At 73.9% G+C, this 115343-nt stretch carries 87 protein-coding genes and 1 riboswitch (2 of these 88 only partly in view); of the genes, 52 read left to right on the forward strand and 35 right to left on the reverse strand.

The genetic code is table 11. The annotated features are described in order from the left end of the window. A protein-coding gene (locus tag FHX40_RS06735) for an APC family permease (RefSeq protein WP_142258810.1) crosses the window boundary here: on the forward strand, positions 1-1975 show its 3' portion. Its footprint begins 56 nt before the window's first position; only the last 1975 of its 2031 coding nucleotides appear in the window; the start codon falls outside the window, past its left edge; it ends in the stop codon at positions 1973-1975. Next, entirely contained in the window at positions 1972-3264 is a 1293-nt protein-coding gene (locus FHX40_RS06740; protein ID WP_142258811.1) for a class I SAM-dependent RNA methyltransferase, read from the forward strand. The genes FHX40_RS06735 and FHX40_RS06740 overlap by 4 nt, the downstream gene beginning before the upstream one ends. A 61-nt stretch (positions 3265-3325) precedes the next feature. Here the strand turns inward: FHX40_RS06740 and FHX40_RS25010 are convergent, their stop codons facing one another. Further along, on the reverse strand, positions 3326-3850 hold the full coding sequence (locus FHX40_RS25010; protein WP_170198743.1) for a hypothetical protein: 525 nt from the start codon (positions 3848-3850) through the stop codon (positions 3326-3328). 169 nt (positions 3851-4019) lie between these two features. Here FHX40_RS25010 and FHX40_RS06745 point away from each other — a divergent pair, with 169 nt between their 5' ends. From FHX40_RS06745 to FHX40_RS26030, 4 genes are all read left to right on the forward strand, one after another. Further along, on the forward strand, positions 4020-4943 hold the full coding sequence (locus tag FHX40_RS06745) for an LLM class F420-dependent oxidoreductase (RefSeq protein WP_142258812.1): 924 nt from the start codon (positions 4020-4022) through the stop codon (positions 4941-4943). Between the two features lie 76 nt (positions 4944-5019). After that, entirely contained in the window at positions 5020-6477 is a 1458-nt protein-coding gene (locus FHX40_RS06750; RefSeq protein ID WP_142258813.1) for a 3' terminal RNA ribose 2'-O-methyltransferase Hen1, read from the forward strand. Then, the gene (locus FHX40_RS06755; RefSeq protein WP_142258814.1) at positions 6477-9173 is read left to right on the forward strand and encodes a polynucleotide kinase-phosphatase; all 2697 of its coding nucleotides are present in this window, start codon (positions 6477-6479) and stop codon (positions 9171-9173) included. Before FHX40_RS06750 ends, FHX40_RS06755 begins: the two co-directional genes overlap by 1 nt. Positions 9174-9333: 160 nt before the next feature. Next, the gene (locus FHX40_RS26030) at positions 9334-9468 is read left to right on the forward strand and encodes a hypothetical protein (protein ID WP_280525102.1); all 135 of its coding nucleotides are present in this window, start codon (positions 9334-9336) and stop codon (positions 9466-9468) included. Between the two features lie 260 nt (positions 9469-9728). Here the strand turns inward: FHX40_RS26030 and FHX40_RS06760 are convergent, their stop codons facing one another. Both FHX40_RS06760 and FHX40_RS06765 read right to left on the reverse strand, forming a co-directional pair. Then, entirely contained in the window at positions 9729-10322 is a 594-nt protein-coding gene (locus FHX40_RS06760; RefSeq protein ID WP_142258815.1) for a DUF1707 SHOCT-like domain-containing protein, read from the reverse strand. 5 nt (positions 10323-10327) lie between these two features. Next, the gene (locus FHX40_RS06765) at positions 10328-11050 is read right to left on the reverse strand and encodes a PadR family transcriptional regulator (RefSeq protein WP_142258816.1); all 723 of its coding nucleotides are present in this window, start codon (positions 11048-11050) and stop codon (positions 10328-10330) included. Positions 11051-11462: 412 nt separating this feature from the next. Between FHX40_RS06765 and FHX40_RS06770 the strand changes: the two genes are divergently transcribed. Next, positions 11463-12167 carry a metal-dependent hydrolase gene (locus tag FHX40_RS06770; RefSeq protein ID WP_244941585.1) on the forward strand — a complete coding sequence of 235 codons (705 nt, stop codon included), beginning with the start codon at positions 11463-11465 and terminating at the stop codon, positions 12165-12167. Positions 12168-12351: 184 nt separating this feature from the next. Beyond that, positions 12352-15099, forward strand: coding sequence for an aconitate hydratase AcnA (gene acnA / locus FHX40_RS06775; protein ID WP_142258818.1), 2748 nt, complete (start codon positions 12352-12354; stop codon positions 15097-15099). Positions 15100-15171: 72 nt separating this feature from the next. Here the strand turns inward: acnA and FHX40_RS26225 are convergent, their stop codons facing one another. Genes FHX40_RS26225 through FHX40_RS06790 form a run of 3 tightly spaced genes read right to left on the reverse strand, consistent with a single transcriptional unit; the run spans position 15172 to position 15720 of the window. Continuing rightward, complete coding sequence (locus FHX40_RS26225; RefSeq protein WP_142261591.1) at positions 15172-15369, reverse strand: type II toxin-antitoxin system PemK/MazF family toxin; 198 nt, start codon at positions 15367-15369, stop codon at positions 15172-15174. Continuing rightward, positions 15353-15490, reverse strand: a complete 138-nt coding sequence (locus FHX40_RS26230; protein WP_142261592.1) for a type II toxin-antitoxin system PemK/MazF family toxin — start codon at positions 15488-15490, stop codon at positions 15353-15355. The genes FHX40_RS26225 and FHX40_RS26230 overlap by 17 nt, the downstream gene beginning before the upstream one ends. Then, a complete protein-coding gene (locus FHX40_RS06790) occupies positions 15460-15720 on the reverse strand; it encodes a hypothetical protein (protein WP_142258819.1) in 261 nt (86 codons plus the stop codon). Before FHX40_RS06790 ends, FHX40_RS26230 begins: the two co-directional genes overlap by 31 nt. 194 nt (positions 15721-15914) lie before the next feature. Between FHX40_RS06790 and FHX40_RS06795 the strand changes: the two genes are divergently transcribed. From FHX40_RS06795 to FHX40_RS06830, 8 genes are all read left to right on the forward strand, one after another. Then, a complete protein-coding gene (locus FHX40_RS06795; RefSeq protein ID WP_229788646.1) occupies positions 15915-16673 on the forward strand; it encodes a sulfite exporter TauE/SafE family protein in 759 nt (252 codons plus the stop codon). Between the two features lie 238 nt (positions 16674-16911). Then, positions 16912-18021 carry a sugar ABC transporter substrate-binding protein gene (locus FHX40_RS06800; protein WP_142258820.1) on the forward strand — a complete coding sequence of 370 codons (1110 nt, stop codon included), beginning with the start codon at positions 16912-16914 and terminating at the stop codon, positions 18019-18021. A gap of 198 nt (positions 18022-18219) precedes the next feature. Beyond that, a complete protein-coding gene (locus FHX40_RS06805; protein ID WP_211350396.1) occupies positions 18220-18987 on the forward strand; it encodes an ATP-binding cassette domain-containing protein in 768 nt (255 codons plus the stop codon). After that, positions 18984-20234 carry a sugar ABC transporter permease gene (locus tag FHX40_RS06810; RefSeq protein WP_142258821.1) on the forward strand — a complete coding sequence of 417 codons (1251 nt, stop codon included), beginning with the start codon at positions 18984-18986 and terminating at the stop codon, positions 20232-20234. The genes FHX40_RS06805 and FHX40_RS06810 overlap by 4 nt, the downstream gene beginning before the upstream one ends. 47 nt (positions 20235-20281) lie before the next feature. Continuing rightward, on the forward strand, positions 20282-21490 hold the full coding sequence (locus FHX40_RS06815) for an ROK family transcriptional regulator (protein WP_142261594.1): 1209 nt from the start codon (positions 20282-20284) through the stop codon (positions 21488-21490). A gap of 133 nt (positions 21491-21623) precedes the next feature. Beyond that, positions 21624-23519, forward strand: coding sequence for a 1-deoxy-D-xylulose-5-phosphate synthase (dxs, locus tag FHX40_RS06820; protein WP_142261595.1), 1896 nt, complete (start codon positions 21624-21626; stop codon positions 23517-23519). Between the two features lie 31 nt (positions 23520-23550). Further along, complete coding sequence (locus tag FHX40_RS06825; RefSeq protein WP_142258822.1) at positions 23551-24558, forward strand: N-acetylglucosamine kinase; 1008 nt, start codon at positions 23551-23553, stop codon at positions 24556-24558. Positions 24559-25083: 525 nt separating this feature from the next. Beyond that, on the forward strand, positions 25084-26595 hold the full coding sequence (locus FHX40_RS06830; RefSeq protein WP_142258823.1) for an amino acid permease: 1512 nt from the start codon (positions 25084-25086) through the stop codon (positions 26593-26595). On the opposite strand, the gene FHX40_RS06835 is transcribed toward FHX40_RS06830, so the two are convergent. The 4 genes from FHX40_RS06835 to FHX40_RS06850 all read right to left on the reverse strand — a co-directional run bounded on the left by FHX40_RS06835 (position 26585) and on the right by FHX40_RS06850 (position 29833). Next, complete coding sequence (locus FHX40_RS06835; RefSeq protein WP_142258824.1) at positions 26585-27223, reverse strand: LysE family translocator; 639 nt, start codon at positions 27221-27223, stop codon at positions 26585-26587. The two genes, FHX40_RS06830 and FHX40_RS06835, sit on opposite strands and share 11 nt — an antisense overlap. 129 nt (positions 27224-27352) lie before the next feature. After that, positions 27353-27745, reverse strand: coding sequence for an SSI family serine proteinase inhibitor (locus tag FHX40_RS06840; protein WP_170198744.1), 393 nt, complete (start codon positions 27743-27745; stop codon positions 27353-27355). A gap of 244 nt (positions 27746-27989) precedes the next feature. Next, the gene (locus FHX40_RS06845) at positions 27990-29219 is read right to left on the reverse strand and encodes an HRDC domain-containing protein (protein ID WP_229788648.1); all 1230 of its coding nucleotides are present in this window, start codon (positions 29217-29219) and stop codon (positions 27990-27992) included. Next, on the reverse strand, positions 29216-29833 hold the full coding sequence (locus FHX40_RS06850) for a DUF3000 domain-containing protein (protein WP_142258826.1): 618 nt from the start codon (positions 29831-29833) through the stop codon (positions 29216-29218). Before FHX40_RS06850 ends, FHX40_RS06845 begins: the two co-directional genes overlap by 4 nt. A gap of 398 nt (positions 29834-30231) precedes the next feature. On the opposite strand from FHX40_RS06850, the gene hemE reads away from it, so the two are divergent. Continuing rightward, a complete protein-coding gene (gene hemE, locus FHX40_RS06855) occupies positions 30232-31239 on the forward strand; it encodes a uroporphyrinogen decarboxylase (RefSeq protein ID WP_373286890.1) in 1008 nt (335 codons plus the stop codon). A 123-nt stretch (positions 31240-31362) separates the two neighbouring features. On the opposite strand, the gene FHX40_RS06860 is transcribed toward hemE, so the two are convergent. Next, complete coding sequence (locus FHX40_RS06860; RefSeq protein WP_142258828.1) at positions 31363-32493, reverse strand: DUF4349 domain-containing protein; 1131 nt, start codon at positions 32491-32493, stop codon at positions 31363-31365. A 186-nt stretch (positions 32494-32679) separates the two neighbouring features. Between FHX40_RS06860 and hemG the strand changes: the two genes are divergently transcribed. The 3 genes from hemG (at position 32680) to FHX40_RS06875 (ending at position 35959) form a co-directional block, all read left to right on the forward strand. After that, positions 32680-34179: a protoporphyrinogen oxidase gene (gene hemG / locus FHX40_RS06865; protein ID WP_142258829.1), complete on the forward strand. Its 1500-nt coding sequence runs from the start codon at positions 32680-32682 to the stop codon at positions 34177-34179. Continuing rightward, positions 34145-34846: a hydrogen peroxide-dependent heme synthase gene (gene hemQ / locus FHX40_RS06870; RefSeq protein ID WP_142258830.1), complete on the forward strand. Its 702-nt coding sequence runs from the start codon at positions 34145-34147 to the stop codon at positions 34844-34846. The genes hemG and hemQ overlap by 35 nt, the downstream gene beginning before the upstream one ends. A 135-nt stretch (positions 34847-34981) precedes the next feature. Continuing rightward, positions 34982-35959 carry a hypothetical protein gene (locus FHX40_RS06875; protein WP_142258831.1) on the forward strand — a complete coding sequence of 326 codons (978 nt, stop codon included), beginning with the start codon at positions 34982-34984 and terminating at the stop codon, positions 35957-35959. On the opposite strand, the gene msrB is transcribed toward FHX40_RS06875, so the two are convergent. Beyond that, positions 35916-36323, reverse strand: a complete 408-nt coding sequence (gene msrB / locus FHX40_RS06880; RefSeq protein WP_142258832.1) for a peptide-methionine (R)-S-oxide reductase MsrB — start codon at positions 36321-36323, stop codon at positions 35916-35918. The two genes, FHX40_RS06875 and msrB, sit on opposite strands and share 44 nt — an antisense overlap. A 402-nt stretch (positions 36324-36725) precedes the next feature. On the opposite strand from msrB, the gene ligD reads away from it, so the two are divergent. Together ligD and FHX40_RS06890 are read left to right on the forward strand one after the other, a co-directional pair. Beyond that, complete coding sequence (gene ligD / locus FHX40_RS06885) at positions 36726-37745, forward strand: non-homologous end-joining DNA ligase (RefSeq protein ID WP_142258833.1); 1020 nt, start codon at positions 36726-36728, stop codon at positions 37743-37745. Between the two features lie 468 nt (positions 37746-38213). Beyond that, on the forward strand, positions 38214-39680 hold the full coding sequence (locus FHX40_RS06890) for an aldehyde dehydrogenase (NADP(+)) (protein ID WP_306465698.1): 1467 nt from the start codon (positions 38214-38216) through the stop codon (positions 39678-39680). A 24-nt stretch (positions 39681-39704) separates the two neighbouring features. Here FHX40_RS06890 and FHX40_RS06895 read toward each other — a convergent pair whose 3' ends face one another. From FHX40_RS06895 to FHX40_RS06915, 5 genes are all read right to left on the reverse strand, one after another. Further along, positions 39705-40868, reverse strand: a complete 1164-nt coding sequence (locus tag FHX40_RS06895) for an ATP-dependent DNA ligase (RefSeq protein WP_142258835.1) — start codon at positions 40866-40868, stop codon at positions 39705-39707. Then, positions 40865-41599, reverse strand: coding sequence for a pyrimidine reductase family protein (locus FHX40_RS06900; RefSeq protein ID WP_142258836.1), 735 nt, complete (start codon positions 41597-41599; stop codon positions 40865-40867). The genes FHX40_RS06895 and FHX40_RS06900 overlap by 4 nt, the downstream gene beginning before the upstream one ends. 64 nt (positions 41600-41663) lie before the next feature. Next, complete coding sequence (gene glgX, locus FHX40_RS06905; protein WP_142258837.1) at positions 41664-43805, reverse strand: glycogen debranching protein GlgX; 2142 nt, start codon at positions 43803-43805, stop codon at positions 41664-41666. A gap of 173 nt (positions 43806-43978) precedes the next feature. Continuing rightward, positions 43979-44407 carry an OsmC family protein gene (locus tag FHX40_RS06910; RefSeq protein WP_142258838.1) on the reverse strand — a complete coding sequence of 143 codons (429 nt, stop codon included), beginning with the start codon at positions 44405-44407 and terminating at the stop codon, positions 43979-43981. A gap of 122 nt (positions 44408-44529) precedes the next feature. Then, entirely contained in the window at positions 44530-46194 is a 1665-nt protein-coding gene (locus FHX40_RS06915; protein WP_229788749.1) for an isovaleryl-CoA dehydrogenase, read from the reverse strand. A 329-nt stretch (positions 46195-46523) separates the two neighbouring features. Between FHX40_RS06915 and FHX40_RS06920 the strand changes: the two genes are divergently transcribed. After that, the gene (locus FHX40_RS06920; protein WP_142258840.1) at positions 46524-47264 is read left to right on the forward strand and encodes a DUF1707 SHOCT-like domain-containing protein; all 741 of its coding nucleotides are present in this window, start codon (positions 46524-46526) and stop codon (positions 47262-47264) included. Positions 47265-47284: 20 nt separating this feature from the next. Here FHX40_RS06920 and FHX40_RS06925 read toward each other — a convergent pair whose 3' ends face one another. The 4 genes from FHX40_RS06925 to FHX40_RS06940 all read right to left on the reverse strand — a co-directional run bounded on the left by FHX40_RS06925 (position 47285) and on the right by FHX40_RS06940 (position 50760). Then, complete coding sequence (locus tag FHX40_RS06925; RefSeq protein ID WP_229788650.1) at positions 47285-48019, reverse strand: sirohydrochlorin chelatase; 735 nt, start codon at positions 48017-48019, stop codon at positions 47285-47287. After that, positions 48016-48744, reverse strand: a complete 729-nt coding sequence (locus FHX40_RS06930) for a phosphoadenylyl-sulfate reductase (RefSeq protein WP_142258841.1) — start codon at positions 48742-48744, stop codon at positions 48016-48018. The genes FHX40_RS06925 and FHX40_RS06930 overlap by 4 nt, the downstream gene beginning before the upstream one ends. Positions 48745-48937: 193 nt before the next feature. Then, positions 48938-49081, reverse strand: coding sequence for an Insertion element protein (locus FHX40_RS06935; protein ID WP_142258842.1), 144 nt, complete (start codon positions 49079-49081; stop codon positions 48938-48940). Further along, a complete protein-coding gene (locus FHX40_RS06940; protein ID WP_142258843.1) occupies positions 49078-50760 on the reverse strand; it encodes a nitrite/sulfite reductase in 1683 nt (560 codons plus the stop codon). Before FHX40_RS06940 ends, FHX40_RS06935 begins: the two co-directional genes overlap by 4 nt. Positions 50761-51225: 465 nt before the next feature. Then, a riboswitch (ZMP/ZTP riboswitch) is annotated at positions 51226-51330 on the forward strand. Positions 51331-51361: 31 nt separating this feature from the next. Here FHX40_RS06940 and glyA point away from each other — a divergent pair. Together glyA and rsgA are read left to right on the forward strand one after the other, a co-directional pair. Next, the gene (gene glyA, locus FHX40_RS06945) at positions 51362-52624 is read left to right on the forward strand and encodes a serine hydroxymethyltransferase (protein ID WP_142258844.1); all 1263 of its coding nucleotides are present in this window, start codon (positions 51362-51364) and stop codon (positions 52622-52624) included. A 296-nt stretch (positions 52625-52920) separates the two neighbouring features. Beyond that, complete coding sequence (gene rsgA / locus FHX40_RS06950) at positions 52921-54048, forward strand: ribosome small subunit-dependent GTPase A (protein ID WP_142258845.1); 1128 nt, start codon at positions 52921-52923, stop codon at positions 54046-54048. Between the two features lie 631 nt (positions 54049-54679). On the opposite strand, the gene FHX40_RS06955 is transcribed toward rsgA, so the two are convergent. Both FHX40_RS06955 and FHX40_RS06960 read right to left on the reverse strand, forming a co-directional pair. Further along, positions 54680-54991, reverse strand: a complete 312-nt coding sequence (locus FHX40_RS06955; RefSeq protein ID WP_142258846.1) for a WhiB family transcriptional regulator — start codon at positions 54989-54991, stop codon at positions 54680-54682. A gap of 82 nt (positions 54992-55073) precedes the next feature. Further along, positions 55074-55973 carry a sucrase ferredoxin gene (locus FHX40_RS06960; RefSeq protein WP_229788651.1) on the reverse strand — a complete coding sequence of 300 codons (900 nt, stop codon included), beginning with the start codon at positions 55971-55973 and terminating at the stop codon, positions 55074-55076. Positions 55974-56612: 639 nt separating this feature from the next. Here FHX40_RS06960 and FHX40_RS06965 point away from each other — a divergent pair. Both FHX40_RS06965 and FHX40_RS06970 read left to right on the forward strand, forming a co-directional pair. After that, the gene (locus FHX40_RS06965) at positions 56613-58118 is read left to right on the forward strand and encodes a metallophosphoesterase family protein (protein WP_142258848.1); all 1506 of its coding nucleotides are present in this window, start codon (positions 56613-56615) and stop codon (positions 58116-58118) included. Positions 58119-58191: 73 nt separating this feature from the next. Further along, positions 58192-59886, forward strand: coding sequence for a bifunctional 3'-5' exonuclease/DNA polymerase (locus FHX40_RS06970; protein ID WP_142258849.1), 1695 nt, complete (start codon positions 58192-58194; stop codon positions 59884-59886). Here FHX40_RS06970 and FHX40_RS06975 read toward each other — a convergent pair. The 4 genes from FHX40_RS06975 to FHX40_RS06990 all read right to left on the reverse strand — a co-directional run bounded on the left by FHX40_RS06975 (position 59868) and on the right by FHX40_RS06990 (position 67247). Then, positions 59868-61166: an MFS transporter gene (locus FHX40_RS06975; protein ID WP_142258850.1), complete on the reverse strand. Its 1299-nt coding sequence runs from the start codon at positions 61164-61166 to the stop codon at positions 59868-59870. The genes FHX40_RS06970 and FHX40_RS06975 overlap by 19 nt on opposite strands. Positions 61167-61315: 149 nt before the next feature. Then, positions 61316-63313: a serine/threonine-protein kinase gene (locus tag FHX40_RS06980; RefSeq protein ID WP_170198745.1), complete on the reverse strand. Its 1998-nt coding sequence runs from the start codon at positions 63311-63313 to the stop codon at positions 61316-61318. Between the two features lie 199 nt (positions 63314-63512). Next, the gene (locus FHX40_RS25720) at positions 63513-66389 is read right to left on the reverse strand and encodes a bifunctional FdrA/YlbE family protein (RefSeq protein WP_229788652.1); all 2877 of its coding nucleotides are present in this window, start codon (positions 66387-66389) and stop codon (positions 63513-63515) included. Between the two features lie 12 nt (positions 66390-66401). Continuing rightward, on the reverse strand, positions 66402-67247 hold the full coding sequence (locus FHX40_RS06990) for an oxamate carbamoyltransferase subunit AllH family protein (RefSeq protein WP_229788654.1): 846 nt from the start codon (positions 67245-67247) through the stop codon (positions 66402-66404). A gap of 353 nt (positions 67248-67600) precedes the next feature. Here FHX40_RS06990 and FHX40_RS06995 point away from each other — a divergent pair, with 353 nt between their 5' ends. From FHX40_RS06995 to cutA, 5 genes are all read left to right on the forward strand, one after another. After that, complete coding sequence (locus tag FHX40_RS06995) at positions 67601-69256, forward strand: PucR family transcriptional regulator (RefSeq protein ID WP_142258853.1); 1656 nt, start codon at positions 67601-67603, stop codon at positions 69254-69256. A 400-nt stretch (positions 69257-69656) separates the two neighbouring features. Further along, positions 69657-71048: a uracil-xanthine permease family protein gene (locus FHX40_RS07000; RefSeq protein WP_142258854.1), complete on the forward strand. Its 1392-nt coding sequence runs from the start codon at positions 69657-69659 to the stop codon at positions 71046-71048. Between the two features lie 73 nt (positions 71049-71121). Further along, positions 71122-71994, forward strand: coding sequence for an FAD binding domain-containing protein (locus tag FHX40_RS07005; RefSeq protein WP_142258855.1), 873 nt, complete (start codon positions 71122-71124; stop codon positions 71992-71994). A gap of 31 nt (positions 71995-72025) precedes the next feature. Further along, the gene (locus FHX40_RS07010) at positions 72026-72565 is read left to right on the forward strand and encodes a (2Fe-2S)-binding protein (RefSeq protein ID WP_268241039.1); all 540 of its coding nucleotides are present in this window, start codon (positions 72026-72028) and stop codon (positions 72563-72565) included. Beyond that, entirely contained in the window at positions 72562-74961 is a 2400-nt protein-coding gene (gene cutA, locus FHX40_RS07015; protein ID WP_142258857.1) for an aerobic carbon-monoxide dehydrogenase large subunit, read from the forward strand. Before FHX40_RS07010 ends, cutA begins: the two co-directional genes overlap by 4 nt. 185 nt (positions 74962-75146) lie before the next feature. On the opposite strand, the gene FHX40_RS07020 is transcribed toward cutA, so the two are convergent. After that, the gene (locus tag FHX40_RS07020) at positions 75147-76709 is read right to left on the reverse strand and encodes an FAD-dependent oxidoreductase (RefSeq protein WP_142258858.1); all 1563 of its coding nucleotides are present in this window, start codon (positions 76707-76709) and stop codon (positions 75147-75149) included. Positions 76710-76852: 143 nt separating this feature from the next. Here FHX40_RS07020 and FHX40_RS07025 point away from each other — a divergent pair, with 143 nt between their 5' ends. Next, a complete protein-coding gene (locus FHX40_RS07025) occupies positions 76853-79795 on the forward strand; it encodes a helix-turn-helix transcriptional regulator (RefSeq protein ID WP_142258859.1) in 2943 nt (980 codons plus the stop codon). A 117-nt stretch (positions 79796-79912) separates the two neighbouring features. On the opposite strand, the gene FHX40_RS07030 is transcribed toward FHX40_RS07025, so the two are convergent. Then, the gene (locus FHX40_RS07030; protein ID WP_170198746.1) at positions 79913-80308 is read right to left on the reverse strand and encodes an ATP-binding protein; all 396 of its coding nucleotides are present in this window, start codon (positions 80306-80308) and stop codon (positions 79913-79915) included. Between the two features lie 142 nt (positions 80309-80450). On the opposite strand from FHX40_RS07030, the gene FHX40_RS07035 reads away from it, so the two are divergent. The 4 genes from FHX40_RS07035 to FHX40_RS07050 all read left to right on the forward strand — a co-directional run bounded on the left by FHX40_RS07035 (position 80451) and on the right by FHX40_RS07050 (position 84737). After that, on the forward strand, positions 80451-81311 hold the full coding sequence (locus FHX40_RS07035; RefSeq protein WP_142258861.1) for a helix-turn-helix domain-containing protein: 861 nt from the start codon (positions 80451-80453) through the stop codon (positions 81309-81311). Continuing rightward, positions 81289-81495 (forward strand): DUF397 domain-containing protein, encoded by a 207-nt coding sequence (locus FHX40_RS07040; RefSeq protein ID WP_142258862.1) that lies wholly within the window; start codon positions 81289-81291, stop codon positions 81493-81495. The genes FHX40_RS07035 and FHX40_RS07040 overlap by 23 nt, the downstream gene beginning before the upstream one ends. Before the next feature lie 393 nt (positions 81496-81888). Further along, positions 81889-82983 (forward strand): DNA alkylation repair protein, encoded by a 1095-nt coding sequence (locus FHX40_RS07045; protein ID WP_142258863.1) that lies wholly within the window; start codon positions 81889-81891, stop codon positions 82981-82983. A 380-nt stretch (positions 82984-83363) separates the two neighbouring features. Then, positions 83364-84737 carry a DHA2 family efflux MFS transporter permease subunit gene (locus tag FHX40_RS07050; RefSeq protein ID WP_229788657.1) on the forward strand — a complete coding sequence of 458 codons (1374 nt, stop codon included), beginning with the start codon at positions 83364-83366 and terminating at the stop codon, positions 84735-84737. Here FHX40_RS07050 and cydB read toward each other — a convergent pair whose 3' ends face one another. Then, positions 84738-85721: a cytochrome d ubiquinol oxidase subunit II gene (gene cydB, locus FHX40_RS07055; RefSeq protein ID WP_142258865.1), complete on the reverse strand. Its 984-nt coding sequence runs from the start codon at positions 85719-85721 to the stop codon at positions 84738-84740. Between the two features lie 25 nt (positions 85722-85746). Then, complete coding sequence (locus FHX40_RS07060) at positions 85747-87171, reverse strand: cytochrome ubiquinol oxidase subunit I (protein ID WP_142258866.1); 1425 nt, start codon at positions 87169-87171, stop codon at positions 85747-85749. A gap of 300 nt (positions 87172-87471) precedes the next feature. On the opposite strand from FHX40_RS07060, the gene dhbA reads away from it, so the two are divergent. From dhbA to FHX40_RS07095, 7 genes are read left to right on the forward strand one after another with little or no spacing between them, the layout of a single operon-like run. Beyond that, entirely contained in the window at positions 87472-88206 is a 735-nt protein-coding gene (dhbA, locus tag FHX40_RS07065; protein WP_142258867.1) for a 2,3-dihydro-2,3-dihydroxybenzoate dehydrogenase, read from the forward strand. Positions 88207-88262: 56 nt separating this feature from the next. Next, a complete protein-coding gene (locus FHX40_RS07070) occupies positions 88263-89375 on the forward strand; it encodes an isochorismate synthase (protein WP_142258868.1) in 1113 nt (370 codons plus the stop codon). Further along, positions 89359-90918, forward strand: coding sequence for a (2,3-dihydroxybenzoyl)adenylate synthase (locus tag FHX40_RS07075; RefSeq protein WP_142258869.1), 1560 nt, complete (start codon positions 89359-89361; stop codon positions 90916-90918). The genes FHX40_RS07070 and FHX40_RS07075 overlap by 17 nt, the downstream gene beginning before the upstream one ends. A gap of 11 nt (positions 90919-90929) precedes the next feature. Then, positions 90930-91580: an isochorismatase family protein gene (locus FHX40_RS07080; protein WP_211350186.1), complete on the forward strand. Its 651-nt coding sequence runs from the start codon at positions 90930-90932 to the stop codon at positions 91578-91580. After that, positions 91573-91830, forward strand: coding sequence for a phosphopantetheine-binding protein (locus FHX40_RS07085; RefSeq protein WP_229788659.1), 258 nt, complete (start codon positions 91573-91575; stop codon positions 91828-91830). Before FHX40_RS07080 ends, FHX40_RS07085 begins: the two co-directional genes overlap by 8 nt. Further along, positions 91827-98624 (forward strand): amino acid adenylation domain-containing protein, encoded by a 6798-nt coding sequence (locus tag FHX40_RS07090; RefSeq protein ID WP_142258870.1) that lies wholly within the window; start codon positions 91827-91829, stop codon positions 98622-98624. Before FHX40_RS07085 ends, FHX40_RS07090 begins: the two co-directional genes overlap by 4 nt. Beyond that, complete coding sequence (locus FHX40_RS07095; protein ID WP_142258871.1) at positions 98621-100126, forward strand: DHA2 family efflux MFS transporter permease subunit; 1506 nt, start codon at positions 98621-98623, stop codon at positions 100124-100126. Before FHX40_RS07090 ends, FHX40_RS07095 begins: the two co-directional genes overlap by 4 nt. Before the next feature lie 65 nt (positions 100127-100191). Here FHX40_RS07095 and FHX40_RS07100 read toward each other — a convergent pair whose 3' ends face one another. The 3 genes from FHX40_RS07100 to FHX40_RS07110 are packed head-to-tail and all read right to left on the reverse strand — an operon-like array spanning position 100192 to position 104602. Then, a complete protein-coding gene (locus FHX40_RS07100) occupies positions 100192-101319 on the reverse strand; it encodes a M20 family metallopeptidase (protein WP_142258872.1) in 1128 nt (375 codons plus the stop codon). An 11-nt stretch (positions 101320-101330) separates the two neighbouring features. Continuing rightward, on the reverse strand, positions 101331-102491 hold the full coding sequence (fes, locus tag FHX40_RS07105; protein ID WP_142258873.1) for an enterochelin esterase: 1161 nt from the start codon (positions 102489-102491) through the stop codon (positions 101331-101333). Next, positions 102488-104602 carry an iron ABC transporter permease gene (locus FHX40_RS07110; RefSeq protein WP_142258874.1) on the reverse strand — a complete coding sequence of 705 codons (2115 nt, stop codon included), beginning with the start codon at positions 104600-104602 and terminating at the stop codon, positions 102488-102490. Before FHX40_RS07110 ends, fes begins: the two co-directional genes overlap by 4 nt. 56 nt (positions 104603-104658) lie before the next feature. Between FHX40_RS07110 and FHX40_RS07115 the strand changes: the two genes are divergently transcribed. From FHX40_RS07115 to FHX40_RS07140, 6 genes are all read left to right on the forward strand, one after another. Beyond that, a complete protein-coding gene (locus tag FHX40_RS07115) occupies positions 104659-105639 on the forward strand; it encodes an ABC transporter substrate-binding protein (protein ID WP_142258875.1) in 981 nt (326 codons plus the stop codon). A gap of 117 nt (positions 105640-105756) precedes the next feature. Continuing rightward, a complete protein-coding gene (locus FHX40_RS07120) occupies positions 105757-106458 on the forward strand; it encodes an HAD family hydrolase (RefSeq protein ID WP_142258876.1) in 702 nt (233 codons plus the stop codon). Positions 106459-106605: 147 nt separating this feature from the next. Further along, positions 106606-107358: an SRPBCC family protein gene (locus FHX40_RS07125; RefSeq protein WP_142258877.1), complete on the forward strand. Its 753-nt coding sequence runs from the start codon at positions 106606-106608 to the stop codon at positions 107356-107358. 361 nt (positions 107359-107719) lie between these two features. Beyond that, a complete protein-coding gene (locus FHX40_RS07130) occupies positions 107720-109804 on the forward strand; it encodes a hydantoinase/oxoprolinase family protein (RefSeq protein WP_142258878.1) in 2085 nt (694 codons plus the stop codon). Then, positions 109801-111651: a hydantoinase B/oxoprolinase family protein gene (locus FHX40_RS07135; protein WP_142258879.1), complete on the forward strand. Its 1851-nt coding sequence runs from the start codon at positions 109801-109803 to the stop codon at positions 111649-111651. Before FHX40_RS07130 ends, FHX40_RS07135 begins: the two co-directional genes overlap by 4 nt. 5 nt (positions 111652-111656) lie before the next feature. Then, entirely contained in the window at positions 111657-112331 is a 675-nt protein-coding gene (locus tag FHX40_RS07140; protein WP_142258880.1) for a histidine phosphatase family protein, read from the forward strand. 49 nt (positions 112332-112380) lie between these two features. Here the strand turns inward: FHX40_RS07140 and FHX40_RS07145 are convergent, their stop codons facing one another. After that, positions 112381-112911, reverse strand: coding sequence for a uridine kinase family protein (locus FHX40_RS07145; protein WP_229788664.1), 531 nt, complete (start codon positions 112909-112911; stop codon positions 112381-112383). 108 nt (positions 112912-113019) lie between these two features. Between FHX40_RS07145 and FHX40_RS07150 the strand changes: the two genes are divergently transcribed. Beyond that, a complete protein-coding gene (locus tag FHX40_RS07150) occupies positions 113020-114186 on the forward strand; it encodes a CaiB/BaiF CoA transferase family protein (protein ID WP_142258881.1) in 1167 nt (388 codons plus the stop codon). A 2-nt stretch (positions 114187-114188) separates the two neighbouring features. Continuing rightward, positions 114189-115343: the 5' portion of a carboxyl transferase domain-containing protein gene (locus tag FHX40_RS07155; protein WP_142261602.1), read on the forward strand. Its footprint extends 345 nt past the window's final position; only the first 1155 of its 1500 coding nucleotides appear in the window; it begins with the start codon at positions 114189-114191; the stop codon falls past the right edge of the window.

Below are 115343 nucleotides of genomic sequence, written 5' to 3' on the forward strand. Positions count from 1 at the left end.
CGGGCGGGCGCCGGGGCAGCTGCTGCCCAAGCGGGTCGCGCTTCCGGTCTTCGCCAGCGACGCGCTCTCGTCGGTCGCGTACGCCCCCCAGGAGATCCTGATCACGCTCGGCGTGGCCGGGTTCGCCGCCTACCACTTCACGCCGTGGATCGCCGGGGCCGTGCTCGTGGTGCTGCTCACGGTGGTCGCGTCGTACCGGCACACCGTGCGCGCCTACCAGAGCGGCGGTGGCGACTTCGAGGTGGCGATGACCAACCTCGGGCCGAAGTTCGGCATCGCCGTGGCGGGGTCGCTGCTCGTCGACTACGTGCTCACCGTCGCGGTGTCGATCTCCTCGGCCGTGGAGAACTTCGGCGCGGTCGTGCCGTTCGTGCGGGAGCACAAGGTCGGCGTCGCGATCGCGCTCGTCGCCCTGCTCACCCTGATCAACCTGCGCGGCGTGCGGGAGTCCGGGCTCGCGTTCGCGCTGCCCACGTACGCGTTCGTGGCCGCGATGTTCGCCATGATCGTCTGGGGCGGGACGCGGCTCGCCCTCGGCGAGGAGCTGCGCGCCGAGACCGCCGACCACACAGTGCGCGGCGACGACATGGGCCTCACCGGGCTCGCCCTGGTGTTCCTGCTGCTGCGCGCGTTCTCCTCCGGCTGCGCCGCGCTCACCGGCGTGGAGGCGATCAGCAACTGCGTGCCCGCGTTCCGCAAGCCCAAGGGGCGGAACGCGGCGACCACCCTGGGCGTGCTCGGCCTGCTCGCGATGCTGATGTTCGCCGGCGTCACCGGGCTCGCCTACGCGGTCGGGGCCAAGTTCGGCGACCCGTCCCAGGGCAGCCACCTGTACGACCCGTCGGGCCGCGAGGTGACCGCGGACCCGGTGCTCATCCAGGTGGCGCGGACCGTGTTCGACCACTTCCCGATCGGCGTGCACGCGGTCGCGGTGGTCACCGTGCTCATCCTCGTGCTCGCCGCGAACACCGCGTTCAACGGCTTCCCGGTGCTCGGCTCGGTGCTCGCCCAGAACCGCTACCTGCCCCGGCAGCTGCACACCCGCGGCGACCGGCTCGCGTTCAGCAACGGCATCCTGCTGCTCGCCGTGGCCGCGGGCGCGCTGATCTACGCGTTCCACGCCGAGGTCACCCGGCTCGTGCAGCTCTACATCGTCGGCGTGTTCGTCGCGTTCACCATCAGCCAGTACGGCATGGTGCGGCACTGGAACCGGGAGCTCGCCCGGGAGCGCGACCCGCGGGCCCGGGCGCGCATGCGGCGGTCCCGGGCGGTCAACGCCTTCGGCTGCTTCCTCACCGGGCTCGTGCTCATCGTGGTGCTGGTGAGCAAGTTCACCCACGGCGCGTGGATCGCCGTCGCGATCATGGTGCTGCTCTTCCTGCTCATGCGCGGCATCCGGCGGCACTATGACAACATCGCCGCCGAGCTCGCCGTACCCGAGGGCACCTACCTCGACGAGTCGATCCGGCCCGCGCGCAACCACGCGATCGTGCTCGTCTCCCAGATCCACAAGCCCACGCTGCGCTCCCTGGCGTACGCCCAGGCGACCCGGCCGTACTCGCTGGAGGCGCTCACCGTCGCGGTCGACGCCGAGGAGGCCCGCAGGCTGCAGGAGGAGTGGGAGGCCCGGGGCATCGAGGTGCCGCTGAAGATCCTCGACTCGCCGTACCGGGAGATCACCCGGCCGGTGCTCGACTACGTCCGCAAGCTGCGCCGCCGCTCGCCCCGGGACGTGATCACCGTGTTCATCCCGGAGTACGTCGTCGGCCGGTGGTGGGAACACCTGCTGCACAACCAGAGCGCCCTTAGGCTGAAGGGGCGGCTGCTGTTCCAGCCGGGGGTCATGGTGACCAGCGTGCCGTGGCAGCTCCACTCCTCCGACCGCCGGAAGAGCAACCCGGACCGGGACGGCGCACGCCCGGTACGGCGCCCCTCGGACGGCCGGCACAGGGACGACGACCGGGACGGACGATGATCGAGCTTGAGGTGGGCAACGTCGCCAACGGCGGCTGGTGCGTGGCCCGGCACGAGGGCCGGGTGGTGTTCGTGCGCCACGCCCTGCCGGGGGAGCGGGTACGCGCCCGGATCACCGAGGAGACCGCGCGCTTCCTGCGCGCCGACGCCGTCGAGGTGCTGCGGCCGTCCCCGGACCGGGTGACCCCGCCGTGCCCGTACGCCGGGCCGGGCAGATGCGGCGGCTGCGACTGGCAGCACGCCACGCCCGAGGCCCAGCGGGCGCTGAAGGCCCGGGTGGTGGCCGAGCAGCTGGAGCGGCTCGCCGGGATCCGGCGGCAGGTCACCGTCGAGGAGGTGCCGGGCGCGCCCGGCGGCCTCGGCTGGCGCACCCGGGTGCGGTTCGCCGTGCGCCCCGACGGCGTGGTGGGGCTGCGGCGGCACCGCTCGCACGAGATCGAGCCGGTGGACGCCTGCCTCATCGCCCACCCCGAGGTGGAGAAGATCGGCGTGGCGGCCCGCAACTGGCGCGGCGCCGCGGCGGTGGAGGCGGTCGCCTCCGGCGCCGGGGACCGTGCCGTGGTCGTCGCCCTCCCGCCGGGACGCCGCGGCGGGCGCGGGCGGGGCCGCCGCGCGGACGAGGCGATCGAGGTGCCGGACATCGACGCCTCGGTCGCGGTCGTGGCCGAGGAGGACGGGCACGCCAGGGCGGTGCGGGGCCGCGCCGAGGTGCGGGAGCGCGCGGGCGGCCGCACCTTCCAGGTGGCCGCGAACGGCTTCTGGCAGATCCACCCGGGCGCCGCGCAGACCCTGCTCGACGCGGTCATGCGCTTCGCCGACCCGCGCCCCGGCGAGTGGGCGCTCGACCTGTACTGCGGGGCCGGGCTGTTCACCGCGGCGCTCGCCGAGGCCGTGGGCGAGGAGGGCGCCGTGCTCGGGGTGGAGGTGGACCGCGACGCGGTCCGCAACGCCCGCCGCAACCTGCGCGACCTGCCGCAGGCGCGCGTCGAGCGGGGCAGGATCGAGCCCGCCCTCGACGCCGCCGGGGTGGAGCGGGCCGACATCGTCGTCGTCGATCCGCCGCGCGCCGGGCTCGGCCGGAGCGTCGTCGACCGGATCGCGGCGCTGGAGGCCGACCGGATCGTGTACGTCTCCTGCGACCCGGCCACGATGGCGCGGGACATCGACTGGCTCGCCGGGCACGGCTACCGGCTGGCCGCGCTGCGTGCCTTCGACGCCTTCCCGATGACCGCGCACGTGGAGTGCGTGGCCCTGCTGGAGCCGGAGGCGCGGCCCGCGCGTCGCCGCTGACCCGCGGCGCGGCCGGGGCGCCGTCACCCGGCCACGGCGGTCCGGTGGCCCCGGCGCGGGGTCAGCCGGACGGGCCGAGCCCGTCGATTCGGTGCGCGGAGGACCGGGTCGGGCGCAGCTGGGCGGCCGAGTGGCAGCCCGGCATGGCGGCGGCCGGCGGGGGAGGCGACGGCGTGGGGGACGGCGGCGTTTCGGGCACCGGCCCGGACCGGGGTGACCGCGCCAGGGGCGCCGGGGACGAGGCCCGCGGCGACGGGGGTGGACACCCGGCCGCCTCGCCGTCGGCCGGGTCCGGGTCCGCCGTCGTGGTCGCCTCGCCCGTCGGTGGCCCGGCGGCCGGCGGGTCTGAGCCGGGGACGGGCGCCGCCGCCGAGGCGGTGGCCGGCGGGCGGGACGGCCCCCGGGCGGAGTGCGTGGGCGGGTGCGGGGTCGGCCGCTCCGGCGACGCCGTGGTGGTCCCGGTCGCGGCGGTGGGCGGCAGGCGGGGCATGCCCGCGGGGAGCAGCCACATGGCGAGGCCGGTGGCGACCACCAGCGCCGCCGCCGCGAGGTAGACCAGGGAGCGCGGGGGATTGCCCTCGTTCATCCGATCACCACTCATCGTCGCGTGACGATTACCGTGCGCTTGGGATGGTTGCACCATAACAACCCGCATCCACGCGGGCGCGTACGGTCACCGAAACGTGACGGGACGGAGACGGGGGTGCGGTGCCGTCCGCCGTGGGGAACGATGGCGGAAGGTCCATAATGTCGGCATGCTTCTGAGGATCTTCACCGAGCCGCAGCAGGGTGCCACCTACGACGACCTGCTGCGCGTGGCCCAGGCGACGGAACGGCTCGGCTTCGATGCCTTCTTCCGCTCCGACCACTACATGCGCATCGGCCCCGGCGACCACGGTCCCGGCTCCACCGACGCCTGGATCACCCTGGCCGGTCTCGCCCGGGAGACCTCCCGGATCCGGCTGGGCACGCTGGTGTCGCCGGCCACGTTCCGGCTGCCCGGCCCGCTGGCGATCAGCGTGGCCCAGGTGGACCAGATGAGCGGCGGCCGCGTCGAGCTCGGCTTCGGCGCGGGCTGGTACGACGCCGAGCACACCGCGTACGGCATCCCGTTCCCCCCGCAGCGGGACCGGTTCGCGCGGTACGAGGAGCAGCTGGAGATCATCAGCGGCCTGTGGAGCACGCCCGAGGGGTCCACCTACTCGTTCGAGGGCGCGCACTACCGGGTGGCCGACTCGCCCGCCCTGCCCAAGCCGGTGCAGCGCCCCCGCCCGCCGATCATCGTCGGCGGCGTCGGCCCCACCCGCACCCCGCGCCTGGCGGCCCGCTTCGCCGACGAGTACAACGTGCCGTTCCGCACGGTCGCCGAGACCGAGGCGGCGTACGGGCGGGTGCGCGAGGCCTGCGCGAAGATCGGCCGCGAGTCGATCCGGCTGTCCGCGGCCCAGACGATCGTGGTCGGCGCGAACGAGGCCGAGGCCAAGCGGCGGGCCGAGGCGATCGGCCGTGACCTGGCGGAGCTGCGGGAGGCGGGTCTCGGCGGCACCCCCGGCGAGGTGCTGGAGAAGATCGGCGAGTTCGCCAAGCTCGGCTGCGAGCGCCTCTACCTCCAGATCCTCGACCTGAACGACCTCGAGCACCTGGAGCTGATCGCGGCGGAGATCCTGCCGCATGTCTGACCCGGTCTCCGGGCGGGCCACCGGGCGACGTTAATCGGTGGCGGGTCGAATCGGGCCTGCGGAACAATCCGGGAGCGTGCTGCTCACGATCTCCACCACACTGCGGCCCGCCACCGACCTCGGCTTCCTGCTGCACAAGCATCCCGACCGGGTGCAGGAGTTCGGCCGGTCGTTCGGCACGGCGCGGGTGTTCTACCCGGAGGCGACCGCCGAGCGCTGCACGGCCGCCCTCCTGCTGGAGATCGACCCGGTACGGCTCGCCCGCACCGGCCGGAACCTCGCCGACACGAGCCTCGCCCAGTACGTCAACGACCGGCCGTACGCGGCGTCGTCGCTGCTCGCGGTGGCGCTCGGGGACGTGTTCCGCACCGCGCGGCTCGGCCGCTGCGACGCCCGGCCGGAGCTCGCCGCGGCCCCGATCCCGCTGGAGATCGGCATCCCGGCGCTGCCGTGCACCGGCGGGCCGGAGATCGCGCACCGGGTGTTCGCGCCGCTCGGCTGGGCGGTGGACGCCCGCCCGATCCCGCTCGACGAGCGCTTCCCCGAGTGGGGCGACTCGCGCTACCTGCGGCTGCGGCTGCGCGGCGAGCTGCGGCTCGCCGACGCGCTCAACCAGCTGTACGTGCTGCTGCCGGTGCTCGACTCGGCCAAGCACTACTGGATCGCCCCGGACGAGGTGGACAAGCTGATCCGGGCCGGTGGCGGCTGGCTCGCCACCCACCCGGAGAGGGCGCTGATCACCCGCCGGTACCTGGGCCGCCGCGCGGACCTGACCCGCGAGGCGTTCGCCCGCCTCGCCGAGCTCGGCGACGACGTGGCCGAGTCCCTGGAGCCGCCGGTGGAGGAGGACCCCGCCGCGGGCGACGAGGCGGCCCCGGCGGAGGAGGAGCGGGGCGGCGGCACGCCACTCAACACGCTGCGGCACGAGGCGGTGCTCGCCGCCCTCGAGGAGACCGGCGCCCGCACCGTGATCGACCTCGGCTGCGGCTCGGGCCGGCTGCTCGCCGAGCTGCTCGACCGCCCGCACTTCACCAAGGTCACCGGGGTCGACGTGTCGGCCCACGCCCTCGGCCTCGCCGCGCGCCGGCTGCGGATCGACCGCATGCCGGAACCGCGGCACGCCCGGCTGCAGCTGTTCCAGGCGGCGCTCACCTACACCGACCCGCGCTTCGCCGGGTACGACGCGGCCGTGCTGATGGAGGTGATCGAGCACGTCGACCCGCCGCGCCTGGCCGCGCTGGAGAAGGTGGTGTTCGGCACCGCCCGGCCCGGGCACGTGATCGTCACCACGCCGAACGCCGAGTACAACGTGCGCTACCCCGGCCTGCGCGAGCGGGCCGGGTCCGGCCGCCCGGCCCTGCGCCACCCCGACCACCGCTTCGAGTGGGACCGGCGCGAGTTCGCCGGCTGGACCGCCCACGTCGCCTCCCGGTACGGCTACCGCGCCGAGATCCGCCCGGTCGGCGACGACGACCCCGAGGTGGGCCCGCCCACCCAGATGGCGATCTTCACCCGTACGGAGGGAGGCCGCTGATGGCCGAGACCGACGCCACGCCCCCGGACGCCCCGGACCGGGACACCCCGGACGCGGCCGCCGCGGAGCCCGCGGCCCGTGCCGCGCGGGCGGCGGCGCCGGGCGGCGCCACCCCGGCCACCCCGCCGACGGACGCCCCGGACGCCCCGGCGGAGAACCCGGTGGAGGGGCCGGTGGTGAGCCTGCCCGAGCTGTCGCTCGTGCTGCTCGTGGGCGTGTCCGGCAGCGGCAAGTCGACGTTCGCGCGCCGCCACTTCGCGCCCACCCAGGTGATCTCCTCCGACTTCTGCCGCGGGCTGGTCTCCGACGACGAGACCGACCAGTCCGCCACCGCGGACGCCTTCGACGTGCTCCACCACATCGTGGGCGTCCGGCTGCGGCGCGGCCTGCTCACCGTGGTCGACGCCACCAACGTGCAGCACGAGGCCCGCAGGCGGTTGCTCGATCTCGCCAGGAATCACGACGTGCTCGCCGACGCGATCGTGCTCGACGTGCCGGAGGGGGTGGCGGCCGCCCGCAACGCCGGACGGCCGGACCGCGACTTCGGCCGCCACGTGATCGCCCGGCAGCGCCGCGACCTGCGCCGCTCGCTGCCCCGCATGGACCGCGAGGGCTTCCGCCGGGTGCACGTGCTGCGCGGTGTGGAGCAGATCGACGCCGCCCGCGTCGTGTTCGAGCGGGCGTGGACCGACCGCCGCGACCTGACCGGGCCGTTCGACATCATCGGCGACGTGCACGGCTGCCGCGCCGAGCTGGAGGCCCTGCTGACCCGGCTCGGCTGGCGGATCGACCGCGACGAGCACGGCCGGCCGTACGGCGCGAGCCACCCGGAGGGCCGCATCGCGGTGTTCGTCGGCGACCTGGTGGACCGCGGGCCGGACACCCCGGGCGTGCTGCGCCTGGTGATGGGCATGGTCGAGGCGGGCACCGCGCTGTGCGTGTGCGGCAACCACGAGCAGAAGCTCGCCCGGGCGCTCGCCGGGCGCAAGGTCACGATCTCCCACGGCCTGCGGGAGTCGCTCGACCAGCTCGCCGCCTGCCCGCCGGAGTTCACCGAGGCGGCCCGCCGGTTCCTCGACGGGCTGATCAGCCACTACCGGCTCGACGGCGGGCGGCTGGTGGTCGCGCACGCCGGGCTGAAGGAGGAGTACCACGGCCGGGCGAGCGCCCGGGTCCGGTCGTTCGCCCTGTACGGCGACACCACCGGCGAGACCGACGAGTACGGCCTGCCGGTGCGCCGGCCGTGGGCCGAGGAGTACCGCGGCCGGGCGATGGTGGTCTACGGGCACACCCCGACGCTCCGGCCGGAGTGGGTGAACAACACGATCTGCGTGGACACCGGGTGCGTGTTCGGCGGCTCGCTCACCGCGCTGCGCTACCCGGAGCGGGAGCTGGTGTCGGTCCCGGCCGAGCGGGTGTGGTTCGAGCCGGTCCGGCCGCTCGCCGCGCCCGCGGTACGCCGGGAGCCGGGCACCCTCGACATCCGGGACGTGCAGGGCACCCGGCACGTGGAGACCCGGTTCGGCGTCACGGTGAAGGTGCGCGAGGAGAACGCCGCGGCCGCCCTGGAGATCATGAGCCGGTTCGCGGTGGACCCGCGCTGGCTGGTGTACCTGCCGCCGACCATGGCGCCCGCGGAGACCTCCGCGCTCGAGCACTACCTGGAGCACCCGGCCGAGGCGCTCGCCGAGTACGCCGCCGCGGGGGTCGCCGAGGTGGTGTGCGAGGAGAAGCACATGGGGTCCCGGGCGGTGGTCGTGCTCGCCCGCGACGCGGCCGTGGCCGAGTCCCGGTTCGGCGTCGCCGACGCCACCGGCATGGTGTACACCCGCACCGGCCGGCCGTTCTTCGACGACCCGGCGCTCACCGAGGAGCTCGTGGGCCGGCTGCGGGCGCGGGTGGCCGAGGCGGGCCTGTGGCAGGAGCTCGACACCGGGTGGCTGGTGCTCGACTGCGAGCTGCTGCCGTGGTCGGCGAAGGCCGGCGAGCTGATCCGGGAGCAGTACGCGGCGGTGGGGGCGGCGGCGCTCGCCGCGCTGCCGGAGGCGCTCGCCGCGCTCGACGCGGCGGCCGGGCGCGGCCTGGATGTGGGCGGCTTGCGCGACCGCACCCGACGCCGCTTGGAGAACGCTGCCCGGTTCCGCGACGCGTATGCGCGCTACTGCGGCCCGGTGTCCGGCCTCGACGGGATCGGCCTCGCGCCGTTCCAGATCCTCGCCGCCGAGGGCCGGGTGCTCGCCGTCGAGCGGCCGCACTCCTGGCACCTGGAGACGCTGGCGCGGCTCGCCACCGGCGACGGACTGATCATCCCGACCCGGCACGTGTACGTCGCCCTCGCCGACGAGGCGTCCCGCCGGGCCGCGACCGGGTGGTGGGAGGAGCTCACCGATGCGGGCGGCGAGGGCATGGTGGTCAAGCCGCTCGCCCCGCCGACCGGGCGCGTGCAGCCGGGCGTGAAGGTGCGCGGCCGCGAGTATCTGCGCATCATCTACGGTCCCGATTACACCGAGCCAGAGCAGATGCGAGAATTGCGGCATCGTGCCCTGGGTAAGAAGCGGTCCATGGCGTTGCGGGAGTACGCGCTCGGGCTGGAGGCGCTCACCCGGCTGGTGGAGGGTGAGCCGCTGTGGCGGGTCCACGAACCCGTCTTCGCGGTGCTGGCGCTGGAGTCCGAACCGGTCGACCCCCGCCTGTGAGGCGTTCCCGGCGGCAGGACGGCCTCGCCTCGCGCGGGAGCGGCGGCGGGAGTCGCGGTTCCGAGCGGAGACCGGACGGCCACGCGGGCCGGTCGGCGCCCGAGCCCGGGCAGGCGGAGAGTAGCGGGAACCCGGGATGGCGCGTGGGCGCGTGCGGCGGATGTTGAGAGGGCTCTTCGGCCGGGGCGGCCGGCTGGTGCACCTGCGCCACGAGTGGCGGGACATCGAGGTCATCGGCCGGGTGCACATGCAGGAGTGCCCCACCTGCCGCCGCACGCGGATCCGCATCCGATGATCCCGCGGTCGGTACGGCCCGGCGCGAGGGCGGCCCCGAGTGTGCGTCCGCCCGGCCCCCGGGTGAGCCGTGGCGCCGCCGCCCCGGCCACGTGGCGCCGCCGCTGCCGATGGCGGCGCCGGTGGTGGGCGGGCGGGGGTACGGCCGCCGCCGGCGCGGTGAGGGGTGGGAAGCCGGGGATGTGCGCGCCCGGCCCGTACGCGCCGGCCGTCCGGGCACCGGGCAGGAGGCGGCCGGGTGCCGAGGCCCGGCCGGGGCCGTTACCGGTGGCGGTGGTGGTGCCGATGGTGGACGATGGCGGCCACGCCGGCCACGATCATGAAGATCACCCAGATCTTCAGCGCGGCGATCAGCGGCCAGGCCGTACCGGCGACGAGCGAGACGACGCCGAGCCCGGCGAACAGGGCGAGGGGGAAGGGCACGTGGTGCCGGTGCCGGTGCGGGCGGTGCGCCCACGGCGGTCCCCAGGGCGCGTGGCGGGCCCCATGCCGGCACGCCGGGTGCCGGGCCGGCTCCCAGGCCCGCGCGTAGGCGTCCTGCCAGGCCCGCCGGGCGTCGTCCCACGCGCCGTACGGGGCCCAGGGCTCCGGCCGCGGCTCGGCGGTCGCCGGGTCGGCGCCGGGCCGCGCCGCGGACGAGCCCGGCAGGTCGGCGAGGAGCGCCCGCAGGTCCGCGTGGGTGCGGGCGGTGAGGGCCCGCTCGAGCCGCTCGTCGAACTCGTCCCGGTCGAGGCGGCCCTGCGCGTAGTGCTCGCGCAGCGCGGCCGCCACCTCGTCGCGCTCGGCGTCGCCGACGCGCAGCCCGTCGGGCGCGGGGGAGGCCGTGCCGTACCGGCCGGTGTGGGGCGCGTCCATCGGCCTCACTCCTCGTCGGGGTCGCCCTCGGCGAGGATCTGGTAGAGCCTGCGCCGGGTCTCCACCAGCGTCTGCCGCGCCTGGCGGATCTGCGCGTCGCTGCCGGTCTGCAGGACCTGGAAGAGCGCCGCGGCGGTCTGCCGCCCGAGGTCGAGGATCTCCCAGGCGGAGTCGTCCACCTGCGGGGTCATCTCCTCCCACGGGGCGCGCAGCTCGTCGGCGTGCTCGGCGACGTACGCGCGGCCGGCCTCGGTGAGGTGGAAGATGCGGCGCCCGTCGGTCTCCTCCGCGCGCACCAGGCCCTCGTCGGTGAGCTGCTGCAGCGCCGGGTAGACCGCGCCCGGGCTCGGCTTCCAGCCGCCCTGGCTGCGCTCGGCGATCTCCTGGATGATCTGGTAGCCGTTGCGCGGCTCCTCGGCGAGCAGCGCGAGGATCGCGGCGCGTACGTCGCCGCGCTTCGCCTTACGCCCGCGGCTCCACCCGGGGCGCCCGCCGCCGAACGGGAAGCCCCGCGCCCAGGGGCCGGCCCAGAACCCCCAGTCGAAGCCGCGCGGGCCGTGATGCCGGTGCATGCGTTCCTTCCTCTCACCGTGGTGGAAACCGCCGCACGCCTCGGCGAGCGCCTCGGCCAGGTGGCGGCGGAGCTTGTGCCGGAGACGGTGTCCCGGTCCGTGCCAGGGACCGTGCCACGGGCCGCAGAAGGCGCCCGTGGCGAAGGCGTGTGCCATCGCGAACTCCCTCTCGATCCAGCGTTCAGATCTAGCACAGATCACTCTCGATGCTTCGACGATATATCGTCGATATGCTCGCAGCAACGGCCCGTGGGACGTGATTCAGATCACAAAAGGATTACGCGAACATGGGGAACATCTAACGAGACCCTGCCGTTATAAAGGTCGAAGACGGACGGGATCGTCCTGCTCTGAGAGGGCTGGGGGGTGCTCTTGGAGCGGAGCGGTCCTGTCCGTCTTGTTATGTGGCGGTTTTCCGTACCGTCTCTCAGTACCGTCGCACGTCGCATCGCCGCCGTCCAGGCCCGACCCCGGCGGCATCCCACCGGCTCGGTCGACCGGGTGTCGCCATCGTCCGCCATGCCGTACAGTCACCCAGGGTGATCTTGAAAGTGGTGATGTGCGGATGATGGGGCACTCGCACGCGCTGAGCGGCGCGCTCGTCTGGCTCGCGGCGGCACCCGGGCTCGCCGCGCTCGTCCCGGTGGCGGAGCACGCGACCGTCCCGGCGGAACTGCTCGCGGGCGCGCTGGTCTGCGCCGGCGCGGCGATGCTGCCCGACCTCGACCATCCCAAGTCGACGATCGCCCAGACCTTCGGCCCGGTCACCTGGGTGCTGAGCAGGGCCGTCAACGGGATCGCGGGCGGGCACCGGCAGGCCACCCACTCGCTGCTGTTCTGCGCGGCCGCGGGCGTGGGCACGCACCTGCTCGCCCAGTGGCACACCGTCGCCCGCGACGTGGTCGTGGTGCTCATGATCGGTCTCGCGCTGCGCGCGCTCGCCGTGGGCGTGCCCGGCCGGACCCTCACCTCGGCGATGCTGAACGTGCTGCTCACCACCGCGCTGGTGGTGATCTTCCATTCGTTCGGTGTCGGGTACGGCTGGCTCGGCCTCGCCGTGGCGATCGGCAGCCTGGCGCACGTGGTCGGGGACTGCCTCACCGAGCGCGGCTGCCCGGTGCTCTGGCCGATCAAGGCACGGTGGCTGCTGCCGTACAAGATCGGGTTCAAGACCGGCAAGTGGTTCGAGCAGCGGTTCCTCGCCCCGGCCCTGTCGGTGGGCATCGTGGTCCTGCTCTATCTGCGGCTCATGCCCGATGTTACGATCGGGTAACTTGATATCGAGATATAGCCGCCGATATCTTGATATCGAGACACTTGCCGCGCAGGGGTAGCGCGGGCGGCTGGGGGCACCCTCACCGACGGGGCCGCTTCGCGGTGCGGCAGGATTTGCGATGAGCGTGGGGCCCCCACGAATCGTCAGGGCCACAAGAAAGGAACGAGGGAGGCGAATCTTCGTGTCCGCCAACAGCTTCGGCAGCCGCGACACGCTACGCGTCGGCGACGCGTCATATGAGATCTATCGGCTGGACGCCGTCGAGGGTTCGGCGCGCCTCCCGTACAGTCTCAAGATCCTGCTGGAGAACCTGCTCCGGACCGAGGACGGGGCGAACGTCACCGCCGACCACATCCGCGCCCTCGCCGGCTGGGATCCGGGCGCGACGCCGAGCGTGGAGATCCAGTTCACCCCGGCGCGGGTGATCATGCAGGACTTCACCGGGGTGCCGTGTGTGGTCGACCTCGCCACCATGCGCGAGGCCGTGCGCGACCTCGGCGGCGACCCGAACCGGGTCAACCCGCTCGCGCCCGCCGAGCTCGTCATCGACCACTCGGTGATCGTCGACTACTTCGGCTCCCCGGACGCGTTCCGGCGCAACGTCGAGCGCGAGTACGAGCGCAACCGGGAGCGCTACCAGTTCCTGCGCTGGGGCCAGAGCGCCTTCAGCGAGTTCAAGGTGGTGCCGCCGGGCACCGGCATCGTGCACCAGGTGAACATCGAGCACCTGGCCCGCGTGGTGATGACCCGCGACGGCAAGGCGTACCCCGACACCTGCGTGGGCACCGACTCGCACACCACCATGGAGAACGGCCTCGGCGTGCTCGGCTGGGGCGTCGGCGGCATCGAGGCCGAGGCCGCGATGCTCGGCCAGCCGATCTCCATGCTCATCCCGCGGGTGGTCGGCTTCAAGCTCACCGGTGAGCTGCCCGCCGGCGCCACCGCGACCGACCTCGTGCTCACCGTCACCCAGATGCTGCGCGAGCACGGCGTGGTCGGCAAGTTCGTGGAGTTCTTCGGCGAGGGCGTCACCTCGGTGCCGCTCGCGAACCGGGCCACGATCGGCAACATGAGCCCCGAGTTCGGCTCCACCTGCGCGATCTTCCCGATCGACGCCGAGACCATCAACTACCTGCGGCTCACCGGCCGCTCCGAGGAGCAGATCGCGCTCGTCGAGGCGTACGCCAAGGAGCAGGGCCTGTGGCACGACCCGGCCAACGAGCCGGTCTTCTCCGAGTACATCGAGCTCGACCTGTCCACCGTGGTGCCGTCGATCGCCGGGCCGAAGCGCCCGCAGGACCGCATCGCGCTGTCCGCGGCAAAGCGCACCTGGCGGCGTGACGTGAAGAACTACGTCTCCGACGCCGACGTGGACGAGGCGTCCAAGGAGAGCTTCCCGGCCTCCGACCCGCCGGCCTCGAACGCCGACGCCGACGGCTTCCGGCCGAGCAAGCCGGTCCCGGTCACCCTCGACGACGGCACCTCCTTCGAGCTCGACCACGGCGCGGTGGTGATCGCCGCGATCACCTCCTGCACCAACACCTCCAACCCGTACGTGATGCTGGGCGCGGCGCTGCTCGCCCGGAACGCGGTGGACAAGGGCCTGACCCGCAAGCCGTGGGTGAAGACCTCGCTCGCCCCCGGCTCGCAGGTGGTCACCGGGTACTTCGAGCGCTCCGGGCTCATGCCGTACCTGGAGAAGCTCGGCTTCAACCTGGTCGGCTACGGCTGCACCACCTGCATCGGCAACTCCGGTCCGCTGCCGCAGCAGATCTCCGAGGCGATCCAGGCCAACGACCTCGCGGTGACCGCGGTGCTCTCCGGCAACCGCAACTTCGAGGGCCGGATCAACCCGGACGTGAAGATGAACTACCTCGCGTCGCCGCCGCTCGTGGTCGCGTACGCGCTCGCCGGCACGATGGACATCGACTTCGAGACCGAGCCGATCGGCACCGGCTCGGACGGCAAGCCGGTGTTCCTGCGCGACATCTGGCCGTCGCCGGCGGAGGTCGCCGAGGTGGTGAACACCTCGATCGGCCAGGACATGTTCAAGGAGCGGTACGCCGACGTCTTCAAGGGCGACGAGAACTGGCGGTCGCTCCCGGTGCCGACCGGCAGCACGTTCGAGTGGGACCCGAACTCCACCTACGTGCGCAAGGCGCCGTACTTCGACGGCATGCCGGAGAAGCCGGAGCCGGTGCGCGACATCACCGGCGCCCGGGTGCTCGCGCTGCTCGGCGACTCGGTCACCACCGACCACATCTCGCCCGCGGGCGCGATCAAGCCCGACTCGCCGGCCGGCAAGTACCTGCGTGAGCAGGGGGTCGAGGTCAAGGACTTCAACTCGTACGGCTCGCGCCGCGGCAACCACGAGGTGATGATCCGCGGCACGTTCGCCAACATCCGGCTGCGCAACCAGCTCGCCCCCGGCACCGAGGGCGGCTACACCCGCGACTTCACCCAGGAGGGCGGCCCGGTCACCACGATCTACGAGGCCTCGGTCAACTACCAGGCCGCCGGGGTGCCGCTCGTGGTGCTCGCGGGCAAGGAGTACGGCTCCGGCTCCTCGCGTGACTGGGCGGCGAAGGGTACGGCGCTGCTCGGCGTGCGGGCGGTGATCGCCCAGTCGTTCGAGCGCATCCACCGCTCGAACCTCATCGGGATGGGCGTGCTGCCGCTGCAGTTCCCGGAGGGCGAGTCGGCCGCGTCGCTCGGGCTCACCGGTGAGGAGACCTTCGACATCCTCGGCATCGAGGAGCTCAACTCCGGCACCACCCCGTCGACGGTCACCGTCCGCGCCACCGCGCCCGACGGCCGCACCACCGAGTTCCAGGCCGTGGTCCGTATCGACACGCCGGGCGAGGCGGACTACTACCGCCACGGCGGCATCATGCAGTACGTGCTCCGCAACCTGCTGAACAAGAACTGAGCGGGATTTCCGGACACGTCTGACGGTGGTCTGCCCGGCAAGTCGTCACCTTGCCGGGCAGGCCGCCCTTCTTCAGGCTTGGAGCAGATGGAAAAGAGCGGTCCGGAGCCGTTCCATAGTCATGTCGCCGACACATCCAAGCCTGTGCGCAAGCCGCCTGACGAAGATCGCGCGGAACTGCTCGGCCATCGCCCGGCCCGGCTTGACCAGGCCGGACGTCTCGTCGGAAATCTCGATATGCGTTGGCCGGCCGCTATTTGTTCCGGTGATGGGCGCGCGCCATCACGAGGCCGATGGGAACGTCATTGCGCGCCGCTCCGCTGAGAACGACGCAAGGGCGGACGAATCCTTGCTCCCGCCCTACCGGTTCGCCGTAGTCTGCGAGCCAGATGTCACCCCCGTGCCATTCGCGTCGCGGCCCTTCCGGGGAGCTTGGGGGATTGGTTCGGAAAAATCCTCGAGTTCGAGGCCGTCGCCGGCGGGGTCCAGGATCGCGGCCTCGGCCCGATACTCCTCTCCGGCTGCCGGGTCCGCCATCGTCCGCCGAACAGCGGCATGGAACTCCGCTACGAACCGCTTGTGCTCGTAGTCGGTGATGGCGCGTTCGATGATCGTCGTCATCGGTTCACCCGTCTCGTGCGCGAGTCGAGCGATTCCGTCGCGTAGCCGACGCCGACGCGGATCGTTGTGCTCTTCGAAGCCCCGGACATTCTCCCGAGGCTACGAGGAGGTCGACGGCGACCGGGTGAGACCGGTCCCGGCCGGCACGTGATTGGGATGCCCCGCGGCCGACGTGCGGGCTGGCGTGCGGCCCCATGATCGAGCTTCCCGCCGGTGCCGTCGGGCCCGTATCCGCCTCCTGGCCGGTCCTGCTGCTCCTCGCCGGGGTGGCGGTGTTCGCCGGGGCGGTGGTGCAGGGAGCGGCCGGGTTCGGGCCGGCGCTGGTGGCCGCGCCCGTGGTGATGCTGCTCGACCCCTCGGTGATGCCCGGCGCGGTGCAGGTGGTGGCGCTCGTGCTGCCGCTGTGCTCGCTCGCCGCCGAGTGGCGGCACGTGGACTGGCGCGGGGTCGGCCGGGCGCTGCTCGGGCGGGTGCCCGGGGCGGTCGTGGGCGTGTGGGTGGTGAAGGCGGCCTCCCCGCAGGCGCTCGCGGTGATCGTCGGGGTGATGGTGCTCGTCGCCGTCGTGCTCACCGCCCGGACGGTGACCGTGCCGCGCACGCCGCGCACCCTCGCGGTGGCGGGCGCGGTCTCCGGGGTGACCGGGACGGCGACCTCGATCGGCGGGCCGCCGATCGCGCTCGTCCACCGGCACGCAACGGGCCCGCGGATCCGGGCCACGCTCGCCATGTACTTCGTCGTGGGCGCGGTCCTGTCGCTCGGCGCGCTCGCGGCCGGCGGGGAGTGCCGCCGCGGGCGGTGCTCGCCGGGCTGCTGCTCGTGCCGTTCACGCTCGCCGGGTACGCGGCGGCCGGACCGCTGCGCCGGTACCTCGACCGCGACCGCACCCGGGTCGCCGTGCTGGTCGTGGCGGCCCTCTCCGCGGCCCTGTCGATCTTCCGGGCGATGGGGGTGAACGGCCAGGTAACGGCGGCGTTTCTGGATTGTTATCTCAGACAACAAATTAACCCGCCTCAGGGTCTGGCGTAACGGCCGCAGTCGGTTTACGTTGCCGCAAACAACATTCATCGCGACGGTGAAGCCCCGCGACCCGGTGCTCGCCGTACGGCCGTCCGGACGGCCGGCCCCGACACCTGACCAGACTCCAGCCACGCCCACGGGCGCGGCCCTCGGCAGAAAGGATCCGTGCTCCCATGCGTAAGAGGATCTTCACTCTGGCCGCCGGAGTGGCGGCGCTGTCCCTCGGCCTCACCGCCTGCGGCTCCGACTCCGGGACCACCACCGCGCAGGGCGGTGGCGGCGACGCGTCGGCCAAGCCGGGCAAGATCGGCGTCATCCTCCCCGACAGCAAGTCCTCGGCCCGGTGGGAGACCGCGGACCGCAAGTACCTCTCGGAGGCGTTCCAGGCGGCGGGCGTGGAGTTCGACATCCAGAACGCCCAGGGCGACAAGAACCAGTTCCAGACGATCGCCGACCAGATGATCACCAACGGCGCGACCGTGCTGATGATCGTCAACCTGGACAGCGGTACCGGTAAGGCGGTCCTGGACAAGGCGAAGTCGCAGGGTGTCGCCACGATCGACTACGACCGGCTCACCCTCGGCGGCAGCGCCGAGTACTACGTGAGCTTCGACAACACCAAGGTCGGCCAGCTCCAGGGCGAGGGTCTGGTCAAGTGCCTGACCGACATGAAGGCGGACAAGCCGATCATCGCCCGGCTGAACGGCTCGCCGACCGACAACAACGCGACGCTGTTCAAGGAGGGCTACGACGGCGTGCTCAAGCCGAAGTTCGACTCCGGCGAGTACGTCGAGGGCCCCGACCAGTGGGTGCCCGACTGGGACAACGCCCAGGCCGCCACGATCTTCGAGCAGATGCTCACCCAGCAGCCGAAGATCGGCGGCGTGCTCGCCGCGAACGACGGCCTCGGCAACGCCGTGATCACCATCCTCAAGAAGCAGAACCTCAACGGCAAGGTCCCGGTCACCGGCCAGGACGCCACCGTGCAGGGCCTGCAGAACATCCTCGCCGGCGACCAGTGCATGACCGTCTACAAGGCGATCAAGAAGGAGGCCGACGCGGCCGCCCGGCTCGCCATCGCGCTCGCCAAGGGCGAGAAGCCGGCCGTGAACCAGACGGTGCGCGACCCGGAGGGCAACCGGGACGTGCCCGCGGTGCTCGAGGAGCCGCAGGCGATCTTCTTCGACAACGTGAAGGACGTGGTGGCGGACGGCTTCGTCTCCAAGGAGGAGCTGTGCACCGAGGAGTTCGCCGCCAAGTGCAAGGAAGCCGGCATCGAGTGACCTGACGGCGTGCCGCCGTCCCCGCGCGGGACGGCGGCACGCCCCGGTCGCGGGAACGAGCGAGCCCTACGCCGCCGTCCGGCGGCGTGCGAGCACAGAGGGAGTGCAGTGTCCGAGACGACGTCCACGGACCTCGGCGTCACGCCGGCCGGGCGCGGTGCCCCAGGGTCCGGACCATCAGAGCAGCCCATCCTCGAACTGCGCGGAGTCAACAAGAGCTTCGGCCCCGTGCACGTGCTGCACGACGTGTCCTTCTCCGCCTACGCCGGGGAGGTGACCGCGCTCGTCGGCGACAACGGCGCCGGAAAGTCCACGCTGGTCAAGTGCATCGGCGGCATCCACCCCATCGACAGCGGCGAGTACCTGTTCGAGGGCAAGCCGGTGAACGTGCACTCCCCGCGGGACGCCGCCGCGCTCGGCATCGAGATCGTGTACCAGGACCTCGCGCTCTGCGACAACCTGGACATCGTTCAGAACATGTTCCTCGGCCGGGAGCGGAAGAACGGCATCGTCCTCGACGAGGACACGATGGAGCGGATGGCGGCCGAGACCCTCAAGGGCCTGTCGGTCCGTACCGTCAAGTCGATCCGCCAGCCGGTCTCCAGCCTCTCCGGCGGCCAGCGGCAGACCGTCGCGATCGCCAAGGCCGTGCTGTGGAACAGCAAGGTCGTCATCCTCGACGAGCCGACCGCGGCGCTCGGCGTCGCCCAGACCGCCCAGGTCCTCGAGCTGGTACGGCGGCTCGCCGACCAGGGCCTCGCGGTCGTGCTGATCAGCCACAACATGAACGACGTGTTCGCCGTGTCCGACCGGATCGCGGCGCTCTACCTGGGCCGCATGGCGGCGCAGGTCAAGGCGTCCGACGTCACCCACGCCCAGGTGGTCGAGCTGATCACCGCCGGGCGCAGCGGTGACCTCGGGCTCACCAACGGCAACGGGGGCGCGGAAGGCAAGGAGGCGCCATGAGCACGACAGTGGCCCCGGAGCGCACCACCACGCAGACACCGACCCTGGGCCAGGGGGTGCGCGGCTACCTGGAACGGGTGCGCGGCGGCGAGATGGGCGCGCTGCCCGCCGTGCTCGGCCTCATCGTGCTGTGCACCGTGTTCACCATCCTGCGGCCGGCGTTCCTCACGCCGATCAACATCGCGAACCTGTTCACCCAGGGCGCCCAGATCACCGTGATCGCGATGGGCCTCGTGTTCGTGCTGCTGCTCGGCGAGATCGACCTGTCCGCCGGGTTCGCCAGCGGGGTCTGCGCCGCGGTGCTCGCGGTCACCCTCACCGTGCACGGCCTGCCCTGGTACGTCGCCGTGGCCGCGGCGCTCGCCACCGGCATGGTGATCGGCCTGCTGCTCGGCACGCTCGTCGCCAAGGTGGGCATCCCGTCGTTCGTCGTGACACTGGCGGCGTTCCTCGCCTTCCAGGGCGTGGTGCTGCTGCTCGTCCGCGGCGGCACCAACATCAGCATCCGGGACGAGGTCATCCTCGCCATCGCCAACCGGAACCTGCCGCCCACGGTGGGCTGGACCCTGTTCGCGGTGGGCGTCGCCGGCTTCGCCGCGGTCCAGCTCCTGCGGGCGCGGCGGCGCGTGGCGCACGGCCTGCCCGCCGACCCGATGTCGCTGATCGCGTTCCGGGTGGGCGTGCTCGCGGTGATCGCCGGTGTCGCCGTCTACGTGCTCAACCTCGAGCGCAGCCGCAACGCCCTGATCGTCTCGCTCAAGGGCGTGCCGGTCGTGGTGCCGCTCATCGTGCTGCTGCTGATCCTGTGGACGTTCGTGCTGCGGCGCACCGCCTTCGGCCGGCACATCTACGCGGTCGGCGGCAACGCCGAGGCGGCCCGCCGGGCCGGTATCAACGTCGACCGCATCAAGATCGCGTGCTTCGTGATCTGCTCGACGATGGCGGCGGTCGGCGGCATCGTGGCGGCCTCCCGGGGCGCCTCGGTCGACCCCAACACCGGCGGCAGCAACGTGCTGCTGTACGCGGTGGGCGCGGCCGTGATCGGCGGCACGAGCCTGTTCGGCGGCAAGGGCCGGGTGATCGACGCGGTGCTCGGCGGCGCGGTGATCGCGGTGATCGACAACGGCATGGGCCTGATGGGCTACAGCGCCGGCGTGAAGTTCGTGGTCACCGGTGTGGTGCTGCTGCTCGCCGCGGGCGTGGACGCCATCTCCCGGAAGCGGGCCGCAGCCTCTGGTCTAAGGTGATCCCCGACCGGGAGAACAGGACCAACACACCAGGGGCAGCACCGATGATGCGTGCGGGACCCTCCCAGGAGGAGATCCGGCGCCACAACCTCGGCGTACTCCTGCGCCACGTCCACCTCGGCGGCCCGACCTCGCGGGCCGAGCTCACCAGCCGGATGGGCGTCAACCGCAGCACGATCATGGCGCTCACCGCCGATCTCACCGCGGCGGGGCTGGTGCGCGAGGAGTTGCCGAAGGAGACCGGGCGGGCCGGGCGGCCGTCCCTGGTGGTCCGGCCCGAGTCCGCGCGCGTCTACGTGCTCGCCTTCGACGTCGGTGTGGACCGGGTGGTGGCGGCCCGGGTCGGCCTCGGCGGGGTGATCCTCGACCGGCGGGACGCGCCGCGCGAGCGCGGCCCGTTCGACCTGGAGGCGCTCACCGCACAGCTCGCCGGGTTCGCCCACCAGATGCTGCGCGACACCGCGCGCGACGCGGTGTGCGTGGGCGCGGCCGCGGCGATCGCGGGCGGGGTGCGCGCCGCGGACGGCGTGGTCAAGTACGGCCCCAACCTCGGCGCGTACGACGTGCCGTTCGGCGAGGAGCTCGCCCGCCGCCTCGACATCGGCCTGCCGGTGGCGGTCGGCAACGACGCCAACCTCGGCGCCCTCGCCGAGCACACCCGCGGCGTCGGCGTCGGCTGCAACGACCTGATCTACCTGCACGGCGACGTGGGCATCGGGGGCGGCGTCATCGTCGGCGGCCAGCTGCTGAGCGGCCACGCCGGGTACGGCGGCGAGGTCGGCCACATGGTGGTGAACCCGGGAGGGCGGCTGTGCGGCTGCGGCTCCCGGGGCTGCCTGGAGGCCGAGGTGGGCGAGCGCACCGTGCTCGAGGCGGCCGGCCGTGCCGGGGGCGGCCGGGTCGGCCGGGACGCGATCCGCGACGTGGTGGAGGCCGCGGACCGCGGCGACGTGGTCGCCCAGCGGGCGCTGCAGCGGGTCGGCGACTGGCTCGGCATCGGGGTGGCGAACCTCGTCAACATCTTCAACCCCGAGATGGTGATCTTCGGGGGCATGCTCCGCGACATCTTCCTCGGCTCGGCCGCGCAGGTGCGCAGCCGCATCGCCACCGCCGCCCTCTCCGGGTCGCGGGAGGGCCTGCGGCTGCGTACCTCGGCGCTCGGCGACGACGCCACCCTCACCGGCGCCGCCGAGCTCGCCTTCGCCGGGGTGCTCGCCGACCCGCTGGAGGCACTCGCCCGGGTCAACTCCAACTAACATGAGATCGGGACCCGTACGGCTTCCGTCGTACGCATCGGTATGGCACCGATGTGCACATTCCGATGAAGGTCCCACCGCCGGGCCAATTAGACTCCCCACTGTTTCGACTGTGAGCGGAGGCGATGGCTCGGTGGGCGTGCTGGACACCATCAACGGTCCGCAGGACGTCAAGCGGCTGGACAACGACGGTCTTGCCGCGCTGGCGGCGGAGATCCGCGACCTGCTGGTCTCGTCGGTCGCCCGGGGCGGCGGTCACCTCGGCCCCAACCTCGGCGTGGTCGAGCTGACGATCGCCCTACATCGGGTGTTCGACTCGCCACGTGACCCGATCCTCTGGGACACCGGTCACCAGGCCTACGTGCACAAGATGCTCACCGGCCGGGCCGGCCGGTTCGACACCCTCCGCCAGGAGGGCGGCCTGTCCGGGTACCCGAGCCAGGCCGAGTCCGAGCACGACTTCATCGAGAACTCGCACGCGTCCACCGCGCTGTCGTACGCCGACGGCATGGCGAAGGCGATGATGCTGCGCGGCGAGACCGACCGCACCGTGGTCGCGGTGATCGGCGACGGCGCGCTCACCGGCGGCATGGCCTGGGAGGCGATCAACAACATCGCCATGCGCAAGGACCTGCCGATCGTCATCGTGGTCAACGACAACGGGCGGTCGTACGCGCCGACGATCGGCGGCCTCGCCAAGCACCTGGCCGCGCTGCGCGCCAGCCGGAACTACGAGAACGCGCTCGGGTTCATCAAGGAGAACCTCGGCCGCGTGCCCGTCGTCGGCACCCCGCTCTACGAGACGCTGCACGGGGTGAAGAAGGGCCTGAAGGACATCCTCGCCCCGCAGGTGCTCTTCGAGGACCTCGGGCTGAAGTACCTCGGGCCGATCAACGGGCACGACGTGGCGGCGATGGAGTCGGCGCTGCGCACCGCCCGGGACTTCCGCGGCCCGGTGATCGTGCACGCGATCACCCGCAAGGGCATGGGCTACGCCCCGGCGGAGAACCACGACGAGGACTGCTTCCACTCGCCGGCGCCGTTCGACATCGCCACCGGCGAGGAGCGGCCCCGCGCGCACGGCTGGACCAACGTGTTCAGCGAGGAGATGGTACGGCTCGGCAAGGAGCGCGAGGACCTCGTGGCGATCACCGCCGCGATGCTCCACCCGACGGGCCTCGCCCCGTTCGCCGAGGAGTACCCCGACCGCATCTTCGACGTGGGCATCGCCGAGCAGCACGCGCTCACCTCGGCGGCCGGGCTCGCGCTCGGCGGCCTGCGCCCGGTGGTCGCGGTCTACTCGACCTTCCTCAACCGCGCCTTCGACCAGCTCCTCATGGACGTGGCGCTGCACCGGCTGCCGGTCACCGTGGTGCTCGACCGGGCCGGGGTCACCGGCGACGACGGCCCCAGCCACAACGGCATGTGGGACCTGTCCATCCTGCAGGTGGTCCCGCACCTGTCGATCGCGGTGCCGCGGGACGGCGAGCGGCTGCGCGAGCTGCTCGGCGAGGCGCTCGACGTCGCCGACGGCCCCACCGTGATCCGCTTCCCCAAGGGCGCGCTGCCGGAGGACGTGGACGCGGTCGGCAAGCTCGGCGGCATGGACGTGCTGCGCGCCGGGGACGCCGCCGACGTGCTCATCGTCGCGGTCGGGCCGATGGCCGAGCCGTGCCTGGAGGCCGCGCGGCTGCTGGAGGCCCAGGGCCTGTCCGCCACCGTGGTCGACCCGCGCTGGGTCAAGCCGCTCGACGAGGCGCTCGTGCTCGCCGCGGGCGCGCACCGGCTCGTCGCGGTGGTGGAGGACAACGGCCGCGTGGGCGCCGTCGGCGACGCGGTGGCGCGGCTGCTGCGGGACAACGACGTGGACGTCCCGGTGCGCACCTACGGCATCCCGCAGCGCTTCCTCGAGCACGCCAAGCGGTCGAGCATCCTCACCCGCGCCGGGCTCACCGGGCCGGACCTCGCCCGCAGCATCACCGAGGCGCTCGCCGGCCGCGCCGCGGCGGCGGAGCGGCGCCGCGGGTGACCGCCCCGGGCCGGTAAGCACGGACGGCGTCATGGGCGCGGGAACCTCGGCCGGAGGCACCGGGCAGGGGTACGTCATCGGCCTCGACGTGGGCGGCACCGGCGCCCGCGGGCTGATCGCCGACGCGGGCGGCGCGGTCGTGGCCCGGGCCGAGCGGGACCGCGGCCTGCGTGGCCGGGACACCGGCGGCGGGGCCGCCGACCTCCTCACCGAGCTCGTCGGCGAGCTGCTCGCCGCCGCGCACGTGCCCCGGGTGGCGGCCGTCGCGCTGGGCAGCACCGGGGTGTCCGGCCTCGGCGGCGCGCCGCGCGAGACCCTGCCCGCGCTGCTCGGCCGGGCGGCGGGCGCCCGCGCCGTGCTGTTCGTCTCCGACGCGCTCATCTCGTACGTCGGCGCGCTCGGCCTCACCGGGGGAGCGGTGGTCGCGGCGGGCACGGGCGCGGTCGCCGTCGGCACCGACGCCCGGGGCGCCTGGCGCAAGGTGGACGGCTGGGGGCACCTGCTCGGCGACGAGGGCGGCGGCGCCTGGATCGGCCGGGCCGGGCTCGCGGCCGCGCTGCGCCACCACGACGGCCGCCCCGGCGGCTCGGCGCCCCTGCTGGCCGCCCTGAACCGCCGCTTCGGCACGCCCGCCGACCTGGTGAACGAGCTCTACACCCGGCCCGACCGGGCGTCGCTGCTCGCCCGCTTCGTCCCCGACGTGGCCGCCGCCGCGGCCGAGGGCGACCCGGAGGCCACCGCGATCCTCGACCGCGCGGGCACCCTGCTCGCGGAGACCGCCCTCGCCGCCCTGCCGCCGGACGCGCCCCGCGTGGTCTCGTACGCGGGCAGCCTCATCCGCTCCGTCCCCCGGCTCGGGGAGGCGTTCACCCGCCACCTGGCCGCCTCCGGCGTGGACCTGTCCCCACCCCGCGGCACCGCCGTCGAGGGCGCGCTGCGGCTCGCCCGGGCACTGCTGGACGACGAGCTGCCGCCCGGTCTCCCGGACTCCGGCCTGTTCCTCGGCTCCTGGCAGGCCGACGCCCGGCCGGGCGACTGACCCCATGGTCTGCGCGATCGGGTGTCGCGCCCGCCCGGTCATACCCCCGCGGACATGGCCGACCTGTGGTGACCTCGCCATGCTCGCGTGAGGCCTTCGGGCACGGCCGTCGGCGTGACGCCGCACAGGACTCCCGCCGCCGGGCCGTGTGGACCCCGGCCTGCTCCTTGGGGCACTTGGCGTGCGGGGTCCCGCCCTGTGGCTCTGTGCGGCGCCCACGGTCGCCCCGGAGGTGGCGCATCCGGCCCGTGAGCGCGGCACCGCTTCCCGAGGGCCGCCACGCGGCTCGGCCGCCACGAACCCGCGGCGGGCCAGGCCGTGCCGTACCGCGTAGGAATCCCGGTTCGCGGCGGGCGGCATGAGGGCGGGCGGCCGGGGCAGTGCACACCCGCACCCGGGCCGTACCTCGTGATCGCCGTGGCGGGCGCGTGGCCGTCGCGGGACCGCAACGGATGTCACGTTCGGTGACGGATCGGGTACCCAAAGAAGTGGCAGGTGGAAACGACGGCAGCCGGGGGTGCCCAGATGGACCTTTTCCGTACCAAGTCCATTGAACAGTCCATCAGGGACACGGAGGATCCCCGGCATCGGCTGCGCCGCAGCCTGGGCGCGCTCGACCTCACCATCTTCGGCGTCGGCGTGATCATCGGCACCGGCCTGTTCGTGCTCACCGGCCGGGTGGCGCGGGAGAACGCCGGGCCGGCGGTCGCGCTCGCCTTCATCATCGCGGCCGTGGCGTGCGGGCTCGCCGCGCTCTGCTACGCCGAGTTCGCCTCCACGCTGCCGGTCGCCGGGTCCGCGTACACCTTCGCCTACGCCACGCTCGGCGAGTTCCCGGCCTGGGTGATCGGCTGGGACCTCATGCTCGAGCTCTCCCTCGCCGCGGCCGTGGTCGCGGTCGGCTGGTCGGGGTACGCGGTGAGCCTGCTCCATACGATCGGGATCGACCTGCCACCCGCGATCGCGGGGGAGGGCGGCGTGGTCAACGTGCCCGCGGTGCTCGTCGTGCTGCTGCTCACCGCCGTGCTCGTGGCGGGCATCCGCATCTCCGCCCGGGTCAACCTGATCATGGTGATCATCAAGCTGGCGGTGATCCTGCTCGTGCTCGTGGCGGGCGTGGCCTTCATCGACCCGGCGAACTACCGCCCGTTCATCCCGCCGCCGGTGCACACCCCGCAGGTGGAGGGCGTCTCGGTCCCGCTGATCCAGGTGCTGTTCGGGGTCACCCCGGTCGCCTTCGGGGTGTTCGGCGTCTTCTCCGCCGCGGCGATCGTGTTCTTCGCCTACATCGGCTTCGACGTGGTCGCCACCGCCGCCGAGGAGACCCGCAACCCGGCCCGGGACCTGCCGATCGGCATCATCGGCTCGCTCGGGCTGTGCACGCTGCTGTACGTCCTGGTCTCCCTCGTGCTCGTCGGCATGCAGCCGTACCACGAGCTCAGCGAGGCCGCCCCGCTCGCCGACGCGTTCCGCGCGGTCGGCATGCCGTGGATCGCCTCGTTGATCAGCATCGGCGTGATCGCCGGGCTCACCACGGTGATCCTCATCCTCATGCTCGGGCAGAGCCGGGTGTTCTTCGCGATGAGCCGGGACAACCTGCTGCCGCCCGCCCTCGCCGAGGTGCATCCCCGGTTCCGCACGCCGTACCGGGTGACGCTCGTGATCGGCCTGACCACCGCGGTGCTCGCCGGGCTGATCCCGCTCGGCGCCCTCGCCGAGCTGGTGAACATCGGCACGCTCTTCGCGTTCGTGGTGGTCTCGGCCGGGGTGATCATCCTGCGGCGCACCCGTCCCGACCTGCGGCGGACCTTCCGGGTGCCGTGGGTGCCGGTGCTGCCGCTGCTCTCGGTGCTCTCCTGCGTCTACCTCATGCTCAACCTGCCGGTCGACACCTGGCTGCGGTTCGCCGTGTGGATGGCGATCGGCGTGGTGCTCTACTGGCTGTACGGCTCGCGCCGCAGCCGGGTGGCCCGATCGGAGAACGGGCCCGCCGCCGAGCCCGCCGGGTCCGCGCCCGAGCCGCCGGTCAGGCCGTGAGCCGCAGCAGGCCCGCCGGCCCGAAGATCCCGGGTACGGCGAGCGCGGCCCCGGCGGCGACGAGCAGCAGCCCGCTGCCGCCGAGCAGCAGCCGGTAGGCGCGAGGGCCCAGCCGGTGCCGTCCCACGCCGATGAGGCAGGCGAGGGCCGCCTTGGAGCCCACCAGGACGAGGTAGAAGGCGCACACGAACGCGACCGCGAGCGCCGGGGCGCGGCCCCAGGCGGCGGTGAACGCGGGCGCCCCGACCGCGATCCAGAACAGCCAGGCGTGCGGGTTGAGCAGGTTCACCGCGACGCCGTGCAACACCTCCCGCGCCCCGCCCGGCGGCCGCCCGCCCGCGGCCGGGGTATCGGCGCGGCGGGCGTCCCGGATCGTGGTGATCCCCAGGAAAATCACGTACAGGCCGCCCACCACCGAGAGCGCGGCGACGAGCGTCTCCGGCAACGCCCCGATCACGGTCGTGGTGAGCAGCACCACCGGCAGGTCGGACAGGAACGGCACGCAGGCGATGCGCAGCCCGGCGAGAAAGCCGCCGCGCAGGCTGGCGCTGATGACCAGGCTGAGCAGCGGCCCGGGGCTCAGCCCGGCGCCGAGGCCGAGACTGACGCCGAGCAGCAGCTCCCGCATGCCTGACCCCCGTCGTCCGCTACGTCCTGGTCGTCACCAGGAGCCTAGGGGATCGGGAGCGCCGGCCGGGCGTGGGGTGGGGCGGCCCGGTCCCGGCCACGGCCGGATGGTGTCGCCGCCCCGCCGTACCTACCGCGCGAACTCGAACAGGACCCCGGTCGTCGCGAGCATCTCGCACCGGTTGCTGTAGGTGCGCGTGACCGCGAACTGCTTCGTTCTGCGCCAGACGCCGCGCGCCGACGCCAGCCGCGGCGCGTACTCCCGCGTGCAGGCGGTCCCCGGCGACCGGCGAAGCAGGCCGATCTCGCCGTCGACCGAGCGCAGCAGGTCGCAGGCCTCCCGGGGGCTGGGGTGGGTGCCGCCGTCCGGGTCGCAGGTGAGCGTCACCGACTGCGGGTTCGAGCCGTCCGGCCTCGTCACGGTGAGGGTCATCTCGCTCTTGGGGGTCGAGTCCGCCGTGGCGCCGGGGGCCGCGGCGAGCAGGAGCGCGGCGCCCAGCGCCACCATGGTGATCGCCTTCATCGTGTGCCTCCTGATCGGTTGTGCGGGCCGGCACATCGTGCGCCGGGAACCCGCGCCGATGGGGCACGGCACGCCGTCGCCTGGCACGCCGATGGCGGAGCCGGGAGAGTCGATCGGCCTCGCCCGGCCGTGCACGACCGGAATCAGGGCACGCCAAAACGAAACCTTTACCCGTCCTCGCCCGTCCGGGGCGGGGGCGGTGACCCGCGGCGGTACGGCTCGCGCGTCCGGCCGCGGCCGGACGTCACGCCTTGGCGCGCAGGCGGGTGAGGGCCGCCGACAGCGGCTCGGTGGTGAGCGCGATCTGCCACTCCCGGGCGCCGAGCCGGCGCAGCCGGGCCGCGATGCCGTCGGGGGAGATGTCCTCGGGGGGATCCCAGGTGAGGCGGCGCACCGTGTCGGGCTGGAGCAGGTTCTCGGTCGGCAGCCGGTGCTTCTCGGCGAGCTCGGTGAGCGTGGCGCGGGCGGCGGCGAGCCGGGCCGCGGCGGCGGGGTCGCGGTCGGCCCACCGGTTCGCGGGCGGCGGCCCGTCCCCGGGCGCGCTCGGCTGGGGGAGCTGCGACTCGGTCATCATCCGGGCCCGGGTGATCGCGCCGAGCCACTCGCGCAGGTGGCGGCGCGCGGCCCGCCCGGTGAACGCGCTGATCTCGGTGAGCGCCTTGGTGGTGCGGGGCATCTCCAGCGCCGCGGTGATGATCGCCGCGTCCGGCAGCACCCGGCCGGGGGCGAGGTCGGCCTCCCGGGCGATGCGGTCGCGCAGCAGCCACAGCTCGCGCACCACGGCGAGCCCGCGCAGCGTGCGCACCCGGTGGATGCCGGAGGTGCGGCGCCACGGGTCGGAGCGCGGCTGCGGCGGGGGAGCGGCGAGGATCGCGGCGAACTCCTCGCGCGCCCACTCCAGCTTGCCCGCCTCGGCGAGCTCGTCGTGCAGCGCGTCGCGCAGCTCGACGAGCAGCTCCACGTCGAGCGCGGCGTACCGCAGCCACTCGATCGGCAGCGGCCGGGTGGACCAGTCGGCCGCCGAGTGCCCCTTCTCCAGCCGGTAGCCCAGCACGGTCTCCACCATCGTGCCGAGGCCGACCCGCTCGTAGCCGAGCAGCCGGCCGGCGAGCTCGGTGTCGAACAGCACGCGCGGCCGGAAGTCGAGCTCGGAGAGGCACGGCAGGTCCTGGGTGGCGGCGTGCAGCACGATCTCCGCGTCGCCGAGCGCCTCGGCCAGCTCCCCCAACCCGCTGGGCAGGCCGGTGGGGTCGATCAGCACCGTCCCGGAACCCGCCCGGCGGAGCTGGACCAGGTAGGCGCGGCCGCTGTAGCGGTAGCCGGAGGCGCGTTCGGCGTCCACGGCGACCGGTCCGGTGCCCGCCGCCAGCGCCTCGATCGCCGCGGCGAGGCCCTCGGCGTCGTTCACCACCGGCGGAATGCCGTCGCGCGGCTCCAGCAGCGGGACGACGTCGCTGTCGCTCTCTTCGATCACGATCTATGGGACTCCCGATCTTCCCTACGCGGAGGCCTTGGGGGAAGTGCCGCCACTTCGGATGGTAGTGGGGGAATCCCGGCCGCAAGACACAACATGTCGCACCACGCGGCAACATGCGCGGACAGATCCTCCTGCTGAGGGGACCAGGACGCCCGCAGTTCCAGTTCCGTCGTGACCGGTTCGCCGTCCTTGTCGCCGAACCCCTCCGACACCGCCCGGGTCACCGTGCCCCCGGCCGCGAGGTACCGCGCCCCGTGCGCGTCGAGGGACTCGGTGAGCCAGCTCCAGGCCACCGGGCCGAGCAGCGGGTCGTTGGTGATCTCCGGCTCCATCTCCGCCCGGGCGTACGCGACCAGGCGGAACCGGCCACCCCAGCCGTGCCGGCCGTCGGGGTCGAACAGCAGGATCAGCCGCCCCACCGCCAGTTCCTCGTCGCCCCGGCCGCGGGGGTCGCGACGGTATACCGTGGCGCCGATCGCGGCGGAGTACGGGGCGAGCCGCTGCGGGGCCGGGATGTCCTCCAGCTCGATCTCGGGCCGGGGCCGGGCGGCGAGCAGGCTCTCCCGCGCCCGCCGGAACGCGGCGGGCAGCGGCGCGTCACCGAGGGCCATAACTGCAGGGTAGGCCGGACGTCGCAGGGCACGAAGCAGCGGGGTGCTCACGACGGTCACCGCAGGTGATCAATCCGTCCACCGTGGCGAGAGGAGCGGCACCGGGTGCCGCGCTCGGGGGAACTCCACATCGCGGTCATGTCACGGACCTTTCGTTGAGTCCCGGCTATGGGTCGGTCCTGACGTTGACATGTCACGCCGACATTTCCGCGCATCGCGCTCGGCGTGTCCCGAAAGTGGTATCAGAATCGTTGCCCCAAGGTGAGATGTCGGAGACTTGAACGGCCATCGTCCTCCACTTGACGCTCCGGTGACCGACAGGGCGTGGCGGATGCCGACCCGACGCTCCGGCATGGCACCCTGGACAGGTGCATTCCCAGCCTGCCGACTCCGTCTTCATCCGGGCCTGCCGACGCCAGGCGGTGCCGTACACGCCGGTCTGGTACATGCGCCAGGCCGGGCGCTCGCTGCCCGAGTACCGCAAGGTGCGCGAGGGCGTGCCCATGCTCACCGCCTGCGCCACGCCGGAGCTCGTCGTGGAGATCACGATGCAGCCGGTCCGGCGGTACGGCGTGGACGCCGCGATCTTCTTCAGCGACATCGTGGTGCCGCTGAAGGCGATCGGCGTCGACCTCGACATCAGGCCGGGCGTCGGGCCCGTGGTCGAGGCGCCCATCCGGGACCGCGAGGGCCTGGCCGCGCTGCGCCCGCTGGAGCCGGACGACGTGCCGTACGTCACCGAGTCGGTGCGCGCGCTCGTCGGCGAGCTGGGCGGGACGCCGCTGATCGGGTTCGCCGGCGCGCCGTTCACCCTCGCCTCCTACCTGATCGAGGGCGGCCCGTCGAAGAACCACGACAACACCAAGGCGATGATGTACGGCGAGCCGGAGCTGTGGCACGCCCTGATGGAGCGGCTGAGCGAGATCACGCTGGCCTTCCTGCGCCTGCAGGTGGCGGCCGGGGCGTCGGCGGTGCAGCTGTTCGACTCCTGGGTGGGCGCGGTCGCCCCGGAGGACTACCGCGAGTTCGTGCTGCCGCACACCTCCCGGATCTTCGCCGGGCTCGCCGACCTCGGCGTGCCCCGCATCCACTTCGGCGTGGGCACCGGGGAGCTGCTCGGCCTGCTCGGCGAGGCCGGGGCCGACGTGGTCGGGGTGGACTGGCGGGTGCCGCTCGACGAGGCGGCGCTGCGCGTGGGCGCGGGCAAGGCGCTGCAGGGCAACCTCGACCCGGCGGTGCTGCTCGCCCCGTGGGAGGTCGTGGAGCGGCGCGCCCGCGACGTGCTCACCCGGGGGCGCGTCGCCGAGGGCCACGTGTTCAACCTGGGCCACGGGGTGCTCCCGGCGACCGACCCCGACCAGCTCGCCCGGCTCACCGACCTGGTGCACGAGGCGTCCGCCCGCTGACGCCGCGCCGCGGCGCGTGCCGGCGTGCCGTCCTCCGGTTCGCCGTGCCCGGCCGGCGCCCCGCGCCTCGCGTGGGCGGCGCGCCGGCCGGTGCGGCGCGATGGGGACGCGATGGGGGAGCGGTCAGCGCGGCCGCCCGGGGGTCGCGTCCGGGTCCTGCGGCGGGGCCTCGGGCTCCTCCGGGCCGGAGAGCGGCACCGGTGACGACGCCTCGGGCGGCGCGTCTCCCGGCGGTTCCGGTGGGGCGCCCCACGACGGGCCGCGCGGCCGCCGTGGCCGCGGTCGTGGCCGCGGGGAGACGAGGCGGGTACGGCTCAGCAGGCGCGCCAGCGGCCAGACCAGGAGCACGAGCAGGCCGATGGCGAGCAGCCACGGCAGCAGCACCCCGAGCACGGTGAGCCCGACCTTGGTGGCGGCGACGAGCGCCCGCCAGCCGGTGACCAGCCCGCCGAGGAAGCCCTCCGGCTCGTCCTCGTCCTCCGGCACCTCGACCGCGGGGCCGATGAGGTGGAGGGTGATCGTCGCCATGCCGGTCAGGGACGCGAGCGCCTTCTGCCGGGCCTGGAGCGACTCCAGCTCGGCCGTGCGCGCGGAGATCTCCCGTTCGATCTCCAGGATCTCGCCGATCTTCTCGGCGCGGCGCAGCAGGGCGCGGAACTGGTCGATCGCCGCCTCGGCCGACTTGATCCGGCTCTTGACGTCGGCGACCTCCTCGGTGACGTCCTCGGTGCGCTGGGTGAGGCTCTCCCGCGTGCCCAGCTCGGTGCCGAACCGTTTGAGCACCGTCGCGTAGCGGTCCGGCGGCACCTTGAACGTGATCCTCGTGCTGCTGCCGGCGGCGGTGGAGGAGTCGCTCTGCTCCTCGGACACGTATCCGCCGGCCTCGGTGGCGATCCGCGTCGCCTTCTCCGCCGCGGCGGCCACGTCCTTGGCGCGCACCGTCATCTCGGCGCTGCGGACGAGCGCCCGCTCCGGCGCGACCGTGGCCTTGGTCAGCGGCCGCTCTCCGGCCTCGTCGGCCTCGCCGCCACCGCCGCGCCCGGCCCCGGCGAGGTCGCGGCCCTCGCCGCCACTCTCCGGGCGGGCCTGGGTGGCGGCCTCGCCGTCCTGTGCCACCGACGCGGGCGGCGGCTCGGCGGCCTCGTAGCCGCCGCCGGAGCATCCGGCGAGCGCCAGCGCCGCGGCCGTCGCGATCAGCGCGGGCCATGTGGGCCCGACCGTCCGGGAACGACCCTGGAGCCCGTGGTTCCTCATGCCCCCTTAACGACACGCCGGGCCCGCCGGTTTGGCCACGTTGATCACGACCCGGTCACGTTATCGGACAAACGCCGTTATCCGCCGGGCCGGGTGCGGCACATCGGGACGCCGCCGGGACGACGCGCGGCGCCGCGGCGAGGGCGGCGGGCCGTACCGGTGCGACGGCACGGTAACGTCTGTGGTATGGCAGGAAGATCGAGTCGCGAGAGCGAGTCCCGGAACGCCCCGGAGCGGGACGGGCGACGACACGTCGCGATCGTCGGCGGGGGCATCGCGGGCCTCGCCGCGGCGTGGTACCTCGGGCGGGACGGCGGCGACCGCGTCAGGGTCACCGTGCTCGAGGGCGGTGACCGGGTGGGCGGCAAGCTGCGCGTCTCCGAGGTGGCCGGGGTGCCGGTGGACGAGGGCGCCGAGGCGATGCTCGCCGCCCGGCCCGAGGGCAGGGAGCTGGCGCGGCTCGCCGGGCTCGGCGACGAGCTGGTGGACCCGGGCCCGACCTCCTCGCTCATCTACTCCCGGGGCGCGCTGCGCGAGCTGCCCAAGGGCCACGTGATGGGCGTGCCGTCCGACCTCGCGGCGCTCGGCCGTTCCGGCATCCTGTCGCCGCTCGGCTTCCTGCGCGTCCCGCTCGACCAGGTGCTGCCGCCCACCCTGGTGCGCACCGACGTCTCGGTCGCCGCGTACGTGCGCGCCCGGATGGGCGACGAGGTGGTGGAGCGGCTCGTCGAGCCGCTGCTCGGCGGCGTCTACGCCGGTCGGGCGGAGTACCTGTCGCTCGACGCCACGATGCCGCGCATCGCCACCGCGGCACGCACCGAGCGGTCGCTGCTCGCCGCGGCGCGGCAGATCGCCCAGGAGGGCGCAAGCCGTCCCCGCGGGCCGGTGTTCACCACGCTCGCCCGGGGCCTCGGCACCCTGCCGGAGGCGCTCGCCGCCGGGTCCGGGGCCGAGGTGCGCACCGGCACGCTCGTGCGCGAGCTGCGCCGTACCGACAATGGCTGGCGGCTGGTCGCCGGCCCGGCGAACGCGCCGGAGGAGATCGAGGCGGACGCCGTGATCCTCGCCCTGCCCGCGGTCCCGGCGTCCCGGCTGCTCCAGGACGAGGTGCCGAAGGCCGCGGCCGAGCTGGCCCGGATCGAGTACGCGAGCATGGCGATCGTCACCCTCGCCTACCCGCGCTCGGCGTTTCCCGCGCTCCCCGAGGGCAGTGGCTACCTCGTGCCGCCGGTGGAGGGCCGCGCGGTCAAGGCGGTGACGTTCAGCTCGGTCAAGTGGCCGCACCTGGCGAAGGCCGCCCCCGACCTGGTGATCGTGCGGTGCTCGATCGGCCGGCTCGGCGAGGAGCAGGTGTTGCAGCGCGACGACGCCGAGCTCGTCTCGCTGGCCATGGCGGAGCTGACCGACGTGCTGGGGGTACGCGGGCTGCCGCGGGACAGCCGGGTCACCCGGTGGGGCGGCTCGCTGCCGCAGTACAACGTCGGCCACCTCGACCGGGTGGCGCGCATCCGGGCCGCGGTCGCCATGCAGCCGGGCCTCGCGGTGTGCGGGGCCGCGTACGACGGGGTCGGCGTTCCCGCCTGCATCGCGACCGCCCGTACCGCGGTGGGCCGGATTCTGGACCACCTCGATCCGCGGGGAGAATGGCGTCATGACCGAGGAAAGGCAACAGCCAAAAGCGCGTGATCTCAACGAAGTGATCCGGTACACCATGTGGTCGGTGTTCCGGCTGTCCGAGCGGCTGCCCGACGAGCGGGACGAGATCGTCCGCGAGGTCGAGGACCTGCTCGCCCAGGTCGGGCAGAAGGACGTGGTGACCCGCGGCTCCTACGACGTCGCCGGGTTCCGCGCCGACGCCGACTACATGTTCTGGTGGCACGCCCCGTCCGCGGAGGACCTGCAGGAGGTCTACGGCCGGTTCCGGCGCACCCGCCTGGGACGGGCGAGCGAGCCGGTCTGGTCGGTCATCGGGCTGCACCGCCCGGCCGAGTTCAACCGCTCGCACATCCCGGCGTTCCTCGCCGGTGAGGAGCCGCGCGGCTACCTGTGCGTGTACCCGTTCGTGCGTTCGTACGAGTGGTACCTGCTCGACGAGCGGGAGCGGCGCGAGCTGCTCGCCGAGCACGGCGCCATGGCGCGGGGCTTCGCGGACGTGCGGGCGAACACGGTGTCCGGGTTCGCGCTCAACGACTACGAGTGGCTGCTCGCGTTCGAGGCGAACGAGCTGCACCGCATCGTCGACCTCATGCGCCACCTGCGGGGCGCGCGGGCGCGCCGGCACGTCCGGGTGGAGATCCCGTTCTACACCGGCACCCGTAAGCCGCTCTCGGAGCTCGTCGCCGCCCTCCCGTAGCAGAGGGAAATTGCCTGTTTTGCCGTAATCCTTCCACAACCTTGGCATACTGCCTTTCAGGATTACGGTGAGATAGGCGGGTAAGTGGCACGGTCCAAGGGACGTAGGCGGAAACCACGGCGATCACGGCCTCTGGTGAGGATCACGGCGTTCGCGGCCGTGCCGGTGATCCTCGCCGGCGGGGCCGTCGCCACGGCCCGGTTGTGGAGTCCGGGCGGCACGACGGGTGGCACGACGGATCACACCGGGCTGTCCGCGTACGTCGCCGCCGACCCCGACCCGACGGCGCAGGCGACCGCGCGGCCTGCGCCGCCGAAGGCCGCGGCGGAGAGCACCGCGGAGAAGCCGCTTCCGGCGCCCGAGGCCACCACGGCCGCGGCGTCGCGTCCGCACGGCGCCGCCACGCCCCGCGCCGACCGGCCGGAGAAGACGCCCACGGCAAAGGACGACAAGCCGGAGAAGGCGAAGGGCGGGAAGAAGGCCGGGGCGTCCCCGAAGCCCGGCGAGGAGCCCGCCGACCGCTCGCCGGACGCCTGGGCCCGGGGGGATGTGCTCGGCGCGAGCGATCTCGCCGACGGCGAGCCGCTGACCAGCCTGTACGGCCTGGGCGATCCCGGCGGGGGCGCCCCCGCGGACGGCTCCGGCACGGCGCGGCCGGACGACACCGGACCGGTCACGTTCAGCCTGGTCGACCCCTCCGGGGCGGCCGGCGACGCGCCGGGCCGTACCGAGCCGGACGGGACGGCGGCCACGCCCCGCGCGGGCCGCTCGAAGTACACCGACGTCGCGGCGATGGAGTACTTCCAGGCGCGCTGGGGCGCGAAGGACGCCGCGATGAAGAAGGTCACCGACATCCGCAGCGTCGGCGGCTACCTGCGCATCTACACCACGCTCAAGGACAACGCGATCAACCACAAGCACGCGGTCACGCTCTGCGAGCGCGGCCGCGACTACCTCGCCAAGGAGCGGGGCGTGCGCCACCCGGTGGTGTTCGTGCACGCCCGCACCGGCCTCAACGGCAACCCCGTGCTCGCCAACGACCTCGGCCAGGGCGACAAGGACTGCCGCCTCACGACTCCTCGGCCGGGACGAGGCGCAAAGCGATCGAGTTGATGCAGTAGCGGTCGTCGGTCGGCGTCGGGAAGCCCTCGCCGTGGAAGACGTGCCCGAGGTGGGAGTCACAGCGGGCGCAGCGCACCTCGGTGCGGATCATGCCGTGCGAGCGGTCCTCCAGCAGCGTCACCGCGTCGGACGAGGTCGGCGCGTAGAACGACGGCCAGCCGCAGTGCGACTCGAACTTGGTCTCCGACCGGAACAGCTCCGCGCCGCAGGCCCGGCACGTGTAGACGCCCACGGTCTTGGTGTCGACGTACTCCCCCGAGAAGGGCGGCTCGGTGCCCGCCTCGCGCAGCACGTGGTACTCCTCGGGCGAGAGCAGCTGCCGCCACTCCCGTTCGTCCTTTACCACCTTGTCCATGACCACCAGCCTACCTACGCCGCCAATTGACCTTCCGGACATGTCTTTCGCCTCACGGGCTGTTTGCGCAGGCGAGGCATCCTTTCGGCCGCGTTCCGGCGTCTATCGGGATGTGGGGGGTTGATCACCCTTCCGTCGAGGGCGAGATCGCCCGCCGGGCCGCCCTGGGAGCGGCGAACACCCATATCCCGTGCTGGGAGCCGCCGGGCGGTGGGGAGTTCACCGCGGCCGGGTAGGGCGCCAGTGCCCGGCGCGCCGAGAAGTACGGCGGGCGGTCACAGGTCCGTCCCGCGCGGGCGCCAGGCCCCGCCGCCGGCAGCCCCGGGACGGACCCGCCCGGCCCTCCGGGCACGCGCCGGCCGGTCCGGGAGGAATGTCGCCGCCGGGGGGTAGCGTCACGTCATGGCCTCGCCGTACATCGAGATCGACGCCGGCGGGCGGACGATCAAGGTCACCAACCCGGACAAGGTCTACTTCCCGGGGATCGGTGCGACAAAGCGCGAGCTGGTGGAGTACTACCTCGCGGTCGGCGAGGGCGCGCTGCGCGCGCTCGACCACCGCCCCACCTACCTCAAGCGGCACCCCGACGGGGTGCAGACCGAGCAGATCTACCAGAAACGCGCCCCGGCCCGCCGCCCGGACTGGCTCGAGACGGTGACGGTGACCTTCCCCAGCGGCCGCACCGCGGAGGCGATCTGCGTCACCGAGGTCGCCGCGCTCGCCTACTGCGCGAACCTCGGCACGATCGACTTCCACCCCTGGCCGACCCGCTGCTCCGACGTCGAGCACCCCGACGAGCTGCGCGTCGACATCGACCCCCAGCCCGGCACCGGCTTCGCCGAGGCCCGTCAGGTCGCCCTCGCGGTCCGCGACATCCTCGCCGAGCTCGGCATGACCGGCTTCCCCAAGACCTCCGGCGGCCGCGGCATCCACGTCGCGGTCCGCATCGAGCCCCGCTGGTCGTTCGTCGAGGTACGGCACGCCGCGATCGCCCTCGCCCGCGAGGTCGAGCGCCGCCTGCCCGCGCTCGCCACCACCTCCTGGTGGAAGGAGGAGCGCGGCGAGCGCGTCTTCATCGACTACAACCAGAACGCCCGCGACCGCACCATCGCCTCCGCCTACTCGGTCCGCGCCCGGCCGCACGCTCCCGTCTCCACCCCGGTCACCTGGGAGGAACTGCCCGACGTCGACCCGCGCGATTTCGACATCCGCACCGTGCCACGCCGTTTCGCCGAAATCGGCGACGTGCACCGCGCCATCGACGACCGGGCGTACTCCATCGAGCCGTTGCTCGAGTGGTACGCCGCCGACGACCGCGGTGACGAACCGTATCCACCCAACTATCCGAAAATGCCGGGCGAGCCGAAACGCGTGCAACCGAGCAAGGCACGGCCGAGCGGTGACGGAGCCGATCGAACCTAGCTCGGCGTGATGTTTTCACAGCCGGTCGCGATGCCGGTCCGGTACGCACCCCGCCGGGACGTGAAATGACGCCCGTACAACCGCACTCCCCGGCACGGCAGGGGACACGGCATCGGATACGGAAAGGTCGCGGGCGCGGCACCGCTGACGCAGCGCATCGGTCCCGCGGCCGAGAGATGACGCACCGTGTCCTGCGCGGTTCGGTACGTCGCGCCCTGCGCAGGCCGTCGCGTCCCGTAATTCGACGGCGCCGGACGGGCCTGGCGAGATCGTTCCCCGGAAAGTGAGACCGCACATTTCAGGCGGATCCCGGCCCGGCGCGGCGCGTCGCCGTACGGCACGGCCACGCGCGATTCCCGAAACCCCGGACGCGGGTTGATCCGCGCGGTGGGGCATGCGGTTTACTGCCTGTCGACGGCAGATATCAGGCACGACGAGAGGACGCCGATGACCGGCAAAGTGATTTCCGTGGACGCGCGCACCGGAAAGGAACGGCGGGAAATCGGGCCCGAGACGTCCGTCGAGGAGATCGCCACGATTTGCGCCCGGGCCGCGGAGGCGTTCCCGGTGCTGCGCGACCTCGGCCGGGAGGAGCGGGCGCGGCTGCTCGAGGCGATCGCGGGTGAGCTGGAGGCCGCGGGGAAGGAGCTGGTCGCCGCCGCCGACGCCGAGACCGCGCTGGGTGAGGGCCGGCTCACCGGCGAGCTGGCGCGGACGTGCCACCAGTTCCGGTTCTTCGCCCAGGTGATCCGGGACGGCGGGTACCTCGACGTGGCGATCGACCACGCCGACGCCACCGCGACGCCGCCCCGGCCCGAGCTGCGGCGCATGATGGTGCCGATCGGCCCGGTCGCGGTGTTCGGCGCGGCGAACTTCCCGCTGGCGTTCAGCGTGCCCGGCGGGGACACCGCCTCCGCGCTCGCCGCGGGCTGCCCGGTCGTGGTGAAGGCCCACCCGGCGCACCCGGAGACCTGCGAGATCGCGGCGGCCGTGCTGCGCCGGGTGCTGCCGGACGGCGCCTTCGCCCTCGTGCACGGCATGGCCGCGGGCGCCGCGCTCGTCCAGGACCCGCACATCCGCGCGGTCGGCTTCACCGGGTCGGAGCGCGGCGGGCGCGCCCTGTTCGACCTCGCCGTCTCCCGCCCCGACCCGATCCCGTTCTACGGCGAGCTGGGCAGCGTGAACCCGCTCGTGGTCACCCCCGGCGCGGCCCGGCGGCGCGCCGAGGAGATCGGCACCGGTACCGCGGACAGCCTCACCCTCGGCATGGGCCAGTTCTGCACCAAGCCCGGCCTGATCTTCGTGCCGCGCGGCGAGCACGGCGAGGCCGTGGTGGCCGCCCTGGTGCGCCGGGCCCGCGAGGCCACCCCGGGCGTGCTGCTCACCGAGGGCATCCGCGAGGCCTACGTGGCGGGCGCGCACCGCGCCCGGCAGGAGGCGACCACGCTGCTCGCGTCCCAGGCCCAGGCCCCGGCGTGCGGCCCCACCCTGGTGCGGGTGGACGCCCAGGCGGTGATCGACGGCAAGGCGCCGCTGGAGGAGGTGTTCGGCCCGTTCGGGGTGGTCGTCGACTACGACGGCGAGGAGGACCTGTTCGCCGCGCTGACCGCGCTGCGCCCGGCCCTGGTCGCCGCGGTGCACGCCGAGGAGTCCGAGACCGACCTCGCCTCCCGGCTGCTCGACCTGCTCACCGAGCGGGTCGGCCGCATCGTGTGGAACGGCTACCCCACCGGCGTCGCGGTCGCCTGGGCGATGACGCACGGCGGGCCGTACCCGGCCACCACCGCGCCCGGCCACACCTCGGTCGGCGCGAACGCGATCCGCCGATGGCTGCGCCCGGTCACCTACCAGTCGGTGCCGCTGTCCCTGCTGCCGATCTCGCTGCGCGACACCTCCCCGATGCCCCGCCGCCTCGGCGGACGGCCCATCCTCTGACCCCGGAGGGCGGCCCGGTACGGCTCAGCCGCGCAGCAGCTCGTCGAGGTCGTAGCCGATCGGCCGGTCGAGCTGGGCGTAGCCGCAGGACTCGGGGGTGCGGTCGGGGCGCCACCGGCGGAAGTGGGCGGTGTGCCGGAACCGGTCGCCCTCCATGTGGTCGTAGGCGACCTCGGCGACGAGCTCGGGCCGCAGCGGGATGAAGGAGAGGTCCTTCTTCGCGTTCCACCGGGACACCGCGCCGGGCAGCCGGGGGCCGCCGGGGGAGGGGTTGGCGGCCTGCTCCGCCCAGGCGGCCCACGGGTGCCCGCTCGGGTCGGCCATCCGGTACGGCGCGAGCTCGTCGACGAGCTCGGCGCGCCGCCGCATCGGGAACGAGGCGGCCACGCCGACGTGGTGCAGCCGCCCCGCCTCGTCGTACAGGCCGAGCAGCAACGAGCCCACCACCGGACCGGACTTGTGCTCGCGGTAGCCCGCGACGACACAGTCGGCGGTGCGCTCGTGCTTGACCTTGAACATCACCCGGCGGTCGGGCTCGTAGCCGAGGTCCCGGCGCTTGACCACCACACCGTCGAGGCCCGCGCCCTCGAAGCGCTCGAACCACCGGGCCGCGCGCTCCTCGTCGTCGGTGAGCGGGGTGAGCCGTACCCGGTCGTCGGCCCCGGCGAGCGCCTCGGCGAGCCGGGCACGCCGCTCGGCGAAGGGGCGGCCCATGAGGTTCTCGTCGCCGATCGCGAGCAGGTCGAAGGCGACGAAGGTGACCGGGGTGCGCTCGGCGAGCAGCCGGATGCGGGAGGCGGCCGGGTGGATGCGCTGCTGCAGCGCGTCGAAGTCGAGGGCCTTGCCCTGGCGCAGCACGATCTCGCCGTCGACCACGCACCGCTCCGGCAGCTCGGCGCGGACCGCCGCGACCAGCTCCGGGAAGTAGCGGGTGAACGGCCGCTCGTTGCGGCTGCCGAGGTACACCGCCTCCCCGGCGCGGAACACGATGCACCGGAAGCCGTCCCACTTCGGCTCGTACAGCAGCGAGCCGTCCTGGGCGGGCAGCGTGCGCACCGCCTTGGCGAGCATCGGCGCCACCGGCGGCGCGACCGGGAGGGCGCCCGCCAGCTCGGCGACGACCGGATCGGCGGCGGGATCGGGGCCGGTATCGGCGGGGTCCGGGCCGGATGGCTGGTCGTGGCTCATGCGTCCTCCCTGGTGTACCTGCAGAACAGAAACCCGTTGTCGGTCAGGACGTGAGCCAGGCGGAGCCCGGTGGGGGAAGACGTCCCGTCGAGTATGCGGGCCGCGCCGCCGCCGACCAGCATCGGGCTGATCGTGAGGCACAGCTCGTCGACGAGCCCCGCGGCCACGAGCTGGGCGTTCAGCCGCGGGCCTCCTTCGCACAGGATATGGCGGTGGCCGAGGTCGCGCAGCGCGGCCACGGCGCGGCGCACGTCCACCCGGTCCGCCCCGGCGACGATCACCTCGGCCCGCTCGGCCGCGGCCCGCCGCCGCTCCTCCGGCGCCGCCTCGGTGGTGATCACGATGGTCCGGGCGTACGGCGGGGCGTCGGTGAACAGCTCCGCGTCGAGGTCGAGGTCGAGCCGCCGGGTGACCACGGCGATCGGCGGGGCCGGTGGGCGGCCCGCGCGCAGCGGCTCCCACGCGGGCCGGGGCCTGGCCGGGCGGTAGCCCTCGCCGCGCACCGTGGCCGCCCCGGCGAGGATCACGTCGGCCAGGCCGCGCAGTATCCCGAAGATCCGGCGGTCGCCCGCGCCGGACAGCCCGCCGGACAGGCCGTCGAGCCAGGCCGCGCCGTCCACGCTCGCCACCATGTTGACGCGCAGCCACTCCCGGTCCGGGCAGGCGTAGGCCGCGGCGAGGTCCTCGTCGTCCAGGGGTGTCGCGCTGGGTTCGGGAAGGATCTGACGCATCCCTCCACGATTCCACAGCGCCGCCGCGGCGCAGGTCACGGCCCCGGCGCGCCCCGGAAACGGGTCAGCCGGCGGCGGGCGCGGGCTGCTCGTCGGCGAGGCGGAGGATCTGCAGCGAGCGGGCCGTGACCGGCACCTGCGCGCCCGCGAGCCAGGTCTCGCCGCGGTGCCGGGCGTCGCGCGGCCCCTCGTCGGCGGTGTCGAGCACGGTCTCCCACTTCCCGCCGAAGTCGGCCTGCGGCAGCGTGAACGGCAGGTCCTCGTAGTGCGCGTTGATGAGCAGCAGGAACGAGTCGTCGGTGATGCGCTCGCCGCGCGGCCCCGGCTCGGTGATCGCCTGGCCGTTGAGGTAGACCATGAGCGACTTGGCGTACCCGATCCGCCAGTCCTCCTCGCCCATCTCCCGCCCCGACGGGGTGAGCCACACGATGTCGCCCTTGCCGTCGGTGCCGTGCCGGCCGTGGAAGAACCGGCGCCGCCGGAACACCGGGTGCTCGCGCCGCAGCCGGGACAGCTCGCGCACGAACTCCAGCAGGTCGGCCTCGGTCGTGGCGAGCGACCAGTCCACCCAGGAGATCGGGTTGTCCTGGCAGTAGGCGTTGTTGTTGCCGTGCTGGGTGCGGCCGAACTCGTCCCCGGCGAGCAGCATCGGCACGCCCTGGGACACGAACAGCGTGGCCAGGAAGTTGCGCCGCTGCCGGCGCCGCAGCCGGTTGATCTCCGGGTCGTCGACCGGGCCCTCCGCGCCGCAGTTCCACGACCGGTTGTCGTCGGACCCGTCCTGGTTGTCCTCGCCGTTCTCCAGGTTGTGCTTGTGGTTGTAGGAGACCAGGTCGGTGAGCGTGAACCCGTCGTGCGCGGTGACGAAGTTGATCGAGGCGACCGGGCGCCGCCCCGACGTGGCGTACAGGTCGGAGGAGCCGGTGAGCCGGGAGGCGAACTCCGGCATGGTCGAGGAGTGGCCCCGCCAGAAATCCCGCACGGTGTCCCGGTAGCGGCCGTTCCACTCGGTCCACAGCGGCGGGAAGTTGCCCACCTGGTAGCCGCCGGGTCCCACGTCCCACGGCTCGGCGATGAGCTTCACCTGGGAGATCACCGGGTCCTGCTGGATGAGGTCGAAGAACGCGCTCAGCCGGTCCACGTCGTGCAGCTCGCGGGCGAGCGCCGCGGCGAGGTCGAACCGGAAGCCGTCGACGTGCATCTCCAGCACCCAGTACCGCAGCGAGTCCATGATCAGCTGCAGCGCGTGCGGGGAGCGCACGTTGAGCGAGTTGCCGCACCCGGTGTAGTCGAGGTAGTAGCGCCGGTCGGACTCGTGCAGCCGGTAGTAGGCGGCGTTGTCGATGCCGCGGAACGACAGCGTCGGCCCCAGGTGGTCGCCCTCGGCGGTGTGGTTGTACACCACGTCGAGGATCACCTCGATGCCCGCCGCGTGCAGGGCCTTCACCATCGCCTTGAACTCCTGCACCTGCTCGCCGCGGTCCCCCGAGGAGCTGTAGGCGTTGTGCGGGGCGAGGTAGCAGATCGTGTTGTAGCCCCAGTAGTTGGTGAGCCCGCGCCGCACCAGCGCGTGCTCGGGCACGAACTGGTGCACCGGCATGAGCTCGACCGCGGTCACCCCGAGGCCGAGCAGGTGGTCGATCACCGCCGGGTGGGCGAGCCCGGCGTAGGTGCCGCGCAGCTCCTCCGGCACCGCCGGGTGGAGCTTGGTGAGGCCGCGCACGTGCGCCTCGTAGATCACGGTCTCGTGGTACGGCGTGCGCGGATGCCGGTCCGCCCCCCAGTCGAAGAACGGGTTGATCACCACGCTCTTCGGCATGTACGGCGCGCTGTCGGCGGTGTTCCGCCGCTCGGGGTCGGCGAGATCGTAGGAGAACAGGGCGGGGTTCCAGACGACCTCGCCCTCCACGGCCTTGCCGTACGGGTCGAGGAGCAGCTTCGACGGGTCGCACCGGTGGCCCGCGGCGGGGTCGTAGGGGCCGTGCACGCGGTAGCCGTACCGCTGGCCCGGCATCACCCCCGGCAGGTACGCGTGCCAGACGAACGCGTCCACCTCGGTGAGCTCGACGCGGGTCTCGGTGCCGTCGTCGTCGAACAGGCACAGCTCGACCCGCTCGGCCACCTCGGAGAACAGGGAGAAGTTGGTGCCCACGCCGTCCCACGACGCGCCGAGGGGGTAGGGCGCCCCCGGCCATACCTCACGCATCAACCCTCATCGTCCTCGTCCATCGACGGCCGGTCCGTACCCACGATCTCACGGTTCGGGGTGCGATGGTGGCGAGAGTATCGGCGATGACCGGCGCGGACGGCAAAACGATCGGAAGGCCGGCCGGGCCGGACGACGCCCGGCCCGGCCGTGTGCGATCGGCCGATGTGCGGTCAGCCGATCAGCTCGGCGTTGAGGGTGATCGTGGTGCCCGCGAGGGCCTTGCTCACCGGGCAGTTCTCCTTCGCGGTCTCGGCCGCCTTCTGGAACTCCTCGGCGGAGATGCCCGGCACCTGGGCCCGCACCGAGATCACGATGCCGGTGATGCCCTGCCCCGGCTGGAAGGTCACCTCGGCCTTGGTCTCGATGGTCTGCGGCGGGGTGCCGGCCTTGGCCAGGCCGTTCGACAGCGCCATGGAGAAGCACGACGAGTGGGCCGCCGCGATCAGCTCCTCGGGGCTGGTCTTGCCGTTCGGCTCCTCGGCGCGGGAGGGCCAGGTCACCTCGAAGGTGCCCACGCCCGAGCTGTCCAGCGACACCGTGCCGGAGCCGTCGAACAGCGCGCCCTTCCACTGGGTCGTCGCGGTGCGCGTCGTCGCCATCGGCGAGTCCTTTCCGTCGGTTGCGTACTGGTGGACTTTCGGATGCCACTGCCGAACATACGCGCTGCGCGATCACCAGGGTGCGGCGACCCACCCATCGAGATCGAATCCTTGGCGCCCGGCTACCGGGCCGGGGCGGTCCGGCCGCGCTCGATGATCGCGTCGAGGTCGACGCCGGACGGCAGGGTGCCGAAGGCGCGGCCCCAGTCGCCGGACAGCCGGGAGGCGCAGAACGCGTCGGCGACCGCCGGCGGGGCGTGCCGTACCAGCAGCGAGCCCTGCAGCACGAGCGTCATCTCCTCGGCGATGCGGCGCGCGTCGGCCTCGGTGGGCGAGGCGAGCAGCTTGCGCAGCCGGTCGGCGGCGTCGTCGAGCCGCGGGTCGGCGCCGCGGGCCTTGCCGACCTCGGCGAGGTACGCCTCGGCGGCCTCCGGCTCGCGGGACAGGGCGCGCAGCACGTCGAGCGCGGCGACGTTGCCGGAGCCCTCCCAGATGCCGTTGAGCGGCGACTCGCGGAACAGCCGCGGCATGCCCGACTCCTCCACGTAGCCGTTGCCGCCCAGGCACTCCATCGCCTCGGCCGCGTGCATCGGGGCGCGCTTGCACACCCAGTACTTGGCCGCGGCGAGCGCGACCCGGCGGAACGCCCCCTCGGCCGCGTCACCGCGCACGCCCCGGTCGACCGCCCCGGCGAGGCGCATCATCAGCGTGGTCGCCGCCTCGGACTCGAGCACGAGGTCGGCGAGCACGTTCCGCATGAGCGGCTGCTCGACCAGCGGGCGGCCGAAGGCGCGGCGGTGGGTGGCGTGGTGGACCGCCTGCACCACCCCGTGGCGGGCCTGCGCGGCCGAGCCGATCACGCAGTCGAGCCGGGTCATGTTCACCATCTCGATGATGGTGCGCACGCCCCGCCCCTCCTCGCCGACGAGGTGGGCGATCGCGCCCTCGAACTCCACCTCGGCCGAGGCGTTCGACCGGTTGCCGAGCTTGTCCTTCAGCCGCATCAGCCGCATCGCGTTGCGGGTGCCGTCGGGCAGCACCCGCGGCAGCAGGAAGCAGGACAGGCCGCCCGGGGCCTTGGCGAGCACGAGGAACACGTCGCTCATCGGCGCGGAGCAGAACCACTTGTGGCCGGTGAGCGCGTACGTGCCGTCGCCGAGCGGCTCGGCGACCGTGGTGTTGGCGCGCACGTCCGAGCCGCCCTGCTTCTCGGTCATCGCCATCCCGGCGATCAGGCCCCGCTTGGTGGCGGGCGGGCGCAGCCCGAAGTCGTAGGTGCGGGAGGCGAGCAGCGGCTCCCAGGCGGCGGCGAGGGCGGGGGAGTGCCGCAGCGCGGCGACCGCGGCGTAGGTCATCGAGATCGGGCAGTGGTGGCCGTACTCGACCTGGGACCACACGTAGAACTTGGCGGCGCGGGCGACGTGGGCGCCCGGCCGGGCGGACACCCACGGCGCGGCGTGCAGGCCGTGGTCGACCGCCACGCTCATCAGCTCGTGCCAGGCCGGGTGGAACTCGACCTCGTCGACGCGGTTGCCGTACCGGTCGTGGGTGCGCAGGACCGGCGGGTACTCGTTGGCGAGCCGGCCCCATTCCTGCGCCTTCTCGGTGCCGGCGAGCATGCCCAGCCGGTGCAGCTCGCCGACCGCCCAGTCGGCGCCCTCCCGCGTCAGCGCGTCGAGCAGCGCGGGATCGGCGGACACGTCGTGGCCGACGAGTGGCGGGACCTGGTTGACGACCTCGTGGGTGGCGCGGCCCCGGGTGCCCGGTACACCGCCGGACCCGGCGATCGGCCCGCTGTCCGTGCGCTGCGTCGTTCCCTCGCTCACATGAGCCTCCGTTGGCGTCGAGCGATCCTGTTGAGCACCTCTCATCATCCATCGCCATACCCGGCGCGAACAGAGCGTCGCGCGGGGTGCCGGGCCGGCCTGGGCGCCGGTGGGGACCGCCGGAGCGGCCGGTCCGCGGCCGGGGCCGCGCGGTTCCGCCCCGGCCGGAAACGGCGTTTGGGAAATATGATCAACGCCCGATAATTTGCCCGGCCATGACCTGGAGTACCAGCGGAAGTTCCTCCTTGCGGAGGATCGGAGATCCGCCCCGGAAGGCATAGATTGGGGTCATGAGTGACCCCGGCGAACTGAGAGTCTCGGACGCCGAACGGGAGGCCGTGGTCGAGCGGCTGCGCCAGGCATCCGTGGAGGGCCGGCTGACCCTCGCCGAGCTGACCGAACGCACCGAGGCCGCCTACCTCGCCGTGACCTACCGCGAGCTGGCCCAGGTGACCGCCGACCTGCCCGACCCCGGCGTGCGCCCGGCGCCCGCGCCGGCCCCGCGGCCCGAGGGCAGGCGGCGACGGTGGTTCGTCGCGGTCATGGGGGACACCAAGCGGCGCGGCAAGTGGCGGGTGGATCAGGAGATCGGCGCCTGCGCGGTCATGGGCGACGTCACGATCGACCTGCGCGAGGCCGAGGTGCGCGGCAACGAGATCGACATCACGGCGGTCTCGGTGATGGGCGATGTCAAGATCATCGTCCCGGACGGCGTCGACGTCGACCTCGACGGCGTCGCGGTGATGGGCGACAAGAAGGTCAAGGTCGAGGAGGCGCCCGCCGGCCGGAACGCCCCCAGGGTGCGGGTGCGCGCCTACGTGGTGATGGGCGACATCAAGGTGCTCGGGGACGCGCACGCCGACCCGATCCGCCGCGCATGGTTCGCGTGGAGCGACTGGCTGCTGGAGCGCCGCGGCCGCCTCACCGGGCGCGGCTACGACCACCACTTCCGCCACTCGCTCGGCGTGGAGCGCGGCCCCGGCCCGCAGGGCCGCATCCCACCTCCGCCGCCGTCCCCGCCGTACCGCTGACCGGCCGGAGAGCAGACGGCTCAGGCCGGTACGGCGAGCCGCTCGGTGGCGAGGGCGTGGTCGTAGCGCTCGAGCACCACCTCGGCGAGCTCCGGCGCGGCCCCGAGCACGCCGCCCACCGCCGCGGCCCCGGCCGCGAGCGTCTCGCGGCGCACCCGGTCGGCGAAGTACCCGGGCGCGAGCAGGTACGGCGCGACCACCACGCGCGGCGCCCCGGCCGCAAGCAGCCGGGCCACCTCCGCGCCGGGGGCGGGCGCGGCGGCCGACGCGTACGCGGGCGCCACCGCCCACCAGCCGCGCTCCCGCGCCCAGCGCCGCGCGATCCGGGCGATCACCTCGTTCGCCCGGCGGTCGCTCGACCCGGCCGCGACGAGCACCACCGCGGTGGCCGCCGTCTCCTCCGGGTCGCCGACGGCCACCCCCGCCTCGGCGAGCCGCCGCTCGAGCGCCCGCACCAGCAGCGGGTGCGGCCCGAGCGTCGCGCCGTACCGGATCCGGGTGCCGCGCACCTCGCGCAGCACCCGGGGGATGTCCACCCGGCTGTGGTAGGCGGCGGTGAGCAGCAGCGGGAGCACCACCGCCTCGGGCAGCCCGGACAGCACCCGGGCCGGCGTGGGCGGGGCGTGGTCGAGGTAGGACTCCCGCACCGGCAGGCCGGGGCGGGCGCGCCGTACCGCGTCGAGAAGGGCGCGCACGGTGGCGGCGGCGCGCGGGTCGCGGGAGCCGTGCGCGACGGCGATCAGCGGGACGGTCACGTGTGGATACCGCACTCGATCTTGCCGAGCCCGGCCCACCGGCCGCTGCGCGGGTCCTCGCCCTCGGCGACCCGGCGGGTGCACGGCGCGCAGCCGATCGAGGGGTAGCCGTCGAAGTGCAGCGGGTTGACCAGCACCCCGTTGTCGGCGATGTAGTTGTCGACGTCCTCCTGGGTCCACTTGGCGATCGGGTTCACCTTCACCATCTGGCGCTTGGCGTCCCACTCGACCACCTTCACGTTCGCCCGGGTGGGCGCCTCGTCGCGGCGGATGCCGGAGATCCACGCCAGGTACGGCTCGAGCGCCCGGTTGAGCGGCTCCACCTTGCGCAGGTAGCAGCACAGGTCCGGGTTGCGCCCGTACAGCCGGGGCCCGAGGTCGCGCTCCTGCTCCTCGACGGTACGGCTCGGCAGCACGTCGATCACGTTGACGTTGTAGACCTGGCGGACCGCGTCCCGGGTGCCGATGGTCTCGGCGAAGTGGTAGCCGGTGTCGATGAACAGCACGTCACACCCCGGCTTGACCCGGCTGACCAGGTCGATGAGGAGCGCGTCGCTCATCGACGAGGTGAGGCACAGGCGGTCGCCGAAGGTCGCCGCCGCCCAGCGGATGATCTCGAGGGCGGGCGCGTCCTCGAGGTAGGCGGCGGCGGACTCGGCGATGTGCCGCAGGTCGAACGCGGCACGGTTGGCGCGCAGGTCCGCCTCGATGTCCACCAGGGTCATGTCCAGGCACTCCTCACTGCGTGTGGGTCTCGGGGAAGGTCTCGGGACGCGTGCGTCGCGGCCGGTGGTCACCGGCGGTCCTGCGACGGGTTCGCGGCGTGGCCCGCCGGGTGGGTACGGCGGGCACGGTCGCGGTGGGCACGGTCGCGGTGGGCACGGGCACGGATGCGGGCTGCGCGGGTCCGGCCGCCGGTCACGACCGGACCCCGATGCCGAGGAACTTGAGCCGGAACGCCCGGGCGCAGCAGCGGCAGTACCAACCGCCGTCGCCCTCGTACGGCTCCAGGTCCTCCTCGCCGCAGTACGGGCAGTGGAACGGGACGGCGCGCTCGCTCATCGCAGATCGGCCTCGTCGGCGCGCTGGACCCACTCGGCGAACGTCTCGCCCTCGGCGCGCTGCTTCTCGTAGTTGCGCACCACGCGTTCGACGTAGTCGGGCAACGCCTTCGCCGTGGTCTTCAGGCCGCGCACCTTGCGGCCGAACCCGGAGTTGACGCCGAGCGAGCCGCCCAGGTGGATCTGGAAGCCCTCGACCTGGCGTCCGTCCTCGTCGACGACGAGCTGGCCCTTGAGGCCGATGTCCGCGGTCTGGATGCGGGCGCAGGAGTTCGGGCAGCCGTTGACGTTGATGGTGAGCGGCTCGGCGAAGCCGGGCAGCCGCCGCTCCAGCTCGTCGATGAGCCGGCTCGCGGTGGCCTTGGTCTCGACGATCGCGAGCTTGCAGTACTCGATGCCGGTGCAGGCCATCGTCTGGCGGCGGAAGGTGCTCGGGTGCACCGGCAGGTCGGCGGCCTCCAGGTCGGCGACGATGTCGTCCACCTTGTCCGGGGCGATGTCGAGGATGACCATCTTCTGCTCGGTGGTGGTGTGCACCCGGCGCGAGCCGTACCGCTCGGCGATGTCCGCGATCCGGTCGAGCCTGTCGGCGTCGAGCCGGCCGACCTTCGGGGCGAAGCCGACGTAGAAGTTGCCGTCCTTCTGCCGGTGCACGCCGACGTGGTCGCGGCGGCCGCCGCGCGGCGGCGCGGGCGCCGGGCCCTCGGGCAGCGCGTAGCCGAGGTACTCGCGCTCCAGCACCTCGCGGAACCGCTCGACGCCCCAGTCGTTGACGAGGAACTTCAGCCGGGCGCGGTGGCGCAGCCGCCGGTAGCCGTAGTCGCGGAAGATGCCCGCGACGCCCGCCCAGACCTCGTGCACCCGCTCCGGCGCGACGAACACGCCGAGGCGCTTGGCGAGCATCGGGTTGGTGGACAGGCCGCCGCCCACCCACAGGTCGTAGCCGCGCTCGCCGTCCTCGTTCACCACGCCGACGAACGCCACGTCGTTGATCTCGTGCACGGTGCAGTGCGCGGGGCAGCCGCTCACCGCGCTCTTGAACTTGCGCGGCAGGTTGGAGAACGCCTTGTCGCCGATGTAGCGGGAGCGGATGTCGGCGATCTGCGGCGAGGCGTCGATCACCTCGTCGGCGTCGATGCCGGCGAGCGGGCAGCCGATGATGACGCGCGGCGTGTCGCCGCAGGCCTCGGTGGTGTCGAGGCCGACCCGCTCCAGCGCCTCCCAGATCGCGGGCACCGACTCGATCTCCACCCAGTGGAGCTGGATGTTCTGCCGGTCGGTGATGTCGGCGGTGCCGCGGGCGTACCGGCGGGAGACGTCGGCGATGGTGCGGAGCTGGTCGACGGTGAGCCGGCCGCCGTCGATGCGGATGCGGAGCATGAAGTAGCGGTCGTCGAGCTCCTCCGGCTCGAGCACCGCGGTCTTGCCGCCGTCGATGCCGGGCCGCCGCTGGGTGTACAGGCCGTACCAGCGGAACCGGCCGCGCAGGTCGGCGGGGTCGATCGAGTCGAAGCCCCGCTTGGCGTAGATGTCGATGATGCGCTGCCGGACGTTGAGCCCGTCGTCGTTCTTCTTCAGCTCCTCGTTCTTGTTCAGCGGCTCTCGGTAGCCGAGCGCCCACTGACCCTCGCCGCGCGGGCGCTTGTGGTGGCGGCTTGCGGACCTAACCGGGGTTGTCATAGCGCGTCCTTCTCCGGGGGTAATGTCCGGTTTATCTGGCGCGCGGCTCGGCCGGTCCTCCCGGCTCACCGTTGAGGCCCGGGCGGGATGTGGGCATGAAGAAAGACGCCTGCCACGCGCCCAGAAATCGAAGATGGGCGACCGTCAGCGGGCGTCGATACAGATGGCGCTGCGGACACGCAGGAAGTCGACGTGACGGCGCACGACGAGAAGCGGGTCCACGGGCATGTCTCGACGATACCGTGCGGTCCGCGGATCTCCAACGACGGGTCCACACTCTGGACACCCCGGCGTCAACCGCTCGGCCGTGACGCCTGGTACGTCACGGTGTATAGGGGGCGGTCGATGCCATCCGTTGCATAGAAGGTAAATAGGAAAGGCGACAAGGAAGCATGACGAAGGCGGGCGACGCTGAGGCTCCAGGGGGAAATCCCGTGGTCGTGCGCTACCCGGCGTCCGCTATCGTCTAAGGGTCGCGACTGGCGCTGACGCGCCCGCGCGGGCGCGTCGCAAGGTGGGGTACCACCGGGGAGCGAAACCACGTGGGGGCCGTGCGCCTGGGTCACCACGGAACGGGGACGAGAATCGAGGAAGGCGCATAGTGGCTGAGAGATCCCTGGCAACCGTCGATCCGGAAATCGCTGAGCTGATCAAGGCGGAGGAGCGGCGTCAGGCCGACACCGTCAAGCTCATTCCGTCGGAGAACTACGTCTCGCGGGCCGTGCTCGAGGCGACCGGAACCGTGCTGACGAACAAGTACTCCGAGGGATACCCCGGACGGCGCTACTACGAGGGCCAGCAGGTCATCGACCAGATCGAGACGCTCGCGATCGAGCGGGCCAAGGCCCTGTTCGGAGTGCGGCACGCCAACGTGCAGCCGTACTCGGGATCGCCGGCCAACCTGGCCGTCTACACGGCGTTCGCGAACCCGGGTGACACGGTCATGGGCATGGGCCTGCCGTTCGGCGGCCACCTCACCCACGGCTGGACGGTGTCGGTCACCGGCAAGTGGTTCAACGCGGTCCGGTACGGCGTGCGCCGCGACACCGGCCGCATCGACATGGACGAGGTCCGCGAGCTCGCCCTTCAGCACCGGCCCAAGCTGATCTTCGCGGGCGGCACCGCGATCCCGCGCACCATCGACTTCGGGGCGTTCGCCGAGATCGCCCGGGAGGTGGGCGCGGTGCTCGTCGCCGACATCGCGCACATCGCCGGCCTCGTGGTGGGCGGTGCCCACCCCACGCCGGTGGGCCACGCGGACGTGATCTCCACCACGACGCACAAGACGCTGCGCGGGCCGCGCGGCGCCATGCTGCTCACCGACTCCGACGAGTACGCGGCCGCGCTCAACAAGGCCGTCTTCCCCGGCCTGCAGGGCGGCCCGCACAACCACACCACCGCGGCGATCGCGGTGGCGCTCAAGGAGGCGGCGACCGAGGAGTTCAAGGCCTACGCCCACCAGGTGGTGGCGAACGCCCGGGCGCTCGCCGAGGAGCTGCTCGCCCGCGGCTTCGACCTGGTGTCCGGCGGCACGGACAACCACCTGATCCTCATCGACCTCACCTCCAAGGGCGTGGCCGGCAAGCCCGCCGCGCAGGCGCTCGACCGGGCCGGGCTGGAGGCGAACTACAACACCGTGCCGTTCGACCCGCGCAAGCCGTTCGACCCGTCGGGTCTGCGCATCGGCACCCCGTCGGTGACCAGCCGCGGCATGCGCGAGCCCGAGATGCGGCAGATCGCCGCCTGGATGGACGAGGTCATCACCGCGCTCGCCAAGGGCGACCCGGAGGAGACGATCGCCCGCGTGCACCGCGAGGTGAGCGAGCTCACCGCCAAGTTCCCCACGCCGGGCCTCGACTGCTGACGTACGGACATCCGCGCAGCGCCCCGGCCGCCCGGCTCGTCCGCGGTGGCCGGGGCGCTCGCGTCGTCGTGGCCCTGGTGGGCGCGGGGCCGGGGATCGCGACGGCGGGAAATACGGTTGCCGCCCGGGTGCCGGGGCGGCTAGCGTCCTGATGTCGTCGCGGCAGGCGCGGAACCGAAGGGAGTGAGGACATATGCGGGCCGGACTCGGCATGCCCGTGGATCCGTCCGTCCTCCCGGGTGCCCGCCGGAGCTGAGCGCGCAGGGCACCCGGCTCATCCCGAAGGGTGTCCTACGTTGACCACTCCTGGTTTCGATCTTCCTTTGGATCTTCGCCGCCTCGGCTGGACCGGCTCGCTCGCCGCGGACCTTCCCGCCGGAACCGTCCCGGCCCGCGTGGCCCGCGTCGACCGCGGCGCCGCGGAGGTGATCACCGCCGACGGCCCCCGCCGCGTACGGTTCGGCGCCCGGGTGCGCCGGGCCGCCGCCGCGGACCCGGTCGCGCTCCCATGCGTGGGGGACTGGGCCGCGCTCGCCCCGCTCCCGGCCGAGGACGTGGCCGGCGACGGCTTCGAGCTTGCGGAGGTGCTGCCGCGCCGCACCGCGATCGTGCGCGGCGGTGTCGCCCGGCCCTCGCGCGGCGGCCTGTCCGGCGACTCCACCGGTCAGGTGCTCGCCGCCAACGTCGACGTGGTCTTCGTCGCCGAGCCGGCCCGCCACGGCCCGGACCCGGCGAACCTCGGCCGGATCGAACGGCTGCTCGCCCTCGCCTGGGAGAGCGGCGGCACCCCGGTCGTGCTCATCACCAAGGCCGACCTCGCCGGCGACGCGCTGCCCGGCCTGCTCGAGGAGGTGGCGCGGACGGCGCCCGGCGTGGACGTGCACGCGGTCGCCGCCCGGGCCGGGGAGGGGGTGGCGGCGGTGCGCGGCCATATCGGCGGGTCCCGCACGGCCGTCGTGCTCGGCCCGTCCGGCGCGGGCAAGTCCACCCTCGTCAACGCGCTCGCCGGGGAGGAGGTGATGCCGACCCGGCAGGTGCGGGCCCGCGACGGCCGGGGACGGCACACCACCGTGCACCGCGAGCTCATCCCGCTGCCCGGGGGCGGCCTGATCATCGACACGCCGGGCATCCGCCGGGTCGGCCTCTACGAGACGGGGGAGGGCGTCGATCGCGTCTTCGCCGAGGTCGACGAGCTCGCGGCCGGCTGCCGGTTCTCCGACTGCGCGCACGAGAGCGAGCCGGGATGTGCGGTCCTCGCCGCGATCGAGTCCGGCGAGCTTCCGCCGCGCCGGCTGGAGAGCTGGCGGAAACTGCGGCGCGAGGCCGAGTGGATGGCGAGCCGTACCGACGCGCGCCTGCGCGGCGAGCAGGCCCGCAGGTGGAAGGTGATCACCAAGGCGATGCGCGGCCGCAACCGACCCTGATCCGGGTGCCGCGTGGCCCCGGCCGCCCGGACCGCCCGGGAGGCCGGGGCGGCGTGGGCAGGCCGGGGCCGCGGAGGGTCATGGTCCGGCCGCCGGGGAACGGCCGTCGGCCGAGGGCCGCGGCGCGGGCACGCCCGAGCACGCGACGGCGAGGTCATGGCGGGAGGCGGCGCGACCCGGGACGGGGAGACGTCCCGGCCATGGCCCAAGCCGCCGGGCGGGAAACTCCGCATGACCGTACCGGCCGCCCGGGGCCGTGGCCTTGGGCGCGGGCGGCGCGATGCTCGGGTGGCCCGCGGTACGGACCGCTCGTGCCGTACCGTCGCCGATGCCCGTGACCTCGGTCCGCCGGGGCGGCGGCGAGGACCGGTGCGACGGAAACGCCTACCCCGCCGTGATTTTCGTCGCCTCAGACCGGTTTCCGATCGCGCCGAGGGTGGTATGAACACCTCGACCCGCCCTCCGGCGGCGCCGACCGGATCGCAGTGGCGTGCCGGAGGAGCCTGGCTCGGATGTGGCGGACCGGTTGAAGGCGAGGTGGTGCGGGGCAGGCGGAAGTGACCATGTGGCCGCCGCGCAGGCGCAACGACCACATGATCACAAGCAGCTGGGTGTGCCGGGGATGGACGGCTCAGGCAGCGCTGATGCCCGCGCTCGCCGCGCGGCGCATGCGACGCCGGCGCTCGGAAGCCCGCTCGTCCTCGTTGAGGCCGCCCCACGTGCCGTACTTCTCCGGCCGCGACAGGGCGTAGTCAAGGCATTCGACGCGGACGGGGCACTGGGCGCAGATGGCCTTGGCCTTGCGCTCGCGCACCTCGCGCTCGGGCTGCCGCTCGCCATCGGGCCCGAAGAAAAGCACAAGGTCCTCTCCCCGGCACGCGGCATCATCCTGCCATCCCCAACTGGGGCGGGGGCGGGCGATCTGCCGACGTACCTGAGACATGAGACAACCACCTTAGGTTGAGAGGTATTTCGTATTTATGCCGCATTGGAGCTTACTGGCGTCCCTGTTTCCAACGCCGGAATTAGCCGTGATGTTCCCCGCTCCCGGAGGAGCTGAAGGCCAGGGCGTACTGGTCAGGGTCGAGCCTGTCCAGTGAGGCCAGCCGGTAGGTGGTGATCGTCTCGGCGCAAGCCGTTCCGCATGGTGGGGTGAACACCGTGCGCTCGACCACAACCCGATACCGCGCGCCGCCGCTGGAGACAACGATCTCAGTGGCGTCGCCGTCAGGCCTGGAGGATTCCACGGCCACTCCGCCTACCGAGAGCTCACCCGTCAGGGAACGGACGAAGTGCTCGGCGGCCTGCAGTGGCTCAGGGATGCCTGCGCGTCCCCGGAAACGGTCGAGAACGACCTCGCCGCGCCGGTACGCGCTCGCCGCCGCGATCGCAGCAGCCTGAGACATGCTGCCGTAGTAGAGGCCGTGTGGCAAGCATACGAGGTTGGCGGCGTAGCGATCGCCGCCAACATGTGACGTTTCCCATACCAGGCCCGGTAGTTCCGCGCCCAGTGCCCTCGCCAGCGGCAGTCCAATGCGGGCACAGCACGCGTTGCGCTTGGCGTGCGTGCAGACCAGAAATACCGGCTCGTCCCTCAGTATGCAGGACTCCGGAACCACTCCGTGCACGAGAGACCGCAGGTCAAGATCCCTAAGGTCCGCGAACCGGCCCTCCGCGAGCCACGGCCGGTCGCCCACCGCGTACGCGACCAGCACGTGGAAGGGCTTTCCGGCGTCGCCGGCCGTCGCCTCGGACGCCGTTCCGGCAACAGGATTCGCTCTGCGCGAACGCCGCTCCCCGGGCCTGCGGATGAGCTGGACCCGTACCCCGAGCTCCTCGGCGCGCCGGACCAGGTCGGCGAGCGACTCCGGAAGCGCGCTCTCCGCCACCGAGCGGGCCCACGGCCCGGGGTGCTCCACCAGCACCCAGTACCGCGCTCCGACCGTGGCACTGGCGAAGAGCGGAACGCTCCCCGTGTGACACCCCGTGGGATGGTCACAACCCCTGGCCCGCGGCGCGCTCTCGAACAACGGCTTCCCCCGAATCGGCAGACTGCTTAGGTAAGACTAACCTAACGCCTCTGGCACTGTTCTGCCCCCTCGACCCCCAACAACACCTCCCGGTTTCTCAAATCACCTCGGCTGCCCCGATCCGGCGGCCGGAAACGGGCCGCTCGCGTCAGACCCGCCGCCACGCCCGGGAGCGCACCCCGGTGAGCCACCCGTGGGTACGGGCCCTCGTGGGCCGCTGGGAGGCGCTGAGAGGCCGTCTCGGGGGCCGGCGACGGGCGTGCCGGGGATCGAGCCGTACGCCGCCGGACGGGCGCTCTGGCGGGATCACGCGGCGGAGATCGGCGAGAGCCTCGCCGTCCGGGTTCCGGGGCGCGCCGCGGAGGACATGGAAACGATCATGGAGTACCTTTCCCGGGCGCGCCGGGAACACGGGCCCGGGCGGGCCGGTGCGCCGGCCGGTGACGTGGCCGGGTGAGGCCGGGCGGACGCCTGGTTTGAGCGGATCTTCGATTTCGCCGCGATTCGCGGCATTGCCGGGCCATGATTGGCATCATGGTCGATGTCGCGAAGATCGCCGAACGGGGTGGGCGGGTCTCGTCGCGTACATCGGCGCTGGGCGCCGGGTGGGAGTGTGACCGGATCGGCACGTTCGCCGATCTCGTGCCGGACGGGAACGGCTTCACCTGGCTCAACCCGCGCACGCTGTGGCGGTCCCGCAACGAGGTCATCGCCCAGCTGTTCGGCGACCCGTCCCCGGCCGCCCGCCGCCGCTGGGTCGCGGCGCTGCGGGAGCGCGACGGCGACGGGGACTTCCGCATCGACCGGCGCGACCTCGGCGACACCTGCTCGTTCCTCGTGCTCGGCGACACCGGCGAGGGCGACGCCTCGCAGTACGCGGTCGTGCCCGTCATGCTCAAGGTGGGCGCGGACACCGGCTTCGCGATCATCGCCAGCGACGTGATCTACCCGACCGGGTCGGGCAACGACTACGAGGACAAGTTCTTCCGGCCGTACCAGGACTACCCGGCCCCGATCTACGCCGTGCCCGGCAACCACGACTGGTACGACGGCCTCGGCGGCTTCATGCGCGTCTTCTGCGGCATGCCGCTGATCGACGGCATCACGCCCGGCGGGCTGCGCGGGCTGCTGTGGCGCAAGCCGGAGCGGATCGACGAGGAGCGATTGGCCCGGGCGGCGGCCCGCCGCTCCCGGCCGGAGCAGGCCGCCCGGCAGCCGGGGCCGTACTGGGTCATCGAGCTGAACCGGCTGCTCGTGGTCGGCATCGACACCGGCATCATCAACGGGATCGACGCCGAGCAGGGCGCCTGGCTGCGCCGGATCTCGGCCGACCCGCGGCCCAAGGTGCTCGTCACCGGCAAGCCGATCTACGTGAACAACGAGTATCACCCGTGCCCGATCGAGGGCGGCGGCACCGTCGACGACATCGTGCGCGACCCGGCCCACCGGTACGTCGCGGCGATCGGCGGCGACGTGCACAACTACCAGCGCTACCCGGTGCGGGTCGGGGACCGGGTGATCCAGTACATCGTCTCGGGCGGCGGCGGCGCGTTCACCCACGCCACGCACACCATCCCCCGGGTGGACGTCGCCGGGGTGGCCGAGGACGAGTTCCGGTGCTATCCGCTGCGCGGCGACTCGCTGTCGTTCTACAGCCTGCTGTACAGCAGGCGGCTGCGCATCCGGTCGCTCTACCTCACCCCGGAGGAGGCCGTCGAGATCATGTCGGCGGCGGTGGGCAACGAGCCGCCCCGGCCGAACGTTGGGGACGGGCCGCGCATCACCCGCCGCATGCGCCTGGCGGCCCGGCTGCTCGGCGCCCTGCCGTTCCCGTTCCACCTGCCCGTGGGCAAGCTCTTCCACCGCTACGTCTCGGAGCTGGCCGACCACGACACCCCGCCGTTCTTCAAGAGCTTCCTGCACGTCTCGGTGACCCCGGCCGAGCTGCGCATCCGCTGCTTCGCCGCCACCGGCTGCCTCGCCCAGGAGATCGACCCGCCGCTCGAGGACGAGGTGGCGATCCCGCTCGCCCCGCCCTGACCGCGGGCCGTACCGGTCGCGGAGACCGGACCTCGGGCGGCCGGGCGTGGGAGAGGCGAGGGAGAATCGCGATGTGTACGTCGCGGTGGCACCGGGGGAGCACGGCGGGGGAACGCTCCGGCCGCTCGGCGCGGACCGGGACGGGACCGCCGGGCCGCGCATGGTGACCGACCTCGCCGCGGCCGTACGCGAGCTGGAGGCCGCCGAGGCGCCGCGCTGGGTGTGGGCGGACACCCGGGCCGTCTACCCCGCCCTGCTCGCCGCAGGGGCGCGCGTGGGCCGCTGCCACGACCTCGCGCTCACCGAGGCGCTGCTGCTCGGCTACGAGGGCCGGTACGGCGAGCCCCGCTCGGCCCGGGCCGCGTACGCCCGGCTGCACGGCCTGCCGGTGCCCCCGGACGAGGACGTGCCGCCGGGCCGCGACGACCCGGCCCAGGCCGCCCTGTTCGACCTGCGGGCCCTCGACGCCTCGGCCGGGATCGGCGGTACGGCCCGCCGTGCACCGCCGTCCGGCACCGCCGGGCCGGGCCCGGCCGAGATCGACCTGGTGGCCGAGGTGCACGCCGACCAGGAGCGCCGCATCGCCGCCACCGCCGACCCGCGCCGGTTCCGGCTGCTGGTGGCCGCCGAGTCGGCCGCCGCGCTCGCCGCCGCCGAGATGGCCCACGAGGGCATGCCGTGGCGGCGCGACGTGCACGACGCCCTGCTCACCGAGCTGCTCGGCCCCCGGCCGCCGCACGGCCTGCGCCCGGCCCGGCTGCAGGCGCTCGCCGACGAGGTGAGCGCCGCGTTCGGCCGGCCGGTCAACCCCGACTCCCCGCAGCAGATCCTCAGGGCGTTCCGGGCGCACGGCATCGAGATCCCGTCCACCCGGTCCCAGGTGCTCCGGCAGATCGACCACCCGGCCGTGGCGCCGCTGCTCGCCTACAAGGAGCTCGCCCGGCTGCACAGCTTCCACGGCTGGGCGTGGGCCGACCAGTGGGTGCGCGGCGACCGCTTCCACCCCGAGTACGTGGTCGGCGGCGTGGTGTCGGGGCGCTGGGCCACGAGCGGCGGCGGCGCGCTGCAGATCCCCAAGGCGCTGCGCCGGGTCGTGGTCGCCGACGCGGGCTGGACGCTCGTGGTCGCCGACGCCGCCCAGCTCGAGCCGCGGGTGCTCGCCGCGATCTCCGGGGACCGGGGGCTGGCCCGGGCCGCGGGCGAGACCGACCTGTACGCGGCGCTCGCCCGCGACTTCGGCGGCGCCCGCGAGAGCGCCAAGATCGCGCTGCTGTCCGCGATGTACGGCGGGGCCTCCGGCGACGCGGTACGGCTGCTCGGCGTGCTGCGCAGGCGCTTCCCGCAGGCCTACGGGTACGTGGAGGAGGCGGCCCGGGCGGGGGAGGAGGGGCGGCTGGTGCGCTCCTGGCTGGGCCGTACCTGCCCGCCGCCGTCGCGGCGCTGGCGGGAGCTGGTCGCCGGGCCGGAGGGCGCCCGCGCCGCCCGCGACCGGGGCCGGTTCACCCGCAACTTCGTGGTGCAGGCCACCGCCGCCGAGTGGGCGCTCACCCTGCTCGCCGTGCTGCGCGGGCTGCTGCCGGATCCGGCCCGGCTGGTGTTCTTCCAGCACGACGAGGTGATGGTGCACTGCCCGGCCGAGCAGGCCGGCGAGGTGGCCGCCCTCGTGGAGCGCGCCGCGGAGCGGGCCACCCGCCTGCTGTTCGGCGACACGCCCGTGCGGTTCCCGATGCGGGCGGTCGCGGTCGCCTGCTACGCCGACGCCAAGTGAGCCCGGCGGGCGGTGACCGCGAGCCATGCCGCGGCGCCGGCGACCAGGGCGCCGACGGCCGCGCCGAGCACGCCGTACGACAGCGAGCCGACGACCAGCCCGGCGAGCACGGTGCCGCTCGCCCCGCAGACGTTCATCAGCAGGTCGGACAGCCCCTGGACGGCGGGCCGCCGCTCGATCGGGGCGGACTCGGTGAGCAGCGCCGACCCGGCGACCAGGCCGCACGACCAGCCGGTGCCGAGCAGGAACAGCCCGGCGGTGACCTGGGTGACCCCGTGCGGGGCCGCGCTGCCCGCGAGGACCGCGGCGGCGAGCAGCTGCGCCATGCCCGCGAGCAGCACCGGGGTGCGGCCGAACCGGTCGGCGAGCCGGCCGACGACCGGGGAGAACACGTACATCCCGGCGATGTGCAGGCTGAACACGACGCCGATCGCCGAGACGCTCGCCCCGCCGTGGTCGAGGTGGATCGGCGTCATCGACATGATCGACACCATCGCGGTGTGGCTCACCGCGATCCCGGCGATCGCCCGCCGGGCGTCGAGCGACTCGCGGACCACCTGCCAGCCCAGGCGGAGGGTGCCGGGGCGGCGCGCGCCCGCCGTACCGCCGCCCGCGGCCGCGTCCGGCTCGGCGGTGCCGAGCGAGCGGGCCACGCGCAGCGGGTCGGGCCGCAGGGCCGCGGCGATCACCACGGCCGCGAGCAGGTACATGATCATGGCGAGCGCGAACCCGCCCGCGTCCACCGGCAGGCCCAGCGTCGCGAAGGCCCGCCCGGCGGGCTCGGCGAGGTTCGGCCCGGCGACCGAGCCGACCGTGGTCGCCCACACGACCAGCGACAGGTGCCGCGCCGCGCTCCCGGGCGGGGACAGGTCGGCGGCCGAGTACCGGGCGGCGAGGTTGCCCGCACTGCCCCCGCCGAACAGCACGAGCCCGATAAGCAGCAGCGGCCACGAGCCCAGCGGCACCGCGGCGGTGGCGACGAGCGCGCCGAGCGTCGCCACGCCGTACGCGAGGGTCAGCCCGGCCCGCCGCCCCGACCGGGTGCCCAGCCGGGCGACGGGGAGGGCGAGCAGCGCAGCCCCCAGCACCGCGGCCGTGCCCGCGAGGCCGCCGATCGCCTCGGAGCCGGAGAGCCGCGCCGCCACGAGCGCGCTGAGCGCGATCCCGACGGCGACGCCGATGCCGCTGATGATCTGGGCGGTACAGAGCACGGCCAGGGTCCGGCGCTGGACGCGCGCGACCTCGGGGGAGAGGGCCGTGCCGAGGGCTGATGCGGTCATGGGCAAAGTGTGGCATTACTCCTGTAATGCCCGGCAACGGGATTTCCCCCGGCACGGCTCCGGCCGTACCCGCGGCGGCTCGGGGGTACGGCCGGTCGGTCATTGGCGGGCGGACCCGCCCCGGGACCGGGCGCGGCGCGGTCCCGGGGTCAGCGGGCGGGCTTGAAGGTGGCCCACAGCACCGCGAGCGTGCGGCGGTGCTGCTCCCACTCGGCGTCGGGCGCGGTGAACGTGATCAGGTACGCGGTGTCCGCGTCGATGGTCACGTGGCGGGTGACCACGTGGGTGGGCACCTGGTTGAGCTCGGTGTAGGTGTACTCCCACTCGCTGGCCTTCCAGCCCTTGAAGGACACCCGCTGCAGCCGCACCTGCAGGTACTCGTTGAAGGTGGCCTCGGACTCGGCCTTGCTCAGCTCCGCGATGCCGCCGTCGGCCGGCGCGGGCGTGGTCTTCCGGATCTGGATGCGCAGGCCGGAGTTCCGCTCGCCGGTGAACGTGGCGACCTGGTTGGTCGCGGAGAGCCGCCAGCCCTCGGGCACCGCGACCGAGACGCCGTTCGCGGTACGGAGCCTGTAGCCCTCGGGCACCTCACCGTCCACCGCCCGGTCGTCCTCGCTCTGCTGCGGCGAGGCGCTCGGCACCACGCTCGGCACGACCGTCGCCTCGGGAGCGGCGACCTCCGCGGTCTCCTCGCCTCCGCCGCCCTCGGTCAGCTCGGCCGGGTCGCTCGGCATGAGCACGAGCACCACCGCGGACATCAGCGCGACCACCGCCACGGCGGCCGCCGCGAGCAGGATCGTCGCCCGCCGGTCCCGCCCGCCGGTCGGGACGTCCTCCAGCCCGGCCGGGTCGGCCGGGCGCGGCGTGCGCGCATGCGGCGGCGTGACGGGGTTCGGGACGGGGTGCGGCCCGGTCGACGACCGGGACCCGCCCGGACCGGCCGGCTGCGTGGGCATCCGGTGCGGACCCGTGGAGATCGGGTGCGGGCCGGTGGAGGAGGAGACCGGATGGGGGCCCGTGGCGGGGGAGACCGGGTGGGGGCCCGTGGAGGAGGAGATCGAATGCGGTCCGCTGGAGGAGGAGATCGGGTGCGGGCCGGTCGAGTTCATCCGCGCCTCCGTGGCCGAGGCCGCCTCCGCCTTGCGCAGCGCCTCGGGCCGGTAGGTGTTCGCCGGATCCGACGACGGGTCGTACGGCACCTTCACCGGGCCGGACGGCGTCTCGATGATCCGGGACGGCATCGGCCCGGACGGCGGGTCGAGCGGCGGCAGCGCGTCGAGCGGCGTGGGATCGGGCGTCTCGGGCTGCGGCTGCGGCGGCCGGGCCGAGCCGTGCGCCGCGAGCACCTGCTCGAGCATCTGGGCGGCCTGCACCGCCGAGATCCGGTCGGCCGGGTTCTTCCGCAGCAGACCCTCGATCACCGGCTGCAGCGGGCCCGCCCGCTCCGGTCGCGCGGGCTCCTGGGTGAGCACCGCGCCGAGCACCGCCACCGCGTCCGGCCCCTCGTACGGCGGGCGCCCCTCGACCGCCGCGTACAGGGTGGCCCCGAACGACCACAGGTCGGCCGCCTGGGTGATCGGCCGGCCCTGCAGGCGCTCCGGCGGGATGTAGGCCGGTGACCCCATGAGCAGCCCGGTCTGCGTGATCGACACCTCGCCCTCGAGGGCGGCGATGCCGAAGTCGGTCAGCACCACCCGGTCCTGGGTGAGCAGCACGTTACCGGGCTTGACGTCCCGGTGCAGGATGCCGTGGGCGTGCGCGTGCCGCAGCGCGTCGAGCACCCGGATACCGATCTCGGCGGCCTGGACCGGAGGGAGCGGCCCGTTCTGCCGGATCGCCTGCTCCAGCGACCAGGCACGGACCAGCTCCATCACGATCCAGGGCCGCCCGTCCTCCTCGACCACGTCGTGGACGGTGACGATGCCCGGGTGGCTCAGCCGCGCCGCCGACCGCGCCTCACGCAGCACCCGCCGGAAGGCGATCTGCGTGCCCGCGTTGTCCAGCCCGAACGGCAGGATCAGCTCCTTGACGGCGACGTCGCGGTCGAGCAGCACGTCATGGGCGTGCCACACCATGCCCATGCCGCCGCGTCCCACGGGATTCAGCAGGCGGTACCGCCTGCCCACGAGCCGCCCTCGCCCTTCCACGTGTCCCTGGGCCGTCGGCCCGGTGGGCTCGGACGAGGTGCTCCCGAGCAAGCGATCCGCCGTCACCGTGACGTCCCCCCAATCAGGTGTGTCCGTGACGCATCCCTTTGCTGGATCTTGTGGTGAAACTTGGCGAGTTGTGAGACTGGCCACCGATACTAGGGCCAAATGGGGTCACCGGGGAACGAAACTCGCCGAATCACTGGTTTGACAACGCATTTGCCAATGCGTTCAGGGCGGCCACGAACGCCTCTGCGGGAGGCTTGACGAGACCCGCGCCGACCTGCCCGGTCCCCGCCACCTTGCCGGCGATTCCGGTGTTGACCACGGGCAGCAACCCGGTACGGGCCACGAGAGTCACGTCGATGCCGACCGGGGTGCCCCGGAAACCGAGTCCGGGGATCTGGTAAGCGGGGTGTTCGGCGAGCGTGATCTCGTACATGGACGTGGTCGCGGTGATCGCGTCGGACACGTCGCCGCCGACGAACCGCACGATCGCCGGCGCCGCGGCCATGGCGAACCCGCCGAGCCCGGCGGTCTCGGTGATCGTCGAGTCGCCGATGTCCGGGTTGGCGTCGTCCGGGCCGTACGCGCCGAGGTAGAGGCCGTCGGGCACCCCGGCCGGGCCGGTGAACCACTGGTCGGGCAGCCCGGACACCTGGATGCCGAAGTCGGTGCCGTTGCGGGCCATGCAGACCACCATCGTCGAGCCCGGCACGCCGCGGGCCGCGTCCGCGCTCACCTTCGCCGCGGCCATGCCCGGGTTGAGGAAGAAGTGGTCGTTGCCGTTGATGAACCGCAGCACCTCGGCGGCGTGCTCGGGGGAGGCCTCCACGATCGCCGGGGCGAGCTCGCGCACCAGCAGCGAGGTCGCCGCCCGGTTGCGGTTGTGCAGCTCGTCGCCCATCTGCAGGGCCTGGGCGATCATCGCGCGCAGGTCGATCGGGCCGGACCGCTCGAGGGCGGCGGCGAGCACCGGGCCGAGCACCTCGCTCATCCAGCGCAGCCGCTCGATCACCTCGGGGCCGTACGCGCCGTACCGCAGCACCTTGCCGAGGCCCTCGTTGAGCGAGCAGTACGCGGTGCCGCCGTGCTCGGCGTCGTGCACCTCGAACATCCACATCGACGGGCTCACCACGCCCGCCATCGGGCCGACCGTGCGGTGGTGGTGGCAGGGGTCGAGGGTGATGCCGGTGCCCTTGGCGAGCTTCTCCTCGGCCTCCTCGGGGTCGGCGGCGAGCCCCTCGAAGAGCATCGCGCCGATCAGCGCGCCGCGCATCGGCCCGGACGCCCGCTCCCAGGTGATCGGCGGGCCGGCGTGGAAGAACGTGCCGGGCGCGAGGTCGAGCACCTCGCTCGCCCGCCGTACCCCGACGAGCATGGGCCGCGCCGAGGTCATCCGCCCGATCGCGATCCGGTTCGCCTCCTCGCGCCGCGGGTCGGCGAGCACCTTGGCGAGCGCCTCGGCCGTGCCGGGCAGCGGCGGGCGCCAGTCCACCGCGATGTGGTCGACCGCCTGCTGGTCGAGCGCCTCGGCGAGCACCGCGGTGCCGACGCTGATCACCCGCGGCTCGCCGGAGGGCAGCACGCCGGAGGCCGCGCCGTCCGCCTGCCCGGCATCTCCGGAGGTCACGACCTCCTCGCCGGTCGCGGCGGGCGCGGGCGCCTCGGCGCCGAGCAGCGCGGCCGCGTGCCGGGCCGCCGCCGCGTTCGACAGGAACACCGCCGCGCCGGCCTCCTGCAGCGCCGCCGCCTGCCGGTGCAGGCCCTGCGGGTCGGCCTCGGTGCCGACGAGCGCGACCACGACCGCCGCGCCCCGGTCCACCGCGGCCCGGATCGCGGGGGCGAGCCGCGCGGCCGGATCCGGGTCGGCGGCGAGGCCGAGCACCACGTCGAGCAGGATCACCGAGGCGTCGGAGCGCTCCAACGCCTCCAGCCGCAGCGACGGGTCGATCATCGGGTGGGGCCGTCCCCGGGTGTACTCGTCGTCCCCGAAGTCGGTGAACTCGCCGCCCGGCACGATCAGCCCGGCCTCGGCGCACAGCGTGCCGCCGGCGTACAGCCCGCGCAGCGTGCCGCCGGCCGGGACGGACGGCGCGGCGGGCGCCGCCCAGGACGGCCATTCGGGCACCTCGCGGCCGAGCGCGCGCAGCGCCTTCTCCGCCGCCGCGGTCAGGTCGTCCTGCCCCGGCCCGAGCAGCGCGGTCACCACCGGGGTACGGCAGGCCGCCGCGGCCTCGCGCACCTTCTCGGCGACCTCGGGCGCGGGCGGCTTGGAGATGAGGAGGATGAGCTCGGTGCCCGGGTCCTCGTCGAGCGCCCGCAGCGCGCGCAGCGTGGACAGCCCGCCGACCTCGGCCGACAGGTCGCGCCCGCCCACGCCGAGCACGTGGCTCACCCCGACCCCGGCGTGGTCGAGCAGCGCGGTCACCTGCTGCGCGCCGGTGCCGGAGGCCGCCACCACGCCCACCGGGCCGGGCCGCAGCACGTTGGCGAAGCCGAGCCCGACCCCGCCGATCACCGCGGTGCCGCAGTCCGGCCCGAGCACCAGCGCGCCGGTCTCCTCGGCCCGCCGCTTGAGCGCGATCTCCTGCTCCACCGGCACGTTGTCACTGAAGATCATCACTGGCCGGCCGGCCGCGACCGCGTCCATCGCCTCGGCGAACGCGTGCTCGCCGGGCACGGACACGAGCACGACCGCGTCCGGCGCGAGCCGCGCCGCCGTCCGGGTGGTCCGGGGCGCGGCCGCCGCCGATGCGCCGCCACCCGTGCGCCGGGCCGCGGCGGCCAGCGCGGCGAACTGCCGCTCCAGCTCCTCGGCGGCGCCGCGCAGCTCCTCGGCCGAGGCGGCGCGGATCGCCACGAGCAGGTCGTTCGAGGTGCACTCGGGTACGTCGAACCGCAGCTCCCGGGCGAGATCGAGATTGAGGTCGGTGGCCATCGCGACCAGCGCCACCTCGACACCGGGCCGCGCCGTCAGGGCCTGGCTGATCCGCATCAGGCTCACCGAGTCGTGGTACACGCCCGTGCGCACCTCGACCAGGTCCGTGGCCTCCGCAATCGTGCCGTCACTCACCGAGTCCGCCTTTCACCGCACTTGTGCGATCTCTTCCACCCGCCCCGCGTCCCTGCGTGCGAGGGCGAGTACGGCCGACAGACCGGCGCGGATGCCCCAGGTCAGGTCCGCGCCGGAGGTGTGTCCCAGGCGCAGCAGCCGTTGCACCGCGGCATCGAGGGACTGCAGCCCGACGATGCCGCGCAGCACCGCCGCGGCCTCGGCGCAGCACTGGCCCTTCGCGGCGCAGTGCAGCAGCGTCGCCGAGATCGGGGTGGTGCGGGTGGGCGCGTCGAAGACGACCGTGGCGGCGAGCCAGTCGGCCAGCCACACCGCGCGCTCCACGCCCGCGGCCGTGCCGAGGTGGCGCAGCGCGGTGAGCAGGCCGGCGAGCATGTCGTCGCCGCTCGGGGTGAGCCCGGGGCCGAGGCCCATGATCTGCTCGGCCGCGGTGAGCGCCCCGAGCAGCGAGTCGTTCGCGCAGGCCGCCGCGAGCTGGGCGGGGAAGCCCGCCTCGTCGAGGCCGGTCGCGCGGCCGGTCGCGGCGCAGATGTCGGCGAGCCGTACCGCGGCACGCTCCAGCCGGGGGATCTCGGTGAGGCCCAGCGCGGGCATCGGATCCCACCAGCGGCGGATCCGCACCACGGCCCGGCCGGCCTCGACGACCCCGTCGCCGACCGCCGCCTCGTCGCCGACCGCGAGCGGTGGCAGCGGCTCGGCGAGCACGACCGCGTTGGGCAGTCTCGTCCCCTCCCCGGTCACCAGGCAGACCACGCGCGGCTCGTTCGGCCCGCGGGTCTCCAGGTAGGCCCCCAGCGGGAACACCGCGAGCACCCGGGCCGGGCGGCGCGACGCCTCCAGCGCCGGGCGCAGGGCCACGCTCGCCGCTCCGGTGAGCTCGGCCCGTGACCGGGACCCTGTCGCCTTCGTCGTTCCCCTCGTTGCTGCCCTCGTCGTCGCCGGGCGCGACGCGGCCGCCGCTTGTGGCTCGGCCTTGGCCCGCGCTCCGGACCGGGCGACCCGGGTGGGTGTCCGGCGTGTACCGACGCTCATGAATGCTTCCCCACTTGACGTCCCAGGACGGAAAACCTGACGCGACCGTAGAACGGGCCGCCACGTCGCCGTACGGAGAAAGCTGCCAACACTTCCCGGAAAGGTTGGCTCTTGTTGCCAGACAAGGAGTTCGTTCAGAATGAGGTGGCCCGTAACCGACCGTCTCGGGAGCACGAGCAATGCCTACGGAACCCTCCCCCCCGGCCCCGCGACTGGCCAGCACCGGGACGATCATCTACGGCGTCTCCGTCGGGGAGGTGCTGGGCGTCTCCACCCTCGCCGGCGCCCGCCTCATCGCGGGCAAGGGCGGCCTCAACCGCATCGTGCAGCGGCTCAACGTCATGGAGGTGCCCGACATCCTCGCCTGGGTGAAGCCGCACGAGCTGCTGCTCACCACCGGCTACCCGCTGCGCAACACGCCCCAGTCGCTCGGCCGGCTCGTCGCCGACCTCGACGAGCGGGGCCTCGCCGCGCTCGGCATCAAGCTCGGCCGGTACGTCGACGAGCTGCCCGACGAGATGATCGAGCAGGCCGACCGGCTCGACTTCCCGCTGATCCTGCTGCCGAACGACGTCGGCTTCGACGACATCCTCAACCAGGTGCTCACCGACATCCTCAACCGGCAGGCCGCGATCCTCGCCCGGGCCGAGGAGGCGCACCGCGCGCTCGTCCAGGTGGTGCTCGCCGGGGGCGGGCTGCGCGAGGTCGCCGCCGAGGTGGCGAACCTGCTCGACGTCGCGGTGGCGATCCTCGACGGGGCCGGGCACGTGCTCGCCACCGCGGGCCCCCCGGACGACGTGGCCGTGCTGTGCGAGGCCGCCGTGCGGGAGTCCACCACGCCGGGGGTAACCTGGGCGGTGGCCTCGGGGTCCTCGGGGGTGGCCTGGCCGGGCGGTGACGGCGCCGACGGGGGGTTCGCGGCCGTACCGGTCGTCGCCGGCGGCCACCACCACGGCCGCCTCGTCGCCTACAGCCCCACCGGCACCCTCCGCGACAGCGACGTCGGCATCCTGGAACGCGCCGCGACGGTCGCCGCGCTCGTGATCACCAAACAGGAGGCGGTCACCGCCGTGGAGAGCAAGTACCGGGCGGACTTCCTTCGGGACGTGCTCATCGGGCGGGGCGGGCCGCGGGTCACCGAGCGGGCGCGCGCGTTCGGCTGGGACCTGGAGCGGCCGGTGACCGTGGTGGTCGCCGAGATGGACCCGGACGGGGAGGAGCGCTCGGCCCAGGACCGGCTGCTCTCCGCCTGGGTGTCGGCGGTGCGGCGGCACGACCCGCGCGGCGCGGTGGCGGGCTTCTCGCACGAGGTCGTCGCGATCGTCGGGGCCGGGGTGGACGTCACCCGGCTCACCCGGGACGCCCAGACCGCGTTCGGCGACAGCGCCCCCGCCACCTTCTCCACCGGCATGAGCCGGGTCGCGCACGGCGTGGACCTGCTGCCCGACGCGTACGGCCAGGCGCTCAAGGCGGCCCGGGTCGGCCGCCAGCTCCACGGGCCCGGCGCGATCGCCCACTTCGACCAGCTCGGCGTCTACCGGCTGCTGTCGCTGGTGAACGACACCGCCGAGCTGCACGCGTTCGTCGCCGAGACGCTCGGCCCGCTCGCCTCCGACGACGACGCCGAGAACGTCGACCTGCGCCGTACCCTGCAGGTGCTGCTGGAGACGAACCTCAACGTCGCCGAGACGGCCCGGCGGCTGCACTTCCACTACAACACCCTGCGCTACCGCATCGGCAAGCTCGAGCGCATGCTGGGCCGGTTCACCGAGGACGCGCACCTGCGCCTCAACCTCACCCTCGCGCTGCACGTGCTGCGCATGCGCGGCATCTGACCCGGGTCCCGCCGCCGCGGCGGCCACCGGGTCCGAATCACGGCTCCGGCGTGTCCGAAACGCGTCCGAAACCGGCCTGACACGACATCTGACAAACCTGACGCCGTGTCCGACAGGTCCTCGGGCGCGGCGTCACGGCGTCGCCGGGCACGTCCGAGGTGCCCGGCGAGGTCCACGCCGCCCACTCACCGCCACCCCGGTCGGCCGGTGCGCAAGAAAAACTCTGCCGACGGCAGGACGTTTGGCAAATCCTGCCCATGAAGAGCCGCGTCACCACGTCTAACCTGCCCGCAACGGGTGACGGACGTCACGTCCGGCCCGGTGGAAAGTGTTAGTCGCCGCGGTGGGTTTTGCCTGCGGGGTGGCGCCCGGCCGACGGCCCGGCACAAGAGGGGCTCATATGGCATTCGGGTGGAAGGTGCACGGAGAGGGCCGCAAGCTGGCCCCTGGCGATGTGGTCAAGCCGGACGAGCGGCTGTCCTGGCCACGCACGATCGGATTCGGCGCCCAGCACGTGGTCGCGATGTTCGGCGCGACCTTCGTGTTCCCGCTCGTCATGGGGCTGGACCCGAATCTCGCCGTGATGATGTCCGGCGTCGCCACGATCATCTTCCTGCTCATGGTGAAGGGGAAGGTGCCGAGCTACCTCGGCACCAGCGCCTCCTTCGTCGCCGGCGTCGCGGCGATCCGCGGGCTGTTCGGTGGTGACACGCCGGCCGTCGACAAGATCGTAACGGGTGCGATCCTCGTCGCCGGCCTCGTGCTCGCCATCTTCGGTCTGCTCATCCACTTCCTCGGTGTCGGGTTCATCCACCGCATCTTCCCGCCGGTGGTCACCGGCGGCGTGGTGATGCTGATCGGGTTCGGCCTCGCGTTCGTGGTCGCGGACACCTACTGGCCGCAGGACCAGTGGATCGCCCTGATCACGATGGTCGTCACCTTCCTGATCATGGTGCTGTTCCGCGGCTTCATCGGACGCATCGCCGTACTGCTCGGCCTGATCGTCGGCTACGTGCTCTCCTGGGTGGCCGACCGGGTCTTCGGGAACATCACCGCCTTCAACGCCGGCACCGGCCAGGTGGACACCCACCCGCGGGTGGACCTGTCCGCCGTCGCCGACGCGCCGTGGATCGGCCTGCCGGACTTCCACGCGCCGGACATCCGGGTCTCCGCGGTGCTGCTCGTGCTGCCCGCCGTGATCGCCCTGATCGCGGAGAACATCGGGCACGTCAAGGCGGTGGGTGAGATGACCGGCGTCGACGCCGACCCGTACATGGGCCGGGCGATCGCCGCGGACGGCGTCGCGACCGTGGTCGCCACCTCGGTCGGCGGCTCGCCGACCACCACCTACGCCGAGAACATCGGCGTCATGGCCGCGACCCGGGTGTACTCCACGGCCGCCTACTACGTCGCCGCGATCATCGCGATCCTGTTCGGCCTCTGCCCGAAGTTCGGCGCGCTCATCGCCGCGACTCCGGGCGGTGTGCTCGGCGGGGTCTGCGTGATCCTCTACGGCATGATCGGCATGCTCGGCGCGAAGATCTGGGTGGAGAACCGGGTGAACTTCGCGGACCCGGTGAACATGGTCCCGGTCGGCGCGGGCATCATCCTCGCCATCGGCCCCGTGGACCACGCGATCACCGGCGAGTTCACCATCGGCGGCATCGCGCTCGGCACGATCGTCCTGCTCGGCGGCTACCACCTGCTCCGCGCCCTCGCCCGGCGCGGGTCGTCGCCCGCGGAATCCGCCCCGGTCGGCGAGGTCGCGGCCGAGAAGGGCGCCGCCGGGTGATCCGTGCCGGACGGCACACCGTCACCGTGAACGATCAACGCACGTCAACGGGTACCTGGGGTAGGACGGACACGTGAAACCGCCCCCATTCGACTACCACGCCCCGCGCACCGTCGGCGAGGCCCTCGAGGTCCTCGCCGACGCGGGGCCGGAGGGCAAGGTTCTGGCCGGGGGACAGAGCCTCATTCCGCTCATGAACATGCGTCTCGCCGCACCGGCGAGGCTCGTCGACATCAACCGGATCGGCGCGCTCGACACCGTCGCCGCCGACGCCCGCGGCGTACGGGTCGGCGCGCTCGCCCGGCACGCCACGGTGGAGCGCTCGGCCGCGGTGGCCGAGCGCCAGCCGCTGCTGCGCCAGGCGCTGCGGCACGTCGCCCATCCGGTGATCCGTAACCGCGGCACCGTGGTCGGCAGCCTCGTGCACGCCGACCCGGCCGCGGAGCTGCCGGCCGTGCTCGCCCTGCTGGGCGGCACGGTACGGCTCGCCCGCCACGGCGCGCCGGAGCGCGACGTGCCCGCGGACGAGTTCTTCCTCGGGCCGCTGGAGTCCGCGCTGCAGCCCGGCGAGCTGGCGGTCTCGGCGTTCTTCCCGGCCCTGCCGCCGGGCTCCGGCACCGCGTTCTGCGAGATCGCCCGGCGGCACGGCGACTTCGCGCTCGCCGGGGTCGCCGCGCTCGTCACCCTCGACGACGACCTGCGCATCACCACCGCCAAGGTGGCCTGCATCGGGGTCGGCCCGGTGCCGGTCGTCGTCGACGTGTCGGCCGAGTGCGCGCGCCGCCCGGCCGCCTCGGCGGACTGGCCCGCGGTGGCGGCCGCCGTACGGGACCGGGTGGAGCCCGAGGACGACATCCACGCCACGGCCGAGTACCGGCGGCACCTGACCGGGGTGCTCGCCGAGCGCGCCCTGCGCATCGCCGCGGAACGGGCGTCGCATGGCTGAAGGCGCACCTGAAGCGAAGGGGAGTACCGGGGTGGGGACCGAAACCCTGTTCGACATATCGCTGACCGTCAACGGCGTGGTCCGGGAGGCGAGGGTGCCGGCGCGGCGGCTGCTGTCCGACTGCCTGCGGCACGATCTCGGGCTCACCGGCACCCACGTGGGCTGCGAGCACGGCGTGTGCGGCTGCTGCACGGTGCTGCTCGACGGCGAGCCGGTGCGCTCCTGCCTCACGTTCGCGGTCTCCGTGGACGGGCACGAGATCACCACGATCGAGGGCCTCGCCGCCCCGGACGGCACGCTCTCGCCCGTGCAGCGCGCGTTCGCCGAAAGCCACGCCCTGCAGTGCGGGTTCTGCACGCCGGGCTTCCTGTGCACGGTGACCGCGCTGCTCAGGGAGAACCCTTCGCCGAGCGACGAGGAGATCCTCGAGGGCATCTCCGGCAACCTGTGCCGGTGCACCGGCTACCAGAACATCATCAAGGCCGTGCACCGCGCGGCCGAGATCGCCGCGGAGGAGAACGGGGCCGGGGTGCCCGCGGGGAGCCACCGAGCAGTGACGGAGGAATCGTGACGACCAGCCTGTTCGGCGAGCGGGTGCAGCGGCTGGAGGACCCGCGGCTGATCACCGGCAACGGACGCTACCTCGACGACCTCGGCAGGGACGCGCTCGCCGTCGCCTTCGTCCGCTCCCCGCACGCGCACGCCCGGATCCGGGACATCAACGTCGACCGCGCGCTCGACGTGCCCGGCCTGGTCGCCGTCTACACCTGGGAGGACCTGCCGGCGCGGGTCGGCGAGCCGCTGCCGCTGCTCATCCCGCACCCGGCGCTCACCCACGGCCGCACCGCCCGCCCGCTCGCCAAGGACGTGGTCCGCCACGTCGGCGAGCCCGTGGTGATGGTCGTGGCCGAGGACCGGTACACGGCCGAGGACGTCTGCGACCTGATCGAGGTCGACTACGAGCCGCTCCCGGCGGTGGTCGGCATCGAGGAGGCGGTGCGCGGCGAGCACCTGGTGCACCCGGACGTGCCCGGCAACGTCGGCGCCCACCTGGTGCAGGAGGTGCCCTCGGCGGACGGCCGCAGCGCCGCCCAGATGATCGAGTCGGCCCCGCACCGGCTCGAGTTCCGGCTCGACATCGAGCGCAGCGCGTCGATGCCGCTGGAGGGGCGCGGCGTGTACGCCCGCTGGGACCCGGACGACGGGTCGCTGCGCGTCTACTCCTCCACGCAGACCTCGACCAGCGTGCGCATGGCGATCGCGGCCAAGCTCGGCCTGCCGCTGCCCAAGGTCGAGGTGATCGCCCCGGACGTCGGCGGCGGGTTCGGCGTCAAGATCGTGCACCCGTGGCCGGAGGAGATCCTCATCCCGTGGGCGGCTCGCACGCTGGGCCGCGAGATCAAGTGGACCGAGGACCGGCGCGAGCACTTCATCTCCTCCGCCCACGAGCGCGGCCAGGTCCAGTACGTGCGGGTCGGCTTCGACGACGACGGGCGCATCCTCGGCCTGGACGTGACGTTCCTGCACGACCACGGCGCCTACACGCCGTACGGGATCATCGTGCCGATCATCACGTCCACCCAGCTGCTCGGGCCGTACAAGCCCGGGGCGTACCGGGTGGAGTTCTCCTCGGTCTACACCAACACGGTGATCGTCACCCCGTACCGCGGCGCGGGCCGGCCCCAGGGCGTGTTCTGCATGGAGCGCACCATGGACCGCATCGCGGCCTACCTGGGCAAGGACCGCACCGAGGTGCGCGCGGCGAACTTCATCCAGCCGGACGAGTTCCCCTACGACCACAAGATGACCTTCCAGGACGGGAGGCCGCTGATCTACGACAGCGGCAACTATCCCGAGGCCCTGCGCATGCTCAAGGAGCTCATCGGCTGGGACGAGTTCGAGAAGGAGCGCGAGCGCGCCGCGGCCGAGGGCCGCCGCCTCGGCATCGGCATCGGCTGCTACGTGGAGGGCACCGGCGTCGGGCCGTACGAGGGCGGGCACGTGCAGATCACCTCGGACGGCCGGGTGCACGTGTCCACCGGCCTCACCTCCCAGGGCCAGGGCCACCAGACGGCGTTCGCCCAGATCGCGGCGACCGAGCTCGGGGTGCCGATCGAGCGGGTCTCGGTGGTCACCGGCGACACCCGCCGGTTCGGGTACGCCGTGGGCACCTTCGCCTCCCGCGCCGCGGTGATGAGCGGCAACGCGATCGCGCTCGCCTGCCGCAAGGTGCGCGACAAGGCGCTGCGCATCGCCGCCGAGGCGCTCGAGGCCGACCCGGCCGACCTGACGATCACCGACGGGATCGTGCACGTCAAGGGCAACCCCTCGGCCTCGATCCCGCTCGCCACCGTCGCGGTGCTGTCCAACCCGCTGCGGTACGCCTTCGACGAGGAGGCGCAGCGCGCCACCCAGTTCGCCACCGCGGCCTCGGACGACAAGCCGCCGGTCGCGGAGGGGGAGGAGCCGGGCCTGGAGGGCCGCGACTACTACTCGCCGGTCCGGTCCACGTTCGCGTACGGCATGCACGCGGCGATCGTGGAGACCGACCCGGAGACCGCCGAGATCAAGGTGCTGCGGTACGCGGTGGTGCACGACTGCGGCCGCCTGATCAACCCGATGATCGTCGACGGCCAGATCCACGGCGGCGTGGCCCAGGGCATCGGCGGCGCGCTGTACGAGCGCATGGTCTACGACGAGCACGGCCAGCTGCTGAACGCCTCGTTCATGGACTTCCTCATGCCGTACGCCACCGAGGTGCCCCGGGTCGAGACCGCCCACCTGGAGACCCCGAGCCCGCTCAACCCGCTCGGCATCAAGGGCGCGGGCGAGGCGGGCGTCATCCCGGTCTCCGCGGTGATCGCGAGCGCGATCGAGGACGCCGAGGGCATCCCGATCATGAGGATGCCGATCTCCCCCTCGGAGCTCTTCCACCTCCGCCGTACCGCCACCGAGCGGGTCGGCTGAGCACCCCCCACCCACACCCGGCCGCCCCCGGCCGCATGCCGGCGTCCCTCGCCGCCGGTACCGGCCGGGGGCGGTCGCCTCGCCCGCCTCGGCGGCACCGGGCGGTGATCCTCCCGCCCTCTCGCCGGGAGGATCGGGACCCGGGCCGGTCCCGTGCGCGCCCCGGTACGGCGGGCCGGGGCGGGCTAGCGGGACAGGATCGTGGCGAGCGCCGCGGCGAGGGCGCCGGGGGTGGTGGAGCGCCAGGCGACGAAGCCGTCGGGGCGGACCAGGATCGCCTCGCCGGGGGCGAGGTCGTGGGCCTCGGCGGCGGTTGCCGGGGTGAGGTCGACGCCGAAGCGGTACACGTCGACGGGCACGGGCAGGTCCTTGGCGGCCGCGGCCCAGGCGTTCCCGTCCGGGCCGGTCAGCAGCACGAAGCGGAAGCCGTACAGGTCGAGGGTGGAGACGGGCTTGCCGTCGCGCTCGACCGCCACGTGCGGGGCGCGGGTGCCGGGCCGGCCGCGCAGCTCGCCGAGGGGCAGCGGGTCGGCGGCGGGGGCCGCGCCCAAGATCGCCGATGAGCGGTACTGGTAGCCGAGGGCCACCGAGCCGTACTCGATGATCTCGGGCGCCTCGCCGGGGCCCATGCGGGTGCCGAACCGGGCGAGCGCCTGGCCCATCGTCATCAGGCCGGTGGGGCGGCGCTCCGCCTCGTAGCTGTCGAGCAGGCCGGGCCCCGCCAGGCCGTCGGTGACGAAGGCGAGCTTCCAGGCGAGGTTGTGCGCGTCCTGGATGCCGGCGTTGGCGCCGAGGCCGCCGGTGGGCGGCCACACGTGCGCGGCGTCGCCGATGAGGAAGACGCGGCCCGCCCGGTAGGCGCGGGCGACGTGCGCGCCGATGGGGAAGGCGAGCACCTTCAGGTCGGTGCCGGGGATCTGCGGGCGCAGCCGTACCTCGAGGCCGGGAAGGCCCGCGGCCTCGCGCACCATGGCGGCGACCCGCTCGTCGGTGAACGACTCCACCGGCTCGGCGGACGGGTCGTGGCCGGTGCCGAACACCCAGCGGGTGCCCTCGTCGTCGTGCGCCATCAGGATCGTGTTCGGGCGCGGGCGCCGCAGGTACGCGATGGTGGCCCGCCGCCCGCGCAGCGCCGGACGCAGGTCGGCGTCGACGATCGCGGTGATGGTGTCGAACAGCCGCCCGGGGCCGTCGACCGGGATGCCGAGCCGGTGGCGGATCGGGCTGTGGAAGCCGTCGGCGGCGACGAGGTACTCGGCCCGCACCCGCTCCGACACGCCGGTCGTGCGGTCCTTGAGCACGGCGGTCACGCCGGCCTCGTCCTGCTCGAAGTCGGTCAGCTCGGTGGAGTACCGGAGCCGCGCGCCGAGACGCCGGGCATGGTCGCGGACCAGGGCCTCGAGGCGGTCCTGGTCGATCGGCCCGAACGGGCACGGGCTCGCCTCCGCGCCGTCGCTCTCGTGCGGCTCGTCGGGGGACTCGTACCGGTCGTCGCTCAGGGTCTCGGCGCGCACCGGGACCCAGGCGAAGCCGGGACCGGCGAACGCCGCGGCCCGGATCCGCTCCTCCAGCCCGACCTGCCGGTACAGCTCCATGGTGCGCGGGGTGATCCCGCGGGCGCGCGGGTGGCCGAGCAGGTCGGGGTGGCGCTCCACCAGCAGGCACGGCACCCGGTGGGCGGCGAGGAACAGCGCGCAGGACAGCCCGGTGATGCCGCCGCCCACGATGAGCACGGGGACTTGCCTCATCGTTCGTCTCCTTCGGTCGTCCCGGGGAACGGTCGGGGAGCAGCCTCGCCCGCCGGGCGGTCCCGGCACACCGGGCAGATGCCCTATCCGCCGCCTTATCGTGGCCGCCGTAGCGCCGCGCGGCCGGCCTTATCGTGGTCGCCATGGGGCTGCTTGGCCGGCAGGAGGAGCTCGCCTTCCTCGGGGAGGCCGCCCGCGCGGCGCAGGACGGCGACGCCGGGATGGTGGTGGTCGGCGGGGAGGCCGGGATCGGCAAGACGTGCCTGCTCGACCACCACGCGGCGCGGGCGGCGCGGGCGGGCTGGCGGGTGCTGCGCGGCGCCTGCGTGGAGCTCGGCGCCGAGGGCCTGCCGCTCGCCGCGGTCACCACGGTGCTGCGCGAGCTCGCCCGCGAACCCGGCCCCGACCGGCTCACCCGGCTGCTGCCCGCCGCCCGCGAGCTGCTGGAGCTGCTGCCCGAGTACGGCACGGCCGCGCGGGTCCGCGCGGGCGAGGACGGCGGCGCGCGGCTCTTCGAGCTGGCCGAGCTGTTCGCCGTGCTGCTGCGGCGGCTCGGCGAGGAGCGGCCGGTGCTGCTCGTCGTCGACGACCTGCACTGGGCGGACCGGACCACCCGGGAGCTGCTCGGCTACCTCGCCCGCACGCTCCGCCCCGCCCGCGTCCTGCTGCTCGCCGCCTACCGCGACGACGACCTCGGCCGGGCGCACCCGCTGCCGCCGTACCTCGCCGCGCTGGAACGGCTGCCGGGGGTGCGCCGGCTGCGCCTGGCCCGGCTCACCCGGGCCGAGGTGGGCGAGCTCGTCGCCGGGGTGCTGGGGCGGCGGCCGGACGAGCGGCTCGTCGAGACGGTGTACCGGCGCTCGGGCGGCAACCCGTTCTTCGCCGAGGAGCTCGCCCGCGCCTCCGGGCCGGCCGATGACGCGCTGCCCGACACGCTGCGCGACCTGCTGCTCCACCGGGTCGACCGCCTGCCCGCCGACGCCCACCACACGGTACGGCTCGCCGCCGTGGGCGGGCCGTGCGTGCCGTACGAGCTGCTGCGCCGTACCAGCGGGCTCGACGAGACGGCGCTGCTCACCACCCTGCGCGCGGCGGTCGACGCGCGGATCCTGCTGCCGGAGCGGGACGGGTACCGGTTCCGGCACGCGTTGCTGCGCGAGGCGGTGCTCACCGATCTGCTGCCCGCCGAGCGGGTGCGGCTGCACCGCGCCTACGCCGAGGCGATCGACGCCGCGCCGGACCTGCTCGCCCCCGAGCGCCGGGCCGCCGAGGAGGCCTTCCACTGGTACGGCGCGCGGGAGCCGCGGCGCGCCCTGCCCGCGCTGCTGCGCGCCGCCGAGACCGCGGAGGCGATGCACGCGCACGCCGAGCAGGCGCAGATGCTCCGCCGCGCCCTGACGGTGTGGCCGGATGACGCCGATCCCGGGCCGGACCGGCGGGAGACCTGGCTCAAGGCGATCATGGCGTCGCTGTGGGCCGGGGAGGACGCCGCGTCCCTCGACCTCACCGAACAGGCCCTCGCCGAGGCCGGGGACGACCGGCCCGAGGAGACGGCGATGCTGCTCGCGCTGCGGGCGATGGCCCTCACCAACGTGGGCGACCGCGAGGCCATCGCGTGCGCGGAGCGCGCCGCCGCACTGGCGCCCGCCGGGGACTCGCCGGGCCGGGCCCGGGTGCTCGACGTGTACGGGGTGGTGCTGCTGCTGTTCGGACGGCCGGAGCGGGCCCGCGCGGTCGCCGCGGACGCGGTGCGCGTCGCCCGCGCCGCCGGTGACCCCGGCACCGTCGCGAACGCGCTGGTCACGCTCGGGGCCGCGCTGGCGCAGCGGGGCGAACACGAGGCCGGGCTCGCCGCGCTCGCCGAGGGGCGCGAGCTCGCCCGGCGGCGCGGCGACGTGGTCCGCCTCACCCGGGCGGAGCTCAACACCGCCGACGCCCTCGCCTGGGCCGGGCGCGCCGAGGAGGCGATGGCGATGGCACGGGCCGGCCTCGGCACCGCCCAGGCCGCCGGGCTCGGGCGCACCCTCGGCACGTTCCTGCGGCTGTCGGTCGCCGGGCTGCTGCTGCGGCGCGGCGACTGGGACGAGGCGGACCGGGCCGCCGCGGCGGCGCTCGAGGAGGACCCGGCGGGCGGGCCGGGCGCGCTGCTGCACGCGCTGCGCGGCGAGGTCGCGCTGCTGCGCGGGGAGACCGAGGCGGCACGCGAGCGGCTGTCCCTCGCCCGCGCGCTCGCCGGTGAGCACCCCGGCATGCCCCTGGTCGCGGTCTCGCTCGCCCGGCTCGCGGCCGAGATCGCGCTGCGGGACAACCGGCTCGCCGACGCCCGCGCGGCCGTCGCGGACGCCCTGCCGTACGCGCGGGACATCCCGTTCCTCGGCTGGCCGCTGCTGGTGACCGCCGCCCGGGCCGAGGCGCGCGCCCACACCCGGGCCCGGGCGCTCGGCGAGCCGGTGGACGAGGCATGGGCGGGCCGCGTCCGCGAGCTCGCCACCGGCCTGCCCGCCCCCGAGCCGCTGTGGTCCGCCCACGCGGCCTGGGCCGACGCCGAACTCACCCCGCCCGGCGAGGACTCCACGGCCCGCTGGGAACGGGTGGCCGAGGCGTGGGCCGCGGTCGGCGACCCCTACGCCGAGGCGTACGCCCGCACCCGCGCCGCGGAGGCCGCCGCCCTGGCGCAGCACCGCACCCGTGCGGCGGACCTGCTGCGCCGCGCCGCCGAGCTGGCCGAGCCGCTGCGCGCCGCGCCGCTGCTCGACGAGATCCGCATGATCGCCCGCCGCTCGGGAGTCGCCGTACCGGACGCCACCGGCTCACCCCCGGCCGACGACGACCCCCTGGCACGCCTCGGCCTGACCGCCCGGGAGATCGAGATCCTCCGCCTCGTCACCGCCGGCCGCACCAACCGCCAGATCGCCGAGTCCCTGGTCATCAGCGTCAAGACCGTCAGCGCCCACGTCTCCCACATCCTGGCCAAGCTCGGCGTGGCCACCCGAGGCGAGGCCGCCGCCCTCGCCCACCGCCTCGGCGTGTTCCCTGCCTCCGATCTCGAACCGACGACGCCCGACGCCCGGGCATCTGCCGGGTAACAACAACACCCGTGTCGATGCCGGACCCGACGCCTCGGTGGGACCAAGGCGGCATAGTGGCCGCCCTGTGCGTGACGGATCTGATGGGTCGAGGGCAGGAATCACGCTTCTCCCGCGCTATGTGCCGTCGCCATTGATCTCGAACCAGACCTCACGGGTGGACTCATGGTCGGTGACGCCCCAGCGTTGGGAGAGCGCCGCAACGAGAAAAAGGCCTCGTCCTGTCACCTCATCCGGGGCATTGCGGACATACGGCTTAGAAGCGGAGCCCTTGTCGATTACGCCGATGCGGATCGATCCCTGCGACGCCTTCTTGAAGATCTCGACCGTGATCTCGCCGCCTCCGCGGGAGTCGGAGTGAATGGCGCTGTTCGTGACGAGCTCCGACGTGAGGAGCTTGGCGTCGTCCAGGGCAGGGTGAGCATCACCAAGGACTTTCTCGACAAAGGCACGCGCGGCCGAAGCCGATTCCGGTCTTCCTGCCAGTGTGATCGCCCCGAGAAGTTCGCCCATGTCTGACGGCATGTTTGCCCTCGCATGATTGCGTTGGGTAAGCGTTTGCCTTCCAAGGGTGACCGGATGGGGCTAAACTCAGGTGGGTAATGGCCCCACAGTCTCCCCGCAATTCGTGTGGGGTTCACGTGGGATAGGGAGGGTGGGTGAATGGCTGGAGAAAAGCAATATGTCTAATCCTGTACGAATTAATCCTGATGAGTCCCCGCGTGCCCGTTTCGCCTACGAGTTGCGGGAATTGCGGCGCGCGCACGGACTCACCCAACGCCAGTTCGGCGAGCGCATCGGTTACTCCGAGTCCACCATCGGCATGATCGAACAGGGCAAACGCGCGCCTACCCAGCACTTCGCCGATCTCGTGGACGAGGCTTTCGGCCTCCCCGGCACCTTCGCCAGGCACTACCTCAAGACCACCTGGGCCGGAGCTCCTGAGCACTTCCGCCCTTGGCTCATCGAGGAACAGGAAGCCACCTCATTGAAGAGCTACGAGCCCATCCTCGTTCCGGGCCTCTTCCAGACCGAGGCCTATGCGCGAGCAGTGTTGCAATCCGAACCCGGCATCACCGCCACTCAGGTAGAAGAGCGGGTCTCAGCGCGCCTCGAGCGCAAGTCAATCCTGACCCGTTCTGATCCGCCCCAAATCACCGCGATCCTCGACGAGGGAGTGCTCCAGCGTCCTGTCGGCAGCCCGGAGATCATGCGGGAGCAGCTCGAACACCTGCTGGCGCTCGCGCAGTACCCACACATCACGCTGCAGATCGTTCCGTATACGGCACAGGCGCTGTTCGGCCTCGCAGGAGGGTTCATCATCGCCGAGCGTGACGGGCGAGCCTATGCCGCTCACATAGCCGGGCAACCGCAAGGCCTCACGACGGACGATCGGGGCCTGATTGCGAAGCTCTACCAGCGTTACGATGCGATCAGGGCTGAGGCGCACCCCCAGCGCCTTTCACTCCAGATGATCTCGGAGATGGTGGCCAATGGACATCCTTCATGGTGCTAGGTGGCGTACCAGTAGCTACACCAACAGCGACGGCGGCAACTGCGTCGAGGTGGCCACCAATCTTGAGGGCGTTGTGGCCGTCCGGGACAGTAAGGACCGTAGCGGTCCGGTGCTGGTCTTTACGCGTGACGAGTGGCGGGATTTCCTCGCTGCCGTGAAGGCCGGAACCGTGGGTCACTTCTGAGCCGGATAATCGTTCGCCCGATCACGCGGTGCACCCCCTGCGCGCCGTGTGGCGGGAAGGGCAAGTGGTCGCCGGACCCGTCGTCCGCGGAATGACGACCAGGCGGTCCCTAAACGATCAGTTCTGGAAGAGGGGCCCGGCTCGATGTATTGACCTCAATAATGGTTGAGGTTGCATGCTGTCCGCATGAGCGTTGCAGGCGCGGCGTACGCCGTGAACGTCAAGGTCGGCGGGCGGATTATGGCCGTCAGGGGACACCGCTGGTGGCTGGGCGGACGGACGAGAGCCGGTCCGCGGGACCGTCGCCGGGTGCTGCGGAGGGTGGGGTACGGCACGATGCCCGCCGGGGCCTGGCGGGGAAAGTGTCGGTGGCGTCTGGGAGGGTGGGCCTTTGTGGCGCAACCTCTCAAAGAGCTGATCAATCGGGGGTCGGTGGCGACGCTCGCGGACGGGCTGGCGGCGGCGGGGCGGGCGTTTCCGCGGGACAGGTTCGTGCGGGAGGCCGCGGCCGGGCTCGACGGGCTGGAGCTGAAGGATCGGGTGCGGCATGTGGCGGGGGTGCTCGCCACGGTCCTGCCGGAGCGGTTTCCGGAGGCGGCGAGGGTCATCCGGGAGGCGGCGGGGCGGGTCCGGCTCGATCTGTGGAGCGGGTGGCCGGCGACCGAGTACGTGGGGGTGCACGGGGTCGGCCATCTCGCTGAGGGCATGGAGACGCTCGCGGTGCTCACGCCGTACGCGACGGGGGAGTTCGCGGTGCGGCCGTTCCTGGAGCGCCACCGGGAGGACGCGCTCGCGATCATGACGGGGTGGGCGCGGTCGGAGGACGAGCACGTGCGGCGGCTGGCGTCGGAGGGTACGCGGCCCAGGCTGCCGTGGGGCGCCCGGGTGCGGTGGCTGATGGAGCCGGGGCCGACGCTGCCGATCCTCGATCTGCTGCGGGACGATCCGAGCGAGTACGTGCGGCGGTCGGTGGCGAACCATGTGAACGACCTCGCCAAGGACCATCCCGAGTTCGCGGTGGAGGTGCTGCGGCGCTGGCGGGAGGAGGGTGGCCGCCACGTCGACGCGGTGGTACGGCGCGCGGTGCGCGGGCTGCTCCGCGCCGGGCATCCCGGGGCGCTCGCTCTGGTCGGGGCCGCGCCCGGGGTCGGGGCGGTGGAGGACCTGGTGCTGGAGAGCGATCGGGTCGCGGTGGGGGAGCGGCTGCGGTTCACCGTGACGATCTCGGCCGAGGAGCCCGGGCCGGTCGTGCTGCGGTACGCGGTGCGCCGGGACGGCTCCCGCCGGGTGTTCCACCTGGGGGAGCGGGTCGCCGGCCGTCCCGGCGAGACCTTCACGATCACCAAGGCGCACTCCTTCCGGCCCGTCACCACGCGGGTGGAGCCGCCGGGCGCCCGGCTGCTGGAGATCGTGGTGAACGGCACGGTGCGGGCGACCGCGCCGTTCGAGCTGGTTCCCGCCCCGGAGCACGCGACCTCGCCGTCGTGAGACGTGCCGCGGCCGGTCGTCTCGACGGTCCGGCTCGACGTCGGCGTGCACGGTGACCGGCCGGGGGAGGCGGCGGGCCGTCGTCCGGGCCGGGAACAAACCCGCCGGTCACCGACTTGATCCGGTCAGGCGTGCCCGCCGTACCGTTCCAGCCCGGACGGCGAGCGCCGACCGCTCGCCCACGGCGATACGCCCGTGGCGGCCCGGCCCGCCGCGGGCGGTACCCGTGGGCGGCCAGCGAGAGCCCGGGACACGCTCAGGCGGGCCCGGTGGCGTACGAAAGGCAGACATTGATGAACGACCGGTTGACCGCCGAGGCATCCGTGAAGACGCAGACGCAAGGGAGGGCGGCGGCACCGCCCTGGCTCATCCTCACGTTGGTGTGCACCGCCCAGTTCATGGTCGTGCTCGACGTGTCGATCGTGAACATCGCGCTGCCGGCCATGGACGCCGAGCTGGGGCTCGGCGTGGAAGGGCTGCAGTGGGTGGTGAACGGGTACGTGCTCACCTCGGCCGGGTTCCTGTTGCTGGGCGGCCGGGCGGCCGACCTGTACGGGCGGCGGCGGGTGTTCATCGCGGGCATGGCGCTGTTCACGCTGGCGAGCCTGGTGGGCGGGGCGGCGACCACCGCGGGGCTGCTGGTGGCGGCGCGCGTGGTGCAGGGGCTGGGCGCTGCGGTCATCTCACCGGCGACGCTGACCATCCTCACCACCTCGTTCGCCGAAGGGGCGTACCGGACGAAGGCGATCGCCACCTGGGGCGCGATCGGCGCGGTCGGCGGCGCGGCCGGGTCGATCCTCGGCGGGTTCCTCACCCAGGCGCTGTCCTGGCGGTGGATCCTCCTGATCAACGTGCCGATCGGGATCATCGCGATCGGGATCGCGTTCCGGTACCTCGCCGAGAGCCGCGACGGGGTCGGGCGGCGGCTCGACCTGACCGGGGCGATCACCGTCACGCTCGGGCTGATGGGCCTGGAGTACGGGCTGATCCGCACCCACGACGAGGGGTGGGGCTCGCCGTACGCGCTCGTCCCGATGACGGCCGGGGTGCTGCTGCTCGCCGCCTTCGTCGTGGTGCAGGCCCGCTTCGCGAAGGATCCGCTGGTGCCGCTGCGGGCCTTCCGGGTGCGCTCGGTCACCGGGGCGACCGTGGTGCAGCTGCTGCTCGGCGCGGCGGGCTTCGCGATGTGGTACTTCCTCTCGCTCTACCTGCAGCAGGCGCTGCACTACAGCCCGGTGCAGGCGGGCCTCGCGATCATCCCGCACTCGCTCGCCATCGTGGTGGCGTCGAAGATCACGCCCCGCCTGATCGGCCGGATGGGGCTCCGCTCGCTGATCGCGCTCGGCGCGCTGATGGCGTCCGCCGGGTTCCTGTGGCAGGCGCAGATGACGGCGGACAGCGGCTACGTTACCGGGGTGCTGCTGCCCGGCCTGCTCATCACCACCGGCATGGGGCTGAGCTTCGCGCCGCTGGCCCTGGCCGCCACCACCGGCGTGGCCCGCGGCGAGGAAGGGCTGGTCTCGGGCCTGCTCAACTGCTCCCGCCAGTTCGGCGGCTCGCTGGGCCTGGCCGGTCTGGTCACCCTGGCCGCCGCGCACACCCTCGCGCTCAGCACCGCGGGCACCCCGGAGGTGTCGGCGCTCTCCGCCGGGTACGCGCGGGCCTTCCTCGTCTCCGCCGTCATCGCCGCGGTCGCGGCCCTCGCCACGATCGCGATCCCGGGCCGGCGGGCCACCCGCGACGCCGGGCACTGATCACCTCGTCCCGCCCGCGACGCGGCGCGGCGTCGCGGGCCGCTTCCCGGGCGGCGACGGCGACACGGCCGCCCTGGTCAGGCGCTTGCGGAACACCCAGTACGTCCAGCCCTGGTAGGCGAGGACGAACGGGAGGGCGACCGCGGCGATCCAGGTCATCACGGTGAGGGTGTACGGCCCGGAGGCGGCCTCGGCGACCGTGAGGCCGGGCAGCGGGGAGTGCCACAGCACGCCGAACAGGGCGGCCGTGGTGCAGGCGATCGCCGCGGCGGTGGCGGTGAAGGCGGCGCCCTCGCGGCGGCGCCAGGCCAGGACGACCCCGGCGGCGAGCGCGGCGGTCGCGGCGCCCGCGGCGACCCAGGGCAGCGGCCGGGCCTCCCGGGCGGCCGGGATCGCGGGCAGCGCGGCGAGGGCGGCCGGTACGGCGGCGGCCGCCGCGCGCAGCGCGAGGCGGCGGGCGCGCAGCCGTACCGGGCCCGCGGTCTTCAACGCGACGAAGGCCGCGCCGTGCAGTGCGGCGAGGGTGAGGGAGAACGCCCCGCCCACCGCGGCGGCGAGGGCCGTGCCGCCGAGCATGCCGCCGAACACGGCGCCCCACAGGAAGGCGGGCAGCACGCTCCCGGCCACGATGCCCGCGTCGCAGAGCGCGCGCTCCCGGGCCGAGCCCACCTTGCCCCGCCACTCCAGCCCGACGCCGCGCACGATCAGCGCGGCGAGGATGCCGAGCAGCGGCAGGTACCAGGCGCTGAGCAGGCCGGAGTACCAGCCCGGGAACGCGGCGAACATGGCGCCGACCGCGGTGATGAGCCAGACCTCGTTACCGTCCCACACCGGGCCGATCGTGGCGAGCACCTGGCGGCGCTCGGCCTCGTCCCGGGCGAGCAGCGGCAGCAGCGCGCCCACGCCGAAGTCGAAGCCCTCCAGCACGAAGTAGCCGGTCCACAGCACGGCGACGAGGACGAACCAGACGGTGACGAGATCCATGGGCGTTCACCTCAGCGCATGAGCCTCAGTACATGAGGAGGGCGGGACGGCCGGGCGCGGCCGGTTCGGGGCTGTCCTGCGGCGGCGCCGGCTCGGGCGCGGGGCCCGCCTTGACGTGGCGCGCCAGCAGCACGCCCTCGGCCACCGCGAGCGCGCCGTACAGGAGGGTGAAGACGGTCAGCGAGACGGCCACCTCGGTGAGGGTGACGCCGGGGGAGACGCTCGCCGCGGTGAGCAGCTCGCCCATGACCGTCCACGGCTGGCGGCCCATCTCGGCGAGCAGCCAGCCCGCGATCGACGCGGCCGTGGGCAGCGGGAGCGCGAGCAGGCACAGCCGGGCGAACCAGCCGGGCACCGGGCGCGCCGCCCGCCAGGCCGCGCCGCCGGGGCCGCGGATGCGGCGGGTGCGGGTGAGCCACAGGCCCAGCGCCGCCAGGCCCGCCGTGACCAGGCCGAAGCCGATCATCACGCGGAACGACCAGTAGACGAGCGGCAGGTTCGGCGTGTAGTCGCCGGGGCCGAACCGCTGCTCGTAGCGCCGCTGGATGTCGTCGATCCCCTGGACCGTGGCGTCGACGTCGTGCGCGGCGAGCACGCTGAGCAGGCCGGGCACCTCGACGCCGGGCACGACCGAGAACGGCGCGGCGGACCGGTCGTGGCGCAGGCCCTCGGCGGCGGCGAGCTTCGCCGGCTGCTGCTCGTGGAGGAGCCGGGCCGACGCGTCGCCGCTGGCCGCGACGACCACGCCCGCGACCGCGGTCATGACCAGCGCGCCGCGCATGGCGCTCCGCCACATCGGCGCCTCGCCGGGGCCGCCCGCCGTACGGCGCTCGCGCAGGATGCGGTAGCCGCAGACGGCGAGCACGAAGCCGCCCGCGACCGTGAACGAGGCGGCGATCACGTGCGGCACCTGGGCGAGCGCGGTGGAGTTGGTGAGCACGGCCCAGATGTCGGTCAGGCGGGCGCGGCCGTCGACCACCTCGTAGCCCACCGGGTGCTTCATCCAGGCGTTCGCGGCGAGGATGAAGTACGCCGACAGGTTCGAGCCGATCACCGCGGCCCAGATCGTCGCCAGGTGGACGCGCCGCGGCAGCCGGTCCCAGCCGAAGATCCACAGGCCGAGGAAGGTCGACTCCAGGAAGAAGGCGAGCAGCGCCTCCATCGCCAGCGGCGCGCCGAACACGTCACCGACGAAGCGGGAGTACTCGCTCCAGTTCATGCCGAACTGGAACTCCTGCACGATGCCGGTGACCACGCCCATGGCGAAGTTGATGAGGAAGAGCCTGCCGAAGAACTTCGTGAGCGTGAGGTAGTGCTCCCGGCCCGTGCGGTGCCAGGCGGTCTGCAGCGCCGCGACGAAGGTCCCCAGCCCGATCGTCAACGGGACGAACAGGAAGTGGTAGATCGTGGTGACCCCGAACTGCCACCGTGCCAGATCAAGCGCGTCCAACGGATGCCCCCGACGTTTTTTCCTCTACGCATCGTAGTTTTTCTACAAGCTGTAGTACTACAAGCTGTAGAGCAACCCGGCTGTGAGATTGGCCGCACCGGCCCGGGGCCCGGGAGCAGGAGTGATCTATGTCTCCTTGATCGTTTGACTCCGCCGCGTCGTCGCAGGTGAGGGTCGTCGTGACCGTTCGCCGTCACTGTTTGTGACCGTTTGTGTGCATAGGCCGTCTTGAGGAGCAGTGCGATATAGGTAAGGCTTGCCTTAATAAGGCAAGGCTTTCCTAATTTGGGAGCTCGCTGAGTGAACGGCATCACCGGCAGGATCGCCGTGGTCACCGGCGCGGCCCAGGGCATCGGCGCCGCCGTGTGCGCCGGGCTCGCCAAGGCCGGGGCCACCGTGGCCGCGTTCGACGTCCGGCCCGTGCCCGAGACCAACCCGGGCCGGCCGTACCGGGTGGACGTGCGCGACGCGGCGGCCGTGGAGGAGGCCGTCGACCGGGTCGAGCGGGAGCTGGGGCCGGTCGACATCCTCGTCAACGTGGCCGGAGTGCTGCAGCCCGGGCCGGTCACGTCGATCACCGACGAGCAGTGGCGGCGGCACTTCGCGGTCAACACCGACGGCGTCTTCCACCTGTGCCGGGCCGTCGCCCGGCGCATGGTGCCGCGCCGCCGCGGCGCGATCGTCACGGTCGCGTCGAACGCGGCCGGCATCCCGCGCATGGACATGGCCGCCTACGCCGCGTCCAAGGCCGCGGCCGCCCTGTTCACCAAGTGCCTCGGGCTGGAGCTCGCCCGCCACGGCATCCGCTGCAACGTGGTCTCGCCCGGCTCGACCGACACCGCGATGCTCGCCGCGCTCGGCATCGCCGACCCGGTCGGCGGCGACCTGAAGCGGTACCGGGTCGGCATCCCGCTCGGCCGGGTCGCCGCCCCCGAGGACATCGCCGACGCGGTGCTCTTCCTCGCCTCCGACCAGGCCCGGCACATCACCATGCACGACCTGTACGTCGACGGCGGGGCCACGCTGCGCGCCTGACCCCGGCACCGCCCGGAGGCGCCCATTCGTCATGCCCGCACACGGAGAAGGAACAGATGCACGCCCCACCACCTGAGACCGGTGCCTTCGACCCCGCCCGGTCCGCCATCTTCGCCTCGCCGCGCCGTACCCTGCGCGCGGACGGCGTCGCCGCCCGCCTGACCGGCGGGCTCGACGGGCTCGCCCACCGGGTCGCCGAAGCGCTGCGGCCCGGCTCCCTCGCCGTGGGAGCCGTCTCCTTCGACGGCGCGGGCCACCTGGTCGTGCCGGAGACCCACACCTGGGGCGAGGGCGACGACGCCCTGCTCGCCGCCGCCCCGGCCCCCGCGCGCGACTGGCGGATCACCCTGGTGCCGCACCCCCGGGACTACGCCAAGGCGGTACGGCTCGCGCTCGACCGGCTCGAGGCCGGGGCGCTCACCAAGGTCGTGCTCGCCCGCAGCCTCACCCTGCGGGCGCCCGGCCCGGTGAGGGCGGCCGAGCTGCTCGCCACCCTGCCCGCCGAGGGGTACCGGTTCGCGGTGCCGCTGCCCGGCGGCCGCACCCTCCTCGGGGCGAGCCCCGAGCTGCTCGTCCGCCGGGAGGGCGACGCGGTCGTCGCCAACCCGCTCGCCGGGTCCGCCGCCCGCAGCGCCGACCCCGCCGAGGACCGGCGGCGTGCCGAGGCGCTGCTCGCCTCGGCGAAGGACCGGCACGAGCACCGGGTCGTGGTGGAGGCGGTGGCCGACGCGCTCGCGCCGTACTGCGCCGAGCTCGACGTGCCGGAGCCGGAGGTGATCGCCACCGGGGCGGTGTGGCACCTGTCCACCCGGATCACCGGACGGCTGCGCGACGCGGACACGCCGGTGCTCGAGCTCGCCGCCGCGCTCCACCCCACCCCGGCGATCTGCGGCACCCCGGTGGCCGACGCCCGCAAGGTGATCAAGGAGCTGGAGCCGTTCGACCGGGGCTTCTACACCGGGCTTGTCGGGTGGACCGACGCGTCCGGCGACGGCGAGTGGGCGATCGCGCTGCGCTGCGCCGAGCTCGACGGCGAGACCGCCCGGCTCTTCGCGGGCGCCGGGATCGTCGCCGGATCCGAGCCCGAGGCCGAGCTCGCCGAGACGTCCGCGAAGTTCCGCACCATGCTGCGCGCACTGGGGGTGAACACCGATGCCGCCGACGCCTGACGGGGTCGTGCCGTACCCGCCGGAGTTCGCCGAGCGGTACCGCGCCAAGGGCTACTGGCGCGGGCAGACCTTCGGCGGCCTGCTCCGCGAGCTCGCCGGGAGGTACGGCGAGCGCACCGCGATCGTCGACGGGGACCGGCGGTGGACCTACCGCGACCTCGACCGCAAGGCCGACCGGCTCGCCGCCGGGCTGTACGGGCTCGGCATCCGGCCCGGGGACCGGGTCGTGCTCCAGCTCCCCAACATCGCCGAGTTCTACCAGGTCTGCTTCGCCCTGTACCGGATCGGCGCCTGGCCGGTGTTCGCGCTGCCCGCGCACCGGTCGGCCGAGATCGGCTACTTCTGCTCGTTCACCGAGGCCGTGGCGTACATCCACCCGGGGGTGCACGCCGGGTACGACCACGCCGAGATCGCCCGCGGCCTCGACGTGCGGCACGTGCTCACCCCGGACACGCTGCCCGAGACCGACCCGATCGAGCTGCCCGGACCGAAGCCGGGCGACGTCGCCTTCCTCCAGCTCTCCGGGGGCAGCACCGGCCTGCCCAAGCTCATCCCCCGGACCCACGACGACTACATCTACAGCTTCGAGGCGAGCGCGCGGATCTGCGAGCTCACCCCGGAGAGCGTCTACCTGTGCGCGCTGCCCGCGGCGCACAACTTCCCGATGAGCTCGCCCGGCGTGTTCGGCGTGCTGTCCGCCGGGGCGACCGCGGTGATGGCCCCCGACCCCAGCCCGGACACCTGCTTCCCGCTCATCGAGCGCGAGCGGGTGACGATCACCGCGCTGGTGCCGCCGCTCGCCCTCGTCTGGATGGACGCCGCGCCGAAGACCAGGCACGACCTGTCGAGCCTGCGGGTGCTCCAGGTCGGCGGGGCGAAGTTCACCGAGGAGGCCGCCCGGCGGGTACGGCCCACGCTCGGCTGCACGCTCCAGCAGGTGTTCGGCATGGCCGAGGGGCTGGTCAACTACACCCGGTACGACGACCCCGAGGAGATCATCGTCACCAGCCAGGGCCGCCCGATCAGCGAGGACGACGAGATCCGCATCGTCGACGACGAGGACCGCGAGGTGCCCGAGGGCACCGTGGGCCACCTGCTCACCCGCGGGCCGTACACGATCCGCGGCTACTACAAGGCCCCGGAGCACAACAAGAACGCGTTCACCGAGGACGGCTTCTACCGCACCGGCGACCTGGTACGGCGGCTGCCGAGCGGCCACCTCGTCGTCGAGGGCCGGGCCAAGGACCAGATCAACCGCGGCGGCGACAAGATCGCCGGCGAGGAGGTGGAGAACCACCTGCTCGCCCACCCGAACGTGCACGACGCGGTCGTGGTCGGCGTGCCCGACCCCTACCTGGGCGAGCGCGCCTGCGCCTACGTGATCCCGAAGGGCGAGCCGCCCACCCGGGCCGAGCTGCGCAGGTTCCTGCGCGACCGCGGCATCGCGGCCTTCAAGATCCCAGACCGGTTCGAGTTCGTGGACGCCTTCCCCACCACCGCCGTCGGCAAGGTGAGCAGGCGGCGGCTGCGCGAGCTCTCCTGAGAGGACCGACCGTGGCGATTCCCCACATCTCCCCCTACCCGATGCCGGCCGAGCCGCCCGCGCCCAACCGGGTGGCGTGGACCCCCGACCCGCGCCGGGCCGTACTGCTCATCCACGACATGCAGAACCACTTCCTGCGGCCGTTCACCCCGGGGCGCTCGCCGCTCACGGAGCTGCTCGCCAACGTCGCCACCCTGCGCGACCACTGCGCCGCCCTCGGCATCCCCGTCGTCTACTCGGCCCAGCCGGGCGCGCAGACCGCCGAGCAGCGCGGGCTGCTCAGCGACTTCTGGGGCGCGGGGATCGGCCCCGACCCGGAGGACGCCCGCATCGCCGACGCGGTCGCCCCGCGCCAGGGGGACGTGCACCTCACCAAGTGGCGGTACAGCGCGTTCCAGCGCACCGGGCTCGCCGAGCTGCTCGACGGGTGGGGCCGCGACCAGCTCATCGTGTGCGGGATCTACGGGCACATCGGCGTGCTGATGACCGCCTGCGAGGCGTTCATGCGGGACATCCGGCCGTTCGTGGTCGCCGACGCGATCGCCGACTTCTCCGCCGAGCACCACCGGATGGCGCTGGAGTACGCGGCGACCCGCTGCGCCATGACGGTCACCACGGCCGGGCTGATCCGCGAGCTGTCCGGGCAGGTGGCCGGTGTCTGAGCCGACCCCTGCCGCCGCCGCGCTGCGCGCCCGCATCGCCGAGCTGATGTACCTCGAGCCGGAGGACCTGGAGTTCGACGAGAGCCTCATCGACCAGGGGCTCGACTCGATCCGGGTGATGACCCTCATCGAGGAGTGGAAGACCGAGGGCATCGAGCTCACCTTCCCCGACCTCGCCGAGGACCCGACGATCACCGCCTGGGCGAGGCTGCTCGACGAGGCGCGGGCCCGCCTGGGGGAGGGGCGATGAGGCTCACCGGTGCCCAGCCGGGCATCTGGTTCGCGCAGCGCCTCGACCCGGAGAACACCGTCTACAACACCGCCGACCGGATCGACATCCGCGGCCCGGTCGACGTGGCCGCGCTGCGGCGGGCGATCGAGCGGTGCATGGCCGAGGCGGAGATCTTCCGGGCCCGGTTCACCGAGCGGTACGGCGAGCCGGAGCTGCACCTCGACGGCGGGATCCGGCCGGTGGCCGTGGCCGACCTGCGCGGCGAGCCCGACCCGCAGGCGGCGGCCGAGGCGTGGATCGCCGCCGACCTCGGCCGGCCGCAGGACCTGGTGACCGGGCGGCTCTACACCCAGGCGCTGCTGCGCCTCGCCGACGACCACGTGGTCTGGTACCAGCGCATCCACCACATCCTCGTCGACGCCTACGCGCTCACCCTGCTCGTCGACCGGGTCGCCGAGCTGTACGGCACGGCCGACCCTGGGCCGAGCCCGTTCGGGCGGCTCGCCGCGCTCGCCGACGAGGAGGAGGCCTACCGGAACTCCGGCCGGTACGCGGCCGACCGCGCGTACTGGGCGGGCGTGCTCGCCGACCGGTCGGAGACCGGCCCGGCCACCCCCGCCCGCCGCATCGTGCGGCACGCCACGGCGCTGCCCGGCCCCGCGCACTTCGCCGACCTGGCCCGGCACGCCCGGGTCACCTGGGGCGAGATCGCGGCCGCCGCCGTCGCGATCTACCTGGGCCGCCTCACCGGCCGCGACGAGCTGCTGCTCGGCCTGCCGATGATGAACCGCACCGGCGCCGCGCTGCGGGTGCCGTCGGCCACGGTGAACGTGGTGCCGCTGCGGCTCGCCGTACCGCCCACGCTGCCGCTGGACGAGCTGCTGCGGCAGGCCGCGCGGAGCATGGCGCAGGCGCGGCGGCACCAGCGGTACCGGATGGAGGACATCCGGCGGGACGCCGGGCTCGCCGGGAGCGCGGACGCGCTGTTCGGCCCGGTGATCAACATCAAGCCGTTCGCCCGCGCGGTGTCCTTCGGCCCGTGCAGCGCGACGGTGACCAACCTCGCCGCGGGCCCGGTCGACGACCTCGCGGTCGCGGTGATGCCGGACGGCGACCGGCTGCTGCTCGAGCTCGACGGCAACGCCGACCGGTACACCCCCGAAGACTTGGCGGCCCATGCCGGGCGGCTCGCCCGGCTGCTGGCGCGGCTCGGCGAGGTGCCGCCGGACACCCCGCTCGGCGCGCTCGACGCGCTCGGCGCCCCCGCGCTCCCCGAGCCCGCGGCGGCCGCCGACCGGCCGCTGCTGCCCGAGGTGTTCGACCGCCAGGTGGCGGCCACCCCGGACGCGGTCGCGCTCGTCGCGGGGACCGAGCGGCTCACCTTCCGCGAGCTGGGCGATCGGGTGCACCGGCTCGCCGCCGAGCTGGTACGGCGCGGCGCGGGCCCCGGCCGGCTGGTCGCGATCCGGCTGCCCCGCTCGGCCTCGTTCGTGGTGGCCGTGCTCGCCGTGCTGCGCAGCGGCGCCGCGTTCCTGCCGATCGACCCCGAGTACCCGGCCGAGCGCCAGGGCTTCATGCTCGGCGACGCCCGGCCGCTGCTCACCGTCACCGAGGACGGGATCCTCGCCGGTCCGGCGGCGGCGCAGGGGGACGCCGCCGACCCCGCAGGGCCGCGCGCCTTCCCGGAGATCACGCCGGACGATCCGGCGTACGTGATCTACACGTCGGGCTCCACCGGCCGCCCCAAGGGCGTGCTCGTCCCGCACCGCGGCCTGGCCGCGCTGTTCGAGAGCCACCGCGACCGGCTGTTCCCGGACCGGCCGATCCGGGCCGCGCACACCGCCTCGTTCTCCTTCGACGCCTCGCTCGACCCGCTGCTGTGGCTGGCCGGCGGCCACGAGCTCCACCTCGTCGACGACGAGACCCGCCGCGACCCCGAGGCGCTCACCGCGTACCTGCGCGAGCACGGCATCGGCTACCTCGACCTCACCCCGTCCCACCTCGCCGAGCTGCCCGCCGTACTCGACAACCCTCCGGCGATCACCGTGGTGGGCGGCGAGGCCGTGCCCGAGCCGCTGTGGCGGCGGCTCGCCGCGGCCGAGGGCGTCACCGCGGTCGACCACTACGGCCCCACCGAGGCCACCGTCGACGCCTACACCTGGCTCGGCGACGGCACCGAGGGGCCCACCGCCGGGACCCGGGTCTACGTGCTCGACCAGGCGCTGCGGCCGGTCCCGCCCGGCGTCGCGGGCGAGCTGTACCTCGCGGGCGAGGGCCTCGCGCTCGGCTACCTGGGCCGGCCCGGGCTCACCGCCGAGCGGTTCGTCGCCGACCCGTACGGCCGGCCGGGCGAGCGCATGTACCGCACCGGCGACCGGGCCCGGTGGACCGCCGACGGCAGGCTGGAGCTGCTCGGCCGCGGCGACGACCAGATCAAGGTGCGCGGCGTGCGCATCGAGCCCGCCGAGGTGGAGGCCGCGCTCGCCGCCCACCCGCAGGTGACCGCCGCCGCGGTCGCGGTCCGCGGCGGGCGGCTCGTCGGCTACGTCACCGGCGACGCCGACCCCGAGGCGGTGCGCGCGTTCGTGGCCGAGCGGCTGCCGCAGGGCATGGTGCCGAGCGTGGTCGTGCCGGTGGACGCGCTGCCGCTCACCCCGAACGGCAAGCTCGACCGGGCCGCGCTGCCCGACCCCGGCGTGGAGGCGTCCGGGCGGCCGCCGCGCACCCCGGCCGAGCGGGCGCTGTGCCGGATCTTCGCCGAGGTGCTCGGCGTGCCCGCGGTCGCCGCCGACCGGTCCTTCTTCGATCTGGGCGGGCACTCGCTGCTCGCCGCCCGGCTCAGCGTGCGCATCCGCGCCGAGCTGGGCGCCCGGATCTCGGTGGCGGACATCTTCGCCGCGCCCACCGTGGCCGAGCTCGCCGTGCGGCTCGGCGAGGCGGCCGCGGCGGCCGAGCGGCCCCCGCTGCTGCCCCGGCCCCGCCCCGAGCGCCCGCCGCTCTCCTACGCCCAGGCGCGGCTGTGGTTCCTCCACCGTCTCGAGGGGCCGAGCCCGACGTACAACATCCCGCTCGTGCTCACCCTCACCGGCCCGCTCGACGTCGACGCGCTGCGCGCCGCGCTCGGCGACGTGGTGGCCCGGCACGAGATCCTGCGCACCGTCTTCCCCGACGAGGGCGGCACGCCGTACCAGCTGGTGCGCGAGCCGGAACCGGTGCCGCTGCCGGTGACCGAGCCGGACGACCCGCAGGCGGCGATCCGGGAGCTCGCCCGGCACCCGTTCGACCTCGCCGTCGAGACCCCGCTCCGCGCCCACCTGCTGCGCACCGGCCCCGAGGAGCACACGCTGCTGCTCGTGCTCCACCACATCGCCGGGGACGGCTGGTCGACCGGGCCGCTGCTGCGCGACCTCGCCGCCGCGTACGCCGCCCGGCGGGAGGGCCGGGCGCCGGACCTCGCGCCGCTGCCGGTGCAGTACGCCGACTACACGCTCTGGCAGCGGGAGCTGCTGGAGACCGTCGCCGACGAGCAGCTCGCGTACTGGACCGAGGCGCTGCGCGACCTGCCCGACCGGCTCGAGCCGCCCGCGGACCGGCCGCGGCCGCCCGCCGCCACGTACCGGGGCGGCACCGTGCCGGTCGCCTTCGACGCCGAGGCGCTGGCCCGGCTCGCCCGGGACGGCGGCGCGAGCGTGTTCATGGTGCTGCAGGCCGGGCTCGCCGCCCTGCTCCACCGGCTCGGCGCGGGCACCGACGTGCCGATCGGCACCCCGATCGCCGGGCGGGACGACCCCGCGCTGGAGGACCTCGTCGGGTTCTTCGCCAACACGCTCGTGCTGCGCACCGACCTGTCCGGCGACCCCACGTTCCGGGAGCTGCTGGAGCGGGTGCGCGGCACCGACCTGGAGGCGTACGCGCACGCCGAGCTGCCGTTCGAGCGGCTGGTCGAGGCGATCAACCCGGCCCGGGCGCGCAACCGGCACCCGCTGTTCCAGGTGATGCTCGTCCACCAGGGCGGCCAGGACGCCGTTGTGGAGTTCCCCGGCCTGACCGCCCGGCTCGGCCTCGCCACCACCGGGACCGCCAAGTTCGACCTCACCCTCAACGTGGGGGAGGACGGCACCGGGTTCCTCGAGTACGCCGCCGACCTGTTCGACCACGCCACCGCCGAGGACCTCGCCCGGCGGCTGGAGCGGCTGCTCGCCCAGGCCGTCGCCGACCCCGACCGCCGGGTGAGCGAGTACGACGTGCTGCTCCCCGGCGAGCACGACCGGCTCGTCCGCGAGTGGCGGGCCGCCCCGCCCGGGGACGGCCCGGACTGGAGCGGCCGCACCCTGCCGGAGGTCTTCGCCGAGCAGGTACGGCTCCGCCCGGACGCGGTCGCGGTCACCATGGGGGAGGAGCGGCTCAGCTACGCCGAGCTCGACCGGCTCGCCAACCGCCTCGCCCACCGGCTCATCGCCCAGGGCGCCGGCCCCGAGCGCATCGTGGCCCTCGCCATGCCGCGCTCGGTCCGGCTGGTGGCCGCGCTGCTCGCGGTGCTCAAGGCGGGCGCCGCCTACCTGCCGCTCGACCCCGACTACCCGGCCGAGCGCATCGAGTACATGGTCCAGGACGCCCGGCCGGTGTGCGTGGTCGACGAGGGCTGGTTCGCCGGCCTGGACGCCTGGCCGGACCACGACCCGGAGGTCACGGCGGGGCCCGGCAACGCCGCGTACGTGATCTACACCTCCGGGTCCACCGGCCGCCCCAAGGGCGTGGTGGTCACCCACGCCAACGTGCTGCGGCTGTTCACCGCCACCGACCACTGGTTCCGGTTCGGCCCGGACGACGTGTGGACGCTCTTCCACTCCTACGCCTTCGACTTCTCGGTGTGGGAGCTGTGGGGCGCCCTGCTGTACGGCGGCCGGCTCGTGGTCGTGCCGTACCGGGTGTCCCGCTCGCCGGGCGACTTCCTCGACCTGCTCGAGCGCGAGCGGGTCACCGTGCTCAACCAGACGCCGTCGGCGTTCTACCAGCTCGTCGCGGCCGACGACGGCCGGGAGCTGGCGCTGCGGTACGTGATCTTCGGCGGCGAGGCGCTGGAGCTGTCCAGGCTGCGCGACTGGTACGCCCGCCGCCCGGACCGGCCGCTGCTCGTCAACATGTACGGCATCACCGAGACCACGGTGCACGTCACCCACCGGGAGCTGTCGCCCGCCGACCGGGAGGGCGGCCCGATCGGGCGGGGCATCCCCGACCTGCGGGTCTACCTGCTCGACGAGCGGCTCCGGCCGGTCCCGCCCGGCGTGGTCGGTGAGCTGTACGTCGGCGGCGCGGGCGCGGCCCGCGGCTACCTCGGCCGCCCGGGGCTGTCCGCGATCCGGTTCGTCGCCGACCCGTACGGCCCGCCGGGGTCGCGCATGTACCGGTCCGGCGACCTGGCCAGGTGGCGGCGGGACGGCACCCTCGACTACGTGGGCCGCGCCGACCACCAGGTGAAGGTGCGCGGCTTCCGCATCGAGCTCGGCGAGATCGAGGCGGTGCTGCTCGACCACCCGGCCGTGGCGCAGGTCGCCGCGGTGGTCCGCGAGGACCGGCCGGGCGACCGGCGGATCGTCGCCTACGTGGTGCCCGCGGACGCCGAGCTCGCGGCCGACCCGCGGCGGCTCGCCGCCACGCTGCGCGGCCACGCCACGACCGTGCTGCCGGACTACATGGTGCCCGCGGCGTTCGCGCCGCTGGAGCGGCTGCCGCTCACCGCGAACGGCAAGCTCGACCGGGCCGCGCTGCCCGCGCCGCAGGTGCTCGGCGACGAGTCGCGGCCCCCGGCCGACCCGCGCGAGGCGACGCTGTGCGAGCTGTTCGCCGAGGTGCTCGGCGCGGCCCGGGTCGGCGTCACCGACGGGTTCTTCGACCTGGGCGGGCACTCGCTGCTCGCGGTCCGGCTGGTGAGCCGGATCCGGGAGACGCTCGGCGTGGAGATCTCGATCGGCGACCTGTTCGAGGCGCCCAGCCCGGCCGCGCTCGCCGCGCTGCTCGACCGCGGCGAACGGGCCGACCCGCTCGGCGTGCTGCTGCCGCTGCGCTCCGCCGGGGACCGGCCGCCGCTGTTCGCGATCCACCCCGCGGGCGGGCTGAGCTGGTGCTACAGCGGGCTGATCCGCGCCATCCCGGCCGGGCACCCGATCTACGGCGTGCAGGCGCGGCGCGACCCGCTGCCGGCGAGCATGACCGAGCTCGCCGCCGACTACGTCGCGCAGATCCGGTCGGTGCAGCCGCGCGGGCCGTACCACCTGCTCGGCTGGTCGGCCGGCGGGATCATCGGTCACGAGGTCGCGGTGCAGCTCCGGGAGGCCGGTGAGGAGGTCGCCACGCTGGCGATGCTCGACGCCTACCCGGCGGACGGCTTCCGGCTGCTGCCGCCCGCCGACGAGGCCGAGGCCATGGAGGCGCTGCTCACCATGGGCGGCTTCCACCCGGACATCGTGCCCAGGCTCGAGCTCGACGCGGTGATCGAGGTGTTGCGCCGCGAGGGCAGCCCGCTCGCCGGGCTCGGGCCGGAGGTGCTCGCCTCGCTGAAGGACCTCTACCTCAACCTCAACCGGCTGATCCGGGAGTTCTCGCACCGGACCTTCGACGGCGACGTGCTGTTCTTCCGCGCCGTGGTGGACACCGTGGACGACGGCCTCACCGCCGACACCTGGCGGCCGTACGTCACCGGGCGGATCGTCAACCACGAGGTGGCGTGCAGCCACAAGGACATGACCCAGCCCAAGCCGATCGCCGAGATCGGCGCGATCGTCGCGGCGCGGCTCAAGGAGCGGCACCCGTGAGCCGGACCCGCGAGCCCGGGCGTGACCCGGAGGGGAGCCCGGTGAGCGGCCCGGGACCGGCCACCGAGCGGGGAGGCGGCATGGGCGGGCGCCCGGCCGCCTCCCGGCCGCCGGCCGTGCTCGGATTCGTCTACGTGGCCGCGATGGTGATGAGCGGGCTCGACGCCACGATCGTCAACCCCGCGCTGCTCACCATCGGCACCGACCTCGGCGTCGCGCCCGCCGCCACCAACCTGGTGGAGTCGGCGTTCCTGGTGAGCCTGTCGGTGGCGATGCCGGTCGCCGGGTGGCTGTGCGACCGGTACGGCGCGGCCCGCACCTTCCTCGCCGCGCTCGCCGCCTTCACCGCGGCCTCGGCGCTGTGCGGGCTCGCCTGGAACCTCGCCGCGCTCGTCGCCTTCCGGGTGGTGCAGGGCGTCGCCGGGGGCCTGCTCACCCCGGCCGGGATGACCATGCTCTTCCAGGCCTACCCGCCCGAGCGGCGCATGCGGCTGTCCCGGCTGCTCGCCATCCCGACCGCCCTCGCCCCCGCGGCCGGGCCGATCCTCGGCGGCCTGCTCACCGAGCACGCCACCTGGCGGTGGGCGTTCCTCGTCAACGTGCCGCTCGGCGTGCTCGCGGTGGCCTGCGGGCTGCGCCCGCTCGGCCGCATCGGCGACCGGCCGCCCGAGGCGTCCCGGCTCGACCGCACCGGGCTGCTGCTCGCCGTACCCGGGTTCGGGATGCTGCTGTACGCGCTCGGCGACGGGCCGTTCCGCGGGTGGGCCTCGCCGGTGATCCTGGTGCCGCTGCTCGGCGGCCTCGCGCTCGCCGCCTGCTACGTGCGCACCGCGCTGCGCACCCCCGAGCCGCTGCTCGACCTGCGGCTGCTTCGCGACCGGCGGTACGGCGCGGGCACGGCGGTCACCTCGCTGGCGGCGGCCGGGCTCATGGGCATGCTGTTCGTGTTCCCGCTGCGGTACCAGGACGAGCTGGGGGCGAGCGCGGCCGACGCCGGGCTCGTGGTGTTCCCCGAGGCGCTCGGCCTCATGGCCGCCTCGTCCGTGGTCGACCGGGTCTGCGCCCGGGCCGGCGCCCGCCCGGTGATCGCGGCCGGGCTCGCGGGCGGGGCCGCGCTGTTCGCCCTGCTCGGCCTGACCGACCTCGATCCGTGGAGCCTGCGCGCGGCCATGTTCGGCGTCGGTTTCGTGCTCGGCCATGCGGTGCTCGCGGTGCAGGTGGCCTCGTTCGACACGATCCCCGGGGACGCGATGGGCCGGGCGATGGCGCTGTTCCAGTCGGTGCGCATGCTCGGCGGCTCGCTCGGCGTGGCGGCCTGCGCGATCGCGGCCGCCGCCTCCTACGCGGCGGGCCTGCTCGTCGCCGCCGGCCTGCTCGCGGTCGCGTTCGGGGTCACCGTGGCCGCGGCCGCGCTCGGCGGACGCCCGGCCCCGGCAGGCGCGGCCGAGCCGTCCGGCCCGTCCGGCACGGCGCCGCCCGAGCCGTCCCCGGCCGAGGGGTGATCGAAAGGCGCCGTATCGGGAGCTCCCGCTACGGCGCCTGTTACTGATAGGTGCGCGGGGCCGCCTCAGGCCGCGCCGCCGGCGAGATCGGCCGCGGTCCAGGCGAGGGCGGTGGCGCCGTCGAGCACCGCCCGGTCCGCCGAGGCGGAGACCGCGAGCGCGGCGAACGCCTCCTCGTGCGGCGCCGCGCTCCCGTCCCCGATCATGATCATCGGGTGGATCGCCCGGGTGACGTGGGAGACGTTCGCCATGTCGGTCATCGCGAACGGCTCCTTCTCCACCGGCTCCGGGCGGCCGAGCGCGGCCGCGTTCGCGCCGTAGCAGGCGGCGAGCGGGGCGTCGTCCCGGAAGTCGAGGTAGTCGGGCTCGGGCCGGGTGAACGTCACCCCGCACCCGGTGGCGATCGCCCCGGCACGGAAGCAGTCCTCGGTACGGCGGCGCAGCTCGGCCAGGTGCTCGGCGCGGGCCGCCCGCAGCTCGTAGCTCGCCGCCGACCGCGCGGGCACGATGTTCGGGGCGTCCCCGGCGTGCGTCACCACGCCGTGCACGTGCCGGTCCCGGGGGAGCGCCTGGCGCAGCATGCCGATCGCCACCTGGGCGAGGGTCATCGCGTCCGCGGCGTTCCGCCCCTCCCACGGGGCGAGCGTGGCGTGCGCGGCCCGGCCGCGGAACTCCACCTCCAGCGTGCCGAGCGCGAACGAGCGGAACCGCACGGTCTCGAACGGGCCGGGGTGCACCATCATCGCCGCGTCCACCCCGTCGAACACCCCGGCCTCGAGCAGCAGCGCCTTGCCGCCGCCGCGCTCCTCGGCCGGCGTGCCGATCACCTTCACCGTCAGCCCGAGGTCGTCGGCGACCGGGGCGAGCGCGAGCCCCGCGCCCACCGACGCCGCGGCGATGACGTTGTGGCCGCAGGCGTGCCCGAGGCCCGGCAGCGCGTCGTACTCGGCGCAGAACGCCACGGTCACCGGCCCGGATCCGGCGGTCGCGGCGAACGCGGTGGGCAGCCCGCCCGCGCCCGGCGTCACCGCGAACCCGCCGTCGGCGAGCAGCTCGGCGCACCAGCGGGCGGCGCGCTCCTCCTCGAACGCGGTCTCCGGGTGGGCGTGGATGCGGTGGCTCAGCCCGAGCAGCGCCTCGCGCCGCCCCTCGACGGTGGTCCGGATCGCGTCCTTCGCCGTCTGCACGTGCATCCTCAGCCTCCTCAGCCGTCCCGGCCCCAGGCGCGGGTCAGGTGGATGAGCCCGTCGGCGAGCCCGCCCCGCCAGCAGGCGTAGTCGTGGCCGCCGTGGAACTCGCGGAAGGTGATGTCGTAGCCCTTGTCCCGCAACGTCGCGGCGAAGCGGCGGTTCTCGTCGAGCAGCAGCCACTCCAGCCGCCCCGCCTCCAGGTAGAACCGCACCGGCCGCCGCTCCGCCGCGGCGTACCGGCGGGTCAGCCACTCGGGGTCGTCGTCGCTCCACCAGTACGAGCCGGACTGGGAGAGCACGTTGCCGAACCGCTCCGGGGCGAGGAACGCGGCGAACGAGGCGGTGAGCCCGCCGAAGCTCTGCCCGGCGATGATCGTGCGCGCCGGGTCGGCGGTCACGCCGTGCTCGGCCTGCGCCCACGGCAGCAGCCGGTCGGCGAGGAACCGCACGAACGGCTCGTGGCAGGCGAGCTCGGCGTGCCGGGTGTCCCGGTCCACCGCGTCCGGCATCACCACCACCATCGGCGGCACCACCCGGTCCGCGACGAGGTTGTCCATCGTCGTCGGGGCCATGTCCTTCCACACGTCCCCGTCGAGCAGCACGAGCACCGGGTACGGCCCGGCACCCGCGGCCGGGGTGTGGACCCAGACCCGCCGCCCGTCGAGCACGTGCTCGTGCACGGTCCCGCGCGGCACGCCCGGACGCTCGGCCACGTACGGCTGGGCCGGGGCGTCCGGCAGCTCGAGCAGCGAGGACGGCGGCCTGCCGTGCTGGCCGGGCAGCACGGCCGGGTTGCGCGGGTCGGGCAGGGCCTCGTCGAGCACCCGCCGCCAGGTGTCGCGGTCGGTGCCGGGCGGCTCGTCGCAGGGGAGGATCTGGTAGGACACGCGCAGGTCGGAGCCGAGCTCGTAGCTGCGGTAGAGCACGTCGGTGCCCGGCACCCGCTCCATCAGGTGCCCGGACAGGTCCCCCTCCCAGCGGGCGCGGTCGGTGAGCGTGTGGAGGAGCACCAGCGCCCCGCCCTTCTCCGCCCGCCACAGGAAGGTCACCCGCCGCGTTCCGGGGTCGGCCGTCTCCTCCACGATGGGGCAGCGGTCCACGCTCTCCCAGAACCCGGGCCGCGCCATGCGCTCGGTCAGCGAGTCCACCGGCGACACGTCATCCCCTCCGGTCATCCGTTCCGATCGGTGAGCAGGGTCCACAGCAGGAAGGGGCCGCCGAGCACGCTCGTCACCACCCCGACCGGGATCTCCGCGCCGGACACCACCACCCGGCCGAGGGTGTCGGCCGCGACCACGAGCGCGGCCCCGGTGAACGCCGAGCCGAGCAGCGGCACCGCGGCCGGCCCGGCGAGGCGGCTCGCGATCACCGGCGCGGCGAGCGCGACGAACGCGATCGGCCCGCCCACGCCCACGGCGAGCCCGGCGAGCGCGACCGCGGTGGCGAGGGTGGCGAGCCGGGCCCGGGCGGCGTTCATGCCGAGCGCGGTGACCACCTCGTCGCCGAACCGCATCAGCCCGAGGCGGCGGCAGGCGGCGATCGTGGCGGGCAGCAGGATCGCCAGGCCGATCGCCACCGGCAGCGCCACGCCGTACCCGCGGCCGTTGAGGCTGCCGATCGACCAGACGTAGACCGCGGTGGCCGCGGTGAGCCCGCGCCAGGCGAGCACGGTCTCGGTGAGCGCGGCGGCGATCGCGGTCACCGCGAGGCCGGTCACGATGATCCGGTAGCCCTGGGTGCCGGTGCCGCCCGCGATGGCGAGCACGACCAGGGCGGCCACCGCGGAGCCGAGCGGGCCGATCCACCAGTGCGCGAACATCGTCGGCGCGGCGCTGACCAGCCCGGCGACGAGGATCGCGACCACCGCGCCCTGGTTGACGCCGAGCAGGTCGGGGGTGGCGAGCCGGTTGCGGGCGAGGGTCTGGGTGAGGCACCCGGACAGGCCGAGCGCCGCCCCGGCGACGAACCCGGCCGCCACCCGGGGCAGCCGGAACTCGTGCACGAGCATGGTCGTGGCCGGATCGCCGAGCCCGACCAGGGCCCGGGCCGCCTCGGCCACGGTGGCGCCCGCCTGCCCGGCGGCCACCCCGGCGAGCACCGCGGCCCCGGCGAGTACGGCGAGCAGCGTGGCCGCGACCGCCGGGCGGACGCGCACGCGCAGCGACACCGGCCCGGCCCGCAGCACCCGCGGCCGGTCGGTGCGCGGCCACGGCGGCCGCACCGGGAGCCGCCAGGGGAGCGCCCGCGGACGCCGGCCCGCGGCGCGGCGCACGAGCCGGTCCCCGGCGCCCGCCGCCACCGCCCGGGAGCGGGCCACGACGATCAGCACCGGCCCGCCGACCAGCGCCACCAGCAGCGACACCGGCGCCTCGTACGGCCGGATCACCACCCGGGCGAGCACGTCGGCGGCGAGCAGCACCACGGCGCCGATCAGCCCGGACGCGGCGAGCCGCGCCCCGACGTTCGCGCCCGCCACGGCGCGCGCGAAGAAGCCGGACAGCAGCCCGAGGAACCCGATCGGCCCGGCCACGGCGACCGCGGCCGCGCTGAGCAGGGTGACCGCCGCGGTCACCGTGATCCGGGTGAGCGCGGGCCGGCTGCCGATCGCGCGGGCCACGTCGTCGCCGAGGGAGAGCGCGGCGAGCGGCCGGACCGCGGCGATCGCCACGGCGAGCCCGACCGCGAACGCCGGGGCGACCGCGGCGAGCCGCTCCGGCGGCACCCCGGCGAGCGAGCCGAGCACCCAGAACCGGTACAGGTCGTAGGTGGTGGTGTCGGACATGAGGATCGCGGAGGTGAGCCCGCCCAGGGTGGCCGAGAGCGCGGCCCCGGCGAGCACCAGCCGCAGCGGGGAGGCGCCGCGGGCGATGAGCAGCACCACCGCGCTCGTGGCGAGTGCCCCGCCGAGCGCCCACACCAGGTACGCCCCGCCGGTCTGCGCGCCGGCGAGCGTGATGCCGAGCACGACGCCGAGGGCGGCGCCGGAGTTGACCCCGAGCAACCCGGTCTCGGCGAGCGGGTTGCGGGTGACGGTCTGCAGCAGCATCCCGGAGATGCCGAGCGCGGCCCCCACCACCACGGCGGCGGCCGTGCGGGGCAGCCGCAGCGTGGTCACCACCATCTCCAGGTGTGCGTCGGCCGACTCGCCGAGCAGGTACGCGATGACCTGCCCCGGCCCGATCCGGCCGGCCCCGGTGAGCATGGAGGCGCACGCCAGGAGGATGAGCGCCAGACCGAGCGCGGTGAGGACGGTGCGGACACCGGCACGGCGCACTTGCGTAAGCATAAGGTAAGGCTAACCTAAAGAAGGTAAGCCTTACCTTTGCATCGGGAGCTTTTCGCATGTTCGCATTCCGCCGCGTGGGCGGGCTGATCGCCACCACGGTGCTCGCCGCGCTGGCCCTGGCCGGCTGCGGTGGCGGCGGTGACTCCGCCACCACCGGTGAGGCCGCCCCCGACTCCTCGTCCTCCGCCGCCGCGACGCGGCAGATCAAGGACGCGACCGGCACGATGATCACCGTGCCGGCGAACCCGCAGCGGGTGGTCACCCTCACCCAGGAGGACCTCGACGCCGCCCTCGCCCTCGGCGTCAGGCCGGTCGGCATCACCAACGGCCAGGGCCTCGACAGGCCTCCGGCGTACCTGGAGGACAAGGTCGCGGGCATCCCGATCGTCGGCAACCTGCTCCAGCCGGTGATCGAGAAGGTGGTCGAGGTCAAGCCCGACCTCATCCTCGCCGGTGACATGCAGGACCAGCAGATCCTCGACCAACTCAGGAAGATCACCCCGGCGACCGTCGTCACGATGGCCCCCACCGACGACTGGAAGCTGTCGTTCAAGGCGATCGCCAACACGCTCAACAGGCTCGACGAGGCCGAGAAGGTGCTCGCCGACTACGAGGCCAAGGTCGCCGAGGTGAAGGGCAGGCTCGGAAAGAACGCCGGCGCCGAGGTGAGCATCGTGCGGTGGAACCCGCAGGGCCCGAGCTGGATGGAGAAGCGGCAGTTCTCCAGCATGATCGCCACCGACCTCGGCCTCAAGCGGCCCAAGGCCCAGGACAAGGACGGCACCGCCCACTCCATGCCGCTCAGCCTCGAGGCCCTCGACGAGATCGACGGCGAGTGGCTGTTCTTGTCCAGCCTCACCGAGGACGGCCGGAAGGCGCTCGACGAGGTCAAGGAGACCAAGGCGTTCAAGGAGCTCGACGCGGTCAAGAACGGCCGCGTGGTCACCGTGGACGGCTCGGTGTGGAGCACCCGCGGCGGCCCGCTCGCCGCCCAGGTCGTGCTCAGCGACTACGCCAAGGCCCTCGCCGACGGGTGACCGGCTCCCCCTGACCGGAAAACCTCGCCATCCCCGCGTTCCAGCGTTCCCCCGACGCTCCGCACCCCCGCGCGCACCGGCTCACCGCGCGATCATGCGGCCGGTTAGCATGCGGGGGTGCGAACGCTTGTGCTCTGGGACATCGACCACACCCTCATCGACGTCGCAGGGCTGAGCCGGGAGATCTACGGCGCGGTGTTCCGCGACGTCACCGGCCGCCCGGTCACCCGTTTTCCGGACATGTCGGGCCGGGCGGACCGCTCGATCATCACCGCGCTGCTCGACCTCAACGGCGTCCCCGCCACCGGCGACCTCGTGGACACGTTCGCCGAGGCACTCGCCAAGACGTACGAGGACCGGCGGGACGAGCTCACCGTCCGCGGCCGGGAGCTCCCCGGCGGCCGGGCCGCGCTCGCCGCGCTCGCCGGGCGCCCCGACGTGGCCCAGTCGGTCCTCACCGGCAACATGAAGCCGATCGCGATCTGCAAGCTCACCGCGTTCGGCCTGCACGAGTACGTCGACTTCGACATCGGCGCGTACGGCCTCGACGGGCTGGAGCGGCCGTCCCTCGTCCGGTTCGCCCGCGAGCGGGCCCGGGCGAAGTACGGCCGGGCCTTCGGCGCGCACGACACCGTGCTGATCGGCGACACGCCCCGGGACGTGCAGGCCGGGCACGAGGGCGGCGCCCGGGTGGTCGCGGTCGCCACCGGACGCAGCGACGCCGCCGCCCTGCGCGCCGCCGGCGCCGAGATCGTGCTGCCCGACCTCGCCGACACCGCGGCCGTGATCCGGTCGATCCTCCAGGCCGGCGACGGCTGAGCCGGAGGCCGCCGAGGGCGAATCCACACCGTGCGCAAGAGCCGGCCGTGAGCGAGGGCTGACGATCCCGGCCCTGGTTGTGGGGCAGATCTTGCCGTTAAGGCGTGGCCGGGGCGTTCCTTAGAGTGGCGGGCACGGAGGTTCGCCATGAAGATCACCGGCAGTGCCGTACTCGGTGTCGAACGCGCCCGATTGTGGGCGGCGTTGCAGGACCCGGCGGTGCTCGCGTGCACCATTCCCGGATGTGAGCGGCTTGAGGCCCTCGGCGGCGACGTCTACCGGATGACGCTGACCGCCGGGGTGGCGTCGATCAAAGGCGTGTACGAGGGCGAGGTCGCGCTCGCCGAACCGGAGGAGCCCGAGCGGTTCACGCTCCGGGCCCGCGGCCAGGGCGCGCCCGGCACCGTGGACGCCACCGTCCGGGTACGGCTCAGCGAGACCCCGGGCGGCACCCGGGTCGACTACGACGCCGAGGCCGTGGTCGGCGGCATGATCGGCGGCGTCGGCCAGCGCATGCTCAGCTCGGTCGCCCGGCGCACCGCGGGCGAGTTCTTCGCCGCCGTCGAGCGCCACCTGACCGCCGCCCCCGTCGCGGCGGCCGTACCCGCTCCCGCGCCCGCCCCGGAGACCGCCTCCGCGGCCGCCGCGGGGAGCCCGGTCGAGGCCGCGGCCAACGGCGCCGCGGCCGCCGAGCCCGCCGCCGCGACGGCTGCTCCCGCGCCGTCGGCCGGGTCGCGTCCCGTCGCCGGGCAGGTGTTCGAGCGCCCGAAGGAGCCCGCCAAGCAGGCCGCGCAGCACCCGCAGGCCTGGACGACGCTCACCGCCTTCGTCCTGGGCGCGATCATCGCGCTCGGCAGCGCGGTCATCGGCTGGCTGCTCGGCCGCGCCGGCCGCCGGTGACGCCGGCCGGAAGCGGCTGATCGGCGCCGGCCAGGGGTTGACCGTACGGCGCCGGCCGGGAGGTAATGCTCACGCGGCGCCGTACACGGCGATGGCAAAAGCCGACAACGACCGACGCGGTTTTGCAGCACGCGATTCACACCACGCGATTGGCACACGCGATTGACGCGGTGAACGGGCGGTGGCCCGGCCGCGCCGGCGGGCCGTGGGGCGGCCCGCGCCGAGCCGGCCGGGCCACGGCCATGCGATCGGGGGCATTCTGGCAACGATCACCGAAAAGCCCGGCTCCCTTGGGCAGGGTATGCCGATTCCCCCGGGCCACCACCATCGATAGACACAGGGATATGGGTGCGGAGAAGGCATGAGTCGGGACAAGGCACGCGTGCGGATCGGCATCGACACCGGCGGCACGTTCACCGACGTGGTCGCGGTCGATGAGACCACCGGCCGGATCGTCACCACCAAGACCCCCTCGACCCCGGCGGACCCGGCGGACGGCTTCATGGCCGGCGTGGCGAAGGTGCTGTCCGACGCCTACGGGCTCGACATCACGCTCGACGACGTCGTCGGCATCGTGCACGGCACCACCGTGGCGACCAACCAGCTGCTCGAGGACCGGCCGCAGGACCTCGGGTTCATCACCACCGAGGGCTTCGAGTTCCTGCTGGAGATCGCCCGGCAGAGCGTGCCGGACGGCTACGGCAACTCGTACTTCTGGGTGAAGCCGCCGCGCATCGTCCCGGTGCACCGGGTCAAGACCGTGGGCGGCCGCCTCGACCACCTCGGCAACGAGGTGCGCCCGTTCGACGAGGAGGAGGCCGTGCGGGTGGCGCGGTGGTTCCGCGACCGCGGGATCAACGCGATCGGCGTGTGCTTCCTGCACTCCTACGCCAACCCCGCGCACGAGGAGCGCATGCGCGAGGTGCTCGCCCGCGAGCACCCGGAGGCGGTCGTCTCCATCTCCAGCGAGGTGCTGCGCGAGTACCGCGAGTACGAGCGCTCGGTCACCACGCTCGTCGACGCCTCGGTCAAGCCGACGATGCGCCGCTACATCGCCATCCTGTCGCAGCGGCTCGGCCGCGGCTTCTCGGTGATGAAGAGCAACGGCGGCGTGCTGTCCGCGACCGAGGTGGTCAACCAGCCGATCACCACCGTGCTGTCCGGCCCGGCCGCGGGCGCGCTCGGCGCCGCGCTCATCGCCTCCACCGCGGGCCACCCCTCGGTGATCACCCTCGACGGCGGCGGCACCTCCACCGACGTCGCGGTCATCGTGGACGGCGAGCCGTCGATCACCACCGAGGGCACGATCGGCCGCTACCCGTGCAAGATCCCGATGATCGACATCGTCACGGTGGGCGCGGGCGGCGGCTCGATCGCGTGGATCTCCCCGGAGGGCACGCTCAAGGTCGGCCCGCGCAGCGCGGGCGCCGACCCCGGCCCGGTGTGCTACGCCCGCGGCGGCACCGAGGTCACCGTCACCGACGCGCACGTGTTCCTCGGCCGCATCCCGCCGCACCTGCTCGGCGGCGAGATCCCGCTCGACGTCGCCGCCGCCAGGGCCGCGATCGAGGAGCTCGCGACCAAGCTCGGCCTCACCCCCGAGCGCACCGCCACCGGCGTGCTGGAGATCAGCGCGTTCAACCAGTCGAACGCGATCCGGCAGATCACCGTGCAGCGCGGCCTCGACGTGCGCGACTTCCCGATGGTCGCGTTCGGCGGCTCCGGCCCGCTGCTCGTCTGCCGGCTCATCGACATCCTCGGCCTCAAGGCGGTGATCGTGCCGCCGGACCCGGGCAACGTGTCCGCGTTCGGCCTGCTCACCGTGGACGTGAAGAACGACTACGTGCGCACGTTCGTCACCCGCGACCGGGACCTCGACCTGGCGGCCGCCGCGCGCGTCCTCGCCGAGCTGGAGGCCCAGGCCGCCGACGCCCTCGACCGCGAGGGGTTCGCCCGCGACCGGCACGTCTACGCCCGCAGCGTCGACCTGCGCTACTACGGCCAGGCGTACGAGGTGCGCGTCCCGGCACCGTCCGGCCCGGTCGACGAGGCGTGGCGGGCGGCCGTGGTCGACCGGTTCCACGAGGCCCACGAGCGGCTGTACGGCTACGCGTACCGGGACGACCCGCGGCACGCGGTCGAGTGGGTGAACCTGCGGGTCTCCGGCATCGGGCCGATCAACCGGCCGAAGATCGCCGAGCGGCCGCGCCGCGCCCCCGGCGAGCGGCCGCCGCAGCCCGCGTACCGGCGCGTCTTCTTCGACGAGGACGGCGCCGGCTGGCGCGACACGCCCGTGTACGACCGGGGCGGCCTCGCGCCCGGCGACGTCATCGACGGCCCCGCCGTCATCGAGGAGTACGGCTCCACCCTTCCCCTCCACCCCGGCTTCCGGGCCGAGGTGGATGCCTACGGCAACATCGTGGTCGAGCGCAGGGAGAACCAGTGACCGAGCAGAAGGCGCCCGCCGCCACCGTGGACCCGGTGCTGATCGAGATCGTCGAGGGCACCCTCGCCTCGGTGGAGAAGGAGGTGGAGACCGCGATCGCGCGGACCGCCCGCTCCCCGATGATCCGCGACGCGCACGACTTCCGCGCCGGCATCCACGACGTGAAGCTGCGCAAGCTCACCGGCCGCTCCTACTCCGCCCTGGTCAACCCGATCGTCCGGGACTTCCCGATCGAGACGATGAACCCGGGCGACGTGTTCTTCCACAACGACGTCTACCTGTCCGAGGGCGGCATCGGCCACCTGCCCGACCTGTGCGTCACCGTGCCGGTGTTCCACAAGGGCGAGGTGGTGGCGTTCGTCCAGGCGTTCGGCCACCACGACGACATCGGCGGGGCGGTGCCCGGCTCGATGCCGTCGCACGCGCGCAGCGTGTTCGAGGAGGGCCTCATGGTCCCGCCGATCAAGCTGTGGGACCGCGGCGTGCCGAACGAGGCCGCGCTGCGCATCATGACCCGCAACTCCCGCATGCCGGACTCGCTCGCCGGCGACCTCGACGCCGAGTGCTCGGCCTGCCTCATGGGCGCCCGGCGGCTGGCGGAGCTGTTCGACCGGTACGGCCGGGAGGCGGTCGAGGCCTGCTTCGACGCGATCATCGAGAAGACCACCGAGACGTTCCGGCGCGAGCTGCTGTCGAAGATCCCCGAGGGCGCGTACGTCTGGGAGGACTACGCCGAGCACGACGGCGTGGACGAGCCCAAGCTGCACACCCAGCGGATCACCCTCACCGTCGACCACAGCAGGCCCGCGCCGCTGCTCATCGACTTCACCGGCACCTCGCCGCAGGCGAAGGGCCCGATCAACCACGCCGGGGACTACGCCGACGGCGTGTTCCTCAAGAAGTGGCTCGCCCCGATCCTGCGCAACCTCGCCGACACGCCCGAGCGCATGGCCGAGCTCGACGTGAACGAGGGCGTGGTGCCGCTCATCGAGATGCGGTTCCCGGAGAAGGGCACCCTGCTCACGCCGATCTTCCCGGCGCCGACGAACGCCCGGACGTTCGTCATCCTGCGGCTGCTCGGCGTGCTCGCCGGGGTGCTCGCCAAGGCCACCGGGGGCCGCATGCCCGCCGACCAGGAGACGATCCGGTACACCGGCGTGTACGGCACGAACGACGACGGCGAGCCGTACCTGATGCGCGAGGTGCTCGGCGGCGGCTCCGGCGGCCGCTGGTACGCCGACGGCGAGGACACCATCCACGTGGTGCCGGACTCGCGGAACATCCCGGTGGAGTTCGCCGAGGCGCGCTGGCCGCTGCGGGTGGAGCGGCTCGGCCTCGCCGTGGACAGCGGCGGCCCCGGTAGGTTCCGCGGCGGCCTCGGCTACGACAAGCACATCCGCATGCTGCGCGACGCCTCGTTCATGTCGATCGCCGACCGGTCGATCCTGTCCTGCTGGGGCGTGAACGGCGGCAAGGCGGGCCGGCCGTTCCGGGTGGAGATCGAGGGCCGCGAGCTGGAGGGGCTCGTCGACGACGAGCCGGTGCGCGCGGGCGAGGTGATCCGCATCCGCACCACCGGCGGCGGTGGCTGGGGCTCGCCGTACGACCGGGAGCCGGAGCGGGTCGCCGCGGACGTGCGCGACGGCAAGGTCTCCTTCGAGGGCGCCCGCGACGACTACGGCGTGGTGCTCACCGGCCCGCAGGACGAGCCGCAGATCGACTGGGAGGCGACCGAGAGGCTCCGCGCCCGGCTGCGCGCGGCCGACGACACCCCGTTCTTCGACCGCGGCCCCGGCTACCCGATCCTCTCCGGCGGCAAGCTCCACGCCGACGTGGACGTACTGTAAGCGCCATGGGACCTTCAGTGATCATGGCCGTACGGCACGGCGAGAGCGCGGCGAACGCCGCGTTCGCCGAGGCCGCCCGCCGCGGGGAGCCGCTCGCCTTCCCCCGGCCGGACTCCGCCGTCCCGCTCACCGACCGCGGCCGCAAACAGGCGGCCGCGCTCGGCCGGTGGCTCGCCGCCCTCCCGGAGGGGCGGCGGCCGCAGGTCGCCTGGACCTCGACCTACCTGCGGGCCCGGGAGACCCTGCGGATCGTGTGCGAGCAGCTCGCCGAGCCGCCGCCGGTGCACGAGGACGAGCGGCTGATCGACCGGGTGATGGGCGAGCTGTCGCTGCTCAACCCGGAGGCGGTGGCCGAGCGCTTCCCGGAGGAGGCGCGCCGCCGACAGGAGGTGGGGTGGTGGGTCTACCGGCCGCCGGGCGGGGAGTCGTTCCCCGACATCGCGGCCCGGCTGCGCTCCTTCCTCGCCGACCTGGAGCGGGAGGCGGCCGGGCGGCGGGTGCTCGTCGTCGCCCACGACTCGGTCGTGGCCCTGCTGCGGCACGTGCTCGAACACGACGACGACACCGACGTCCGCCACATCGCCGGGTACGGCGAGGTCGCCAACACCGGGATCTCGACGTGGGAGCGCCGGGACGGCCGGCTCCACCTGGTGGAGTTCAACGCCGTCCCCCACCTGTAGGGCCGGTGCCATGCCACACGCGACACGGTACGGCGGGCGGCCTGCGCGGTCAGGCGTCCGCGGGCGGCACCGCGAACTCGGCGGACGGGTCGTGCGGCACCGTGGGCGCGCCGTCCACGCGCAGGTCGGCCCGCGCGGCCGTGCCGTCGGCCGTGAACCACGCGCGCTCGGCGCGCATCCAGTGCTCCCAGCGCTCGCGCAGCTCCGGGCCGTCCCGGCGCAGCACGCGCGCCAGCCGTACCGGATCCGGGGCGGTCACCCAGATCGTGTACGCGAGCAGGTGGGCCGTGGCCCGCCGGGCCGCGCCCACCCCCTCGATCAGCAGCACCGGCGCGGGCGGCACCTCGACCCACTCGACGTACGCGCCGCGCTTCCAGTCGTAGCGGCGGAACCGCCCCGGCCGCCCGTCGGCGAGCGGGGTGAGCACCTGCTCGGTGAGCGGGGCGAACCACGCGTCCGGCGGGCCGTCCCAGGGCACCGGGAAGTCGTCGCTGTGGATCACCTGCGCCCGCGCCGCCGCCCCGAGCCGGCCGGCGAACGTGGTCTTTCCCGAGCCCGCCGGGCCGTCGATCGCGATCAACCGGATGTCTCCCCAGCTTGGCCGTAGGTTTCGGAGAAGTTCCGCCAAGTCGGCAAAGGGGAGGAACGACGGCATGAAGTAGATGATCCCAAGGTTGGGAGGCACGCCTTGCACGGACCCCTCGGCGACATCGTCGTGCTCGATCTCTCCCGCGCGCTGGCCGGGCCCCACGCCGCGCAGATGCTGGGCGACCTCGGGGCCAAGGTCATCAAGGTGGAGCACCCGCAGGGCGGGGACGAGTCGCGGGGCTGGGGCCCGCCGTTCGTCGGCCCCGACCGCGACATCTCCACCTACTTTCTGTCGGCCAACCGCAACAAGCTCTCCATCACCGTCGACCTGAAGTCCCCGGACGGCAAGAAGCTGCTGGAGCGGCTGGTCCGGCAGAGCGACGTGCTCATCGAGAACTTCCGCACCGGCGTGCTCGACCGCCTGGGTTTCCCGGTGGACCGGCTGCACGAGCTCAACCCCCGGCTCGTGGTGCTCTCCATCACCGGCTTCGGCCACGACGGCCCCGAGGGCGGCCGCCCCGGCTACGACCAGATCGCCCAGGGCGAGGCCGGGCTGATGAGCCTCACCGGGCCGAGCCCGGACGAGCCGTACCGGGTCGGGGCGTCCATCGCCGACCTGCTCGCCGGCATGAACGGCGCGTACGGCGTGGTCGCCGCGCTGTATGAACGCGAGCGCACCGGTAAGGGGAGGGTGGTGCGTACCTCGCTGCTCGCCTCCGTGGTCGGCGTGCACGCCTACCACGGCACCGCGTGGACCGTGGGCGGGGTGGTGCCGAAGGCCCAGGGCAACCACCACGCCTCGATCGCCCCGTATGGAGCGTTCCGCTGCGCCGACGGCATGATCCAGATCGCCTGCGGCAACGAGACCCAGTGGCGCAGGCTCGCCCCGATCCTCGGCATCGACCCCTCCGACCCGCGGTACGCCACGAACCAGCAGCGGTTCGCCCACCGCGACGAGCTCATCGCCGACATGGAGAAGGCGCTCGGCACCGCGGACCGCGCCCACTGGCTCGGCCTGCTCGCCGAGGCGGGCATCCCGGCCGGGGCGATCCGCTCCATCGACGAGGTCTACAACTGGGAGCAGACCCGCTCCCAGGGCCTGGTCGTCGAGGTCGACCACCCGGTGCTCGGCCGCATCGAGCTGCCCGGGCCGACGCTGCGGTTCGACGGCCTGCCACCGCGGGAGCACACCCCGCCGCCGCTGCTCGGGGAGCACAACGACGCGGTGCTGGAGTGGCTCGCCGAGCGGGAGGAGCGGGAGCGGTGACCATGTCCGGCCTGAAGCGTCCGGACGCCCGGACGCTCATCACCTCCGTACTCGACGAGAACTCGTGGCGGTCCTGGGACGAGCCGCCGGTCGACCCGGCGCCGCCCGGCTCGCCGTACGCGGACGAGCTCGCCGCGGCGCGCGAGCGCACCGGGTACGACGAGGCCGTGGTGACCGGAGAGGGCCTGCTCGGCGGCCACCGGGTCGCCGTGGTCGCCTGCGAGTTCTCCTTCCTCGCGGGCACGATCGGGGTCGCCGCGGCCGACCGGCTGGTGCGGGCGATCGAGCGGGCCACCCGGGAGCGGCTGCCGCTGCTCGCCGCCACCGCCTCCGGCGGCACCCGGATGCAGGAGGGCACGCTCGCCTTCGTGCAGATGGTGAAGATCAGCGACGCGGTGATGGCGCACCGCGCCGCCGGCCTGCCGTACCTGGTCTACCTGCGGCACCCGACCACCGGCGGGGTGTTCGCCTCGTGGGGCTCGCTCGGCCACCTCACCGCGGCCGAGCCGGGCGCGCTCGTCGGGTTCCTCGGCCCCCGTGTCTACGAGTCGCTGCGCGGCCACCCGTTCCCCGAGGGCGTGCAGGTCGCCGAGAACCTGCACGCGCACAGCCTGGTGGACGCCGTGCTCGAGCCGGGCGAGCTGCGCAGGGCCGCGGTGCGCGCGCTCAACGTGCTGCGCGCCCCGGTGCGCGGCCTCGACCCGGGACCCGCGCCGCAGGAGCGGGCGGCCGAGGTCGACGCGTGGGAGGCGATCACCCGGTCGCGGCGGGACGACCGGCCGGGCGTGCGCGAGCTGCTCGAGCACGCCGCCGCCGACGTCACCCCGCTCAACGGCACCGGCACGGGGGAGGGGGACCCCGGCATGGTGCTCGCCCTCGCCCGGTTCGGTACGGCTCCCGCCGTCGTGCTCGGCCAGGACCGGGGGCGTGGCGGGCGCGTGGTGCCGCCGCTGGGGCCCGCCGGGCTGCGGGCGGCGCGGCGCGGCATGCGGCTCGCCGCCGAGCTGGGGCTGCCGCTGGTGAGCCTCATCGACACCGCCGGGGCCGACCTGTCCCGCCAGGCCGAGGAGGGCGGGCTCGCCGGGGAGATCGCCCGGTGCATCGCCGACCTGCTCAAGTTGCCGGTGCCCACGGTGTCGGTGCTGCTCGGCGAGGGC

Source organism: Thermopolyspora flexuosa, from assembly GCF_006716785.1.
GTDB lineage: Bacteria > Actinomycetota > Actinomycetes > Streptosporangiales > Streptosporangiaceae > Thermopolyspora > Thermopolyspora flexuosa.

What these genes read in the sequence shown, in the direction of transcription:
- FHX40_RS06740 (WP_142258811.1), top strand. Translation starts at nt 1,972, where the DNA reads ATGATCGAGCTTGAGGTGGGCAACGTCGCCAACGGCGGCTGGTGCGTG.
- FHX40_RS25010 (WP_170198743.1), bottom strand. Translation starts at nt 3,850, where the DNA reads ATGAACGAGGGCAATCCCCCGCGCTCCCTGGTCTACCTCGCGGCGGCG.
- FHX40_RS06745 (WP_142258812.1), top strand. Translation starts at nt 4,020, where the DNA reads ATGCTTCTGAGGATCTTCACCGAGCCGCAGCAGGGTGCCACCTACGAC.
- FHX40_RS06755 (WP_142258814.1), top strand. Translation starts at nt 6,477, where the DNA reads ATGGCCGAGACCGACGCCACGCCCCCGGACGCCCCGGACCGGGACACC.
- FHX40_RS26030 (WP_280525102.1), top strand. Translation starts at nt 9,334, where the DNA reads ATGTTGAGAGGGCTCTTCGGCCGGGGCGGCCGGCTGGTGCACCTGCGC.
- FHX40_RS06760 (WP_142258815.1), bottom strand. Translation starts at nt 10,322, where the DNA reads ATGGACGCGCCCCACACCGGCCGGTACGGCACGGCCTCCCCCGCGCCC.
- FHX40_RS06765 (WP_142258816.1), bottom strand. Translation starts at nt 11,050, where the DNA reads ATGGCACACGCCTTCGCCACGGGCGCCTTCTGCGGCCCGTGGCACGGT.
- FHX40_RS06770 (WP_244941585.1), top strand. Translation starts at nt 11,463, where the DNA reads ATGGGGCACTCGCACGCGCTGAGCGGCGCGCTCGTCTGGCTCGCGGCG.
- FHX40_RS06790 (WP_142258819.1), bottom strand. Translation starts at nt 15,720, where the DNA reads ATGACGACGATCATCGAACGCGCCATCACCGACTACGAGCACAAGCGG.
- FHX40_RS06795 (WP_229788646.1), top strand. Translation starts at nt 15,915, where the DNA reads ATGATCGAGCTTCCCGCCGGTGCCGTCGGGCCCGTATCCGCCTCCTGG.
- FHX40_RS06800 (WP_142258820.1), top strand. Translation starts at nt 16,912, where the DNA reads ATGCGTAAGAGGATCTTCACTCTGGCCGCCGGAGTGGCGGCGCTGTCC.
- FHX40_RS06810 (WP_142258821.1), top strand. Translation starts at nt 18,984, where the DNA reads ATGAGCACGACAGTGGCCCCGGAGCGCACCACCACGCAGACACCGACC.
- FHX40_RS06815 (WP_142261594.1), top strand. Translation starts at nt 20,282, where the DNA reads ATGCGTGCGGGACCCTCCCAGGAGGAGATCCGGCGCCACAACCTCGGC.
- FHX40_RS06825 (WP_142258822.1), top strand. Translation starts at nt 23,551, where the DNA reads ATGGGCGCGGGAACCTCGGCCGGAGGCACCGGGCAGGGGTACGTCATC.
- FHX40_RS06830 (WP_142258823.1), top strand. Translation starts at nt 25,084, where the DNA reads ATGGACCTTTTCCGTACCAAGTCCATTGAACAGTCCATCAGGGACACG.
- FHX40_RS06835 (WP_142258824.1), bottom strand. Translation starts at nt 27,223, where the DNA reads ATGCGGGAGCTGCTGCTCGGCGTCAGTCTCGGCCTCGGCGCCGGGCTG.
- FHX40_RS06840 (WP_170198744.1), bottom strand. Translation starts at nt 27,745, where the DNA reads ATGAAGGCGATCACCATGGTGGCGCTGGGCGCCGCGCTCCTGCTCGCC.
- FHX40_RS06850 (WP_142258826.1), bottom strand. Translation starts at nt 29,833, where the DNA reads ATGGCCCTCGGTGACGCGCCGCTGCCCGCCGCGTTCCGGCGGGCGCGG.
- FHX40_RS06860 (WP_142258828.1), bottom strand. Translation starts at nt 32,493, where the DNA reads ATGAGGAACCACGGGCTCCAGGGTCGTTCCCGGACGGTCGGGCCCACA.
- hemG (WP_142258829.1), top strand. Translation starts at nt 32,680, where the DNA reads ATGGCAGGAAGATCGAGTCGCGAGAGCGAGTCCCGGAACGCCCCGGAG.
- hemQ (WP_142258830.1), top strand. Translation starts at nt 34,145, where the DNA reads ATGACCGAGGAAAGGCAACAGCCAAAAGCGCGTGATCTCAACGAAGTG.
- msrB (WP_142258832.1), bottom strand. Translation starts at nt 36,323, where the DNA reads ATGGACAAGGTGGTAAAGGACGAACGGGAGTGGCGGCAGCTGCTCTCG.
- ligD (WP_142258833.1), top strand. Translation starts at nt 36,726, where the DNA reads ATGGCCTCGCCGTACATCGAGATCGACGCCGGCGGGCGGACGATCAAG.
- FHX40_RS06895 (WP_142258835.1), bottom strand. Translation starts at nt 40,868, where the DNA reads ATGAGCCACGACCAGCCATCCGGCCCGGACCCCGCCGATACCGGCCCC.
- FHX40_RS06900 (WP_142258836.1), bottom strand. Translation starts at nt 41,599, where the DNA reads ATGCGTCAGATCCTTCCCGAACCCAGCGCGACACCCCTGGACGACGAG.
- glgX (WP_142258837.1), bottom strand. Translation starts at nt 43,805, where the DNA reads ATGCGTGAGGTATGGCCGGGGGCGCCCTACCCCCTCGGCGCGTCGTGG.
- FHX40_RS06910 (WP_142258838.1), bottom strand. Translation starts at nt 44,407, where the DNA reads ATGGCGACGACGCGCACCGCGACGACCCAGTGGAAGGGCGCGCTGTTC.
- FHX40_RS06920 (WP_142258840.1), top strand. Translation starts at nt 46,524, where the DNA reads ATGAGTGACCCCGGCGAACTGAGAGTCTCGGACGCCGAACGGGAGGCC.
- FHX40_RS06930 (WP_142258841.1), bottom strand. Translation starts at nt 48,744, where the DNA reads ATGACCCTGGTGGACATCGAGGCGGACCTGCGCGCCAACCGTGCCGCG.
- FHX40_RS06935 (WP_142258842.1), bottom strand. Translation starts at nt 49,081, where the DNA reads ATGAGCGAGCGCGCCGTCCCGTTCCACTGCCCGTACTGCGGCGAGGAG.
- FHX40_RS06940 (WP_142258843.1), bottom strand. Translation starts at nt 50,760, where the DNA reads ATGACAACCCCGGTTAGGTCCGCAAGCCGCCACCACAAGCGCCCGCGC.
- FHX40_RS06955 (WP_142258846.1), bottom strand. Translation starts at nt 54,991, where the DNA reads ATGTCTCAGGTACGTCGGCAGATCGCCCGCCCCCGCCCCAGTTGGGGA.
- FHX40_RS06965 (WP_142258848.1), top strand. Translation starts at nt 56,613, where the DNA reads ATGGTCGATGTCGCGAAGATCGCCGAACGGGGTGGGCGGGTCTCGTCG.
- FHX40_RS06975 (WP_142258850.1), bottom strand. Translation starts at nt 61,166, where the DNA reads ATGACCGCATCAGCCCTCGGCACGGCCCTCTCCCCCGAGGTCGCGCGC.
- FHX40_RS06995 (WP_142258853.1), top strand. Translation starts at nt 67,601, where the DNA reads ATGCCTACGGAACCCTCCCCCCCGGCCCCGCGACTGGCCAGCACCGGG.
- FHX40_RS07000 (WP_142258854.1), top strand. Translation starts at nt 69,657, where the DNA reads ATGGCATTCGGGTGGAAGGTGCACGGAGAGGGCCGCAAGCTGGCCCCT.
- FHX40_RS07020 (WP_142258858.1), bottom strand. Translation starts at nt 76,709, where the DNA reads ATGAGGCAAGTCCCCGTGCTCATCGTGGGCGGCGGCATCACCGGGCTG.
- FHX40_RS07025 (WP_142258859.1), top strand. Translation starts at nt 76,853, where the DNA reads ATGGGGCTGCTTGGCCGGCAGGAGGAGCTCGCCTTCCTCGGGGAGGCC.
- FHX40_RS07030 (WP_170198746.1), bottom strand. Translation starts at nt 80,308, where the DNA reads ATGGGCGAACTTCTCGGGGCGATCACACTGGCAGGAAGACCGGAATCG.
- FHX40_RS07040 (WP_142258862.1), top strand. Translation starts at nt 81,289, where the DNA reads ATGGACATCCTTCATGGTGCTAGGTGGCGTACCAGTAGCTACACCAAC.
- cydB (WP_142258865.1), bottom strand. Translation starts at nt 85,721, where the DNA reads ATGGATCTCGTCACCGTCTGGTTCGTCCTCGTCGCCGTGCTGTGGACC.
- FHX40_RS07070 (WP_142258868.1), top strand. Translation starts at nt 88,263, where the DNA reads ATGCACGCCCCACCACCTGAGACCGGTGCCTTCGACCCCGCCCGGTCC.
- FHX40_RS07075 (WP_142258869.1), top strand. Translation starts at nt 89,359, where the DNA reads ATGCCGCCGACGCCTGACGGGGTCGTGCCGTACCCGCCGGAGTTCGCC.
- FHX40_RS07090 (WP_142258870.1), top strand. Translation starts at nt 91,827, where the DNA reads ATGAGGCTCACCGGTGCCCAGCCGGGCATCTGGTTCGCGCAGCGCCTC.
- FHX40_RS07100 (WP_142258872.1), bottom strand. Translation starts at nt 101,319, where the DNA reads ATGCACGTGCAGACGGCGAAGGACGCGATCCGGACCACCGTCGAGGGG.
- fes (WP_142258873.1), bottom strand. Translation starts at nt 102,491, where the DNA reads ATGACCGGAGGGGATGACGTGTCGCCGGTGGACTCGCTGACCGAGCGC.
- FHX40_RS07110 (WP_142258874.1), bottom strand. Translation starts at nt 104,602, where the DNA reads ATGCTTACGCAAGTGCGCCGTGCCGGTGTCCGCACCGTCCTCACCGCG.
- FHX40_RS07115 (WP_142258875.1), top strand. Translation starts at nt 104,659, where the DNA reads ATGTTCGCATTCCGCCGCGTGGGCGGGCTGATCGCCACCACGGTGCTC.
- FHX40_RS07125 (WP_142258877.1), top strand. Translation starts at nt 106,606, where the DNA reads ATGAAGATCACCGGCAGTGCCGTACTCGGTGTCGAACGCGCCCGATTG.
- FHX40_RS07130 (WP_142258878.1), top strand. Translation starts at nt 107,720, where the DNA reads ATGAGTCGGGACAAGGCACGCGTGCGGATCGGCATCGACACCGGCGGC.
- FHX40_RS07140 (WP_142258880.1), top strand. Translation starts at nt 111,657, where the DNA reads ATGGGACCTTCAGTGATCATGGCCGTACGGCACGGCGAGAGCGCGGCG.